Origin of the sequence: Tritonibacter aquimaris (assembly GCF_009617595.1) — a bacterium.
Lineage (GTDB): Bacteria > Pseudomonadota > Alphaproteobacteria > Rhodobacterales > Rhodobacteraceae > Epibacterium > Epibacterium aquimaris.
This window is the reverse complement of the sequence record NZ_WIXK01000007.1, coordinates 57,672-156,759: the sequence shown is the minus strand read 5'-3', so window position 1 is coordinate 156,759 and position 99,088 is coordinate 57,672. Positions and strand designations below refer to the sequence as shown.

Genomic DNA, 99,088 nt, shown 5'->3' with positions numbered 1-99,088 from the left:
ACTCAGCGTCGCCGCCGCACCGTCCGGTGTGTCTCAGTAGCGCCTCAGCGCCGCCGGTGAAGGGGGTTCTAGTGCTAACAACAAACACCCGCAACCCAAAAATTCACAAAAAGTCACCAAAAACACCAAAAACTACAAAAATCGCACAATATCAAAGTGTTAACTTAAATCTTTTCTGCAAACACAGCCTCAATTCATCCAAATCCCAAAACCAAAAACCAAACGCAAATCCCCAAAACATCCCAAAAACAACATAACCCAAAACAACCAACATACTTATCCACAGAAACACGGCAAATCACATGAATCGGAACTTTGATCAGGAAAGGACGAGTCGCAAAAAGGGCGCCGATTCACAGAACCAGCGCCCAGATATGTAAAGAGTTTCAGGCAGGTGTGGATCAGGCGCGCACGCAGGGAGCGGGGCTCATGATGTCCATCAGCTCATTACCGTCACTGACAAGGGCATCCAGCGTGACTTCGTCCAGGGCCTGAAAGAACGCCTGGGTTGCATCTGACAGCGCCGTGCGCAGGCGACAGATTTTCAACTGAGGGCAAGTGTCCTGATCATCACCAAAACATTCCACAATCGGCACAGCCCCTTCGACCTGACGGAACACATCCCCAACCCGAATGTCAGCAGCCTTGCGCGCCAGAGCAATACCACCTCGGCGGCCGCGGTGGGTATTGAGGAAGCCACGCTGGCTCAGCTGGTTGATCACCTGGGCCAGATGGTTTTCGGAGATGTTGCAGCGCTCAGCGATTTCCGCCTTGGTGACCAGACGATCATCATTGGCGGCACAATACATCAACAGACGTACTGCGATATTGGTCCGTTTGGTAATACGCATGATCATCTCCGTCTTTAGCAATCTGTACACAACCCTTGCACAGCGGCCCAAAGACCGGTTTGACATACATCAATAGGAAACGGAGAAACCCATATGAGCAGCCCCTACTTCTTTGGCTATGGCAGTCTCGTGAATGTCGCGACCCATAGCTATCGCGACACACAGCCTGCGCGTCTCACAGGGTGGCAACGATCATGGGTGCAGACCGAAGTGCGAGACATGGCGTTTCTATCGGTTATTGCAAATCCCAACACGGCGATTGATGGTTTGATCGCGGCGGTGCCGGGCGCGGATTGGGACGCCCTGGACGATCGCGAATTTGCCTATGAACGCCTACAGGCCAGCAGCAACGTGCACCATAAGCACCCGCGCGCCCGTGACATACAGGTCTATGCGGTGCCCGAAAGCCCATATAATCAGATCCAGCCCGCCTACCCTGTCTGGCTCAGCTATCTTGATGTTGTGGTGCAAGGGTACTTACAGGTCTTTGGGGAAGCAGGTGTGGCCGCGTTTTTCCAAAGCACCTCTGGCTGGGATCGCCCCTTCATAGATGATCGCGCAGCGCCGCTGTATCCGCGCGCGCAGGTTCTTAGCCCACAAGAGCAGGCCTTGGTGGATCATTACCTCAACCAGACCACTGCAATTCGCACCCCTTTGGAATAGCATCACCCACGGAACATCACCCAAACCGGGCAACAAAAAAGGCGCACCACCCGGGCGCGCCTTTTTCGCAACTCGTTTTGCGCAGCTTAACCGCGGGCGCGCACCACTTTCATCAGCGGCAGCAATGCCCCCATATCGGGGCCACGCTCCATGCCGGTCACAGCTTTGCGCAGTGGCATGAACAGACCCTTGCCCTTGCGTCCGGTGGCGTCCTTTACAGCAGTGGTCCAGCTTTTCCAGCTATCCGCATCGTAAGGACCTTCGGGCAGAAGCGTCATCGCCTCAGAAATGAAGTCTTTGTCCTCATCTGCAATCAGCGGCTCGGCCCCTTCTTGGCAAAGGGCCCACCATTGCTGCAGATCCGCAAGCGTGGTGATGTTTTCGCGTGCAACGTCCCAGAATGCGGCCTGTTGATCTGCGGGAACACCAAGCGCATCAAGTTCGGATTTCACATCCTCAGCTGATTGCGCCTGCAGATGGCGCGCAGTCAGCGGAAAGAGATCCTGCACATCAAATTTGGTCGGCGCGGTGCCAAAACGCGCAACATCAAAGCCATCAACCAGCTCAGCCATATCGCCGCGCAGCTCAACCGGATCAGAAGAACCCAGACGCGCCATCAGCGACAGCAGCGCCATTGGCTGCACGCCCTGCTCGCGCAGATCGCGCAGGGCCAATGTGCCAAGACGCTTGGACAGCGCTTCGCCTTGCGGGCCGGTCAGCAGCGAGTGGTGGGCAAATTCGGGGTGATCAAAGCCCAGAGCTTCCATGATCTGGATCTGGGTTGCGGTGTTGGTTACGTGATCAGAGCCACGCACCACATGGGTCACACCCATATCGGTATCATCAACAACGGAAGCCAGCGTATAAAGGAACTGGCCATCGCCGCGGATCAGCACCGGATCAGAAACCGAGGCCGCATCAATCGATGTATCGCCTACGATGCCATCTTTCCATTCAATCCGCGCTTGGTTCAGCTTAAAGCGCCAGACACCATCACCACGTTCTGCACGCAGCGCCGCTTTTTCGTCATCTGAAAGGTTCAGCGCAGCACGGTCATAGACCGGCGGCTTGCCCATATTGAGTTGCTTTTTGCGCTTCAGGTCCAGCTCGGTTGGGGTTTCAAACGCTTCATAGAAACGACCAGCGTCACGCAGTTTATTGGCTGCGTCCACATACATGTCGATCCGCTCAGATTGGCGTTCGACCCGATCCCAGGTCAGGCCAAGCCATTCCAGATCCTGTTTGATCGCATCTACGTATTCTTCTTTGGAGCGTTCCGGATCAGTGTCATCAATACGCAGAATAAATGTACCGCCCGCCTTGCGAGCAATCAGGTAATTCATCAGCGCGGTGCGCAGGTTGCCCACGTGAATGTAGCCGGTGGGCGAAGGCGCAAATCGGGTGGTGGTCATCAAGCATCTCCTGTTGCGCTTTGATCTGTCATATGCGCGCAGCTTTGTCCAGTTGGGCACCCTTGCGGGCGCTGCCTCCGGCGGGAGTATTTGTAAAAAGGTGAAAGCAGCGCGTTGAGCTTTAACCGCTTGAAGGTAAATCCCGCGTTAGCCAGGTGCTAGGCGGGATGAACCGGCCAGATTTTATTGAGATCCTGCAGCCCGCGCTGGATCAGCTCGGACAATACGGCCAGATCAATATCCGCAAGCTTGTTTACATAAAGGCAGGATTTGCCAAGCTTGTGTTTACCGAGCCGCGCGAGCAGTGCGCCATAGTCTTGATAGCCGGGCATAATATAGATCGACAGCCGCGCTTTGCGTGGGGCAAACCCAGTGGCAAGAAATGCTCCCTCGCGCCCTGAGGCATAGGTATAATGATAGCGGCCAAAACCAATGATCGAACTGCCCCAGATCTTTGGCTCAAATCCTGTGGCTTGCGAAAACAGATGCAGCAGCTGAGCCGCTTCGTCGGAGCGGCGCGCCGGTTCGACTTGTGCAAGAAACGCTTGCACATCGAGATCCGTTGGCTGGGTTTTATTTTGCGATGATTTTCGCGCCATCCCCACTCCTCTCGGCTGGATAGAGTGTAGCAAAGCTCACGCGGGTGTCATCAGCCTTTAATCGCCTCCTCGCCAAAATGACCTAGGTTACAGGTGTTAAAACGCCCCATTGGAGTGAGGTCTTTCCCCATGTCTATTAAACTCTCCCGTCGCGCTGCACTGGGTGCGGCTGCTGCCCTGCCCCTGACACTAACTGCGCGCCCCTTGCTGGCCAAAGGCGCGGTCACCCCGGCACACAGCACCATCGCCCGCAGCTTTGCCATCGGCAAATTTGTTGTCACCACAATTTTGGATGGCTCCTCCGTGCGAGAAGGCGCCATGGACATCTTTGGCACCAGCACCACCGAAGACGAATTCAAAGCCGTGTCTGCAGCGAACTTTATCTCGGCCGATGACGCGCAGTTCTACTTTACGCCAACGCTGGTTGATACCGGATCTGAACTGGTGCTGTTTGACACAGGCCTGGGCAATGGCGGCATTCAGGCCGGATTGGCCGAAGTTGGCGTCACGCCTGAGCAGATTGATGTGGTGGTGATCACCCATATGCATCCCGACCACATTGGCGGGTTGATGAGCAATGGCACAGCGACCTTCCCCAATGCACGCTATGTCACGGCTGCGGCCGAGTATAACTTCTGGTCAGGATTTGACGAAAGCCACCGCGTCGGTGGGCTGGTGAAGAAAAACGTGACGCCGCTGGCCGAAAAAACCTCGTTCATCAAAGATGGTGAAAGTGTTGTTTCGGGCATCACCGCCATTTCTGCTGCGGGCCACACCCCTGGTCACACGATCTATATGCTGGAAAGTGAAGGCCAGCAGCTGCTGCTGACTGCGGATATGGCCAATCACTATGTCTGGGCGTTCCAAAACCCTGATTGGGCAATCGTATTTGATGGTGACAAAGAACAAGCGGCCAAAACCCGCCGCAAGAACCTCGATATGCTTGCAACCGATAAGATCCCAATGATCGGCTACCACATGCCATTTCCCGGCATGGGTTTTGTGGAAACCCGCGGGTCAGGCTTTCGCTTTGTCCCTGTGAGCTATCAGTTCAAAATCTGATCCCGCTCAGGGTGCTCCCGCGCTTTCGGGGGCTGTTACCCCCTCAACCTTGGGCGTAGCGCCGCGCAAAGCGCGGCGCTACGCCCAACTGGCACAGGTTTGTTTACAAACCGAAGCCGGGCGGGAGCGCTTGCTCTTGAACCCTATCTTCCCAATGAAGGTGATGATTATCCCTGGTCGCGCCAACGATTCACAATTGGGTAGCGCCGATCCAGCCAGAACGCGCGCGGGGTAAGGCGCGCGCCGGGCGCAGACTGAAAACGTTTGTATTCGCTGATGTAAATCAGATGCTCCACCCGTTTGGCCACGTCACGGTCAAAACCAGCGGCAACACAGTCCGCAATCGAGCCATCCTGATCCACCAAAATATCAAGGATCGCATCCAGCTCCGGGTAGTCCGGCAGGCTGTCGCTGTCTTTTTGATCTTCACGCAGCTCTGCTGAGGGGGGCTTGTCGATCACATTGGGGCGGATCACCTCACCCTCAGGTCCCTTCATCCAGCCCCGGTGATTGGCATTGCGCCAGCGGCAGGTCTCAAACACACGCGTTTTGTAAAGATCCTTGATCGGATTGTAGCCCCCGTTCATATCGCCATAAATCGTGGCATAGCCCACCGCGACCTCGGATTTATTCCCGGTGGTGAGCAGCATTTCGCCGAATTTATTGCTCATCGCCATCAACAGGAGACCGCGCAAACGCGACTGTATGTTTTCTTCTGTCAGGTCTGCATCACGCCCGGTAAACAGTGGCGCCAACGTATTGGTGATCGCATCGCGACCCTCGGAAATTGGCACATAGTCATAATGCACGCCCAGCGCCTTGGCGACGGCTTCCGCATCCGCGAGCGATTCAGCCGAAGTGTACTCAGATGGCAGCATCACACAGCGCACATTCTCAGGCCCGATCGCATCCACCGCGATTGCTGCAACCAATGCAGAATCCACACCGCCCGAAAGCCCGAGCAGCACTTTGCCAAAGCCGCTTTTACGCAGATAATCGCGTAGCGCTTCAACCATCACGCGGTAGTCCTGCTCCCAGGCGTCCGGCAGATGTGCCTTTTCGCCGGACATGATACGCCAACCATCGGCGGTGCGCTCAAGATCGAGCTGCGCAATCGCCTCGTCAAATACAGGCATCTGCAGTGCAAGCTCTCCACCTGGGTTCAGCGCGAAGGTGCCGCCATCAAATACCTGATCATCCTGCCCCCCCACCATATTGAGGTAAATCACCGGCAAACCAGTCTCAATGCAGCGCGCAACCATATGATTTTGGCGCACTTCCATCTTGTTGCGATAATAAGGAGAGCCATTGGGAATCAGCAAAAACTCAGCGCCGGTTTCCTCTAGCGTTTCCGCCACATCCATGTGCCAGCCATCTTCGCACACCGGTGAGCCGATGCGGATATCTCCAATCGCATAGGGACCACCAAGAGGCCCGGCATCAAAGATACGCACCTCGTCAAAGACGGTTTCATTGGGCAAATGGTGCTTCAAACAGCGGCTGGCGATTTTGCCATCGCGCAGCACCAGATACGCATTGTACAGCTTACCCCCATCGTACCACGGGCAGCCAATCGCAAGCGCAGGCCCATCAGCACAGGCTTTCGCCAGGGCTTCGGCTTCTGCCATAGCGGCGTTATAAAACGCAGGCTTTTGCACCAGGTCCTGGGTGTTGTAGCCCGTTAGAAACATCTCTGGTAATGCCACCAGATCTGCCTGTGCTGCACGCCCCTCTTCCCAGGCGGCTTTGGCCTTGGCTGCATTGCCAGCCAGATCCCCAACGGTTGGGTTCAGCTGCGCCAGAGTGATGCGAAAACGATCTGCCATCTTGATACTCACCTTTTCGGGATGGTTCCCCTGCCATTTACCAGATCATACGCCAAGGGGAAGGGTTGGGTGCAAAAGACATTGCGACAATCGCAGCGCTAGCATAGTTTTTGCCCAAGCAATTATGTCGGCTATTGCCGTATCCCAGGCACACAGAGGTTTTCATGTTCCGCGTTGGCACTCTTACCGCAATTTCGACCGTGCTGGTCTTGAGCACCGCCAGCTGGGCGCAGGAAACACAGGTTGTTTCAATCCAGGATGAAATCGGCGGCCTTTATGAGGGCACCTTCAAAGACGGGCTGCAACATGGCACCGGCACCTATACGTTGCCCAATGGCTATGAATACAGCGGTGAATGGGCCGCGGGTGAAATTCAGGGCAAAGGCACGGCGCGCTACCCCAATGGGTCAATCTATGAAGGCCAGTTTGTCAAAGGCCAGCCCGAAGGGATCGGCAAAATCACCTTTGCGGATGGCGGCACCTATGAGGGCGAATGGGCCGCGGGTGCCATCACCGGGCAAGGTGTGGTGCGCTATAACAACGGCGTGAGCTATGAGGGCGATTTCGTCAATGGCCAGCACCACGGCCAAGGCACGCTGACCGATCCCAATGGCTATCAGTATTCCGGCAACTGGATTGACGGGCGCAAAGAAGGCAAGGGCAAGATCACCCAACCCAATGGCGCTGTTTACGAAGGTAATGTGCGCGATGGCAAGCTGGATGGGTTTGGCAAGCTGACGCTTGCAGATGGTCTGATCTATGAGGGCGAATGGCTCAACGATCAGATGCATGGTCAGGGCAAGCTAACACTGCCCAATGGTGATATCTACGAAGGGCCGCTGGTGGCTGGTCGCCGTCAAGGGCGCGGCAAGCTGACCTATGCCAATGGCGCAACTTACGACGGTATGTTCGAAGATGATCTGCGTCAGGGTCAGGGCACATTTTCCGGCACCGATGGCTATACCTACTCTGGTGACTGGCAAGGCGGTCAGATCGAAGGCCAGGGCAAGGTGAACTATCCCGATGGCTCAATCTATGAAGGCGAATTCCGTGCTGATCTGCCCGAAGGCAAGGGCAAGGTCACCTACCCTGATGGATCGACCTATGAGGGGGATTGGAAAGCCGGCATCATCGAAGGCGAAGGCACCTCTGTCTATCCCAACGGCGTCACCTATATTGGCGCATTCCAGAACGCCAAACACCATGGGCGTGGTGTAATGACCTATGCGGATGGCTACCGTTATGAAGGGGACTGGAACAACAACCTGCGTCAGGGGTCTGCGGTGGTAACCTATGCGGATGGCTCAGTGTACACTGGTGGCTTCGACAAGGGGCAGCGTCACGGCCAAGGCAAGATCGTGATGGTGGACGGTTTCACCTATGAGGGTGATTGGCTTGAGGGTAAGATCACCGGCAAAGGTGTGGCCACCTACGCAAAGGGCGACATCTATGAAGGCGAATTCCTGAACGGCAAACGCCAGGGCACCGGGGTGATCCGCTATGCCAGTGGCAAAGAAGCGGCTGGGCAATGGGACAATGGGGCGCTTGTCACCAAAGAGGGCGTCACCTCAGAGTAGCCAGCAACTTTTCCTTTGCTGAAACGATGTCTTACGTGAATCAATAGCCCGCACCTTTTGGATGCGGGCTTTTTTCTAGCCAAGTTCAATACGCGACAGATGTTCTGGCTGCGGCAAAGGTTTAGGCGCTTTTTCATCATCCAACGCCGGGTGAAGCACCATTGAGATCGGCACCACCCCCGCCCAGATCGGCAGATCATAATCTTCCAGATCATCCTTTGGCCCACCGGTGCGGACCTTTGCCGCGCCTTCAGTGATGGGCATGCGCATCACTGCGGTGGCTTTGACCTCTTTCGCCGTCATCGGGCGCAGGGTCTGCCAACGGCCAGGAAACCAGGCATCAAACATACGCTCATAGCTTTGCTCTGCATGTGCACCGTGTACCCGCTCTGCTTCGCCAAACAACACAACCGAGCGATAGTTGACCGAATGGTGAAAGGCCGAACGCGCCAAGACATAACCGTCCAGGCAGGATACGCTCAGACAGACCTGCGAACCCTCCATTGCCCGCAAAGCCCGGCTCGCGGCAGAACCATGCCAATAGACATAGTCCCCCTCACGCCATTGCAAAGTGGGCAACAGCGACGGCGCACCATCCAGAACATAGGCGATCTGGGCCAACGGCATCGCCGCAAGCACCGCGTCAATTGTTGCGCGATCATAAAGCCCCCGTTCATGCGCGCGCCGCAATCGGCTGCGCTCTGTTTTGAGATCGTTCTGCGCTGGGGGTAGACTGGCCTGGGACATTGTAGCTTTCGAATTCCATTGCTTTTCTGGATAGCTACTTTCAGATTGGATCTTTCAGTAGATCCAGTTTTTGACTATTTTCACCTACCAATATGATTGATCTTTCGACGATACTCACTGCCGATGCACGCCAGCCCATTTATATGCAGCTGGTACATGGGCTGCGCGATGCCATCGCCAAAGGAGATATCGCGCAAGGAAGCCGCCTGCCCTCACAACGCGCACTGGCACAGGATCTGGGCATTTCGCGCAGCACCGTCATACAATCCTATGAGCAACTTCAGGCAGAGGGTTACCTGCTCGCCCGTCCAGGCGCCGGATATTTTGTTGCTGATGTTGCCACCATAGCTGAACTGTCGTCCCCTGTTCCGGCAAAGCCCACACACATGCCGCCACGTGCCGAAAGGTTGCAGCCGGGCGCACCAGACACTTCGCTTTTTCCGACCCGAAACTGGGCGCGAACCATTGCGCGGGTTGCACGCAACACGCCCGACGCATTGTGCAGATTGCACGATGCATTTGGTGATCTCAAACTGCGCGAAGAAATCGCCGCCTACCTTGGTCGCTGGCGAGGTATCAGCTGCAGCCCCGAGCAAATTCTGGTGACATCCGGCGCCCGCGAGGCGCTTGAGCTTGCGATCGAGCTGGTCATCGATGGGCAAGACATCGGCCTTGAAAGCCCGGGTTTTGTGCCCCTGCACCGCTTTGCGGCCCGCAGCGGCTGGCCGATTAAATGGCTTAACCCTGGCAAACAGGGCCCCAAGCTTCCGTCGCAGCTTGCAAAAGTGACGGTTCTAACCCCCTCTCATCAATTCCCGCTTGGTGGGACCCTGCCGGTTGCGACGCGGCAAGCGTTCTTGCAGGCGGCCCATGATCAGGACGCCTGGATCATCGAAGATGATTTTGACAGCGAATTTCGATATGCGGGGCAACCTGTTCCTGCAATGGCAGCCTTGGACCGGCTTGGACGCTGCCTTTATGTTGGGACGTTTTCAAAGACCTTTTCGCATGAAATCCGGCTTGGCTACCTTCTGCTGCCTGCTGCGCTCATCACACCGATGCGCAGCCGCTTCATTCACCCAAGCGCGGGCGCGGGTATCACTGCACAACGTCCCTTGGCTCATTTTATGCACGATGGGCAATATGATCGCCACATCCGCCGCACCCGCCGCCACTATGCAGAACGCTATGAAGCTGCAATTGCGGCCTTATCGGACTGGCCAACGCGCTGGGGAAAGTTTCAAACCCATCGCGCCGGCATGCAAATCGCCTATCACCTAAACACCACCACCAAAGAAACTGACATTCAGATCTGCGCCCGCGCCGCCGCGGCGGGTTTTGCAGTGGGGCCGCTTTCGCGCAATGATCCGGTGAGTGCGCGTCAGGGGATATTGATCGGCTTTTGCGGTGCCGATCACGATATCATTGGTACAGAAATTGCGGAACTTGGATCATATATTGAACACAGTTTCAAAACTGCGTTTTGACCCTTTTCATTTACCCATTCCGCTGTATAAATCAGCCTTATGATTATTCGCGCAGATATCTCTTATTCGCTTACCGCATCCAGCGGTGCGCTTCTGCGTGACCTACTGCTCCTAACCCGCCTCTGAGCGTGCCCTTTGGCGCGCCCGCTCAGAGGGTTTGGTTTGCGCGCCGAAAGTGGAGTTAGGACAGAAAAGAGAAAGCACCCAGCATGACACAGGTTTCCAACAACGATCGCGTTGTGATTTTTGACACCACCCTGCGCGATGGCGAACAAAGCCCAGGCGCAACCATGACCCATGACGAAAAGCTCGAGATTGCCGAGCTGCTTGATGATATGGGCGTTGATATTATCGAAGCGGGCTTCCCGATTGCATCCGAAGGCGATTTTCGCGCCGTATCAGAGATTGCAGAACGCTCGAAAAACTCGGTCATCTGTGGTCTGGCCCGTGCCAACCTGAAAGATATCGACCGCTGCGCCGAAGCCGTGCGCAATGCTGCCAAGCCGCGCATTCACACCTTTATCGGCACCTCCCCGCTGCACCGCGCCATCCCTAATCTGACCATGGATGAGATGGCGGACAAGATCCATGAAACCGTGACCCATGCGCGCAACCTCGTGGACAATGTGCAATGGTCGCCGATGGATGCAACCCGCACCGAGTGGGATTACCTGTGCCGGGTGATCGAGATTGCGATCAAGGCCGGTGCCACCACGATCAATATCCCCGACACCGTTGGCTATACTGCGCCCGTCGAAAGCGCGGATCTGATCAAGCGGCTGATCGAAACCGTACCAGGTGCGGATGAGGTTATCTTTGCCACCCATTGTCACAACGATCTTGGCATGGCGACGGCCAACGCACTGGCAGCGGTCGCTGGTGGCGCGCGCCAGATTGAATGCACCATCAACGGTCTTGGTGAACGTGCAGGCAACACGGCCCTCGAAGAGGTGGTGATGGCGCTGAAAGTGCGCAATGACATTATGCCCTGGCACACAGGGATCGACACCAAGAAGATCATGCATGTGTCGCGCCGCGTGGCGACAGTTTCGGGCTTCCCGGTACAGTTCAACAAGGCAATTGTTGGCAAAAACGCCTTTGCCCATGAAAGCGGCATCCACCAGGATGGCATGCTGAAGAACAAAGAAACCTTTGAAATCATGCGCCCCGAAGATGTGGGGCTTTCTGGCACGTCGCTGCCGCTGGGCAAACACTCAGGCCGCGCCGCGCTGCGCGAAAAGCTCTCGCAGCTTGGCTTTGAGGTGGGTGACAATCAGCTCAAAGATCTGTTTGTGCGCTTCAAAGAGCTCGCAGATCGCAAGAAAGAAGTGTTTGATGACGATATCGTTGCTCTGATGCGTCTGGGTGACAGCGCGGTAGAAGAGCATCTGAAGCTTGTTTCCATGAAAGTGACCTGCGGCACCGGTGGCCCGGCTGAAGCAACGGTTGAGATGGAAATCGACGACCAGGATGTGACCGGCACCTCAGAAGGCGATGGCCCAGTGGATGCAACCTTCAAAGCGATCCGCCAGATCCATCCGAATACTGCGCGCCTGCAGCTTTATCAGGTCAGCGCGGTGACCGCGGGAACCGATGCACAGGCCACCGTGACGGTACGGCTTGAAGAAGATGGCATCATTGCCACCGGTGAGAGCGCCAATACTGACACCGTTGTAGCCTCGGCTATGGCTTATATTCACGCACTGAACCGTCTGATCGTACGGCGCGGCAAAGTGGGTGAAGGCGCAGATGCCCGCGAAATTTCCTACAAAGATGTGACGTAAGCGGCCGCAGCGAAAAGACACACCGAAAACCGCCCATCTGGGCGGTTTTTTGTTAGCGAGCCCCTCCCGCCCACACAGCCAGCCCTGGCTACGCCAGACCTAGCTGCGTCGTTGGGCCCAGCGCTGCTTGCGCAGCGCAGGTGCGTTCCGGTGCAAGGTTGCGCTTCAGCGCGCGCAAGCGCGCTGCCGGGCCCAAGGCTTTGGAGAAAATCTGATCTTCTCACAAAGGCGCGGGAGCACTTGCTTTCGGGGACCTGCTTAGCCTTTCAGCCTGGCAAACGCCTGGTTGAGCCGCTCTGCTTCAGCCTCAACGCCGTAGGGCGCGTTGATTACAAACATGCCTGATCCAACCATACGATGCCCCTCACGCGCCGCAGCAAATGTGACCTCATGGCGAAACACCCCAGGCAGCCCCTGATGCTCCAGCGCTGAAATCATCTGCTTATGCACGCCATCGCGCAAAATCGGATACCAAAGGGCGATCACACCCACATTCCATTTACGATGAATATTGGCCACAACACCGGGAATTTTACCGTATTCGCTTTTGATCTCATAGCTCGGATCAATCAGCAGCAGTCCCCGGCGCGGTGTCGGAGGAGCCAGAGAGACCGCCAATTCATAACCATCCTGTTTGTGAATCTTGGCCCCTGCCCCCTTCAACGCCTGCCGCAGCGCAATGTTTTCCTGCGGATGCAACTCCGCAAAATGCAAACTGTCCTGCACCCGCAACAAAGTTGACGCAATGAGCGGTGATCCGGGATAGGCTGCCTCGCCAAAACGTCTCCGCAAATCCAGTACAGTTGTGATCAACGGATGATCGGCAGGCAGGATATCGTCTGCCAGAATGCGCTCGACCCCTGCTGCAGCCTCACCGGTTTTCAGCGCCTCGGCTGCATCCAGCTGATACAGACCACGCCCGGCATGAGTCTCCATATAGGTGAGCGGTTTTTCCTTTTGGGTCAGATAAGACAGCATCCAGGCCAAGAGAGCGTGCTTTTGCACATCCGCCAAATTGCCCGCGTGATAGATATGTTGATAGGAAAGCATCTTTTCCCTTTAGCCCGGCTGCCGCGCCCGCGAAATGGTAAACTGATGGAATTTTACGCAGATCGTCCGATTACAGCCCCATCAGCACAGATATCTTGGCGTGTTTCACCAAATCAATTGATCGTCGCAGGCGAAAAGGCGCTGCTGTCACCGATTCCAGTCTTTCGCGCGCAGGCTGCGCTGCTTATAAGATCGTAACACGTCTCTCCTATTCTCAGGAGTCGATGAAAACTGCAGCACTTACAGGATCCCGACTATATGGCGCTCTTCGGAAATCTAGGCGGTCTGTTCACTTCGGACATGGCCATCGACCTTGGCACCGCAAACACCCTTGTTTATGTCAAAGGGCGCGGCGTGATCCTGTCTGAACCCTCTGTTGTGGCCTATCACGTCAAAGATGGGGTGAAAAAAGTTCTGGCAGTTGGTGAAGACGCCAAGCTGATGCTGGGCCGGACACCTGGCTCCATTGAGGCGATCCGCCCGATGCGCGAAGGGGTAATTGCGGATTTTGACACCGCCGAAGAGATGATCAAACATTTCATTCGCAAGGTGCATAAACGCTCCACTTTTTCCAAGCCCAAGATCATCGTCTGTGTGCCCCATGGCGCCACGCCCGTGGAAAAACGCGCTATTCGCCAGTCGGTGCTTTCGGCTGGCGCGCGGCGCGCTGGTCTGATTGCAGAACCAATTGCCGCGGCGATTGGTGCGGGCATGCCGATCACCGATCCAACCGGTAATATGGTTGTCGACATTGGTGGTGGCACCACCGAAGTTGCGGTTCTGTCGCTGGGTGACATTGTTTATGCGCGTTCCGTGCGTGTCGGTGGTGACCGCATGGATGAGGCGATCATTTCCTACCTGCGCCGTCAGCAAAACCTGCTGGTCGGCGAAGCAACCGCCGAGCGGATCAAAACCTCGATCGGCACTGCACGTATGCCTGATGATGGCCGTGGCCAATCCATGCAAATCCGCGGCCGCGATCTGTTGAACGGCGTGCCAAAAGAGATCGAGATCAGCCAGGCACAGGTGGCCGAAGCATTGGCAGAACCGGTGCAGCAAATCTGCGAAGCGGTGATGACCGCACTGGAAACCACCCCACCGGATCTGGCGGCTGATATTGTTGACCGGGGCGTTATGCTGACAGGTGGTGGCGCATTGCTGGGCGATCTGGATCTTGCTCTGCGCGAACAGACCGGGCTTGCGGTCTCTATCGCCGATGAAAGCCTGAACTGTGTGGCACTTGGCACCGGTAAGGCGCTGGAGTTTGAAAAACAACTGGCCCACGCCATCGACTATGACAGCTGATGTGACGGCCTGATCAGGCCCTCATGCCGAAAGGAACACGGTGTCCAAAGACCGGTCTCAGCGTGAAGATTATGCAACCCCGCTGCGCCGTCTGCTGATCGGGATATTGTGTTTGTGCCTTGCAGCGACCTTTTTGATCTGGCGCATTGATAACCCACGGGTCGAACGCTTTCGCGCGCAGGTGGTGGACCGTTTTGTCCCCAATATGAGCTGGGCAATGGCGCCCGTCACCGGTGCGATCAATCTGCTGCGCGACTTTCAAAGCTACCAGCGTCTGTCGGAACAAAACCGCGAGTTGCGCTCTGAGCTGCGTCAGATGCGCGCCTGGAAAGAGGCCGCATTGCAGCTTGAACAGGAAAATGCGCGGCTGCTCGATCTTAATAATGTCCGCCTTGATCCGCGCCTGACCTATATCACCGGCGTTGTTATGGCCGACAGCGGCTCTCCGTTTCGTCAATCCGTGCTGCTGAATGTGGGTGCGCGCGATGGCATCCAAGACGGCTGGGCCACTATGGATGGGATTGGCCTGGTTGGCCGTATTTCCGGCACCGGGCGCAATACTGCGCGGGTCATTCTGCTCACCGATACTGCGATGGCCGTGCCCGCAACCATTCAACCTTCGGGCCAGACCACATTGGTAACAGGTGACAACAGCGCAGCCCCCATATTGAAGTTTCTGGAAAATCCCGACCTTGTGCGCCCCGGTGACCGTGTCACCACATCGGGCGACGGCAGCGTCTTTCCGGCGGGGCTTTTGATCGGGCAAGTGGTGGAAGATCCGTCTGGGCGGCTGCGGGTGCGCCTGTCAGCAGATTATGAACGGCTCGAATTTTTGCGGGTATTGCGTCATCACGGAACTGAGGTGATCCGCGACCCCGGCGCGCTTGTAGTGCCGGATCCTGATGCCACCATACCGCGCGCGCGCCCCGAAAGCTTTGAACACCTGTCCGAGAGCAGCGATGATCAGTGAATATCGCGCCAAAATCTGGATCATGCGAGCTGCATTTGCGGCGATTGCTCTGATCGTGTTGTTCTTCCAGCTTTTACCGCTGGAAACCACCACACGCAAATGGGCACCGCCTGATGTTATCATGGTCTTGGCGGTGGTCTGGTCGCTGCGTCGCCCTGATTATGTACCTGCGCCGCTGCTCGCTGCGGTGCTTTTGCTCAGCGATCTGCTCCTGCAAAGACCGCCAGGCCTGCAGGCGCTTTTGGTGATCATCGCCTGTGAATTCCTAAAAGCCCGGGTCGCGTCCCACCGGGATATGGCCTTTGCTGCCGAATGGCTTGAAGCGGCGCTGATCTTTGCCGCCACAACCGCGCTCTATCGCAGTATTTTGAGCATGACCGGGGTTGCACAGCCGTCGCTGACACTGTCCCTTATACAGATGGTCATGAATATCATCGCCTATCCGCTCCTCGTTGGCCTGAGCCAGAGCGTGCTGGGCGTGCGAAAACTGACACCCGTCGAAGCAGATGCACTGGGGGCGCGCTGATGAAACGCAACCCAAAAGAAGATGAAGACGTACACCGCAAGTTCTCCCGCCGCGCGTTGTTGCTTGGCGGTACCCAGCTGGCGTTTGCCGGCGGGCTGGCCATGCGCATGCGCTATCTTCAGGTAGACGAAGCCGATCAGTTCCGCCTGCTGGCTGAGGAAAACAGGATCAAATTCCAGCTGATCCCACCCTCGCGGGGGCAGATCTATGATCGCAACGGTCTGGCCCTTGCCCGCAACACCCCGTCCTACCGGATCAATATCGTGCCCGAGGACGCAGGGGAAGTTGAAAAGGTCATTGCCGACCTTGGCAAGGTGATCGAGCTGGATCCAGATGACCTGGAGCGCGCCCGCACGGAAATGCGGCGCAACCGCAATGCTCCGTTTCGCCCAATCACCTTGGCTGATCAGATCAGCTGGGAAGACATATCCAAAGTCGCCGTCAACGCGCCCGCCCTGCCCGGCATTTCCACTGAAATCGGCCTGTTGCGCAGCTACCCGTTGAATTCAAGCTTTGCCCATGTGGTCGGCTATGTTGGCCCCGTCTCTGATTACGATCTGAGCCAAATCGAAGACCCGGAACCCATCCTGAAAGAACCACGGTTTCAGATCGGCAAAGTTGGCTTTGAAGCCAAGCTTGAGCGCGAGCTGCGCGGCTCAGCGGGGACCAAACAGGTTGAGGTAAACGCCGCAGGTCGGATCATGCGCGAGCTTGAACGTCGCGAAGGTGAAGCGGGCGGTGATATGCAGCTCACGGTCGATGGAGAGCTGCAAAGCTACGTGCAGGCGCGTCTCGGCCGCGAAAGCGCATCCGCCGTAGTCATCGACTGTGAAAACGGTGATCTGCGCGCGATCAGCTCATCGCCTAGTTTCGATCCCAACCTGTTTGTGCGGGGAATTTCCGTTGGCGACTATCGTGCGTTGACAGAAGACAACTTCCGTCCGCTTGCAAATAAATCCGTGCAGGGTGTCTACCCACCTGGCTCTACCTTCAAGATGGTGGTGGCGATGGCCGCCCTTGAAGCGGGGCTGACCGGGACCGAAGACACGGTCTGGTGCCCCGGCCACCTGCAAGTCGCCGGGCGCAGGTTCCACTGCTGGAAGCGCGCAGGCCACGGGCATGTGAACCTCAATGATTCGCTCAAGGGCTCCTGTGATATCTACTATTACGATCTGGCGCTGAAGGTCGGGATCGACAAGATTTCCGACATGGCACGGCGGTTTGGAATTGGGGTTCGCCATGATCTTCCGATGTCTGCCGTTGCAACCGGGCTTGCCCCCAACAAGGCCTGGAAAGAACGCGTACATCAAAAAGACTGGCTCATCGGTGACACAGTGAACGCGTCGATCGGTCAGGGCTATATGCTGGCCTCGCCCTTGCAGCTTGCGGTGATGTCCGCCAGACTCGCCACCGGGCGCGCGGTCACACCTCGGCTGCTGAAATCTATTGATGGGGTCGAAATGCCCTCCGGCGCCGGTGAATCGCTTGGGTTCAACGAAAACAACCTGCGCGTTGTGCGCAAAGGCATGTATTCCGTCTGCAATGAACGCCGTGGCACCGCTTATCGCAGCCGCATCATTGCCGATGGCATGCGCATGGCTGGAAAAACCGGTACCAGTCAGGTGCGTAACATCACCGCCGCGGAACGCGCGGCCGGGGTTATCCGCAACGAAGACCTGCCCTGGGAGCGACGCGACCATGCGCTCTTTGTCTGTTTTGCCCCCTATGACAAACCCAAATATGCGGTGTCTGTCATTGTGGAACATGGCGGCGGCGGCTCTAAAGCCGCAGCTCCAATTGCCCGAGATGTTATGCTGCAGGCCCTTTATGGCGGCATGCCCCCGCTAGATGCATACCCCAAAGGAGACCGGTCCCGCATTCAGGCACAACAGGAGCGGCTTGAACGCGAAATCCTGCAAGCACGACAATCAGGGAACGACCGCGCATGAGCTATCTTGCCTATCATGCCAAAAGCACCCCCACCGGACTGCACAAGCTGCTGTATTTCAACTGGCCCCTAATCCTGTTGATGGCAACGGTCGCCAGTGTTGGTTTTCTGATGCTTTATTCCGTGGCGGGCGGCAGTTTTTCCCCCTGGGTCGAGCCTCAGTTCAAACGATTTCTGCTGGGCATGGGGGTAATGCTCTTTGTGGCGCTCATTCCGATCTGGTTCTGGCGCAATGTGTCGGTCCTGGCCTACCTCGGAGCCTTTGCACTGCTGCTGGCGGTTGAATTTTTTGGCACCGTGGGCATGGGCGCGCAGCGCTGGATCGACATCGGTTTCATGCGCTTACAGCCGTCTGAGCTGATGAAAATCACGCTGGTGATGCTTTTGGCAGCTTATTACGACTGGCTGCCACCAGAGCGCACATCACGCCCGTTTTGGGTCTTGATGCCTGTTTTCATTATCCTGGCGCCGACCGCGCTGGTGCTCAAACAACCTGATCTTGGGACATCGATCCTGCTTATGGCCTCGGGCGGAGGCGTGATGTTTTTGGCTGGCGTCCACTGGGCGTATTTTGCCGCGGTGTTTTCCGCAGCAATCGGGCTTGTAACTGCAGTCTTCCAAAGCCGCGGCACTGAATGGCAGCTGATCAAAGACTATCAGTTCCGCCGCATCGACACATTCCTTGATCCGTCACAGGATCCGCTGGGCGCGGGCTATCACATCACCCAGTCCAAAATTGCACTGGGCTCGGGCGGCTGGTCCGGGCGTGGGTTCATGCAAGGCACCCAGTCCCGCCTAAACTTCCTGCCGGAAAAACACACTGACTTCATTTTCACCACTTTGGCCGAGGAATTCGGCTTTATCGGCGGCCTGACCCTGCTGGTGATTTATATGCTGATCATCGTGTTCTCAATCTCAGCTGCAATCGCCACCAAAGATCGGTTCTCCTCCCTTGTCACCATGGGGGTGGCGCTGACGTTTTTCCTGTTTTTTGCAGTGAACATGTCGATGGTGATGGGGCTAGCGCCCGTGGTTGGGGTGCCGCTGCCGATGGTCTCCTATGGGGGGTCTGCCATGCTGGTACTGCTTGCTGCCTTTGGCCTTGTGCAAAGCGCCAACATCCACCGTCCGCGCTAAACACCGCGCAGACCGTTCATCACGATTTTTGTCAGCGCGCTCTCACGGTCGCGCTGATGCAGCAAAACCCCAAGACTGCGAAACGCGCCGGGAAACGGCGTGAACTGTGTGGCCTTAAATCGCGCAAGCCCATTCCAACGGGGCAAAACCGCCTGACCGCTGCCCTCTTCCACCATCTGCGCGGTCAATTCCAACGCGTCCATCTCTGCCAGAACAACTGGGGTCTCGACCTCGTGCTGCAGCACATCCCAGCAGCGCGCCCCACCCCATGATGTGCGGCTATAGACCAGAAAGGGCAATGCGCGCGCCAGCTGACGTTGTCGCGCGTCCGGCTGAAGCAAGCCGATTTCCTGCTGGGCCAGTTGATAAAAGACAAAGGATTTCGGCAGATCAAACGGCGGTTCAACCAATAGGGCGGCATCCAGGCGGTTCTGCTCCATCGCATCATAAAGCCCCTCTGATGTCCCCGGAACCAGCTCTACTGCCACATCAGCTGCAACGCTGCGCATATACCGCAGCAGATGTCCGGCATAATCTCCCATCGCAGTTGAGACCGCTCCAAGACGGAATCGCCCGGTCAAAGCTGCCCCTCGCAGCGCCCGGCGCAAATCGGTCTCGCTGCGCACTATATCATGCAGGCGCGGCAATAGGGCTCGGCATTCGGCCGTTGGCTGCATTGCCCGCCCCGCGCGGCACAACAACGCAATACCCACATCCTGCTCCAACGCCGAAATCCGTTGCGCAACAGCTGAGGCGGTAATGCCCTCCCGCCGCGCGGCCGCTGCGAGAGACCCCTCTTCAATCACCGCAAGCAGACTAGAGACAAAGCGCGTATCCACAGTTTTCCTTCGGTTTAAACGAATAAAAACAAGCTATCCTTTTCTTTGAACGTAATCTAGCCTCAAGCCACACCCGAGATCGGAGCCCATCATGACTATCTTTCACCTCGCCTATCATGTGGACAATCTTGAAAAAGCGCGCGCGTTTTACCGCGACGTGCTGAAGTGCAAAGAAGGCCGCAGCACGGATACATGGGTGGATTTCAACTTCTTTGGCCATCAGATCTCGCTGCATCTGGGGCCGGTTTTTCAAACTGCCGACACCGGCAAAGTTGGCGAACATATGGTCCCAATGCCCCATCTTGGTGTAATCCTGCCGCAAGAAGACTGGCAAAAACTCGCAACCCGTTTGACAGAACTTAAGGTGGATTTCACAATCAAACCAACCACACGGTTTGCAGGCGAGCCGGGAGAGCAAAGCACGATGTTTTTCCATGATCCCGCAGGCAACCCAATTGAAATCAAAGGCTTTCGCGATATGGGTGGAGTATTTGCCACATGATCAAAGTTGAATTCGCAGCCGGAGACAACCGCTGGGGCCAATATGAAACCCCGCTCAAACAGGCCTTTGCCGCACGCGGACTAGAGGTGGATCTGCGCCAAGGCCACAGCCCTGCTGAGGTTGACTATATCATCTATGCACCGGGCTCCGATCTTCAAGATTTTGCGCCCTATAGCGCCACAAAAGCGGTGCTGAACCTCTGGGCCGGGGTTGAACGGATCATTGGTAACGACACGCTGACAATGCCGCTGTGTCGAATGGTCGATCCCGGTTTGACCACGGCTATGGTGGAATGGGTTTGCGGCCACAGCCTGCGGTATCATCTGGATATTGACCGTTGCCTTGGCGCTCAAAACCGATGGGATCCCCATGTGCCGCCACTGGCGTCACAGCGCCCTGTCACGGTCCTGGGCCTGGGTGAGCTTGGGCGCGCCTGTGCCCAAGCGCTGTCTCATCTGGGCTTCCCTGTCAGCGGCTGGTCACGCACCAAGCGCAGCGTCGAAAACGTTACCTGTTACCACGGCACAGAAGGGCTGAAATCCGCGCTGGAAAACGCTGAGATTGTTGTACTGCTCCTGCCCGACACTAAAGCAACCGAAAACATTCTCAACGCGCAAACGCTTGCTTATTTGCCCAAAGGCGCACGGGTTCTTAATCCGGGACGCGGCCCTTTGATCGACGATCAGGCGCTGCTTGATGCACTCGACAGTGGCCAGGTCGCGCATGCCACGCTTGATGTGTTTCGGGTTGAACCCCTGCCACTGGGCCATCCTTATTGGACCCATCCCCATGTGACTGTGACCCCTCACATCGCGGCGGAAACCCGACCGTTCACCGCCTCTGATGTGATTGCTGAAAACATCCAACGCGGCGAAGCAGGTGAAGATTTCCTACATCTTGTTGATCGGCAGACCGGATATTGAAAGGGGGCTTACGCCCCCACTTCATCTTTTCAAAAATACTCCCGCCGGAGGCTGCGTATTTACCGCAGGTAAATGCGCTCACCCGGCTAGGCCGCGCCCTTTCAGCAGCGCTTCAACCCCCGGAAGGCGACCGCGGAACTTGGTATAAAGCGCCTTTGGATCAACCGAGCCACCTGTGGAAAGAATATACGTTTCCAACGCTTTGGCGCGGTCCGGATCAAATGCGCTGCCTGCCTCTTCGAAGGCCGCAAAAGCATCAGCATCCATCACTTCTGACCACATGTAGCTGTAATAGCCCGAGCTATAGCCATCACCTGCAAACACATGGGCAAAATGGGGCGTCGCGTGGCGCATAATGATCGCGGAAGGCATGCCAATTTCTGCAAGGACTTCACCCTGTTTCGCCATTGGATCACTTGGCGCATCACCATCATGGAAAGCAAGATCCACCAGCGCAGAGGCCACATATTCAACCGTCTGGAACCCCATATCATAGGTCGCAGCCCCCAAAACCCGCTGTAGCAGGTCTTCGGGCATGGCCGCGCCAGTCTCTGCGTGGGTCGCAAATTGCTGCAACACTTCCGGCACTTCGAGCCAATGTTCATAAAGCTGGCTTGGCAGCTCTACAAAGTCACGCGCAACCGAGGTGCCTGAAATGCTTTCGTAGGTCACATCCGACAGCATCTGATGCAACGCATGGCCAAATTCATGGAACAAGGTGCGCGCATCATCCCAGCTCAGCAGTGCGGGATCCCCTTTGGCAAAGTTACAGACATTGATCACAATCGGGCTTTGCACCTCAGGGAATTTTGCCTGGCTGCGCATCGCAGAACACCAGGCCCCTGACCGTTTGGAGCCACGGGCAAAATAGTCGCCAATGAACACCGCCACATGCGCGCCATCACGGGTTACTTCCCAAGCGCGGCAGTCTGGGTGATACAGCGGCACATCAAGCGGTGCAAATTCAAGACCAAACAGGCGATTGGCACAATCAAACGACGCCTCAATCATGCGATCAAGCTGCAGGTAGGGCTTCAGTTCTGCCTCATCGAGATCATGTTCAACCGCGCGGCGTTTTTCCGAATAATAGCGCCAGTCCCAGGCCTCAAGCGCGCCGTTGATGCCGTCTTTGTTCAGCATCTCTGTCAATATAGCTGCATCCGCATCCGCCTGCGCCTTGGCCGGTGCCCAGACATCCATCAGCAAACCGCGCACCGCTTCGGGGGTCTCAGCCATCTCAGTTTCAAGCTTATAGGCCGCAAAGTTTTCATAGCCCAAAAGCTTGGCGCGTTCTTCGCGTAGGGCCAGAACCTCAGCCGCAATCGCACGGTTATCCGTGTCACCGCCATTTGCACCCCGCGCAGCCCAGGCCGCAAAGGCCGTCTGGCGCAGATCCCGGCGTGGGGAGAATTGCAAAAACGGCGTGATGATAGAACGCGCAAGCGTCACAACCGGCCCATCTGCACCTTTTTCTTCACCCGCTGCGCGCGCGGCTGCGATCGCAAATTCCGGCAAGCCTTTGAGATCATCCTCAGAAAGCTCCATGAACCAGTCACGTTCATCCGCCAGAAGGTTCTGGGTGAACTGAGTGCCAAGGGTCGCGAGCCGGGATTTGATCTCCTGCATGCGAATATCCTCAGCACCTTCAAGCGCTGCACCGCCACGTACAAACCCACGATACGTGAGCATCAAGACCCGCGCCTGCTCATCGTTCAGGCCCAAGCTGTCACGCTGATCCCAAAGCGTTTTCAGTCGTGCATAGAGCGCCTTATTGGCTGTGATCGCGGAAAAATGTGCCGCAAGTTTTGGTGAAAACTCCCGCTGCAAAGCTTCGCGCGCAGGATTGCTGTCCGCGCCCGCCACCGAGAAAAACACCGAAAGCACCTGTTCCAGCGGTGTACAGGGTGTTTCCAGCGCCTCAATCACATTGGCAAATGTGGGGGCGTCAGACGTGCTGGCAATGGCCTCGATTTGGGCCGTATGCGCGGCAAGCGCCTGCTCCAGAGCGGGGGCAAAATCATCGTCTGAAATATCTGCAAAAGGCGCAATGCCAAAGGGCGTGGACCAATTGGCCAAAAGCGGGTTTGTCATGGATGGATCTCCTTTGGTGCAAGGCTATCCGCATGGTTTTTCAGGTGCAATGGATTAGCAAGAATACAAAAGAAACAAGCGCTCCCGCCCGTGTCAGATGCGCCAAATGGCGCATCCTCCCCCGTTGGGCCGGGCCGTGCTATCGCGCGGCGTCACCCGCCGCGACCTGCGCAGATGGGACAATCCGCACGCGCTTTCAGCGTGATGCGGCGGGTCTCTGCATAAAGCGCATCATAAATCAGCATCGCACCACGCAGGGTTTCACCTGCACCGGTAATGTGTTTCAGCGCTTCCACCGCCATCATCGCGCCGACCACTCCTGGAAGCGGTCCGATAACCCCGGCCTCAGCACAAGCGGGTGCTAGCCCTGCGGCAGGTGCTTGTGGGAAAACACATTGATAGCAAGGGCCGCCATTTGCGGGATCAAACAACGCAATCTGCCCTTCCCATTGGGTAAGCGCGCCAGAGATCAGCGGTTTTTTTAAATCAACCGCCACGCGATTGACCAGATAGCGGGTATCAAAATTGTCAGTGCCATCAAGGATCAGATCGTATTCGGCAAAAAGCTCGGTTGCGATGTCTTGGTCGAGGCGGCGGTGATAAGGCTTAACGGTGATAAAAGGATTTTGCGCCTCCATCGCGGCCTGAGCCGAGAACACCTTGGGCGTGCCGATACCCGCGTCTGTGTGGATCACCTGACGCTGGAGGTTTGCGTTCTCCACGTCGTCATCATCAATCACCCCAATGGTGCCCACACCTGCAGCCGCCAGATATTGCAGCGCTGGCGCCCCTAACCCGCCGGCACCAATGACCAGTACTTTGGCCGCTTTGATCTTTTTCTGTCCGGCACCACCAATTTCACGCAGCACGATATGGCGCGCGTATCGGTTCAGCTCAGTTGCGGAGAAGGCGCCTTTTTGTTCCGGCGTCTGGCTCATGGTTTTGCCCTTTGCTTGTTCCTTGAGCCTGCGCACCCCATAGGCGTAGAGATAAATCAAAACAGCCGCACCACCCAAAAGCAGCCAGGGCACAATCGAGCCACCAAGATTTGCACGCAGTGGCACCTCAGGCGGAAGGGTCAGCAGGATTGTCAAAACCGCGCCATAGAGGATCAGCAGCAGGACCCGGCGCAGATTTGCGCCAAAGCCCATAAAACCACCACCCCACCAGATCAGCGCGGCCAGAACAAATATCGACAGCATCAGCCGCGCCCGGTGGAGCCAAAGCCCCCCGCACCACGTTCTGTATCACTTAGCGTCTCTGCCAGTTCAAACTGTGCCTGCACCACCGGGGCCAGAACCATCTGTGCGATCCGATCCCCATGATTCACGGTGAACATTTCCTGTCCTGCATTCATCAAGATCACGCCAAGTGGCCCGCGGTAATCGCTATCAATTGTACCCGGCGTATTGGGCAGGGTGATCCCATGTTTCAGCGCAAGGCCCGAACGGGGCCGGATCTGAATTTCATACCCTGCGGGAATTTCAAGACGCAGGCCGGTTGCCACCAATTTACGCTCCCCCGGCTCAAGCGTCAGCACACCGCGATCCGGTAGATTTGCGCGCAGGTCCGCACCGGCAGCACCCTGGGTTTCATATGCGGGCAGCGGAACTGAGCGATCAGCCCCTTCATCATAGATCACAGAGACTGGGACGGGCGTTGCAAGTGTCATGGTTATCTTTCAGCTGTTCGAATTTACTGTCTCAGCAATGCGGGTGGCGAGACGTTCAGCCACCTCATCTTTTGCCAGACGTGGCCAGGGCTCAGCCCCGTGTTCGGAAATCAAAACGATTGCGTTTTCTTGGCCGCCCATAATGCCAGTTTCAGGCGACACATCATTGGCCACAATCCAATCGCAGCCCTTGCGCAGACGTTTCGCGGTAGCATTGTCCACCACATCATTGGTTTCAGCGGCAAAGCCAACTACAAGCGGAGGCCGCCCCGTCTTCATCTGCGCAACAGAGCGTAAAATATCGGGGTTTTCGGCAAATGTCAGGCTCGGCAGCCCATCTTTGGACTTTTTCAATTTGCGATCAGATGCGCTGGAAACACGCCAATCAGCAACGGCAGCAGCAAAAATAGCAACATCTGCGGGCAAAGCTGCCTGAACTGCAGACTCCATTTCAAGCGCGCTTTCAACTGGCACCACCTCCACGCCCTCAGGCGGGCGCACCGTCGCCGGGCCCGTGATAAACACCACATCCGCCCCCAAATCGCGCAGAGCACGGGCCATCGCTGTACCCTGCGCCCCAGACGAGCGGTTGGCAATATAGCGCACCGGATCAATAGGTTCGTGGGTCGGACCAGAGGTGATCACCACACGTTTCCCCCGCAGCGGGCCATCGCTCAGCTTGGATTGGATTGCCGCCAGAATTGCCTCTGGCTCAGTCAATCGCCCGGGGCCAAATTCACCACAGGCCATATTTCCTTCGTCCGGGCCGACAACCTGAACGCCATCGTCGCGCAATGTCTTTAGATTTCGCTGGGTGGCCGGGTGCTCCCACATGCGCACATTCATCGCAGGCGCGATCAGAACCGGCGTATCCGTCGCCAAAAGCAGCGTCGAAGCCAGATCATTTGCAATCCCATTGGCCATTTTTGCCATGAGATCCGCAGTTGCGGGCGCAACAACCACCAAATCAGCGCTGCGCGACAGCTGGATGTGCCCCATCTCAGCCTCAGCGGTCAGGTCAAACAAATCGCGATGCACCGCCTGCCCTGCAAGCGCAGAAACAGACAGTGGTGTCACAAACTCTTCTCCCGCGCGGGTCAGAACCGGGGTTACCTTTGCACCCTGATCCTGCAGACGGCGGATCAGCTCCAGCGCTTTATAGGCCGCTATTCCGCCACCAATGATCAGAAGAATTGTCTTATCCGCCAGCATGCATCCTGCCCTTTGACTGCGCACCAGAGCTCAGTCTAGCGACCTGCGCAGGGGGACGAAACTGGTTTTAAGCCCTCCATGCCGCTTTTCCTGTGCGCGTATAGGGGGAGGCTCATGCCAAAAGCTTGACCACCTCGCGCGATTGCTTCTCCAAGTTCTTGCGCATTTTGACAAATGCGCCCGCTTCCAGCTGACGCACACGCTCCTTGGACAGTTTCAATTCACGGCCAAGGGATTCCAATGTACGTGGCGGCTCATTCAGTTTTCGCGCCCGGATGATCAGCTGTTCACGCTCATTCAAAGATGTCATCGCCTTGGCCAGCCATTTGCGCAATTGGCGCCGATCATGGCTTTCTTGCACAAGCTCTTCGGCCTGGGCGCTTTCATCTTCCAGCGCATCTATCCATTCGCGCCCATCTTCATCGGCCGACTGCACCGCATTGAGCGAAAAATCTGCACCTGACAGGCGGCCATCCATCATCTGAACATCGCGCAACGGCACACCAATTTCCGTTGCAATCCGCTGGTGGAGCTGGTGGCGATCCAGCTTGATCCCATCCGACATCGCTTCCCGTTCAATCTGTGCCTGAATACGGCGCAAATTGAAAAACAGTGATTTCTGCGACGAGGTAGACCCTGTGCGCACCATCGACCAGTTGCGCATCACATATTCCTGGATCGAGGCTTTAATCCACCAGACCGCATAGGTGGAAAACCGCACGCCGCGATCGGGATCAAACTTGTCAGCGGCTTTCATCAGGCCAAGACCCGCTTCTTGTACCAGGTCATTCATCGGTGCGCCGTAGCGTTTGAATTTTGCCGCCATAGAAATCGCGAGCCGCATATAAGCAGTGATCAAACGGTGCAGCGCAGCCTCATCGCGTTTGTCTCGCCAAGCATAGGCGAGTTGCAGTTCGGTTTCTGCGTCTAACAGTTCCGCACGCATTGCCTTTTTGGGCAACGGGTTGGAATGTGCATCATCAAGTGCCATGTCTTCCCCCCAAAATCCGTTTAAACGAATACGCCCTGTGGGGAGATCTGGATCAGTCTGGGCCCGGTACCTGGCTCACTATCTTTCGAGCCACCTATCGGCGAGGGTCTTGTGGCTGCCGATGAGGGACCCGCGCGATATTGCCAAAACGGCAGATGTTGAGCTGCGCGGGCGGGCTTGTCTTTGACGGGCCTAGCGGATACCCACAGGATCATCCTCATCATGATCAGGGTAATAAAATTGTCCGGTTCTGTCACACTCATTCTTGGCGGCGCAGCCTCTGGCAAATCTGCATATGCGGAAAAAATCTGCATAAACGCTGGAAAAGAAAGAGTTTACTGGGCGACTTCACAAATCTTCGATGAGGAGATGAGGAGTAAGGTAGATCGCCATATTGTCCAGCGCGGCCCCGGGTGGACAACCATCGAGGAAGCATGGACAGCTGAAAGCGCTCTGAACGCGCTGAGCGCCGATCATGTTTGCCTGATGGACTGCGCAACAATGTGGCTAACAAATCACCTGCTGGCCGAACATGATCTTGCAGAAAAACAGGCGGATCTGCTGAGACAGATTGCTGATTGCGCCGCAGACCTGGTGATTGTCAGCAATGAAACCGGCATGGGGATCGTGCCGGAAAACGCCCTGGCCCGACGATTTCGCGAAGCACAAGGGCGGCTTAATATTGCTCTTGCTGAAATCGCCGACCGCGTCACCCTGGTTAGCGCGGGCCTCCCGCTCACATTAAAAGAGGCCGATAGATGACCCGGTTTTTCCTGATGCGCCACGGGCCTACCCATGCAAAATCCATGGTGGGCTGGTCTGACCTGCCTGCAGATCTGAGCGACCGCGCGGCGCTTGCACGCATAGAGGCTTACCTCCCGAAGGACGCGATCGTGGTCAGTTCGGATCTTATCCGAGCTATAGAAACCGCATCGGCCATTCAGGGCACGCGCCAACGGGTTGAACACGACCTCCGCCTGCGCGAATTGCATTTTGGGGATTGGGAATTGCGCACCTGGGCGGAACTTGAGCAGGAATGCCCTGATCATTTGCGCGCGTTCTGGGAAACACCAGGCGATGTCAGCTCACCCAATGGCGAAAGCTGGAATACGCTGCGCGCACGTGTTGATCATGCCTTTGATGATCTGGCTCAGGCTTATGCTGGGCAGAATTTGGTGGTGGTTGGCCATTTTGGCCAAATCCTAACGCAGGTACAGCGCGCAGGTCGTTTTACTGCTGTAGAAACACTGTCGCATAAAATCGACAATCTCTCGATCACCGAGATCGCGCTCAAAAGCGGGCAGTGGCAGCTTGGCACAATCAATCAAATTTTGTGATCAATCAGCGCACTTATATTAATTTACTTGATATGAGAGAACCGTGCTAGCCTTCGCAAAATAGTGCGAGGAGCGTTTCATGTATGATCTTTATATTGGTGACCGTTTGTTTTCAAGCTGGTCCCTACGTGGCTGGCTGTTGCTGCAGAAATTTAACATTCCACACAAGGTTCATATGACCGGGTTGTATTCAGGCACGATGGCAGCAGATCTTGCGCCTTTGGCACCGGCGCGTTTTGTACCCACCCTGCGCACGTCTCATGGCACGGTGGTTGGTGAAACCCTCGCCATTGCGGAGACCCTGGCTGAAGAAAACCCGCAGGCAGGGATTTGGCCAGAAGATCTCGCGCAGCGTGCAACCGCCCGGTGGCTATGTTCTGAGATGGCCAGCGGCTTTGCAGCGCTGCGTGGCGAATGTTCTATGCAATTGCGCCATGTGTGGCAGGGATTTGAAGTCTCAGATGCGGTTCAAAAGGATCTTGACCGTTTGGCACAGCTCTGGGCCCACGCACGCAAGCTGAGCAAGACGCAAACTCCCTGGCTGTTTGGTGCATATTCTGCAGCGGATGTATTCTTTGCACCTGTCGCCGCGCGTATCATCGGCTACGGGCTGCCGGTATCAGATGAAGATCGCGCCTATTGCGAAGCGCTGATAGCCGAGCCTGAAATGCTGGCGTGGCGTGAAGAGGCGCTGAAAATCAGCTATGATCCAATGCCCTATGATCTGGATCTGCCACACTCAGACTGGCCCGTTTGACTGCACGATGCTGTGATTTAACGCACCGCTGACGACACGTTAAGACTTCGGTAACCATGAATGCCAAGCTTGTCTCCCACCAAGGGAGGCAGGAAATGATTGCACGCAACTATACCGTCGCCTTTCAGGGGGTTGATGCCAAGCTGGTAGAAGTCCAATGCGCCGTGGCCCCCGGCCTGCCGGCATTTCAGCTGGTAGGCTTACCGGACAAAGCCGTAAGCGAAGCACGCGAACGAGTGCGCGCAGCTTTTGCCAATATGTCGATCGCACTGCCGCCCCGCCGTATCACCATCAACCTGTCGCCTGCAGACCTACCCAAAGAAGGCAGCCATTTTGACCTGCCGATTGCGATGGCCTTGCTTGCGGCGATAGAGATCATCCCACCAGAAGCCGCATCAGAGGTTATTTCTCTGGGCGAGCTCTCCCTCGATGGTCAGTTGATGCCTGTCGTCGGCGCGTTGCCTGCGGCCATAACATCGGTCACGGAAAACAAAATGCTTCTGTGCCCCAAAGCCTCCAGCGCAGAAGCCGCCTGGGTGGAGGCAGCACATGTCATTGGTGCAAATTCCCTGCTGGATGTGGTGCGCCACTTTACCGGCCAGATGCCATTGGCCGCCGCCGAAGCGGGCGAGGTCAAAAAAGAGCAGAACCTGAAAAATCTGCGCGACGTAAAAGGGCAGGAACGCGCAAAACGCGCGCTCGAAATCGCCGCCGCAGGACGCCACCATATGTTGATGATTGGACCACCCGGTTCAGGAAAATCCATGCTTGCGGCGCGGATGCCCTCGTTGCTGCCCTCGCTTACCCCGGCCGAAGCATTGGAAACATCAATGATCCAGTCGCTGTGCGGGCTGCTCGATGAGGGTGGCATTAACCGAAGCCGCCCCTTTCGTGAACCACATCATACGGCATCGATGCCCGCAATTGTGGGCGGTGGTCGACGGGCACAGCCGGGCGAAATCAGCATCGCCCACAATGGCGTGTTGTTTCTGGATGAGCTGCCGGAGTTTAACCGCTCGGTTCTTGAAACCTTGCGTCAGCCGCTAGAAACCGGCGAAGTCATGGTGGCCCGGGCCAATGCCCACGTGAAATACCCGTGTAAATTCATGTTGCTGGCCGCGGCAAACCCGTGCAATTGTGGCGATCTCACCCAGACAGGGGGCGTTTGCAGCAAAGCGCCCAAATGCACTGAGGCCTATCTGGGCCGCATCTCGGCGCCCTTGATGGATCGATTTGACCTTCGCATTGATGTGCCCCCGGTGGCGTTTAGCGATCTGGATCTGCCACCAACGCAAGAAGGCTCAGAAGACGTGGCCATCCGCGTCGCTTCCGCCCGCGAAATTCAAGCCGCGCGATACAAAGGCATCAAAGGTGTGATGCTTAACGCTGATGCCGAAGGGGGAGTGCTGGAAGAGGTAGCACGCCCCTGCGATGCGGGGCGTGATCTGTTGCGGCGCGCGGCAGAACGGTTTGGACTGTCTGCGCGCGGCTATCATCGGGTGTTGCGCGTGGCGCGTACCATAGCTGACCTTGAAAGCGTGCCAGATGTCAGCGCAAAACATGTAGCTGAGGCGATAAGTTATCGCCTCAACCCAAGTTCTTAATCAAAGCTTAGCCTCAATCGCCTGCCAGACTTTTTCAGCGATATTCACCCCGTCAAAGCGCTCAAGCTCTTGAATACCGGTTGGGGAGGTCACGTTGATCTCAGTGAGGTAGTCACCAATCACATCGATCCCCACAAAGACCTGGCCTTTTTCACGCAACAAAGGCCCAATCGCGGCACAGATCTCGCGGTCACGTTCGGTGAGGCCGATTTTCTCGGGCCGTCCGCCAACATGCATGTTGGAGCGGGTTTCCCCCGCTGCGGGCACACGATTGATCGCGCCAACCGGTTCACCATCCACAAGGATCACGCGCTTGTCGCCGTTTGAAACATCCGGCAGGAATTTCTGTACGATCAGCGGTTCACGGCTAAAGCCTGTGAACAACTCGTGCAGCGAAGTCAGGTTGCGATCATTGGCATCAAGACGGAACACACCCGCGCCACCATTGCCATAAAGCGGCTTCAAAATGATGTCGCCATGCTTCTCTTTGAAAGCTTTAATCGTTTCCAGATCACGCGCGATGGTCGTCGGCGGTGTCAGTTCTGGGAAATCCAGCACCAGCAGTTTTTCCGGGTAGTTGCGCACCCAGAACGGGTCATTCACCACCAGCGCCTTGCCTTTGAGGCGATCCAGCAGATGGGTCGATGTGATATAATGCATATCAAACGGCGGGTCCTGGCGCAGCCAGACCACGTCAAAATCAGCAAGATCGACCTCAACCTCTTCGCCCAGGACCGCAGGGGCCTCAGCCACGCGCTGAACGGTCATAAAATGGCCGCGTGCAGTAATGCGCCCTTCCTGAAACGCCAGATGATCGGGCGTATAATAAAACAGCTCATGGCCGCGGTTTTGTGCTTCTTCCGCCAGGCGGAAGCTGCTGTCGGCGTTGATATCGACCCCAAGGATAGGATCCATCTGAAAGGCGATTTTCATGGCATTGGCCCTCTGTCGTGTTGCAAACCTAAATGGCGCAGGCTTGGGCGTTGTTCAATGGGGTCACCCCATTCCAAAGGCATTTTCCAGAACGTCGATCACACCAAATTGATCCACCAGGGCCACATCAAAGCGCATCAGCACCTCTTTGTTCCCATCATACCTGGCTAGAAATGCCTCGGCTGCGCGGTAAATCCGCCCCTGTTGCGCGCCATTCAGATGTTGTGCAGCCTCGGCATGGGTGCGGCTTTGTTTGACTTCGACAAACACGATTTGATCATCGCGGCAAACAATCAAATCAATCTCGCCCCCGGCTCCGCGCCAACGCTGAGCAATGATTTCAAATCCTTGATCGCGGTAGCGCTGCGCAACAGCTTCCTCGGCCGCGCGCCCCGCCCGATAGGCACGCGCCCCTTTATCTGAAGCGCGTTTGGCCATTTACCCGTCTTCCTTGGCCAGTTGCAGCGCCAGTTGATAGACCTTGCGACGCGGCAGATCATGGGTTTTCGACACCAGATCCGCCGCATCCTTTACTGAATTGTCCCGAAGGGCTGCACGCAGATCGCTTTCCAGATCGGCCGCGCTCACCTCAACTTCCTGTTGGCGATCCACCAGCAGCACAATCTCACCTTTTACCGGTTTTTCAGCCAAAGAGGCTGCAAGGTCCGAGAGCGGCAACCTGCGCACTTCTTCGAATTTCTTGGTGAGTTCACGGCACATGGCCGCAGGACGATTGCCCAAGACATCCGCCATATCCCGCAGGCTCGCCTCGACCCGTTTGGGGGATTCGTAAAACACCAGGGTACCGGGCACGGATTTCAGCGCCTCCAGACGCTTGCGCCTTGCACCCGTTGCATTTGGCAAAAACCCTGCAAAAAAGAACGCATCCGTCGGCAAACCCGCCAGCGTAAGCGCAGTGACCGCCGCAGATGCCCCCGGCGCGCAGGTCACCAGATGACCAGCCTCAGCCGCCGCGCGGCTTAGATCATAACCCGGATCGGCAATAAGCGGCATACCCGCCTCGGACGCATAGGCCACCGTCTGACCCTGTGAAATGGCCTCCATCAAACGGTTGCGCGTGCCCGCGCCGCTGTGGTCGTGATAGGCAACAACCGATCTATCGCCCAGTGGAACACCGTGTATTTCCAATAGCTTGCGAAGGCTGCGGGTATCTTCAGCCGCAATCACATCGGCCGAAGCCAGGATATCGAGCGCGCGCAATGTGATGTCACGCGCGGTGCCAATAGGTGTTGCAACAAAATACAGCCCGGGCTGCAATCGGATGTTCTGGTGATTCAACGCTGGACCCGCCTTGATGGTCGTTTATTATTCGCCCCTGAAACCCACACGGCGGTGAGCGCCGTAGGAATGGAGCATCAATTCATTATGTTTGCTGTTTTGAAGAGCGCCCGCAAGGTGGCATATGGCACCGCATTTGCACTTTCGGCTCTGGCCCTCACCGCCTGTGAGCCCGTTGCCATTGGTTCCGGCCCGATCATTAACACGTCCAAGCCCGTAAAAGTAGCACTTTTGGTGCCACGCGGTTCAGCCCAGAGCGGCGATGCGGTTCTGGCACAAAGCCTTGAAAACGCTGCGCGCATGGCAATCGCGGATCTGGAAGGCGTGACCATTGATCTGCGCGTCTATGATAGCGCAGGCAATCCTGAGGTCGCAGCAGCTGCGGCAGAACAAGCGATCAACGATGGGGCTGGCATTATTTTGGGCCCGCTTTATGCCGAAGCAGCCAACGCAGCCGGTGTTGCAGCCGCAAAGCGTGGCGTAAATGTTTTGGCATTTTCCAACAACACAGCGATCGCAGGCGGCAACGTATTTACGCTCGGCTCGACCTTTGAAAACACGGCCCGTCGCCTGACGCGCTATGCGGCGAAACAGGGCAAACCTGATATTCTTGTTGTCAGCGGCGACAACCCCGCAGGCGCAGCCGGACGTGAAGCGATCACCCGCGGCGCGGCGTCTTCCAGTGCGCGTGTAGCGGGCTCGATCAGCTATGAGCTGTCACAGCAAGGCGTGATCAACGCGATCCCCACAATCCGCAATTCAGCGGCCTCTAACGGTGCAGACGCGGTCTTTTTCACCGCAACCACCGCAGGCGCACTGCCGCTGCTGACACAGCTGCTTCCAGAAGCCGGGCTTGGCACTGACACCTATCAATACATCGGCCTGACCCGCTGGGATATTCCGCCGCAAACCCTGTCACTGCCTGGAGTACAAGGCGCTTGGTTTGCACTGCCGGATCCAACACAATCTGCGAAATTCAAACAACGCTACTCCGCGACCTATGGCGCAGCACCGCACCCGATCGGGGGCCTCGCCTATGACGGTGTCGCAGCAATTGGCGCATTGGTCCAGGCTGGCAAAGGCAACGCACTGACTGCTGCGGCCCTGACCCAGGGTGCGGGCTTCCAGGGAACCGGTGGTATTTTCCGCCTGCGCCCAGATGGAACCAGCGAACGCGGCCTTGCGGTTGCGACCATTAAAGACCAGCAAGTTGTGGTCATTGATCAAGCTCCCAAAAGCTTTGCTGGCGCAGGTTTCTAAGGTGAATCAACCGTCACCGATGAACACGACAGCCTCTCAGGTGCCGCTGATACTGGCACCTGAGGAAATCTTTGATCGAGACGCAGTAACAGCGCGCATCACCGAACACGCCCAAACAGCGGATGGCGCAGATCTTCGCGCCTTTGTGGTGGATATTTTACGCGACGCCAACAAGACTGCCCGCGCTGCGCTGGCTGAGGCCTTTGCAGCCAAGCCATTTGAGGCGGCCGCGCTCACCCGGTCTTATTGCTATCTGACCGATTGCATCGTGCGTACCGCGCTATACGCGGCAACCGAGCTTTTCCACCCCAATGCCACCCCCACCCAAGGGGAGCGGATTGCCGTTATTGCGGTAGGTGGCTATGGGCGCGGTGAAATGGCACCCTTTTCAGATGTCGACCTGCTGTTTCTGACGCCTTACAAAATCACCGCCTGGGCCGAGAGCGTCATTGAAACCTCGCTTTATATCCTGTGGGATCTGCGGCTAAAGGTTGGTCACTCCAGCCGAACGATACGTGATTGCATCCGCCTCGGCAAAGAAGACTACACAATTCACACCGCCCTGTTGGAGCATCGTTTCCTGACCGGAGATGAGGCGCTTGCAGCTGATCTGGAACAACAGCTGGAGCGGGATCTTTTTTCCAACAGCCCCAATGAGTTCGTTGCCGCCAAACTGTCCGAACGTGAGACGCGCCACCTGAAACAGGGTGAACGCTATATGGTGGAACCCAACGTCAAGGAGGGCAAAGGCGGGCTGCGGGATCTGCAATCGCTGTTCTGGATTGCAAAGTATATCTATCGCGTACAATCAACATGTGAATTGGTCTCTTTGGGCCTGTTTTTGCCCGAAGAATTTGATGCCTTTGAAAAGGCGGAAAACTTCCTCTGGGCGGTGCGGTCGCATCTGCATCTGTCCGCTGGGCGCGCAACCGAGCAGCTGAGCTTTGACCAACAGGTCGAAGTTGCCGACCGCATGGGATTTAAAGACACTGCCGCGCGGCGCGGGGTCGAAGTTTTCATGCAGGAATATTTCCGCCATGCCACGCGCGTTGGCGATGTCACACGCATCTTCCTGACCAAGCTGGAAGCGAGCCAGCAAAAAGATGAACCGCTGCTGGAACGGATCTTCCGCCGTCGTCCACGCGTGAAATCTGGCTATACAGTCGTGCATAACCGACTGCAGGTCGAAGATCCTGATGCGTTCTTGCAAGACCCGCTGAACCTGCTGCGCCTGTTTGAAGAAGGGCTGCGCACCGGCATGTTGTTGCATCCGGATGCGATGCGCCTGGTTTCTGCCAATCTGCATATGATCGATGACGACATGCGTCGAAACAAGGAAGCTGTGCGCATCTTCCTCGATCTACTTTTGAAACACGGCAACCCGGAACGCGCGCTGCGCCGCATGAATGAGCTCGACGTGCTCGCAGCCTTTATCCCGGAGTTTGAACCGATTGTGGCGATGATGCAGTTCAATATGTATCATTCCTACACCGTCGATGAGCACACTATTCAGGTCATCGCCAATTTTGCCGCAATTGAACGCGGCGAACTGGAAGAAGAGCTGCCGCTGTCGTCAGAAGTGCTGCGCAAAGGTTTGAGCCGCAAGGTGCTTGTCATCGCGATGCTGCTTCATGATATCGGCAAAGGGCGTGCCGAAGATCATTCAATCCTTGGGGCAAAAATTGCCCGCAAAGTGGCGCCGCGCCTAGGTCTGAACAAAGCCGACAGTGAAACCGTGGAATGGCTGGTCCGCTACCATCTGTTGATGTCGGATATGGCGCAAAAACGCGACATTGCCGACCCGCGCACCGTGCGTGATTTTGCCAAAGCGGTCAAATCAGTCAAACGGCTTGATTTGCTTTTGCTGCTGACCGTGTGTGACATTCGCGGTGTCGGACCTGACACGTGGAACAACTGGAAGGCTGCCCTTTTGCGGGCGCTATACGGCCAAACCCGCGAGATGCTGGAAAACGGCATGGAAGCCTTAAGCCGCGAACAGCGCGGTCATGAGGCTAAGAAAAAGCTGCGGGAAACCCTTCCGGATTGGCCAAAAGCTGATCTGAAACGCGAGACCGGTCGTCACTACCCCCCCTACTGGCAGGGTCTGCATGTAACAGCACATGTGGAATTTGCGCAGATGTTGCGGGACTTGCATAAAAGCGATGATCAAAGTCAGGTCATCATTCGATTGCACCCAGATGATGATCGTGACGCGACCCGTGCCTGTTTTGCCATGGCCGACCACCCCGGTATCTTCTCCCGCGTGGCCGGGGCGCTGGCGCTTGTTGGTGCCAATGTGGTGGATGCACGTTCATACACCACCAAAGACGGCTATGTGACCGATGCTTTCTGGATCCAGGATGCAGATGGCCACCCGTTTGAAGCATCACGCCTGCCCCGATTGGAGCAGATGATCCATAAAACCCTGCGTGGTGAGGTGATCGCGGGCGAAGCATTGAAATCGCGCGACAAAATCAAAAAACGCGAACGTGCCTTTAATGTGCCGACCCATATCACCTTCGACAATGAAGGCTCAGAGATCTATACGATCATTGAGGTCGATACCCGCGATCGACCCGGCCTGCTGTATGATCTGGCGCGCACCATGGCGCATATGAATGTTTATGTGGCCAATGCGGTGATTGCGACCTATGGCGAACAGGTGGTCGACACGTTTTATGTGAAGGACATGTTTGGGCTGAAATATCATTCCGTGTCCAAACAAAACAGCCTCAAGACCAAGCTGCAAGAAGCCATAAAAGAAGGCGTGAAGCGGGCCGAATCATGAAACCAATCAAGTTGTTGTCCGGCTTCATGACCGTAGGTTTCTGGACCTTGGTCAGCCGGATCCTTGGCTTTATGCGTGAAATTCTGATCGCGGCTTATATCGGCCCCGGCCCTATGTTTGATGCATTTGTCGCAGCGTTCCGCCTGCCCAATATGTTTCGCCGTTTTTTTGCCGAAGGCGCGTTTAACGCAGCCTTTGTGCCAATGCTGTCGAAAAAAGTCGAAGACGGCAGCGACGCGCAGAGGTTTTCGCAAGATGCGTTCAACCTGCTTGGGACTGCGGTGATAGCGCTTGTGGCTGTCTCGATGATCTTCATGCCTGCGATGGTCTGGTTCACATCAGACATCGGTGCTGGTGACGGCCGTTTTGACACCACTATTGGCTTTGGCAGGATTGTCTTTCCTTATATTCTGTTCATGTCACTGGCCGCGCTGTTTTCTGGTATTTTGAATGCCACCGGCCATTTCGCGGCGGCAGCCGCGGCTTCGGCGCTTTTGAATGTGGTGGCCATTCCGGCGATGATTGCAGGCGCCGTTATGGGCGCGGATGTCATTCAATGGCTGGTTTGGGCCATTCCGGTTTCTGGGGTTGCGCAGCTTGTACTGGTCTGGGTCGCGGCAGAGCGCGCGGGCTTCAAACTTCGTCCGGGGCTGCCTCGGATCACAGATGACATGCGCCACATGATCCGCGTCGCCGTGCCTGCAGGGCTTGCGATGGGGGTTACGCAGGTCAATCTGGTTGTTGGGCAACGGGTGGCCTCAGATATTGAAAACGCGCTGAGCTGGCTGTTCATTGCAGACCGTCTGTATCAGCTGCCTTTGGGTGTGGTTGGCATCGCAATTGGCATCGTCCTGCTGCCGGATCTGTCGCGCAGATTGCGGGCCAATGATCATCTGGGCGCACGCAACGCGCTGTCGCGCGCCGGAGAGTTTTCGCTGCTGCTGACCCTGCCCTGTACGTTTGCGTTTATCGCCATACCGCTGCCGTTGATCTCGGTGCTGTATGAGCGCGGTCAAACGGATGCCGCTGATGTGCAAGCCATTGCTTTGGCGGTGGCGATCTATGGTGTAGGGCTTCCGGCCTTTGTGCTGCAAAAAGTGCTACAGCCGCTGTTTTTCGCACGTGAAGACACCAAAACACCGTTTCGCATCGCGATTGTTGGCATGATTGTGAACGCAGCGCTTGCTTATGGGCTAAAACCCTATGTGGGCTGGGTTGCACCTGCGATCTCAGCCAGTGCGGCGGGTTGGGCGATTGTTCTCCTGCTCTGGTGGCGTGCCCGCCGCCTTGGAGAGGTAGCGCAATTTGACAAGCGGTTCTTTGACCGCTGCTGGCGCATTCTGGTTGCGTCCCTGGTGATGGGTGCGGCTGTATTTGCCGCTTATACGCATTTCAACAGCCTGTTTTTCCTGCCCAGTTGGCGTTACCTCGCCTTGCTTGTGCTGATCTTGCTCGGTGGCGCGGTTTATTTCGCGGCAGCGCAGCTCATCGGGGCGATGCGCCTGAGCGAAATGAAATCAGCCACGCAACGTAGACGCGGCTGATCGCTGATCACATATGTCACTGGCGGCGGATTTTTTCCAAGATGCGCCGCCAGCCGCCGGGCACCAGAAAAAACGACACCCCAAAGCCCACGGCAAATCCCGCCAGATCTGCAATCCAATCCGGGCGGCTGCCAAACAGTAGCCCAAACACCAGTTGCACACCCATAAGCATGCCAATCAGGCTAAAGGCACGGGCTTGCTGCGCGCCAACCGCCCCAAGCGCGATCCAGCGCACAAAGGTGAACGCGCCAATCAAACCATAGACCGCAGGAAAACCACCGATCAGCGGCATCTGCCCCGGTGCCACAAAAGCGTAGATAGACGCACCTGCAATGCCAGAGATCAGAAACACCAACAGCATCGCCAGCTCACCAAAGACTTCAGCCACCATCTTCCCCAGCGCCAGCAAAAACACGCAAACAAAAAGCGCATGGGTAAATGACAAATGCACAAAGAGATAAGACACAAAGCGCATCATATGCTCAAATGGCCAGCGCCCGGTGTCAGCCATCCACCACAGAATATCCGGCGAGAACGCATAGGACTGTAACGCATCCAGCCGCCAGCCGATCGCGGTTGGGCCGCCCACGATGCCCCGCGCGCCCAGCGAAAACGCGGCTTCAATCCCGATAATGATCACCGTCAGCGCCACAACCACTGCTGGAACGGTGTTGAAAGGGGACTGTATGTCAGGGTTACTCATCCGCTGTGCTCCTCTGCCGCTTGGCTCGGCTGTTGACGATAGGGTGCGCCATGGGTAAGCGACTGGGGTGCAATTATCCAGACGGGAGTTTCCTGACATGAGCGAAACCAGCTTCACCCCGCGCGTCTTTTCGGGCATCCAGCCTTCGGGCAACCTGCACCTGGGCAACTACTTGGGCGCATTGAAGCGGTTTGTGGATTGGCAGGACCGCGATGTGGAATCTATTTTCTGCATGGTGGACCTGCATGCGATCACAGTTTGGCAGGATCCGACGGATCTGAAAAAATCCACCCGTGAACTGTGCGCGGGTTTTATTGCCTCCGGTCTTGATCCTGAGAAATCAATCCTGATCAACCAAAGCCAGGTTCCAGAGCACGCGCAGCTTGCCTGGGTGTTCAACTGCATTGCCCGTATGGGCTGGATGCAGCGCATGACCCAGTTCAAAGATAAGGCAGGCAAGAACGCCCAAAACGCGTCACTTGGCCTGTTTGCCTATCCTGCGCTGATGGCGGCGGATATTCTGACCTATCACGCGACACATGTTCCCGTGGGCGAAGATCAGAAACAACACCTTGAACTGACACGCGATATCGCAACCAAGTTCAACCATGACTATGGTGTCGATTTCTTCCCAATCACTGAGCCGGTGATTGAAGGCGCTGCCACCCGCGTAATGTCACTGCGCGATGGATCCAAAAAGATGTCAAAATCTGATCCCTCTGACGCGAGCCGCATCAACTTGACCGATGACGCTGACACCATCGCCAAAAAGATCCGCAAGGCCAAAACCGACCCGGAGGCGTTGCCGTCCGAGGCAGCAGGCTTGGAAGAGCGCCCAGAGGCACGCAACCTCATCAATATCTATGCGGCGATGAACAATCAAAGCGTTGAGGACGTGCTGGCAGATGTGGGCGGCAGACAGTTCTCAGAGTTCAAACCAATGCTGGCAGAGCTTGCGGTCGCAAAGATGTCACCGATCACAACCGAGATGGCCCGCCTGATGGAAAACCAGGATGAAATCGACAAGATCCTGACCCGCGGCTCAGAGCGCGCCCGGACAATCACCGCGCCGATCCTGCGTAAAACCTATGAAATCATGGGTATGGTTCCACCAGTCGAAGTTTAAATGAACAACCCAAATGCCGCCCCAACCGGGCGGCATTTTTTTAGAGCCGAACCTTGAGGTAAAACCCTCAGAAATAAGAGCTTTTCCTAGGCGCATTGGATTTAGCAAAAGAAAATTTGTTTTTCTTTCATTTCTCGCTTGACCGTTCTCGCCCCAACCCTTAAATCGCCTCCACACAGTCATTAAGACACAGAGTGTTGCAGTGATTGCCAATGTGGCGGAGTAGCTCAGCTGGTTAGAGCAGCGGAATCATAATCCGCGTGTCGGGGGTTCAAGTCCCTCCTCCGCTACCACCAAACCCCAAGATTTTGGAACAGTTAGAGATCAGATCGCTAACGCGCTCTCTGACTTCTATGGGCATACCGCCTTCTTCTGTGGGGGGTACAACGATTTCCGCAATCATATCACGCATAGCATCGCGTGGTTTAGGATAGGGTTGGCCATCCGCCTGCCAGAAGCGTTGCGCACACTTATTCCAACGCTGAAGCAGAGGTTGCAGACGACGCAGGATCGTATTGCAACTGGCATTCCAACTTTTTTCGGTCAGGCTGCCCTCTTGCACTCACCCTGCGACGTTCCTCATCGTCGGCCGCAACAAAGACCCCCAGATTGCATGGATCGGCACGCACTCCACAGAGCTGGGCAAACAGCTCTGGCTGATATGACGCGTTCTCAAAACTGCGTCCCCCGGTGATTTCTACCCGGGGCAATAGACGGCCAACAGCACAGCTCTCAGGGCATGACGTTGTGGTCGCGTAGCCTAAAAACTATTCAAATGCTGACAGCTTTTTCAAAGTAGCCTGGGATATGGCGATGTCCTGCGCAGCAAGCCCCGTGAGATCCGCGATTGTGATCTGAGAGCTGTTTAGACGCCCCTGATGATCCCGGGACAGGATATCTCCAAGTGTCACGACATCTGCTTCGGTCAAACGGCCGCTTTTGTGCAGTGTCTGGAACTCCCCGTGATCAAGCGCCTGTTCCGGTGAGTCACAGACCAGAAGATCCGCATGGGCCGTCAGCTCGGCCTCCAATTCCTGCTTATCCGGGCAATCGGCGCCGATAGCCGTGATGTGGGTACCGGGCCCGATCCAATCCCTGGCGATCAAATGGCGTTGCGCGGGTGTCGTGGCAACTATCGCCTGCGCAGCCTTGCAAGCGGTGGGCAGATCCTCGGTGTTTTGCGCCAGCAGCCCGGCGGCTGTAAGATCCTGTGCAACCGCTTTGGCTTTTTGTGCATCCCGTCCCCAAATGGAGAACGCCAGCCGCCGGTCCGGGACCAGTTGCTGCAGGCACTGTGCCTGATGGCGGGCCTGCAAGCCGGTTCCGACGATCAGAAACCGTTCAAATCCTGCAACAGCAAGCGCGTGGGTCGCCAGCGCACCGCCGATCCCCGTGCGGATATCGGTCAGCCAGCCCTCGTCCTGCAAAAGCGCCAGCGGCGCGCCGGTTTCGGCAGAGAGCACCAGGTTCATCCCATTGGAGCTGGGCAGCCCCTGGGCAGGATTGTTGTAAAACCCGGTCGCAATCTTGATGACAAAGGCACCGTCGCCAGCGATATGGCCGGATTTCACATGGCAATCCCCGGCCACCTCCGGAAAGCCCAGATAGGTGACCGGGGGCGTTTGCACGCGCCCTTGCGCAAAAGCAACATAGGCCGCCCGCACCGCATCAACAGCGGTTTCAAAGTCGAACAGGTCCTGGATCTGCGCTTTATCAAGCTGGATCATAGCCGCGGCTCAACCGTTGCCGTGACGTGCCAGGAAGCCCGAGAATTTGGCCAGACCAGCTGTCAGATCTGCCGTTGGGTTGGTGTAGCCAAGCCGCAGCCAGCCTTCCATATCCAACGCGCTGCCGGGGGTCAGCATCACCCCATCCTCCTGAAGCAACGCCACACAAAGATCGCGCGAGGACATCGCCAGATCATATTTCAGCAGCGCCGTGGTGCCGGAGTTCGGCTCGACCCAGCTGATCAGCGGCTCATCCGCAATCCAGTCTTTGACGATCTGCAGGTTCTCGCGGGTAATCCGGCGCGAGCGTTTCAGGATCTTGTCCCGGTTCTCCAGTGCCATGGCGGCCAGCAGCTCATCCAGATCCGGGAGAAAACCGTTCTCAGGCTTCAGATGCAGCAATTCGATGTCTGCACCGATGCTTTCAGGAATGGAGTAATGCTGCTGGTAGGTCGTGCTGCCCCGACCTCTCGAACAATTCGCCCAGCGAGATCGACTGTACGCAGGTTTCCGCAAGATTGAGTTCGCATTTGGTCTCGAACTCATTCATCCACATTTCAACGCCAAAAGGTCTGATTTCCATGAGGTTCTCCTAAATTCGCAGTTCAGGCCGCAGCCGCGTTATAGACCGCGCGCGCCATGCCAGGTTCGACCTCCATCGATGCGCCGACCACTGAGATCGCAGGCGAAACCGATTTGGCCGCCAGCGCAATGCCCGAGAGCAGCCCGCCGCCCGATAAAGGCGCGACAATCATGTCCGTATCCGGTCGCTTGCTCAGAGTTTCCAGCGCAATTGTGCCCTGCCCGGCAATCACATGCAGGTCATCATACGGATCAGCCCAGGTATAGCCGCGGGTTTCGATCAGCTGGTCCGCATGGGCCTGAGCTTCGTCCTGGGTATCGCCAAGCACGATCACCTCGGCACCAAGATCACGCATCGCCTGACGTTTGTTCTCAGGGCACAGCGAACACACAACCACCCGCGCCTTCTCCTCACTGCTGAGCTGAAGGATGCGGTTCGACGCCCCCCGCAGCTTAAAGCTGCCGGTGGTTTGCAGGTTCTCAAGCTTTAGCCAGATCTCAAACCCGGCCCGTTCTGACAGCGCCTCTGAGAAGACCAGCGGTGTCTTGCGCACAACCGGTGCAATCCGCTGCGCAGATTGCATGATGTCCTGAAGCGAGACGTAGCTGCTGGGCAAAGTCATACCAGCGCCCCCGCATCCAAACCCCTGCGCAGCACAGCCACCAAGAAGGGTCGTTCAGGGCAATTCAAGCTCAGAGCTTTCTTTTCAGTGCCGCCGGAAAATTCTTTCCGACAGCATGGCAGGCGTAAAACCTACAAAAAATCAGTTTTTTGAGAAGTAAACTTCGGCAGCGCAAAAGTATGCAGGCCAGGTTTGGAAAGCCGCCAGTGTCTGCAGAAAAAGATCCACCCGCTTGTCGTCGGCCCTTTTGCAGCTGACCATCTTGATGTCCGTGTCATAAGCGTAAACTTCCGGCAATAAAGACTTTAGCTCGCCGCGTTCAATCCATGGCTAGCAAGCTTGCCGCCTTCCGTCAGCTGGAACCCGCCGCGGCCGCGTTCACACAGCCGAAATCCCATCCGGGTTTCCAGGTTCGAAATCGCCGCGCTGATCGCCGAAAGGCTCATGTTCAGCCCGTATTGCGCCGGGGAAAGCCCGCCTGCGTCAGCGACATGGGCAAAGACTTGCAACAGTTTCAGGTCGGCATCGTGGAGGCGCAATTGAACCGGTATCTGCCTGTCCGAGTCATTCGTTTGCGAAGTTGGCGTATTTTTCTGCAACAGACATGTCCTTCGAATTGACCATGCACAAACTATACCGCCATGCGCCATCTGATGAAACAAAACATGGAGAACTACAAATCAGATCAAATGGATAGCGACTGCTGGACACTCTTCATGCCTGAAATTTCGCCAGCGGGCCAAAATTCTATGCCTGGCGCGCTCCGCTGGATGCCGAGGTGAAACTCACAGCGTAAAGCCTCAAATTCGTTCCGACATCATTCAAAACGTTCGCCCGGCAACACAAAACCGGAGCTCGCCTTGCGTTAAGCTTTGCACAAAAGCGGGTTCCGGTACCGGCTGCATCCCTAGCAATTGCCCGGCTCGCCGGACAATTGCGGTGCTTTAGATGAGCGCAGTCTCAAGTGCGCATTGCAGCGTTCCCACGATCAAATCGATATGCGCGTCCTCCATAATGAAGGGAGGGGCCAACAAGATATGCGCGCCTGTTCTTCCATCAATGGTTCCTCCCATTGGATAACAGATCAGCCCCGCCTCAAAGGCCGCCGCCTTGATCTTTGCGGCCAGCTGTCGCTCTGGCGCAAAGGGTTGCTTGCTGTCGCGATCCTCGACCAGCTCCAACCCCAGAAACAGGCCACGCCCACGAATGTCACCAACATGGGGATGATTGCCAAATGTATCCTCCAGGGCCGCATGTAGCTTTTGCCCCATCGGAACGACCCGCTCTGCTACGCGATCATCAATCAGCCGCTCTAAGACCGCAAGCGAGGCAGCCGCGGCAACCGGATGCCCGATATAAGTATGGCCATGCTGGAAAAAACCACTGCCATCTGCCACCGCATCATAGATTTCTGCGGAACACAGCATCGCACCAATCGGCTGATACCCCGCGCCAAGTCCCTTGGCTACGGCGCAGATATCAGGTGCAATCTCGTCTTGCTCACAAGCGAACAAAGTTCCAGTGCGCCCCATGCCGCACATGACCTCATCCAGGATAAGGAGCACGCCGTTTTGATCGCAAATTTCACGCACCCGTTTGAAATAGCCCTCAACCGGCGGCACCGCACCTGCGGTGGCCCCCACAACCGGCTCTGCAACAAAGGCCATGACGTTTTCAGCGCCAAGTTCTTCGATCTTATCAGCAAGCTCATTTGCAACACGCTGACCATATTCAAATTCACTCTCGCCCGGCTTTTGACCACGATAGGCATAGCAGGGAGAGATGTGGTGGGTTTCAATAAGAAGTGGGCTAAATTGCTCCCGGCGCCACTGATTGCCGCCCGTTGCGAGCACCCCCAGCGTATTGCCGTGATAGCTCTGCTGCCGTGCAATCACATGACGACGCTGCGGTTGGCTGCGTTCAACAAAATACTGACGCGCGAGTTTGAGCGCGCTTTCCATTGCTTCCGATCCGCCAGAGACCAGATACACCCGATCGAGCCTCTTTGGCGCATGCGCAATCAGCTTATCTGCAAGCGCTTCGGCGGGCTGGGATGTCATAAAACCCGTGTGGGCAAATGCAACCTGATCAAGCTGCGCCTTAATCGCGGCTGTGACCTTGGCATCGGAATGCCCCAGACAGGACACCGCCGCACCGCCGGATCCATCAAAGTAGCGTTTGCCGTTCTGGTCCACCAGAAACACCCCATCCCCATAAGACACGGTTGGAAGCTTCTTGTGACAATGGCGTGGAAAAATATGGCTCATGACTGCTGGTCTTTCAGAAGGGAGCGGCCCATCGCACGCGCCGCTTGGACAATTCGGCTGATGTTTTGCGCATTGTCGCGCGCAAGCTCTCCATCCGCGCCATGGATGTTGTTTTCAAAGCCAATGCGCACATGCCCGCCCAATCTCAGCGCCTCTGCGGCCACATCGTGTTCATGCGGGCCAAAAGCACAGACGGTCCAATTGGGGAAATCATCCCCCAATGCCTGTACAAAGGGGGCAACTTCCGCACTCTGCGCGTCGCGTGCAGGATTGTATTTGCCAAACACCAGCAGGATGTCACGCATATCATCCGGCACATCACCGCATTCAAGCAGTTGGCGCAGCAGCTCAAGATCCTCGAGACTATAGAGAATATGTTGCACCTTGATCCGTGCGTCGTTGCAAAATCCATATAGATCCTGGGTGATCTCAGGCGTTCTGCATATCTCTCGCACCGAGATGCTCGCCGAAGAGGGCCGCAGCTCCTGCAGCAGGGCAAATTGCTCTGCTGGGGCATAGCGGCCAGCAGCCTCGGTCGTTACCTGCACCGCAAGCCCGGGGGCCAGATGGCGAACCGCAGCTATTGCCTGTTGATACAAATCAACCGACAGCGAATGCGCACCATCTGCTTCACGCACATGCAAATGGATTTCATCCGCGCCCGCATCCCAACAGCTTTTGGCCGTCTGCGCGATCTCCACCACCGACAGCGGCAGGTCTGGGTGATCAGCTTTCTGCCGCCGCGCTCCGTTTGGGGCAACGGTCACTTTTGCGGGTGCCATTTGGGAAAGCCCCCCCATGCGCCCCCCCTCGTGTTGGGGCTTGTGCTGGTCCTGATCAGTCACTTTGTGCTCATTCCTCTTGTGCATTTGCGTCGCCAATGTCAGCGCCACCGCAAGTTTGGCTCAGTCAGGAATCACTGAAACATATGTTTCATGATTTGACTTTGATTAAAACGTTTGGAAAAATGCCGTCAAGGGAGGGTTTCGTGAATTCCGAGATAAGAATTGAAGAGCGCGTGTCGCAGAAGTATTCAGACCTCAGCGCCAAGCTTCGGGTTGCCGCTGATTTTGTTGTGGCCAATCAAATGGAAGTGGCCACCAGATCCCTGCGCGCGGTCTCCAGCGGCAGCGCTGTCTCGCCCACTGCTTTTTCACGCCTCGCACGTGCCCTTGGATTTGAAAGCTACGAGGCGCTGCGCGAATCCTGTCGAAATGGGCTTTGGGATCGTGGGGCGTCCTTTGCAGAGCGCGCTGAGCGGTTGCGCAGCACTGAAACCGAAACCTCATCCATTCTGGAACAGCACGCCTCTGCCTGCATGAGCAATATTTCGGAAATGGCAGGCGCAATAGCCACGGACAAACTGAAGTATTCCGTTGACGTTATATGTAAAGCGGATAGTGTTGTTTTGTTCGGGGCGTTTAGCTCAACTGGCATTGTCGAATATATGGCATATCTTGCGCAGTATTTTTCTTCAAACTGGACCTTGGCGGGGCGCATGGGGGCTTCGCTTGGTAGCGCTATGGCTGGCCTGTCCGAAAAAGACGTACTGCTTATTGTCACCAAGACCCCCTATGCCCGCCGTGCGGTGCTTGCGGCTGAGATGGCCAAGCAAAGCGGAGCACATGTGATCTTGATCACCGACAGCCATGCCTGCCCGGCCATTCGCCACGCCGACAGTGCCTTTATTGTGCCCTCCAACAGCCCGCAGTTTTTCTCATCCTACGCGGCCACGATCGCATTGATGGAAACACTGGTAGCAATGGTGGTGGCACAAAGCGGCACCGAGGCAACCAGACGCATCGGCAAGGTTGAAGAGACAAACCGTAAACTCAGCGAATTTTGGACCGAATAACAAACACATAAATTCATAAATAAACACACAAAGGGAGAAGACGATGATTGAGAAACTGAAACTAGCAGGTGCCGCCGCTGTTGCATCACTGGCTTTCACGGCCACCGCAAGCGCGGCTGAGTTCATTTCCATCGGCACCGGCGGTGTCACGGGTGTTTATTACCCAACCGGCGGCGCCATCTGCCGCCTGGTCAACAAAGGCCGCAAGGAACACGGCATTCGCTGCGCTGTGGAATCCACCGGCGGCTCGGTATACAATATCAACACCATCAAAGGTGGCGAGCTAGAGTTTGGTGTGGCGCAGTCCGACTGGCAGTATCACGCATATAACGGCACCTCAAAGTTTGCTGACAACCCCTTTCCGGGCATCCGCGCCGTCTTCTCGGTACACCCTGAGCCGTTCACACTAATTGTACGCGGTGACAGCGGTATCGAAGACTTCGCCGGTCTCAATGGCAAACGCGTCAATGTGGGCAACCCCGGCTCTGGTCAGCGCGCCACGATGGAAGTTGTCATGGGGGCCTTTGGTCTGGGCATGGATGATTTCGCCCTAGCAACCGAATACAAAGGCTCGGAAATGGCCAAGCAGCTGTGCGACGGCAATATCGATGCGATGATCTACACCATCGGTCACCCGGCAGCGGCCATCAAAGAAGCCACCACCACCTGTGATGCGCGCCTTGTGTCGGTTACTGGCCCGGAAATCGAGAAACTGGTTGCTGACAACCCGTTCTACCGCACCGCCACAATCCCCGGCGGCACCTATCAGGGCACTGATGGCGACACCCTGACCTTTGGCGTTGGTGCAACCTTTGTCACCTCTGACAAAGTCTCCGATGAGGTGGTTTACGTTGTGGCAAAATCCGTGATGGAAAACATCGAAGATTTCCGCAAGCTGCACCCTGCTTTTGCCAATCTTGATGCAAAAGAAATGGTCAACGACGGTCTCAGCGCGCCACTGCACCCCGGTGCGGCCAAAGCCTATGAAGAACTGGGCCTGAAGTAAGAGGCACTGCCTGAACCAGAAAAAATCAGGCGTGTCCGATCCTTGGATGGGGCACGCCGTCTTATTTTAGGGGATAGCATGTCACAGCAGGATCACACGCAGGGCAGCTCCGCTGCCGACGCCATGGTTGCCGAAGCCGATACCGGCGCGCGCAGCGCCACAGGCTTTCAAGGACGTATCATCATCTCGCTTTGTATCATCTGGTCAGTGTTTCAGCTGTACATCGCGTCAAAACTGCCGGGCATTCTGGCGCAGATGACTGGGTTTTCCGATTTTGCCAATATTGTTGCGCAGGCGCGCTACGTGCATTTGGCCTTTGCGATTGCACTGGCGACATTGGCCTTCCCGCTGCTGAAATCCTCTCCACGCAACCGCATCCCGCTCTATGACTGGATTTTACTGATCCTTGGCGTGGGGGCCTGCCTCTATCTGATCTTCTTCAGATATCAAATCGCGGATCGTCCCGGCCTTTGGACCACCACTGACATTGCCGTCTCTGCCACCGGCATGGTGGTTTTGATGATCTGCGTCTATCGCGCCCTGGGGCTGCCGCTGGTTGTGATTGCCACGGCCTTTGTGATGTTTGCCTTCTTTGGTGGCTATTCTGAATGGGTACGCGAGATCACCAATTATGGCGGCGCATCCCTCAGCAAAGCGCTTGGCCACTACTGGATGCAGACCGAAGGTGTCTTTGGTGTGGCCCTTGGGGTCTCCACCACGATGATCTTCCTGTTTGTGCTGTTTGGCGCATTGCTGGATCGCGCCGGTGGCGGCAACTGGTTCATCAAGGTGGCAATTGCCCTTCTTGGTGCCCTGCGCGGCGGGCCTGCCAAAGCTTCGGTGTTGTCGTCCATGCTGACCGGTATGATTTCCGGCTCATCGATTGCCAACACGGTCGCCACCGGTACTTTCACCATTCCACTGATGAAACGCATCGGCTTCCCGGCTGAAAAGGCCGGCGCGGTTGAAGTTGCCTCATCTACCAACGGCCAGCTGACACCACCGGTGATGGGGGCCGCGGCCTTCCTCATGGTGGAATATGTCAACATTCCCTATATCGACGTCGTCAAACACGCCTTTTTGCCTGCGGTGATATCCTACATTGCGCTGCTGTATATTGTGCACCTTGAAAGCCTGAAAATGGGCCTTGAAGGATTGAAAAAGAGCGGTCGGCGCATTGGCGTTATGATGATCATGATCCTGTTTTTGTCGGGTTTCATCTTCCTCGGCGTGGCAGCTTTCCTGATGATCGGTGTACGGGCGCTGCTTGATCCTTTTATGGGAGATACGATCTATGCAGCACTGGCGATTGTTGCGGTGCTCTATGTGGTGCTGGTGGCGATTGCGGCACGTTACCCAGATGTCGAAGTTGACGATCCAAACGCAAGCGCCCCAACCGCGCCGCGGCTGACGCCCACATTGCTGGGCGGTGCATACTTTGCGCTACCGATCTTTGTGCTGGTGTGGAACCTGATGGTGCGCACCGAAGATCTCGATCGCCTGTCCCCTGCGCTTTCGGCGTTTTGGGCGACGATATTCATGGTAATTGTTGCGCTCACCCATCGCCCGCTCAAAGCCTTTTTCCGCAATAGGGATTTTTCCGGCGAGTTGACCGCTGGCTGGCGCGACTTTGTACAAGGTCTGATTATGGGCGCCAAGAACATGATCGGCATCGGCGTTGCAACTGGCGCTGCGGGTATCATTGTTGGCACTATCTCTCTGACGGGCGCACATCAGGTGATTGGTCAGGTGATTGAAGTTGTCTCCGGCGGCAATCTCATGGTGCTGCTGTTCCTCGTGGCGGTTTTGTCACTGATCCTTGGAATGGGTTTGCCCACAACTGCAAATTACATCGTTGTCTCAAGCCTGATGGCACCGGTGATCATCACCGTGGGCGCACAGGCAGGTCTGACAGTGCCGCTGATCGCGGTCCACATGTTTGTGTTCTACTTTGGCATTCTGGCGGATGACACGCCGCCTGTTGGGCTTGCGGCCTATGCTGCGGCCGCGATTTCACGAGGTGATCCAATCAAGACCGGCATCCAGGGCTTTGGCTATGATATCCGCACTGCGCTTTTGCCGTTCCTGTTCATCTTCAACACGGATCTTTTGCTGATTGATGTGGGGCCCACCAAAGCCGTGTTTGTCTTTGCCATCGCCCTGATTGCGATGCTTCTTTTTGCGGCTGCAACCCAGGGCTATTTCATCGCAAAATCCCGCATGTGGGAAAGCGTTCTGTTGCTGGTTATTGCCTTTACCCTGTTCCGTCCCGGCTATTTCCTGGATCAAGTGTCTGAGAAATACGCAGAGGCAAGCGGCGAAGCAGCAATTGCCCTGATGTCAGAACAGGAGACGCAGAGCACCATCCGATTGATTGTTGCAGGACCGGATTTCGACAATCCCGATGACATTCGCCGCACCACCATCGAGATTCCTGCACTCGCTGGAGATGGCACCGCAGCCTTAGACGCGCAGGGCCTAACCGCAATGATTGATGGCGAGGTTCTAGCGCTAGAAGAACCATTCCCTGGCACCCCACATTTTGACAGCCTTGGAACGGAGTATGATTTCTACGGCGACACACCGGTGCAGATCGAAAAGATCCAAGTCGAAAATGATCGGATGCCCAAGGAAATCTTCTTTATCCCAGCCTTCCTACTGCTTGCAGGGCTGGTCATGATCCAGCGCCGACGCGCCACCCAACCGGCGTTTTAACGGAGGTACTAACGATGTTTGATACCATTCTCCTTGCCGTGGACATCAACGATCTCAAAGGTGCTGAACGCCCGGCAGAAACCGCGGTTCTGTTGGCAAAATCACATGGGGCAAAGCTCCATGTGATGAATGTGGTGCCCGATTTTGGCATGGCAATCGTCAGTTCATTTTTCACCAGCGATCACAACAGCCAAATTGTTTCCGATGCCAAAACCGCATTGGAATCCTGGGCAACAACGCTTGTAGATGCGCCTAAGGATATGGTGCTGCACGTGGATCAGGGCTCGGTCTATGAACAGGTTCTGGCAGAAGCAAAGAAGATCAGGGCCGATGTGATTGTTGTTGGGGCCCATAAATCACAACTGAAAGACTATCTTATTGGCCCCAATGCCGCACGGATTTCGCGCCAGGCGCAGCAATCGGTGTTTGTTGTGCGTTAACCTGCAAGTGGCCCATCTTTAGGTGACCTGTCTTTGGCAAGGCTCTTCTGGGGCCGCGCTCTGGCCGAAGCGGCAACTCCCGAGACCACGAAAATGCCCGCAAATCCTTTGTGGATTGCGGGCACATTTCAGTTTTTAGCGCAATCCACCAACTGCCGAGGGGATCGTCGCTCCCTCGCCAAACCCACGGCGCGGGCTGCGCAAGGCAAATTCCGGCAATTTCGACAGCAGCAGGCGCACTGCATCTTGCCCGGTCCCTTCTGAACGCAACACCTGATTGATCACGCTCAACACCCTGATCGCAGGCGGGAAACCCGGATTTTCTGCCAGGGCACGTTCTGCGCGATCAGAGGCTTCTTCGAAACGTCCCGCCGAAATATGCGCCACCGCAGACATGGTCTCATAGTAGAATTTCTGCGGCCCGATTGGCATGATCGCCCGCGCGGCCTCAGTAAACTCAACCGCGCGGTCTGGCATATCCAAATAGGCGCAGGTCAGTCCCTTCAACCCCAGCGCCAGCGCTTCATTGGGATTGTCTTCCAACGCCAGCTCAAACGACGCATACGCCGCGTCGAAATTGTAAGACAGCTGACAGTCAATCATCCCATTCAACGTATGCGCCAGAGAATAAAGCGGATCCTCGGCAAGCGCGGCCTCAGCATAGCGACGTGCAGCGGCCAGATCGGTGGCGCGGCTGTCAGAAAGCCCATGCTCAAACCGCAACACGTGCCAGATACCCTGCCAGCATTGCACCGTTGGGTGGCCATTTTCACGCTCATTCAATGATTGCAAAATATCTCGGGCCTGATCGAACATGGCCCGCTGCCCCATCTGCATCATCGCGATCGCAGACATGAGCAACGTGTGGTTCTCCAGGTCGCTAAGCGGTGTAAAAGAGACCATATCCATTGCATCGCCCCAAATGGTGCGAGAAATATCGCGCACCATCTTAAGAGCAATCGCAGTATTGCCGCTTTGCCCCTCAGAGACGTCACATTCATAGCGGCGCGACCAGATCAATTTTTGGCGACGCGTGTCATGCAAATCCAGATCAATAACCACCTGATCCTGAGACGGAGCCACAAAGCCGCCAACCATAAATGCGGCACGCGTTGCCTCCCCCACTTCGGCGGGGGTTGTGACGCGTGGATCAAATTGCTTTGCAGCCATATAAGATGTCACGCTGAAAGCCTGCGAACGCGCTAGGCTGCGGGTGAGATCCTCAGTCAACTGCGACATGCCGGCCCGTTCAACGTCAACAAAATTGCTCATTTGAAACGGCAATACGGTCACCGCGGGCAACACGCTGTCTTTGACCCGGCGCAGACGGCCTGTTGAGCCTGAGGAGACGGGTTTTGCGATTGCACCCGGCACTTTGGTCTGGACGCGCATCTTTTCCAACCATTGGGAGAATTTCTCTTCATGTGAGAGCTCAAACCCCTCCATGAACTCTCCCTTTGCTGGATCCTGATCGACCTCGACTTGATCCATACGTAGGGTAACGCGTTCCCGATTGGCGATCAAAAGGCGCGATATTTCAGGGCCAAGATGCCGTTTGAGCGTGGAAAGCGCGGTTCGGAGACTGGCTTTTGCCTGCTCCGGCTGAGACAGACACCATAGTGTATTTTCTAGAAAAGAACGGGTACGAACACCGCCCTCGCCCGAGGTCAAAAGCGCCAGAAGTGCCTGATGCTTTGCCCCTAGGGGAATGTTGCGCCCATCAGCGTGGAATACGCCAAAGGCCCCAAAGTGCCGAATTTTCAATAATACAACCATTTTGACCACCAAATGCGATAGACACCTAAAAATAATATTATCCGATAATAAATCTATGGCAAGCATTACAACCAAAAATTGCATAAAACAATATCGGAGTGTTAAAGTCAGGCGGTGAGTTCGGGATTTGTGCGGATAAATGCCCAAATCAACCTTAACGATTACGTGAAAAACATACATCGCAAAGGCTGATATAAAGCCAGCGCGAAACCACACAACTCGCGACATAGCGCCATGTGGTGCATCAGCATGTGGTAGAATCGCTGCAGAGTGGATCTTAGCTGCGCCAGACCTCAGCGCATAGGTTCAGACCGACTGATCTCCCGCCAGATCCCGCAATATCGGGCAATCCGGACGGCTGTCGCCAGCACAACAATTGACCAGCTCCAACAAAGTGTCCCGCATCGCTTGCAGGTCCGTGATTTTAGCTTCGATCTTGGAGAGGTGCTCCTGCGCGAGGCTTTTCACATCCGCGCTCGCACGTGTGTCGTCTTCATAAAGGCCCAAGAGCGTGCGGCAATCTTCAATGGTAAATCCCAAAGCCCGCGCGCGCGCCAGAAAGGCGAGCTTGTGCAGATCACTTTCCACAAAACATCGGTAGCCATTGGCGCTGCGGTGCGGTTCGATCAGGCCAATGTCTTCATAGTAACGTATGGTCTTTGCGGGCAAACCCGACCGTTCCGCCACATCTCCGATATTCATGTCACGCCGTCCTCTTGATCAACCGCAGCTCAGGGTTATCCACCCTCCACATGTAGGGATGGTTTGAGACGACGCAAGCGCAAGGCGTTGGATAGAACCAGAACAGATGAGGCAGCCATCGCTCCGGCTGCCAATGCCGGTGAAAGCTGTGGCCCGCCAAATGGCACCAATAGACCAGCAGCCACTGGCACCAACAACACATTGTAGCCAAAAGCCCAACCAAGGTTTTGACGGATATTGCGCAATGTCGCCCGACTGATCTTGAGCGCATTGACCACCCCCATTGGATTGCCCGATGAAAGCACCACCTCTGCCGCTTCAATCGCCACATCAGTGCCTGTGCCCAGCGCGATCCCACAATCAGACGCTGCCAAAGCAGGCGCATCATTGATGCCATCCCCAACAAAGGCCACCGCACCAAATGTGGTCTGCAACTCTTGTAACGCCGCAAGTTTTTCCTCCGGCAGGCATTCCCCGTGCACAATATCAATGCCAAGCGCGTGCGCCACATAGGTCGCAGTGCCAATTGCATCACCAGAGATCATCGCGACCGCAAGCCCGCTGTGTTTCAAAGCCGCCACGGTCTGTGCAGCCTCTGCCCGTATCGGATCGCTCACCGACATTAGCGCGGCCGCTGCGCCATCTACGGCCAGCACAATTGGTGTAGCGCCCTGTTTCGCCAGTTCATCCGCCTTTGCAGACCAGCTTGCGGGCAGAACTGCGCCATCCGCAACAAACGACAGCCGACCAAGCACAACAGCCTGATCCGCGACTTGAGCAGTGATCCCTTTTCCTGGAACCGCAACCAAATTCGTCGCGTCCTGCAATTCCCCCTCATGCGCAGATACAATCGCATGGGCGATCGGATGTTCCGATTGGGCTTCAACCGCGGCCGCAACAGCAAGCGCGCGCTCCCGGCTCCACCCCTCTGCGCAAAATACATCCTGCAACACTGGATGGCCTTCTGTCAGGGTTCCGGTCTTGTCGAACACCACCAGATCAATGTTGCTGAGCTCCTGCAAAGCAGTGCCTTTGCGAAACAACACCCCCATCTGCGCAGCGCGCCCCAGCCCCACCATGATCGAGGTTGGCGTTGCAAGCCCCATAGCGCAGGGGCAGGCAATGATCAGCACAGCCACGCCTGCGACCAGGGCAAAGCTGCCGCCCTGCCCCACCGCAAGCCAAATCACTACGGTCAGAAACGCAACCAGCAAAACAGCGGGCACAAACCACAGGGTGATCCGATCCACCAACGCCTGCACCGGAAGTTTGGTGCCCTGCGCCTGCTCGACCAGAGAGATGATCCGCGCCAGACGCGTTTCTGCGCCCACACCGCGCACCTCAATGTCAAGAACAGCAGTACCATTGACGGTCCCCGCACTGACCTCATCGCCAATGGTTTTGACATTGGGCACTGGCTCCCCGCTGAGCATGCTTTCATCCACCGCTCCGCTGCCCGAAATCACCAGGCCATCAACCGCAACCCGTTCACCCGGACGCAGGCGGATGCGATCTCCGGGCACAATCTCGGCAATGGGCGTTTCAATCGTTTGCCCATCTTTGATCACCAGCGCGGCGTCAGGCTGCAACCCTGCAAGCGCGCGAATAGCTTCACCGGTTCGCCCTTTTGCCCGCGCTTCAAGCCAACGACCCAAAAGGATCAAGGTCACAATAGTTGCCGCAGATTCATAATACACGTGCACAGCGCCCGCCGGGAACAACCCCGGCGCAAAGGTCGACACCAGTGAAAACCCAAAAGCAGCGGACGTGCCCAGCGCAACCAGCGCATTCATATCAGGCGCACCGCGCATCAGGGCGGGAAGACCTCGGGCAAAAAAACGACGCCCCGGCCCCAGCAAAACAATTGCTGTCAGCACAGCCTGCAGCGGCCAAAGCACGGCCTGGCCAATGTTTGCCATCAACCAATGGTGCAAGGCCGGGATTGCATGCCCCCCCATTTCAAGCACGAAAACCGGCAAGGTAAAGGCAAGCGCCCAGAAAAAATCACGACGCAAAATCTGTATTTCAGCATCCGGTGACTGCGCTTCTGCTGCGTCTAGCAACTGCGCGCCAAACCCGACCTGTTTCAACGCGACCTGCAACTGCCCCACATCCGCAGCGCCATCGATATACCGTACGCGCGCTTTGGCGTCGGTCAGGGTCACTGTAACAGCTTGCACCCCATCCAGAGCTGCAAGCGCAGCCTCTGCCCGCGCCACACAGGAACCGCAGTGCATCCCCTCCAATTGCAGGGTGATATCGCGCTCTGCCAGCGGGTAACCCGCCTTTGCGGCAGCGGCGACCATATCGCTGAGGATAGACGCCCGCTCAACCTCAACGCTGGCTGTGGCCGTGGCCAGATTGACGGAAGCATGTTCAACACCTGCCACCGCCTGCAACGCGCGTTCCGCACGCCCGGCGCACCCCGCGCAATTCAATCCGGTCACCGGTAAGGCATATTCGATATGGGCCACAGCTTCGCTCCCCAGTCCATCTGGAATAGAATTCTGATGACGCATATGAGGCTTCCAGTGAGTGGAAGGTCAAGCCCGCGCAGCCATCAAAAACATGCCATGGGTGATTTGGTCGCATTTTCAAATTTGATACAGTCGCAATCTCAAAGCCAAACGTCGCTCAACTGGTTGAGAACGTTGTGATGCTATGATTTAGTGGTACCGTTTCTTCCTACACACCGGAAGAAGTCGGCCTATCTTAACAGCGGCGGTACGACCGCTGTTCGCCTTGGCACGTTACCGAACCCAAAGGAAACCCAACGATGATCCGCACCCGCGCCGCAGTTGCCCTTGAAGCAGGCAAGCCTCTGGAAATTATGGAAGTGAACCTTGAAGGCCCAAAGAAAGGTGAGGTTTTGGTTGAAATCAAAGCCACCGGCCTGTGCCACACGGATGAGTTCACCCGATCGGGTGCAGATCCTGAAGGTTTGTTTCCATCTATCTTAGGGCACGAAGGCGCAGGTATTGTGGTTGAGGTTGGCGAAGGCGTGACCACGCTGGAACCGGGCGATCACGTCATCCCGCTTTATACGCCAGAATGCCGTGAGTGCCATGCCTGCCTGTCGGGCAAGACCAACCTTTGCACAGCTATTCGCGGCACCCAGGGCCAAGGCCTGATGCCAGACGGCACAACGCGGTTTTCCATGCTCGATGGCACGCCGATCTATCACTACATGGGCTGCTCGACATTTGCCAACCATACGGTACTGCCAGAAATCGCGCTGGCCAAAGTCCGCAAGGACGCGCCGTTTGACAAGATCTGCTATATCGGTTGCGGCGTAACCACTGGCATTGGCGCAGTGATCAATACAGCCGGCGTAGAAATCGGCTCTTCTGCGGCTGTGTTTGGCCTGGGCGGGATCGGCCTGAATGTGATTCAGGGTCTGCGCATGGCCGGAGCCGATAAAATCATCGGCGTCGATCTCAATGACGACAAAGCTGTGATGGCGCGCAAATTTGGCATGACCGATTTTGTGAACCCTTCCAAACTGAACGGCCAAAGCGTTACAGAAGCGATCATTGAACTGACCAAGACAGAAAAAGACAGTTTTGGCGGCGTGGATTATTCATTTGACGCAACCGGAAATGTGCAGGTGATGCGCGATGCGCTGGAATGTTCGCACCGGGGTTGGGGCGTATCTGTGATCATTGGTGTGGCCCCTGCAGGTGCCGAAATCTCTACCCGCCCGTTCCAGCTTGTGACCGGTCGCGTATGGAAAGGCACCGCATTTGGCGGCGCAAAAGGCCGGACAGATGTGCCAGAGTTTGTTGACTGGTACATGAACGGCAAGATCGAGATCGATCCGATGATCACCCACAAACTGACATTGGATGAAATCAATCACGGTTTTGACCTGATGCACAAAGGGGAATCCATCCGTGCTGTGGTCGAATTCTGAACCTCACATTCGATAGAAACACGCACAGCCGCGGGACAAACCCCGCGGCTGCCGCACTTGAGCATCCCCACGACCCGGATGCTCAGGAGGAGACTTGCAATTCCACCGCATCAAGGCTGACCTCATAGCCCCAAAGACGACGCAGATGCAGCAGCACCTCTTCGCGATTTTCATCCTGCAGATGAATACCATCCCGCACCGTATGGGTGAGCTTCAGTTCACGGTCGCCTTTTAGATCCGCATCCGTCACCTGAATGTCAGGCTCGAGATAGGCCAGATCATATTGCTTGGCCAAAGCGCGGCGGATCGCCTTGTAACCCGCACGATTGTGGATCTGACTAACCACCAGATTGGGTTGCGTCTCATCATCAGCGAGCGCAAACAGCTTGAACTGACGGATAAGATGCGGTGACAGGAACTGTTGGATGAAACTCTCGTCGCGATAGTTCTCCCAGGCATCTCGCATGACTTTGCGCCAATCCGGATCACCGGCAAACTCTGGGAACCACTCCCGATCCTCATCGGTCGGGTTCTGACAGATGCGGCGAATGTCCTGCATCATCGCAAAACCCAGCGCATAAGGATTGAGGCCGGAAAACCGCGGATCGTCGAATTCTGGCTGCAGCACCACATTGGTGTGGCTGTGCATCATCTCCATCAGCGCACCTTGGGTGATACGGCCCTGATCATAAAGTTTGTTGATGATGTAGTAATGCACAAAGGTGGCGCAGCCTTCATTCATCACTTTGGTTTGCTTTTGCGGATAGAAATACTGCGCCAGCATCCGCACGATGCGCAGGATCTCTCGTTGCCAGCCTTCCAATACCGGGCTGTGTTTTTCCAAGAAATAGAGGACATTTTCCTGTGGCAGGTTCATCGCCTTGCGACGGCTGCTGTAGGGCTCATCGCGAAAGGCTTCGCTCTTGTCTTTGCCCAGCGTGTTATCAGTCCAGATTTCCAACAGGGTCTGCGCGCTTTCATAGCCATCGCGTACCCGCTGCATCGCTTCCTGCTCTGCCGCCGTGGGTTTGGGCGGCCTGCCATAGCGAAACACGCCCTGGCTTTGCAATGCATGCGCTGCGTCCAAGATTTCCTCTACTGCATCAAGGCCATACCGCTCCTCGCAGGCCGCGATGTAGTTTTTGGCAAACGCGAGATAATCCTGAATACCATCCGCATCAGTCCATTGCCGGAACAGATAATTGTTTTTGAAAAAATGGTTATGACCAAAGGCCGCATGCGCCATCACCAGGGTCTGCATCGCCATGGTGTTTTCTTCCATATTGTAGCTGATGCAGGGGTTTGAGTTGATCACGATCTCATAGGCCAGCCCCTGACGCCCGGTGCGATAGAGCGCCTCATCACGGGCGAAGTGTTTCCCAAAAGACCAGTGATGATACATCAACGGCAAGCCAACGCAGGAATAAGCATCCAACATCTGTTCGGCTGAGATGATCTCAATCTGGTTGGGATAGACGTCGAGCCCCAGATCTTCGAGGGCGATCTGCTCAATCGCATCGCGCGCGTCTTCCAAAAGCTCAAAAGTCCATTCCGGTCCGTTGAACAGCAGGTTTGGCGCGTGGTCTTTATCCAGCATTCGTCACCCCTTTCCCTTTAGGCAGGAAAAACTCGCGGAAAATCGGATAGATATGGGATGGGAAGGCCACCCGTTGCATTTCAAAATGCGCCATCTCCGATTGCACATCACGATAGTTCTGCCATAGATCTTCCCCCGCTTCCGGGTTCAGCAACAGATGATCAGCATTTTCCTCAACGATCTCAACATAGGCGTAAAACTGGCAGATCGGCATGATGTGCTCCATCAAGAGCGCCTTGCAGCGCGCCGAGTCATTGCCAAAGTTCTCCCCATCAGAAGCCTGCGCCCCGTAAATGTTCCACTCATCTGGCGGGTAACGTTCTTCGATGATTTCTTTCATTTTTTCCAACGCGGTTGAGACAATGGTGCCACCGGTTTCGCGCGCGTAGAAAAATGTCTCTTCATCCACCTCCTGCGCATGATGGGTGTGACGCACGAACACGATTTCCGTGTGCTCATAGGCCCGCGTGAGGAAGAGGTGCAGCAGCAAGAAAAACCGCTTTGCCAGGTCTTTTTCCCGCTCCTGCATCGAGCCAGAAACATCCATCAGGCAAAATACAACAGCGCGGGAATTGCGAATTTTTTCCGGCACATAAGTGTCGTAGCGCAGATCCAGCGGATCAATATAGCCCACAACCCGACGTTTACGCCGGATGGTCTCAAGCTTCTGGTGCAGCTCGTCCAGCGTTGCTTGCTGGCTTGGGGAACGGGCCTCAATCTCCTCCAGTTCAGCAATCTGTTGCTCAAGTTCCGTCTCTGACGCGCGCGACGGGCGCTGCAGTGCAATACGTCGCCCCAGCGAATTGCGCATGGTCCGCACAAGATTGAGATTATTGGGCGTGCCAGCGGTGGTCAGCCCCGCGCGGCGGGTGCCGATCGTCTCGGTCTCTACCGTCTGTTTTTCGACAAGATCCGGGAGTTCCAGCCCATCAAACAGGATCTCCAGATATTCATCGCGGGTCAGTGTGAAAGAAAATTCATCCGAGCCGTCCCCATCTTCCGAGCCTTGCTTGCCACTTTCGCCGCCACCAGACGGTGGCCGCTTGATCTGGTCGCCAACAACAAAGTCTTTATTGCCCGGCAGCACATGCCGCCGGTGTCCCCCTTTGCCATCGTGGAAGAAGCGCGGCTCTTTCAACCCCTTGGAGGGAATGGTGATTTTCTCACCCGATCCGGCTTCTGCCGCGCCATCCTGGATTGATTTATCCCGGACGGAGCGGTCAACCCGCTCCTTTATGTTTTCGCGCGCCCGGCGCAAGAACCTTTGGCGATTGCCGAGGCTCTTGCCCTTGGGATTTGCACGCCTATCAATGAAATGGTGCATATATTACCCCGCCTTATTGACGCGCATGTACCATTCCACCAGACGCCGCACTTGCCGATCGGTGTAGCCATGACCCCGCATCCGTTCGACAAACTCCTGGTGTTTACCCTCGGTTTTGCTGTCTTTTTTGCTTCCAAAGGAGATCACCGGCAGCAGTTCTTCCACTTGGCTGAACATATGCTTTTCGATCACATCGCGCAGTTTCTCGTAAGAGTTCCATGCAGGATTTGATCCCGTATTCGCACGATGACGGAGGGAGAACTTGACCACCTCATTGCGGAAATCTTTGGGATTGGCGATACCACAGGGCTTTTCGATCTTGGAAAGCTCCGCATCCAGGATCTCACGATCATAGAGCTGGCCCGTATCAGGGTCTTTGTAATCCTGCTCTTCGATCCAGGCATCTGCATATGAGATATAGCGATCAAAGACATTCTGGCCATATTCAGAATAGCTTTCCAGATAGGCTTTCTGGATCTCATTGCCGATGAATTCCTCATACCGTGCGGCGAGCTCAGTCTTGATGAACTCAAGATATTTTGCCTCGGTTTCGGTTGGGAATTGCTCGCGTTTGATCATCTGTTCCAGCACATACATAAGATGCACTGGATCGGCGGCAACTTCTTCGGTGTCGAAGTTGAAGACAGACGACAGCACCTTAAAGGCAAATCGGGTTGATACCCCATCCATCCCCTCATCCACGCCGGCGCGATCCTGATACTCCTGAACCGTTTTGGCCTTAGGATCGGTATCTTTCAGGCTTTCGCCGTCGTAGACACGCATTTTGGAATATAGGTTCGAGTTTTCATGCGGCTTCAGGCGCGTCAGCACCGAGAAGCGGCTGAGGATCTTCAACGTCTCCGGCGCGCAGGGCGCATTGCGCAGCTCACTGTTTTCAATGAGTTTATCGTAGATCTGCGTTTCATCAGAAACCCGCAGGCAATAAGGCACTTTTACAATCGACACCCGGTCGATGAATGCCTCATTGTTTTTGTTGTTTTTGAACGACTGCCATTCGCTTTCATTGGAGTGCGCCAGGATCAACCCGTTGAACGGAATCGCACCAAAGCTTTCCGTCCCCATATAGTTGCCTTCCTGGGTCGCGGTGAGCAACGGATGCAGCATCTTGATCGGCGCTTTGAACATCTCAACAAATTCAAGCACACCTTGGGTGGCCCGATTCAACCCGCCTGAGAAGGAATAAGCGTCCGGGTTATCCTGGCTGAAATGCTCCAGCTGGCGGATATCCACTTTGCCAACAAGGGTTGAAATGTCCTGATTGTTCTCATCGCCAGGCTCCACTTTGGCAACGCAGATGCGGCGCAGGCGGGAGGGGTGCACGCGAACCACGGTGAATTTGTTGATATCACCTTCAAATTCATCAAGCCGCTGCACGGCCCATGGTGACATCAGCCCCGGCAACCTATGCTGGACAATGCCAAATTCCTTTTCCAGCACCTTGCCCATTTTGATCGGGTCAAACAGGCCAAGTGGGCTTTCAAAGATCGGGGAAATCTGGTCGCCTGCTTTCAGCACGTAAATAGGCTGGTCTTCAACGAGGCGTTTGAGCCGCTCTGCAAGCGAGGACTTGCCTCCGCCGACCGGACCCAGAAGGTACAGAATTTGCTTGCGCTCTTCGAGGCCTTGCGCTGCATGACGAAAATATCCCACGATCCGCTCGATCGTGTCTTCCATGCCGTAAAAGTCTGCAAAGGCTTTATATCGTTTGATCGTTCGGTTCTGGAATATTGGTCCCAGTCGCGCATCCTTGGATGTATCAACTAGTTCTTCGTCACCAATCGCCTTGAGCATGCGTTCCGCCACATTGGCATACATGCTTGGGTCATCGCGACAGCCGAGAAGATAATCCTGCAAGGACATCTCCTGCTCTTTCGTTTGCCCATACTGTTCGGCAAAGATTTCGGCGATATTCGTCATATGATCGAGCCTCCTGATCTATTTTTGCGCCCGTTCCTCCTGGGGTATTTCAGTGCACAGACAGACCGCCCCCATACGTGGGCCATGATGCTGTCCGCGTCGTTCTTGAGTTCTGAATTCTGCTCGGCGCCGCGACCAGTTGCGCGCGTCCCGCCTCTCGCCTCTCAGGGGCGATGAATGGCCGGGAACCTGTCGTCGCGGCGTCGTCTGTTTGTCTACCAGAGTACTATATTTGCGTGTTTCACGCTATCAGTAACTGGTGTATTTTCGCTTAATTGCCACAAACTTTTATCAAACTTTAGTTCACAAGCCGGAGATTTAAGCAAAAACTCACCCGCTAAAGTTGTGACGCTACCAGCGATTTCAGCACAAAAACCCACCAAAAGTATGACGACCCGGGGTTTATGCCATCCTTACTGGTATGCTGGCACGAAATAGACGAGGGGCGCATAACTTTCTTTATAAAAGGTTAACAGAAAGCAGGACCGCCGTGTTTTCCTCGCCTCAGACAGCCAAATCAACGCCAGATTGCGGCACAGATGTCACGCTTTGTATATATTAATACCCGCACGCGTGCGGGACGGGCTGGACAAGACTGACTTCTCCGACACATTATGGACCCAAATTGGCCGCAAATAAGGCCAGCAGGCAGATAGGCAGAAACAGGCGTCCCCGTTTTTCAACGGAATTTGTTCCTATGTGGCGATGCCTCACAAAACATGAGCGGTAAAGCATGAGCACTATTGCATTTATTACCAGAGATCAGGCTGGCATCAAACAGCATGGCGAATTTTTAGATGGCGGGTCTGTACTCGACGCATCCTCCATAAAAGATGTTTCTCTCAACTTGCGTCCAGCGGATGTCCAAAGCTACCAGCGCATTGGCAATGACCTGCAGCTGGTGACGTTTGACGGCCAAACTCTGGTGCTTGACAATTTCTTTGCCGAAGCGATCACCGGCGAGAAAAACCTCTTCCTGAGCGATGACGGCGCATTCACCGAAGTTGTACTGGAAAGTCGCAGCGAAGGTGTATTGTTCCCCACCTATGAGCCTCTGGACGTTTCCGGCAAGTGGAGCGCTTATGACGATCTGGTATTTCTGGATCTAGACCGGGTTGAGCCCGTTATTGCTCCCCTGGTCGCGGCCCCCGCGTTTGGTGGGCTCGGCGCGGCTGCGGCTGCTACGGCAGGGGTTGTAGGCGCTGGCGCACTTGTTGGCGGCGGAAGCGGCGATGATGGTGACAACGGTGACAATTCACCGGAACCAACCATACCAACGGTGGATGATCCGGATGCATCTTTCCAGGTGTCTGGTCAAACAACTGACCCTGTTGTTATCACCGGTACCGGCGTTCCCGGATCAACGGTTGATGTTACCCTTACAGACTCAACGCAAGGCAATAGCGTAACACAAAGTACAACCGTAAATGACGACGGCACATGGAGCACGTCTTTCGACCCCGATGCCCTGCCCGCTGACCCCGATGCCCTGCCCGCGGATGGCGACTACAGCTCGACCGTGCAGGTGGTAGACCCTGACGGCACAGTTTATGATCTTGATGGCCCGTCGGTGGCGATCGACACCACACCTCCACCCGTTGCGGTCACCGAAGGCACCCAATCTGTTGGTGAAGTGATCAACGCTGAGGAACATAGCAACGGCACCGTCATCGCCGGAACCGGCGAAGCAAACGCGCAGGTTGCCGTCACCATCAACGGCACCACACACACCACAACCGTCACCGAAGACGGCAGCTGGTCGGTGACATTTGCCGCAACTGAAATCGAAACCGGTGAATATGAAACCGCGGTCACTGTCACCAGTACCGATGCGTTTGGCAATTCGACCACTCTGAATGAAACGCTCGAAGTGGATACGATTGCGCCTGTTGTGGACACTCAGACGGTCGAAGGTGACGATCAGATCAATGCCGCCGAAGCCAGCGATGGGGTAACCCTGTCCGGGACCGGCGAAGCGGGCGCTGCCATTTCGGTAGAATTCATGGGCGAGGTCGCCACAACAACCGTTGGCGCCGATGGCACCTGGTCTGTGGCTTACGCTGCCAGCGTTATCACCGCGGGTGAATATGACAGCAGCTTTAGCGTCACCAGCACCGATGCAGCGGGCAACTCCACCACCACCACCCATGCGGTGGCGATTGATACCATTGCCCCCAATGCAACCGTGAACACCGTTGAAGGTGACGATGTGGTCAACGCGGCCGAAGCCTCTGATGGGGTTAGCCTCAGTGGCACCGGCGAAGCAGGCGCATCGGTTGAGGTGACGTTCCTTGGCACCACCCGCTCCACAACTGTGGCAGCAGATGGTTCATGGTCGCTGGATTACGCAGCAAGCGAAATTCCAAGCGGCGAAAGCAGCCAGACCGCAACCGTTGTCATGACCGATGCAGCGGGCAACACTGGCGCCACGGTTACCCATACCGTGGAAATCGACACCGTTGTGGACCCCCTGACAGTTGAAGCAAACCAGACAGCCGATGATGTTGTCAGCCGTCTTGAGCGCGCAGGTGGTGTGACCCTTTCGGGCACCGTTGAACCCGGCTCCACGGTTGTTGTTGAAATCAATTCGGTTCAGCGCGCTGCGGTTGTCGATGCCAACGGCAATTGGACCGTGGATTTCACCGACGCCGACCTGCCCGAAGGTGCCTACACCACCACCGCGTCAATCACCGCAACCGATGCAGCAGGCAACAGCCGCACCATCGACGAGAGCTTCTCGGTCGACACTTTTGGCGCGCCAGAGTATCACGGCCTGTCTACAGAATCCGGCTCGATCGACAGCCTGACTTTCGAAGACGACGTTTCCGACATGTCCGTTTTCTCTGTGGATGACAGTGGCAATGTCGCCAATGTTGTTGGTGTTGCGCAGACTGATGAAGACCGTGACCCCTTCAGCCAAACATTTGGCGAACCGCAGACAACTTTCTTCATCGACCCTTCGGCCAACGTACCAGATGGCACCACCCTGGTGGTTTCTGGCACAGATACGGCTGGCAACATGGCAGATACGCTTTTGATCACCGAAGATGGCGTAACCGGCAACGTGCTTGAAAACAGCGGTTTCAGCGGCTTTGACATCGAAATTCTCGACCTCGATGAAAGCGCAGATGCAAATATCGTCATCACCGAAGACAATATCAAAGCACTGTCGCAAAACTCCGACACGCTGGTTGTACATGGCGGCACCGATGACACAATCACCGTAACAGGTGCTACCGCATCCGGGACCCGCACCATCGAAGGTGAGACCTTTAATGTCTACACCGTCGGCAATGACGGCGCGACGCTTTACGTCGAGGAAGACGTCAACGTGGTCATCTAATTCTTTGAGCCGACAGCAACACATGTTGTCGGCTCAATACAGGCACTTTTGACGGCGGGGACAGAATGCGGCTGGCGCGTTCCTTTATTAGTATTCTTGCACTCAGCACAGTTCTGGGCTGCACAGACAGTTCTTCGATCCTTGGACCGAAGGCTGATTTTTCCGATGCCAACGGGCCTTCCGGTGGCAACTTTGATCAATCACAATCCGAACAACCCTCAGAAGTCATTCAGGACCTTCTGGTGCGCCGATCGCTTCTCGAAGAAGGTAGTATCTACAAGACTGTCGCGGATTCCGCATTGAGCGCATCCGCACGAGCGTCAGAGGCAGAGCTGATCAGCGCCAAACTGCGCGCCGAGGCACGTTCCAAGAACTGGTTGCCTACGCTTGGACCAACCGTCAGCCTGACGGATCTTGGCGATATGGTGGCTGGGCTGTTGATCGAGCAGGTGCTCTTTGACAATGGGCGCCGCAAGGCAGAGCGCGAATTTGCAGCAGCAGATGTTGAAGTTGCCGCTGTGAACCTCTCTGTTGATCAAAACAGCCGGGTGGAGACCGCAGTTGGTCTTTATATCGCTGGACAGCGCGATGATGAAAAAGCGCGCTTTGGTCATAAGGCTGTACGCCAGATGCACGAATTCGAACGCGTGGTCATTGGCCGCGTCGAAGGTGGCGTTTCTGACCGTTCTGATCTGCAGGTGGTGCAAAGCAAGATCGGTGGTCTGCGCTCGGGCGCAGCCACTGCGCAAGAGGGTGCATCCACGGCCCGCGCCGAGCTTTATGCGCTGACAGGGCAAGATTTCGACGCGCGTCCACAGCATCTGTCTATTGGCACACCGCCCGAAGCGGCAGGTTATCTGAATGTGTTGCTGTCACAATCCGAGGCCAACCGCGCCGTTGCGCAGGCCAAGATGGAGCGGGCAGGACTGCTGCCGCAGGTCTCTGCGGCGGGCAATATCACCAGTGACGGATCCGGTATTGGCGTAACGGCCGGTGTTGGCCAGCCCCTGGGGCTTGGCACGCCCGCAGCTATTCAGGCAATCGAGGCCTCCAAGGAAGTTGCGCGCCGCCAGATTGGTGAAGCCGAGGAAGATGCACGCCGCTCCTATGCGCGCCAACTGCAAAGGTTGTCGTCTTTCCGTCGCCAGGAAGAAGAAACCGCACGCCTGGCCCGCACCAGCCACGAGACATACAAACTGTTCAAAGCGCAGTTTGAAGCTGGTCAAAGATCGGTTATGGACGTGATTAACATTTACGAAGAATACGTGCGCCGAGAATTGAGCCGCATCGATGCAAAGTATGAAGTCATTCAGATCCAGCTAGAAATGGCGCGCGATCAAGGACTTCTGGCAGATGGGGACAAGATTTGACCGAGCCCACCCCGAAGACAGGCGATATGGAACAAGATCAATCAGACCGCCCGATTTTGCGTGCCGTGACCAGCAGTACAGCTGACGATGTAGATCAGCCCTCGTCTGAGCCGGAAATCCTGGCTGCAGAAGTACAGCTTGATGATATCAAGCTCGAAAGCGGCGATGAACGGTCCGAAGTGCACTCGCTGATCGAGGGCACGTCCTCGCGCATTCAGCATCGCGCAACATTGGTATCGACACTGGCGGCTATTAACGGCGTTGAAGCCCCAACAAGCGATCTGGCCGATTTCCTCTGGAGCAACAATCCCGGCGATCAGACCTTCGAAACAATGGCGCGCGCGCTGGATTCCACCGGGTTGAACCCAGTGGTTTCAACCAATGTGCGTATGCAACCCGACGCCTGGCCCGCAGTTGCCATGATGAACAATGGCCAATGTGTTCTGGTCCTTGCTCAGGATGGCGACACGCTCAATATCTTTGATCTCACCTGCGCAGAGCATCGCGCCGATGTGCCAGTGTCCGACTTTCAGCCTTATTTCACTGGGGCAACGCTGGCGGCGCAGCCTTCGTTCGACCAAATAGCTGAGCGTCACACCCCCAATCTACGCGCCAATCACTGGTTCTGGGGAGAGTTCCAGAAATATCGCCGTCAGGTGATTGAGATCATGCTGGGCTCGCTTGTGGCCAATATCCTGGCCGTCTCAGTCGCGCTATTTTCGCTACAGGTCTATGATCGCGTTGTACCGCATCAATCGCAAGCCACGCTTTGGGTGCTGGCTGTGGGCGCTATGCTTGCAATTGGCCTCGAAGGGCTGTTGAAAGTTGCCCGCGCCCGTCTGACCGATGCAGCCGGGCGTCAGATTGAACTCTCGGTTCAGCGCAACCTGATGCGCCGCCTGATTGGCATGCGATCTGACAAGAAACCTCTGCCGCCCTCGGGCCTATTTGCAGCGATGCGCGATTTTGGCGCGGTGCGGGAGTTTTTCACCTCTTCGACCATTTCCACGCTTGCCGATATTCCTTTTATCGCGATCTTCCTACTGCTGGTGGCCTCTATTGCGGGTTCGATTGTATGGGTGCTTGTGCTTGGTGCAGTGCTGATGCTGGCGCCGGCCTATTTCATGCAGCGCCGCATGATCACCCTGACACGTCAAACTCAAGGGGCAAACGCCAAGGCGGGACGTCTACTGCATGAGGTGATCACCGAGCTCGACACGCTCAAAACCCAGCGCGGCGAAGACCGTGTCATGCGGCTTTGGGATGAGCTAACCGCGCTGTCATCGCATTCCGCAACAGAACAACGTCGCCTTTCAAGCGCACTGACCTATTGGTCGCAAGGTATTCAGCAGTTCACTTATATCGCTGCGGTGGTGTTTGGCACGTTCATGGTGTTCAAAGGTGAATTCACCGTGGGCACCATTATCGCCACCGGCATCCTGACCAGCCGCACGCTTGCCCCGTTGACCCAGTTCGCCGGCGCAATGGCGCGCTGGAGCAACGTCAAAGCAGCCCTCGAGGGTCTGGATGCCATCGCGGATGCGGCGCAGGAGAAATCCGATGACCGCACTTATCTGCGCCGTGAAAGCCTGCAGGGTAAATTTGAACTGCGCGAAGTGGTCTTTCGCTACGATGAAGATGGCTCCCCCACCGTTGATGTACCGGCTGTGGCAATCAAACCGGGACAACGCGTGGCCATTCTGGGCGTAAACGGCTCTGGTAAATCCACATTGCTGAAATTGCTGACGGGCCTTTATGCACCAGATCAGGGTCGGGTGATCATTGACGGCACCGACATGAACCAGATCGACCCGCGCGATCTGCGCCGCCATATCGGCTATCTCAGCCAGGACATTCGCCTGTTTGCGGGCACCCTGCGTGAAAACCTCAATATGAACTTGCTCGAACGCAATGATGATCGCCTGATGGCTGCGCTCGAATTTTCTGGTCTTGGGGCCTATGTGCGCAACCACCACAAAGGGCTCGATCTGGAAATCAGCGATGGCGGCGGTGGTCTTTCGATCGGTCAACGCCAGTCGATTGGCTGGGCGCGGCTATGGCTGCAAAACCCATCAATCGTGCTTTTGGATGAACCCACTGCCTCGCTTGATCAGACCCTGGAGCGCACTCTGGTCAGCCGTCTGGACACTTGGCTACAGGGCCGAACGGCGGTGATCGCCACCCACCGGATGCCAATCCTGCAGCTCACAAACCGTACCTTGATCCTGCAGGCAGGTCGCATGGTTGTGGACGGTCCACGCGATCAGGTTCTGGCGCATCTGGCCGCAGGGGACAAAAAATGACGCCGATGCAACAAGAGCTTGCGCGCAATTCACTGGGCGCAAGCCGTATCATCTATATTGCTGCTGGCGCCGTCCTGATCTTTCTGATCTGGGCGGCTTTTGCCTGGATCGATGAGATTGTGCGCGCGGATGGCGAGGTTGTGTCCTCTTCACGCTCCCAGATCATTCAAAACCTTGAGGGCGGCATTCTGGCTGAACTTTATGTGCGCCAGGGCGATGAAGTCGAGGCCGGGCAGGTACTGGCCCGATTGCAAGCCACACGGTTCCAAACCACAGCTGATGACCTGCAAGACCAGATCGACGCCTTGGAAATCAAACAATACCGGCTTGAGGCAGAAGCTTCAGGTGCGTTTGAATTTGAAGTGTCGCCAGAGCTGCAACAACGCTCCCCAAATATCCTAGCATCTGAACGCGCCCTGCTGCGCGCCCGTCAGGCCGACTTTAACAGTCGGCGATCAAGTGCAAAACAGATCCGCGACCAGCTGCAAGAAGAGCTCGCCAATATGGAGCGGCTGCATAAACAGCGTATCGTGGCCCTGATCGAAGTAAACCGCGCCAAAAAAGCCGCCACCGACGCCAAAGCCAAATTCAATGAAATTGGCACACAGTCGGAACTACAGCTCGCCGAAGAATATTCTGAAACGCTGCAGATGCTGACGTCGCACCGCCAAGAGCTGCGCATTGCCTCAGACCAGCTGTCGCGTACGATTATCACGTCGCCCATGCAGGGTGTGGTCAACAATATGGCGGTTACCACGATCGGTGGGGTGATCCGCCCGGGTGATGAAATTTTTGAAATCATCCCGCTTGGCGAAGAGCTGTTTGTCGAAGCGCGGGTAAAGCCTGAAAACATCGCCAGTGTGCAGCCCGGCCAGGACGCCACCATCAAGCTGTCCGCCTATGATTACACCATCTATGGCGCGCTCAAAGGCAAGGTGGATTTTGTCTCGGCAGATACGTTTGAAGATGATCGCAATCCCCGCGCCGAACCATATTACCGGGTGACGCTCAAGGTGGACCGCGCAAGCTTTACCGAGCGTCAGCGCGACATTCAGATCCGGCCTGGGATGCGCGCAATCGCTGAATTGCAAACCGGGTCGAAAACCGTGCTGCAGTATCTGTTAAAGCCACTCTACAAATCCAAGGACGCATTGCGCGAGCCCTAAGCGGCAAAACCAAAAACCCGCGTCGTTCTGACAGCGGGTCACACAAGAACTGTAAAATACTTTTGGTTGCCTGATCTTTGATCGGGCGATCTAACCTGCGCGTTGCACCAAATCCCACAGGCTGTTGTCGATTGCGGTGCCGATGGACACACGCTGGTTCCCCATCGCGGCCTTTGCCGAGATGACAGAGACGAGGCGCGGCGGATGTCCCGGCGAGACCTCAAATACCGGTGAGCCCGAGGCGCCGTATTCCACCCGGCACGTCATCACCATGGTTTTGCCCTTGCGCGCCAGAACATGGCAGGGCTGCTGCCAGTTTGGCCGATCCCGGTGTTCATAGCTGTATGACATCACCCCAACCGCATCACCACGCGCAGCCTGCGACGAGGTCGCAAACGGTTGAATATGTTCTGTGCTGATCGGTCGATCCAATCGCAACACTGCAAGATCATGACCCACCTGTGCATCCCCGACTGGCCGGAACACATATTGTGGATGTACCACTGCCTTGACCACCTGACGCGCTGCTTTTGCGTAGCGCCCGTTCAAACCAGCCTCAAACCGGATCGAATTTGGATTTACTGCACGGCCTGATCTTGGATCATAAAGGCAATGCGCCGCTGTCAGCACCAAGTTGGGCGCAATCAGCGCCCCGGTGCACATGTTGCGCCCGGAAATATTCAGCCGTCCAACGGCTTCCCAGCCGGTGGCAGCCCGGCTACCAGAGGCATCTTGTGCAGATACACCCCCGGACATGCCCAGCGTCAGGCATGCTGCAACAACTGCTAATAGTTGTCTCATCTTCCACTCCAACTTCCCACGTCAACAATTTCATTCAGTGGTGCGGCTGGAATGTGGCCCAAAACTGCCACCCCAAGACAGTTTTGTGGATAGATTGCGGCAGACTTAACAAAACACTAACCCCCAGTGTTAAAACGCTTCCATCATCGCAACAATCGGCCATTTGGCACGTAAAATTAACATTTTTGCAGACAATTTAAATTAAACCCCTGTAATCAAATATGCTTTTTGGAAAGAATTCTTAAGCTGCCGTGGTCTTCAAACAGGCTATAGAGCCGCTGGATCGTGTATTTCCTACCCGAATCCCCTGGGAATGCGGCGGGACTGTGGCAATAAATCTAACAGGCGAACCCTTTGGTTACCGCTCGCGCGTTAACTCTTAGCCTCCACAACCAAGTATTGGCTGGTTTTGCAGGCCAGATACCTTGTCCAGGAGCGCCGTTTTTTGATTTTCCGAATCTATTGCGCTTAGATTCTATTTGATACCTGCGCGCATGAAGCTTTGTACGAACTGGCGCTGAAACAGCAGGAACGCCAAAAGCAGCGGAGCTGAGGTCATCAGGGTCGCAGCATTGATCACGCTCCACTCCACCCCAGAGTCGATCGACGCAAAGATCGAAAGCCCCACCGTCACCGGCCGGGTGTCAACCGAGTTGGTGATAATCAGAGGCCACAGGAAATTGTTCCAATGGTGACTGACAGATACCAGACCAAAGGCAAGGTAGGTCGGGACCGCAAGTGGCACATATACCTTTAGCAAAACGCCAAGCGACGACATGCCTTCGATCTGCGCTGCTTCTTCCAGCTCCTTTGGCACCGACAAAAAGGTTTGCCGCAGCAAGAAGATGCCAAACCCTGACGCGATATAGGGCAAAGCGATCGCTGGGATTGTGTCTATCAGGTCCAGCGTCCGGATCAGCTTGTAGTTTTCGACAATCAAGATGTCAGGCATCACCATAAGCTGCACCAGCACCAGTGCAAACAACACCCCGCGTCCTGGAAACTGGTAGCGCGCAAAGGCGTAAGCCGCGAGCGTACACAGGATGAATTGCCCCAAGAGGATCGAGGTGACCAAAACGAATGTATTAAAGAAGTATCGCCCAAATGGGGCCGCTTCCCAGGCCTTGGAAAAATTCTCAAGCGTCAGCGGCGCAAAGAGATCAAACCGCGCTTCATAGGCGGCCGGGTGAAACGCCGTCCAGACCGCATAGGCCAATGGCAGCACCCAAATCAGCGCCAGCGCCCATGCGCCCACAATGTTCAACACGCGGTCCAGGCTCATTTGTAGTGCACCTTGCGATCAAAAAAGAAGAACTGCCCGATCGCCAACGCCGCCAAGAGCGCCAGCAAAATCACCGTCAATGTTGCCGCATAGGCCGTGTCCCAAAATCGGAACGCGCTCTCGTATATATAAAAGAGCAGCAGCGACGACGCATTGTCCGGCCCGCCCCCGGTGAGGATAAAGATGTGGTCGACCATGCGGAAAGAATTCACCACAGCATTTACCGACACAAACAAGGTGGTCGGCATCAAAAGCGGGAAGGTCACGCGGCGAAAGATGGTCCAGCCCCCTGCCCCTTCAATACGGGCAGCTTCAATCAGACTGGGTGGGATGGTTTGCAGCGCGGCGAGGTAGAAGATCATAAAAAAACCCGCCTCCTTCCAGATGGTCACAACCATCACCCCAATCAGCGCCGTGTCGCCTTGGCCCAGAATATTGGATTGGGCGGCCCCGAAAAAACCGGTTACCTGATCAAACAGACCAAATCCGGGTGTGTAGAAAAACAGCCAGATATTGGCGACCGCGATCATCGGCAGCACCGTTGGGGTGAAATACGCCATCCGCACGAAACTGCGCCCCATGAGTTTCTGATTGACCCAAAGCGCCATCATCAAAGCAATCGCAATAGAGGTTGGGATAGTGCCCAGCGCAAACCACAGATTATTGGTGAGCACTTTCCAGAACACCGGATCTGCCAACATGGTTTCATAGTTATCAATCCCGGCCCAACGGCTGGGTCTACGTCCACGTGCGGTGGTCCAGAAACTGTTCCAAAGCGTGGTGATCGCGGGCAGATGGGTAAAGGCCAGAAGAAATACAAAGGCTGGCAGCAAGAGCAGCCAGGCGTGGATCCACTGTCTTGTCCTTTGCATATCACGTGTCCTTTGGTGGAAGGTGGCCCGCGCACTGCCAAATCTGACTGATGCGCGAGCCGTGGGGGGTAAGGTTTAGCGGTAAGGCTTCAGAATAGCTTCGGCCTGTGCCTGTGCTTCTTTCAGCGCGTCTGCGGCGGTTTTTTCACCGGTGATTGCAGCGGCGAGCGCGTCGTTGAACACGCGGGTCACACGCTGGTTTTCATAGGTCGACAGTTCTGCAACCGCATGTTCCAGCTGATCACGTGCAACAAGTGCAGGTGGGAAATCAGCGGTGTAGGCTTTCATCACATCGGTTTCCCAGGTCGCTGGGCTTGGTGCCACATAACCGGTCGCGATTGACCATTTGGCGGCCTGCTCTGGCTGGGTGATCCATTTGATGAATTCAAACGCTTCTTTGGTTTGTGCCTCATCAGAGCCTTTGAACAGGTAGAAGTTACCACCACCCGTTGGCGCACCGCGGCGTTTGTTGGCAGGCAGCATTGCAACACCAAAGTCAAACGGAGCGTTTTTGCGCACATTGGTCAGGTTGCCGGTGGAGGTCCACATCATCGCGGTCTGACCTTCAAAGAAAGCCTTGGGCGTTGCGCCCCATTCAATGATGCCTGGCGCCATAACCTCGTGGGTTTTCGACAGATCCACCAGATACTCCAGCGCCTCTACCACTTTGGGGTCGTCAAAGTTGGTCTTGGTGCCGCCATCAGTTGCGAGGATCACGTCGTTTTCCGTGGTAAGGCCCTGAAACAGCCAATAAGGAAAACCAGACGATGGGATACGCACGCCCCACTGGTCGACATTGCCGGACGCATCCTTGACCGTCAGCGCCTTGCCCATCTCAACCATTTCGGCCCAGGTTTCAGGTGCGTGCTCGGGGTCAAGGCCAGCCGCCTTGAACGCTTCTTTGTTCCAATAGAGCACCGGTGTAGAGCGCTGGAACGGGATGCCATAGGTTTTACCGTCGATCTGACTGTTTTCCATAAACGCCGGATAGAAAGATTTGAGCCAGGCTTTGTCTTCGTCAGTGGTGGCAAATTCATCAAACGCGTGGATCAGGTCTTCATCATACATTGTATACATGTCGACCGAGAGGATCACGCTCAGCTGGGGGGCATTGCCGCCGCGGGCAGCTGTCAGCGCTTTGGCCACGGTATCCTGGTAGGAACCGGCATAGATTGCCTCGATGTTCACGCCATCATTGGCCGCCACATATTCCTGGGTCAGCTCCTCGATGGTGTTGGCCGCCGCGCCGCCAACAGCAACCGGGAAGTAGAACTGCAGATCGACATCAGCCGCTGCAGGCGCAGCCGCAAATGCCAGAGCGGCGCTGGCCGCTTTGAGTTTGGTCATCAGCATGGGTTTTCTCCGCAGAAAAAGAAGCCGGTTTTTGCCCGGCAGGAACAACCCGAGGGATTTCGGGTGTATGAAAATGAACAGGTCATGCGGTCACCCCCGCGATACGCGCAACAAGTGCGCGATCTTCAACGCGGGCGTTTGTCTGAGTATCAAAGAGGTGCACGGCATCTGGTGCCAGACCAAAACGCAGCTGCTGGCCCGGCTCTACCGCGTGGTTTCCTGGCAGTTTTACAAGCAGGCGTTGCCCCGCTACCTCAAGCTCAAGCAGCGTATTTGATCCCAAGAATTCCGCCCCACGCACATCTGCCTGCAGAGGGCCGTTTGGATCGAGAAACAGGGTCTCCGGGCGCACACCAATTACAAATTCGCCTGGTGCGCCCGAAAGATCGGAAAAAGCCGCAGGTGAAATCAAGTTCATCGGAGGCGTGCCAATGAAACGCGCGGCAAAAGGTGTGGCCGGGTAGGTATAGATATCCTGCGGGCTTGCGACCTGTTCAACCCGACCCTGGTTCATCAGCACCACCTGATCCGCCATGGTAATGGCCTCGGTCTGATCGTGGGTCACATAAACCATGGTAAAACCAAGCGCGCGCTGCAGACGGCGGATTTCACGGCGCATTTCATCACGCAGCCGCGCATCCAGATTGGAAAGCGGCTCATCCATCAAACACACAGGACGACGCGACACCACTGCACGCCCCAGCGCCACACGTTGCTGTTGCCCACCAGACAAGGCACCGGGCTTGCGATCAAGATAGGGCGACAGCTCCAAAAGTTCCGCCACCTCGTGCAAACGCTCTTGTCGCGCACGCCGCGGCATACGGGCCACTTTCAGGCCAAAGGTGATGTTTTCAGCCACGCTCAGGTGCGGAAACAGCGCATAAGACTGAAACACCATCGACAAATCGCGCCGTGACGGCGCCAAGGTGGTGATGTCACGGCCGCCAATTTCAACACTGCCGCTGCTGACATCCTCAAGCCCGGCGATCACGCGCAACGTGGTAGATTTCCCGCACCCGGATGGGCCAAGGATAGCGGTGAACTTACCCGCAGGGATCTCAAGGTCCACATCCTGTAATGAACGCACGTCGCCCCAGAATTTATTGACTTTCTTCAGGGTGATAGCCCGACCTGACATTTGGCTCATACCGGTGCCTCCTCACAGATTGTCAGCGCGACATTCGCCTCGGCCAGCATCTGACACATGGGCTCAGGAGGGCGCTGATCACAGACCACATGATCCACATCACAGATATGGCCGCCACGCGCATGGGCGCGGCGTTGAAACTTTGAAACGTCCAGGACCAAAATGCGCAGATCCGCATTGCGAGAGATCGCATCGCGCGAGCGTACATCCTCTTCACATAGGTCCAGCAGCCCACCGTCATCATCCACAGCCGCGACGCCAAACACCCCGATGTCGAAACGGTATGCATCAAAGAAATTCACCGCAGAGGGCCCCACGATATCCGCCTCTGAGGGCCGCAGGGTTCCGCCCGGAATTGTCACCGATGCGGTTGCAAACCCATGCGCAGTCATCGCCACGTGCATATTGTTGGAAAAGATGCGCAACCCCGCGTGCTGCCCCAGCTGCGCCACCACCATTTCCGGTGTGGTCCCAATTGAAACCGCCAATGCGGATTCATCAGGAATCAGCTGTGCCGCGGCCTGTCCAATCGCGCGCTTTGGGGTGATATTAAGGATCCGGCGCAACGCATAATGATCTGCACTGGTTGGAGACAGCTCAACCCCACCGTGAACCCGGCGCAACAGCCCCCGCTCACACATTGCGTTCACGTCTTTACGAATGGTCTGTGCGCTGACGCCAAACAAGCGCGCCAGCTCTTCTACCTTCGCATGACCTTTGGCACGCACGATCTCAGCCACCTGAGCTTGACGTTCGGTGCCCCAGTCCTCGGGAGTGTTTTTTGCTGCGCTCACTTTCATATGAGCTCGATAGGCATTTCAGATGAAACTGCGGTGACAGCTTTGTTGCAATATGACGACGATGCACGGCGCTACCCTAAGGTCAGCCGAACCAAGCCCGGCTATGCCGCGAATTTCGCCCCACACTGATATAGCACTGCGCGCAGCGGGTTCGCGCAACGCGCCCCCTCTCGGATTAACCCAATGACAATATTTAGCTTTTTCCTCAAAAATACCGGTATCTTCGGTTTTCTCTTAGGTTCTTTTGCCATTCATTGCCCCCTCAGAAGAAAAATTCACAAAAGCTTTGTTTTGGCCTTGTTTCCCAGAGTTCTGCCCAATATACGGGTCAGCGGAGACGTGGCCGAGTGGTCGAAGGCGCTCCCCTGCTAAGGGAGTATACCGGAAACGGTATCGAGGGTTCGAATCCCTTCGTCTCCGCCATCATCACGCTGTGATGCGACCATTTTCAAGAGATTGAAACAAAGCGTGGAAATAGGTGCGAAACTCTGCACTCGAACGACCGCTCCCGGTAGCTGTCTCGCTTGCCCCTCTTCAGCTTCAACTTGCGATCAGAGCCCAATCAGACAACCCTAAGAACCGTTCCTCCATCTTTCGCGTCAGTAGAACATTTGTTCCTGTCGCCGACTATTTTTAGACCAACCTACCCTGAATAATTTCACGGGCTTGTGAATCACGAAATAGTGTTCAATTTGCGATCGAAAAATCAGACAAGGGATAGAACTGATGCTGAAAACTTCCATGCTCTGGTCTTCGAAAATTGTTAAACGCAGCCTCAGCGCCGCCGCCTTCGTCGCGGCAACGCTATCTAGCCCCGTAAATGCAGAAGACCGCGAAATCCTGAACGTGTCATACGACATCGCCCGCGAGCTTTATGCCGCACTGAACCCTGTCTTTGTTGAGCAGTGGAACAGCACAAACGGCGAAGCTTTGACAATCAAGCAAAGCCACGCAGGTTCCTCCAAACAAGCCCGCGCAATTTTGCAGGGTCTGAAAGCCGACCTGGTGACCTTCAACCAGGTTCTTGATGTGCAGATCCTTTCGGACAAAGGGTTTGTCTCGCAAGAATGGCAAAAAGACCTCGGCAATAACGCGTCACCTTACTATTCCTTGCCCGCGTTTCTGGTGCGTGGCGACAACCCGAAAAACATCGCCGACTGGGATGATCTGGTGCGCGAAGATGTTTCCATCGTCTTCCCCAACCCCAAAACCAGCGGCAATGCGCGCTACACCTATCTGGCGGCCTATGCCTATGCGCTGGATAAATTCGGCGGCGATGACGCGGCAGCACAGGAATTTGTCGGCAAAATCCTGAAAAACGTTGTGGTCTTTGACACCGGCGGCCGTGGTGCCACCACCAGCTTTGTTGAGCGTGGTCTGGGTGATGTTTTGATCACCTTTGAGGCCGAAGTGGAAAACATCCGCGCAGCCGAAGAAGAAGGCGCCTATGAACGTGTGGTTCCGGCCGTATCGCTGCTGGCTGAATTCCCGGTCGCGCTGGTTGAAAAGGTCGCGCAGAAAAAAGGCACGGTAGAGGTCGGCAACGCCTATCTCGATTTCCTCTACAGCAAGAAAGCACAGGAAATCATCGCGTCGTTTAACAACCGCGTGCATCATCCTGAGGTGATCGAAGCCACAGCTGACCAATTCCCAGAGGTCCGTTTGATCACTGTGGAAGAAGTGTTTGGCAGCTGGGCCGAGGCGCAAAAAGCACACTTCGGTGATGGTGGCACTTTGGAAAAAGTCTTCCGCAACTGATCTAAATTCAGATCCACGGCTGGTGCGTATCAGCCGTGGATCTCTGTTTTTAAAGGAAAATTACGGTGGCCGTGTTTTTTCGAAACAGCCCGCGGGTTCTGCCCGGGCTGTCCCTGTCTTTGGGGATCTCAGTTTTATTTGTAACGCTGATCGTGCTGTTGCCGATTTCCGGGCTGCTGTGGCAGCTCATGCAGCTTTCTTTTGGTGACTATCTGCGCATCATGAGTTCCGACCGGGTGCTTGCTGCTTTGCGGGTGACCTTTTCGGCAGCTGCCCTTGCGACCTGCATCAATGGCGTTTTCGGGCTGATACTCGCCTGGGTGCTGACGCGCTATGAATTCAGAGGGCGCGGCCTTATTGACGCGCTGGTGGATTTGCCCTTTGCCCTACCCACCGCCGTCGCGGGCATTGCACTGGTTGCGCTTTATGATCGCTCGGGCTGGATCGGTGGTATCCTTGACGATCTGGGCCTACAGGTCGCCTACACGTGGTGGGGCATCATGATTGCGATGATTTTCACCTCGATCCCCTTTGCAGTGCGCGCCATTCAACCCGCGATCGAAGAACTGGACCCAGATGAAGAAGCTGCCGCCCTGACCCTTGGTGCAAGCGGGTTTCAGCAGTTTACGAGGGTGATCCTGCGCCCTTTGATGCCCTCCATTCTGACCGGGGTCGGGCTGTCATTTGTGCGCTCACTTGGTGAGTTTGGCGCGGTGATTTTTATTGCGGGCAACCTTCCTTACAAAACCGAGATCGCCTCGCTGCTGATCCTGATCCGCTTGGATGAATTCGACTACCCGGCGGCTGCCGCTGTCGCAGGCACCTTGTTGCTGGTTTCAATCGTGTTGCTGGTGGTGATCAATGTCGCGCAGACCCGCATGCAGCGATACCTGCGGACAGGAGCATAGATCATGGCACGTATCGTTTTGATTTTGCTCTCACTGGCCTTTTTGGGGCTGATGGTCATCCTGCCGGTCGCTGCGATTTTTCATCGTGCGTTTGCTGAAGGGTTTGATGTCTACAAGACTGCTATTCTGGATCCTGAGACCCTTGCCGCCATCCGCCTGACGGTGATTGCGACACTGTTGGTTTTGCCGGTGAACGTTGTGTTTGGGGTGGCCGCAGCCTGGGCAATTGCCCGCTTCCGCTTCCCGGGACGCCGCGTTTTGCTGATCCTGATCGAGGTTCCTTTTGCGGTGTCCCCAATCGTCGCAGGTCTCTGCTTCTTGATGGTCTATGGCGCATATGGGCCGGTGGGCGCGGTGCTTGAACCGTTTGGTATTCAGCTGATGTTCAACCTTGTGGGCATCGTACTTGTTTCCGCCTTTGTCACCTGCCCCTTTGTCATGCGCGAAGTGCTGCCCGTGCTGATGGTCACCGGCGAAGACGAAGAACGCGCCGCGATCACGCTGGGCGCAAATGGCTGGCAGATGTTTCGCCATATTGTACTGCCCAATATTTCATGGGGCCTGGCCTATGGCGTGGTCCTGACCATGGCGCGCGCCATGGGGGAGTTTGGCGCCGTGAGCGTTGTCGCCGGTGCCATCCGTGGCGAAACCATGACGCTGCCGCTGCAGATCGAACTCATGTATAATGACTACAATGCCACCGGCGCTTTTGCCGCCGCCACTGTCCTGACCGCGCTTGCGCTGGTCACTTTGGTGTTGCGCAGCATTCTCACCCGGTTTGGCCCGCAAAAGGAAGCGCACTGATGACGTTTCAAGCACTTGATATCCACAAATCCTTTGACGACACCAAGGTGCTCAAAGGGGTTTCGCTTTCGATGGAAGAAGGCGAATTCATTGCGCTGCTTGGCCCGTCTGGTTCAGGAAAAACAACCCTTCTGAATATTATCGCAGGGCTTGCCCATGCGGATCAGGGGCGGCTCGACTTTGACGGCGAAGACATCACCCATCGCCCGGCAAAAGAGCGCCATTTTGGTTTTGTATTTCAAAACTACGCGCTGTTTCGCCATATGACAGTTGCGGACAATGTGGCCTTTGGCCTGCGGGTTATGCCTCGCAAGTCGCGCCCGTCGAAATCAGAGATCCTCCGTCGCACGCATGAGCTTTTGGAAATGATCGAGCTGCCACACCTGGCTCAACGGTTTCCGGCCCAACTGTCTGGTGGTCAGCGCCAGCGGGTGGCGATGGCGCGTGCTTTGGCGATTGAGCCGCGGCTGTTGTTGATGGATGAACCCTTCAGCGCGCTGGATGCACAGGTGCGCCAATCTTTGCGTGGATCCGTGCGTGAACTTCAACGCAAGGCGGGTGTTGGTGCCATTATGGTCACCCATGATCGGTCTGAGGCCTGGGCGCTTGCAGATCGTGTTGCAGTAATGAACGAGGGCCGTATTGAACAATTCGACCGCCCAGAAGTGATTGATGCCGAACCGAAATCCGATTTCGTACGCTCTATCACTGGCCGCATGGAACAATAATAGCGACCCGGCGATACAGCGACGCAAAACACTATCAACTGGGCGGCAGATCTGTGGCCCAGGCCCGCCCAAGGGGCTGCGCGTATCCACATGTCGCCACCCTTGTGGCCCGCTTCTGCCGCTCAGGCGCGCTCTTCCATTGCCCCCCGCCGCCCCATCCGCTATCACACCTGCCAAACTCATTCCCCTCTTTGACGGAGCTTTGCCATGGCGGCCTATCAATATGTCTACCACATGCAGGGGGTCTCCAAGACCTACCCCGGTGGCAAGAAATGCTTTGAAAACATCCACCTGTCCTTCCTGCCCGGTGTGAAAATCGGTGTGGTCGGCGTCAACGGCGCTGGTAAATCGACACTGATGAAGATCATGGCCGGTATGGACAAAGACTTCACCGGTGAAGCCTGGGCCGCAGAAGGTGCCAAAGTGGGCTACCTGCCGCAGGAACCGAAGCTGGATGAAAGCCTGTCGGTGCGCGAAAACGTCATGCTGGGCGTGGCTGAGAAGAAAGCCAAGGTCGACCGCTTCAACCAGATCGCGGTTGAGATGGCTGAAAACTACACCGACGAGCTGATGGAAGAGATGACCGCGTTGCAAGATGCAATTGACGCGGACAATCTTTGGGATCTCGACAGCCAGGTTGACGTTTCCATGGAAGCGCTGCGCTGCCCCCCGGATGACGCCAAAATCGAAGACCTTTCCGGTGGTGAGCTTCGCCGCGTCGCGCTGTGCAAACTGCTGCTCGAAGCGCCTGACATGCTGCTGCTTGACGAACCGACCAACCACCTGGATGCGGAAACCATCGCCTGGCTGCAACAGCACCTGATCGATTACAAGGGCACCATCCTTTGTGTGACTCACGACCGTTATTTCCTGGACGATATCACCAGCTGGATCCTGGAGTTGGACCGCGGCAGCGGCATCCCCTATGAGGGCAACTATTCCAGCTGGCTGGAACAGAAATCCAAACGTTTGGCGCAGGAAGCACGCGAAGACAAATCCAAGCAGAAAACGCTGGAACGCGAATTGGAATGGATGCGCCAGGGTCAAAAAGCCCGCCAGGCAAAATCCAAAGCCCGTATCGCGGCCTATAACGATCTGGCCAACCAGTCCGAGCGCGAAAAAATCGGTCGCGCTCAGATTGTCATCCCCAATGGTCCACGCCTGGGCTCCAAGGTGATCGAAGTTTCTGGCCTGGGCAAACATTTCGGCGACAAACAGCTGGTGGAAGGTCTGGATTTCTCGTTGCCGCCCGGTGGTATTGTCGGCGTGATCGGCCCCAACGGCGCTGGTAAATCGACCCTGTTCAAAATGCTGACCGGCCAAGAACAACCTGACGAGGGCAGCGTTGAATTTGGCGACACAGTCAAGCTGTCCTACGTGGATCAGTCGCGCGACGATTTGAAGGACAATGAAACCGTATGGGAAGCGATCTCTGGCGGTGCCGAGATCATTCAGCTGGGCGATGCGCAGATGAACTCCCGCGCTTATTGCTCCTCGTTCAACTTCAAAGGCGGCGACCAGCAAAAGCCGCTGAGCCTTCTTTCCGGTGGTGAACGCAACCGTGTCCACATGGCACGCCTGCTGAAAGAGGGCGGCAACGTGCTGCTCCTCGACGAACCGACCAACGACCTTGATGTTGAAACCCTGCGTGCGCTTGAAGATGCGCTGGTTGATTTCGCAGGCTGCGCCGTGGTGATTTCACACGACCGTTTCTTCCTCGACCGGATCTGTACCCACATCCTCGCCTTTGAAGGCGACGCCCATGTGGAATGGTTCGAAGGCAACTTTGAAGACTATGAGGAAGACAAGAAACGCCGCCTTGGCCCAGATGCGCTTGAACCCAAGCGCCTGAAGCACAAGAAGTTTGTGCGTTAAACCAAACCTTTGGTCACTATCAAAAAGCCCCTGACGGGGCTTTTTCCTTTTCAGCAGGAAGACTGCGTAGCCTATGGCAACATGGCTGAAGACATTGCCCTTTTGCAGACGATTATTGAGTTAATATATCAATATAGCACCGGGTATTGGGGGAATGCATAAGCCTTCACAACCTCATGGATTTACGGCCCCACGGAACCCTAAAATCCTTACGAGAAAACACCTAAAGGGCCCAAAATCCCTGCTTCTCCCCGCCAGAATCTCTTGCCGCATGGGATTTCGGCTGCCATACCTATAGGCGCTACTGCTTCTTTATCGACCTGCTGTTGTCCCCACTGGGCGGCGTTCAGTCTTTCGATCAAGACTTGAATGCCGGGCTGCCGCACCAACGCGGGCAGCAACAACTTGGAGTAAACCGATGCCCTCAGGCACCGTAAAATGGTTCAACACCACCAAAGGCTACGGCTTTATTGCACCTGACGATGGCGGCAAAGACATCTTTGTCCACATTTCTGCTGTAGAACGCGCAGGCCTCACCGGTCTGGCCGACAACCAGAAAGTAAACTTTGAACTGCGCGCAGGCCGTGACGGTCGCGAAAGCGCGGATCAGATCGAACTGGCCTAAGCCAACCCCGATCTATACTGATTGCAGCCCGCCCTTTGGTGGGCTGTTTTTGTTTTAGGCTCTTATTGCATGCGCGGATCCAGATTGGTACGAATTTCTTACCAATACAATTGAAAGACCCTATTATGCCCGTAATCACCAATATCGACGACCTCAAACGCATTTATGAACGTCGGGTGCCGCGGATGTTTTTTGACTACGCTGAAAGCGGCAGTTGGAGCGAGCAGACCTTTCGCGAAAACAGCTCCGATTTTGATCTGATCCGCCTGCGCCAGCGGGTTGCGGTGGATATGGCCGGGCGCTCAACCGCAAGCCAGATGATTGGCCAGGATGTGGCGATGCCGGTGGCGTTGGCGCCCGTTGGCCTGACCGGCATGCAACACGCCGATGGTGAGATCAAAGCCGCGCGTGCTGCCGAAGAATTTGGTGTACCATTTACGCTCTCGACCATGTCGATCAACTCGATCGAGGATGTGGCAGAGGCAACCCAGAAGCCCTTCTGGTTTCAGCTCTACACCATGAAAGACATGGACTATACCGCGCGCCTCATTCAGCGGGCCAAAGACGCGGGCTGCTCAGCATTGGTGATCACGCTGGATCTTCAGATCCTTGGACAGCGGCATAAGGATCTGAAAAACGGCCTCTCTGCCCCACCAAAACTCACGCCAAAAACCGTCGCCAATCTGATGACAAAATGGCGTTGGGGCATCGAAATGCTTGGCGCAAAACGGCGCGAGTTCGGCAATATCGTGGGCCATGTTGAGGGGATCTCGGATGCATCCTCCCTCGGTGCGTGGACCGCGGAACAATTTGACCCCTCGCTTGATTGGGGCAAGGTTGCGCGACTGATGGAAATGTGGGGCGGCAAGGTGATCCTGAAGGGTATTCTTGACGCCGAAGATGCCAAAATGGCCGCCAAACTGGGGGCAGATGCCATTGTGGTATCCAATCACGGTGGACGCCAGCTGGATGGGGCGCTGTCTTCGATCCGGATGTTACCTGCGATTATGGATGCGGTTGGCAATGATATTGAAGTGCATCTGGATAGCGGCATTCGATCCGGCCAGGATATTTTGAAATCACTCGCCCTTAGTGCCAGTGGTGTGATGATTGGACGGGCCTTTGTTTATGGGCTTGGCGCTATGGGGCAAGCAGGCGTAACCCGCGCGCTGGAGGTGCTTCACAAGGAGCTCGACACCACGATGGCGCTTTGTGGTGAAAAAGGTGTGGCCGATCTGGGCCGCCACAACCTACTGATCCCCGAAGACTTCGGCGGCCGCTGGCAAGAGCATTAAACCCAGATCTGATCAGGAAGCTTCAAACTGTTGCGGCTTCCTGATCGCCCTGCGCCAGACGACGCAACATAGGCACCAAGATCAGCGGGATTGACAACAAGGCCAGCGCCACCAGCGTAAAGGCAACCGCAAGGCCAAAGACTTCGGATAACATGCCCAGAACCGGCGGCCCCAAAAAGAAGCCCGCATAGGCAATCATCACCACACGTGAAATCGCAATGGCGCGTTGATGCCCGGGCACTGTTTTCCCAACCCATGCCAGCGCCATTGGCCCAACCACGGATACCCCCAGCCCAAAGAGCGCAAATCCAAGGTAAGACATCCACAACAGTTGCGCCCAGACGCCCAGCACCAACCCAAAGGCCGACAGGGCACCGGCAAGGCGCAGCACACGCCCTTCTGACCAGCCCTGCAGCACAATCTGGCCAGACAATCGGCCAATCCCCATAGTCAGCCCCAAAATGGCAGGCCCAAGCGCGCTTTCATGGGCCCGCACGTCAAACATACGTTCCAGATGCAGTGCGGACCAATTGTCGACGGCCTGTTCCGACATAAAGGCAAAGAGCGTAATCATCCCCGCCAGGATCAACAGGACATGCGGCAGTGGGCTGTCGCCGCTGTCTTGACCAGTGGACGAGCTGTTTTCAGGTTGGTGACGCATTCCAGCACAGAGCGCCAACACCAAGACTGACGCGGCAAAAAAACACTGAAACGCGGCCACGCCTTGTCCGCGCGCGAGGCCCGCAGAGATCGCGCCAGCCGCATAAGCAAACGAAAAAACCGCATGATTGAGGTTCATCAGGGATCGGCCTGTTGCAGCCTCAATCTGACTGACGCGCGCATTCATGATCACATCCAAAACACCGGTCGCGCCCATGCAAAGCACCATCGCAAGCGCAAAGGGCCACCAGCCAGTGACCTGCCCGGGCAAGGTAAATGCAAGCGCCATCAAGGCGGCGCCAACGGTCATGGCCCACTGCCCCAATGCGCGGTCCACACGCGGCCCCAGCCACATGGACACCACACCACCAAACGCGCCCAGAAACAGGGCCGTGCCAAAAGACGCATCCCCAAGCCCCACCTGGGCCTTGATCGCAGGAACATAGGCACCAAAGATGCCCCACAGCATGCCCATCGCCAGAAACGCGCGGGCCGGTGCAGCACTGGCACGAATATCGGTCAAAAGTCTCATATGCGAGCGGTAACAGGAGTAACCCCGGTGGGGCTAGCGAAATGCGGTATGAACCGGCAAAAAATTCAAAATCCCGTAACCACCCGCCCCTGAAACCAGATCAATGCGGGATAGGCGCAAATCCAGATCCAGAAAAATCGGTTGAGGCCAAAGAAACATGCGTTGGAGAAATGGAACGCTGCGGTGCAAAACAGCGCAAGCTTCAAAAGCAAGGGATCCAAAAGCGCCAGTGGAAAGATCAGCTCTAGAATGATCACAGCCCATCCGAGCGCCCACAACACGCATGGCCGATCCGCCCAAGCCCGCAGACCTTCGCTGACCGGATAAGCCGAATACCGAAAGACATCGTTGAGCGCAGACCCCGAGCGCCAGATCGGGTTACACACTTTGACCCAGCCTGACACGAAATAAGACAGCACCAGCTGCACAGCGAGATAGGAGAGCGCCATTTCCTGCCAGAATCGATCAGGGGCCAGTTCCACCAGACACAGGCAGCTCAGGATCAGCAGGGTCATCTTATCGCTGCCACCATTATAAGGGCCCTGAAACCTATGCAACATCCACAAGGCCACGACCCATAACCCATAAATAGCCCACGGCGCGCCAAAGCCTGCCGTCAAAGCAAGAGCAAGCGCCAAGCGCAGGACAAAGATCATCCGATGCCGCACATTCAAATGATCGGGGATGATGTGTTCCAGGCTCTGCTGCGCAATCGCAAGCCCCAGCATCACTTCCATCAGGCGGAGGGTAAATTCAAAACTCATGCGCCACCTTTGAGCGTTGAGAGCGGCACTGTTTCGCTTTCGTATTCGACCGTTTTAACCAGCGCATCACCTTCGCGCGCAATGAACACCAGCCGGATCTGCAATAACCCTTCACGCGCATCAAGAACGCGGGCAACACGGGTCAAAAGCTCATCCAGGCTGTGCTGGCTCGGCTCTTCAATCATCCGTTCAGCGCAAGACACCAGAAACAGCTGCTCATTCCACTGGGGGTTCCACACCATCCGCCGCAGCACCGTGCTGGCTGGAATGCTGGCAGGTCTTGGGCGATCTTCTTGCCAATCCCGCGCATCAGGTCCACCAATCACCCGATATTCTACCCGGGGCGAGGGCGCGACGGATTTGAAAAACCGCCATGAGGGAATCAGCGCAGGCAGCAGAAGCGATATCACGCGCAACAAAGATGTCAGCACAGGGAAATCCTTTTGGGAAATGCTCACAAGACACGCCAATCACAGCGTATGGGCCAATTTAAACCAGTCCATTTAACAGAGTGTTCCCCAAGCGCACGCTGATGCAGGGTGTTTTGCAACGGGGCCTTTCCAAAACGTAGAATCTGGTGTATGCGGCGAGCTTCACGCGGGGTGACAGCCTTGGAGGCACCCTGCCCTTATGTATGGAGAATTAAGATGGCAAATGAGATTCCAGATCTCGTCGCCCAGGCACGTGCGGGGACAGGCAAGGGCGCCGCTCGCGCAGCACGTCGTGCTGGCATGGTTCCGGGTGTGGTTTACGGTGGTGATGTTGATCCGCTGGCAGTCCAGATCCCGTTCAACGAACTGCTGAAAAAGCTGAAAGCTGGCAAGTTCAAATCCACTCTGTGGAACCTGAAAGTTGAAGGCCAAGACGACGTTCGCGTTATCTGCCGCGACGTTCAGCGTGACGTTGTCAAAGACCTGCCAACCCACTTTGACCTGATGCGCCTGCGCCGCAACTCGAAAATCAACCTGTTCATCCCGGTTGAATTCGTGAACGAAGAAGCAGCACCTGGCATCAAAAAAGGTGGCGTTCTGACTGTTGTACGTTCCGAAGTGGAACTGGTTGTGACAGCTGGCGAAATCCCTGAGAAACTGGTTGTAGACCTGACCGGCAAAAACATCGGTGATGTGATCCACATCTCTGAAGTTGATCTGCCTGCTGGCGCAAAACCAACCATCGACCGTGACTTTGTTGTTGCGAACCTGGCTGCACCTTCTGGTCTGGCTGCAGGTGGCGACGACGAAGCAGAAGGCGAAGAAGCCGCTGCAGAAGAATAAAACCTCGCCAAGCGTGGTTTATTGGAAAGGGCTCCTTTTGGGGCCCTTTTTTTCGTCTTATGCTATGACTGCCCTATGCGTTTTCCAGCCCCTCATACGATTTCCCATGGCACCACCCCCGCGCGGATCGCTGTTTTGCACGGTGGTCCCGGCGGTGCAGGAGAGGTCGCGCCCTTGGCGAAGGCACTCGCTGCGCGCGGTTATGGCGTTCTGGAGCCTTATCAGCAGCAATCAAGCATCACGGGCCAAATTGGCGAACTTCACAGCCTGATCATCCAGAACGGTGGTGCTCCACTTTGTTTGGTTGGATGGTCCTGGGGCGCGTGGCTTGCCATGTTATGTGCTGCAACACATCCTGACGCCGTTTCAAATCTGGTACTGGTTGGCGCTGGCCCTTTGGATGCCAAAGCTGCCAAAACCATTGCCCCAACCCGCAGAGCACGCTTATCGGCGGACCTGCAGCGCGAGCTGGATGAGGTGCAGTCACAGCTTCACCAGCCTGCCGCGCTGGCGCGGTTTCTGGACATATACGATATCGCAGATAGCTACGCACGCGACGAGAGCCCCAGCGCAGTTGTTCACTATGATAATGAGATCCACCAAAAAGTTTGGACTGAAGCGCGCGCATTGCGTGAAAGCGGGGCATTGCTGGAGTGCACCGCAAGAATTACCTGCCCGGTTCTTGCCCTGCACGGTGCAGACGACCCCCACCCCGCGCAGGCTTTAAAACGCGACCTATGCAATGCGATTTCGCAGGTCGATTTCCGGCTGCTGCCGCGCTGTGGCCACAAGCCTTGGCAGGAACGCCATGCAAAGGATGCGTTTTTTGCAGCATTGGAACAGGTTTTGCCCAAGGTCACTGCACTATAGGAGCGACATCTCGATCCGCTGGCTCTCTGAAAGCCCCTGTATACGCACGGCCAGACGCGCGATCATATCTGCGGCAACGGATTTACGTTCATCCCGGACCGAAAACACAGCAATTCCCGCCAAAGCCGCCTGCACATCACGTGCAAGCGAAATGCAATCCGCCTGCTGCGAGAGATGGCCTTGCCGCTGCGCAAGCTCAAACACCCCGGCAAAACGCTGCTCTGCCTGCTCCATCAACGCTTGCTGGGTTGCTTTGATGTCTGGGCTTTCGATCCCGGATTCCATTATCGATTTATTGAGAAAACACCCAGCCAGCGCGCCTGAATTTACCGCAACCGGATGATGGTTTTCCACAAGTGACGCCAAAACCACGAGTGCATTTTCACACTCGTCCAGTTGGTGTTGGAGTTCCGTTGAAAATTGATCCGCGTAATGGGTCAAAGCGGCACAATAAAGCCCGGATTTGGAGCCAAAGGCGGCATAGATCGAGCCCGGATGCATGCCGAGGCCCTGTTCAAGATCTTTGAGCGAGGTTCCATGAAACCCCTTTTCCCAAAAGATACGCAATGCGCTCTCTAGCGCTTTTTGACGGTCGTGTCGTTGTGCCATGGCCCAGTATAATCCGCCCTTTTCTATTTCGCCAAGCCGCGCAGCTGCTCACAGTTGAGTGATCACTCAACAATGATATTGAGCAATCGCTCAACAATCGTAGTCTCTGCTCAAATAAATTTCCCAGCCTTCGATGGAAAAGGACAAACCCATGACCGAATTCACCACATACACTGCTGAAACCGCGCCTGAAGGATCCAAAGAGATCCTGAAAGCAGTTGAAGCGGAATATGGTTTTCTTCCCGAGCTGATGAAAGTTCTGGCAGGCTCACCAGAGTTGCTTAGCACATACATTCAGGCGCATACGTCCTTTGTTGCCACCAGCTTTACCGCCGAAGAGAAAACCGTGGTTTGGCAAACCATCAACGTGATGCACGAGTGCACCTATTGTGTGCCTGCACATACTGCGATTGCCAAATCGATGAACGTGGATGATGCAATCACCGATGCGCTGCGCAATGAAACTGCACTTGGCGATGATAAGCTGGAAAGCCTGCGTCGCTTTGTGATGGCAATGGTTGAAAAGCGCGGCAATGTCGCCAAAGAAGACACCGATGCGTTCTATGCGGCAGGCTACAGCGAAAAGCATGCGCTGGAAGTGATCAATGGCCTCGCCCAGAAAGTCATCACCAACTACACAAACCACATCGCCAAGACGACGTCTGATGCGCAGTTTGCCCCATTTGCCTGGAGCCGCGCTGAGAAAGTCGCGGCTGAATAAGACCCGCCTCTTTTGACCAATACCTGACGGGAGCCCGCGACTGGCTCCCGTTTCCTATGTGCAGGCACTGGATTTCCCGCAAAAATACAGGCATGAACCAGCAAGGCAAGCATGAGGTCTAGGCCATGAAACTCTTTGTTGGACTCGGAAACCCCGGTGGGAAATACGCCCGCAACCGCCACAATATCGGCTTTATGGCATTGGACCAGATTGCCAGCGATCACGGGTTCACCCCTTGGAAAGGCAAGTTTCAGGCGGAACTCAGCGAGGGCAATCTTGCGGGCACCAAAGTACTGATGCTGAAACCACAGACGTTCATGAACAACTCTGGGCAATCTGTTGGTGAGGCAATGCGGTTTTACAAACTCACGCCTGCTGATGTGGTGGTACTGCATGATGAGCTTGATCTTGCGCCGGGCAAATGCCGCATGAAACAGGGGGGCGGCCACGCCGGTCACAACGGGTTGCGTTCCATCCATGCACATATCGGCGCGGACTACGCGCGCGTACGTCTGGGCATTGGCCATCCGGGCCATAAAGATGCGGTCTCAGGCTATGTGCTGCGCGATTTCCCCAAAGCAGATGAAGACTGGCTTGATGATCTGATGCGCGGCATCTCAGACGGCGCCGCAGAGCTTGCCAAGGGAGACGGCGGCAAGTTCATGAATGCGGTTGCTTTGCGGGTCGCACCACCGCGCAGCTCAACGGGGACAAATGGCAAAAACGCAGCCAAGGCAAAGCCCGCAGATAAACCAACTGCTGGGGCATCACCCGCTGAAAAACCACAGGAAGACACCCGCTCGCCGATGGATAGGTTGCTCGACAAGTTTCGCTAAACCATAAAGAGTTTTGCCTTTGTGGCATGGCTCGCACTACACTGACCCTATGAAAATAGATCAAAGTCTCAACGTGCTTGGAGGCGCATTGTCTCCATGTTCAATGACACCCGTCACCGGGTTTTTTCGCGATGGCTACTGCAACACCTGTGATACCGACCACGGGAGCCACACTGTCTGTGCTGTAATGACGGAAGAATTCCTCGCCTATTCCAAATACGTAGGCAATGATCTGTCGACACCGCGCCCACAGTACCACTTTGCCGGGCTCAAACCCGGGGACCACTGGTGTCTGTGCGCGGCGCGGTTTTTACAGGCGGCGGATGAAGGCTGCGCACCCAAAGTAGACCTGACAGCCACGCATAAACGCGCGCTCGAGATCGTACCGCTTACGGTCCTTCAGGCCCACGCGGTGACGCAAAGCGACTGAACGGCGGCAAAAACGCCCAGTACCGATCTGAGACTTGACCCGCCTTGCACGGGTGAGAATATACCCCACAACCGCCCGCAGCCTCAGACGAGCAAGCCAGCCACAATTGCAACAGCCATAAAAGTGAGACCCGCCATGAGCTATATCGCAATGAACCGCTTCAAAATCCGCGACGGGCATGAAGAGGCCTTTGAAACCATGTGGAGAGAGCGTGAAAGCCGCCTGTCAGAGCTGCAAGGCTTTCAGGAATTCCGCCTGCTCAAAGGCCCCAAGGGCGAGGGTTTTCAGCTCTATTCGAGCCATGTGATCTGGGACAAAGAGGAAGATTTCAAAGCCTGGACCAAATCGGAGCAATTCCGTGCCGCGCACCGTAACGCAGGCAAGCGCGAAGGTGAAAGCCCGTTTATGGAGCCACCGCAGTTTGAAGGGTTTGAGACCATCCTGTTTGAGAGCCAGTCCTAACAGACGGATACCAAACATATCTGCAGTCCCAAAAACACAGAAAAGCGGCTCAATGAGCCGCTTTTCTTATTGTGCTAACGTAACGCTCACTTATTCGTCGAGGTCGCGGCCCTCGGTGTCAGACATGTCAAAGCCGAGGTGACGCGCCACGGTAAAGATGTCCTTGTCACCGCGACCGCACATATTCATCACAATGATATGCTCTTTGGGCAGGGTCGGTGCCAGTTTCAGCACATGCGCCAGCGCGTGGCTCGGCTCAAGCGCGGGAATGATACCTTCCGCCGCGCAGCAGACCTGGAAAGCCTCAAGCGCTTCTTTGTCGGTGACGGATACATAGTTTGCGCGGCCGGTTTCATGCAGCCAGGCATGCTCTGGGCCGATGCCAGGATAATCCAGACCCGCAGAGATGGAGAAACCCTCCATGATCTGGCCGTCGTCATCTTGCAAAAGATATGTCCGGTTGCCGTGCAACACGCCCGGACGCCCCCCGGTGAGCGACGCGCAATGCTGCATTTTTTCGTCGACGCCTTTGCCGCCAGCTTCAACCCCAATGATATTGACCGAAGGCTCATCCAGGAATGGATAGAACAGGCCCATCGCATTGGAGCCACCACCGATCGCTGCAATCACTGTATCAGGCAGGCGGCCTTCGCCTTCCTGTTCGGGCAGCTGCCAGCGCACTTCTTTGCCGATGATGGCCTGGAAATCACGTACCATCGCAGGATACGGATGCGGGCCTGCAACAGTGCCGATGCAATAGAATGTGTCATGAACGTTGGTGACCCAGTCGCGCAGCGCATCGTTCATCGCATCTTTCAGCGTGCCACGGCCAGAGGTCACCGGAATGACTTCGGCACCCAGCAGACGCATACGGAACACATTCGGTGCCTGACGCTGCACATCGTGCGCGCCCATATAGATCACACATTTCAGACCAAACTTGGCGCAAACCGTGGCTGTAGCAACCCCGTGCTGGCCCGCACCGGTTTCGGCAATAATGCGGGTTTTGCCCATGCGGCGCGCCAGCAGGATCTGGCCCAGCACATTGTTGACCTTATGTGCGCCAGTGTGGTTCAACTCGTCGCGCTTCATATAGACCTTGGCCCCACCAAGGTCTTCGGTCAGACGCTCCGCAAAATAAAGCGGGCTCGGACGGCCAACATAGTGTTTCCACAGATCATCCATCTGCGCCCAAAAGCTGGGATCATCCTTGGCCTTATTATATTCTTCTTCCAAGCTGAGGATCAGCGGCATCAGGGTCTCGCTCACGAAACGCCCGCCAAAGATCCCAAAACGGCCCTTTTCATCGGGCCCGTTCATGAAGCTGTTGACTAGATCGTCGGCCATAGGTCTCTCCATCGTCGTACCTCAGTGGTTCTAGTGTGCATCACCAAAGGGGGAAACCTGTTTTCGCAAATTTTTGTGCTTTGAAGCGCCAGTCAGGACCTTCATTGGGTGCATGATCCGCAAGTTTAAGGCATATGAGCATCAAACCCTGCGCTCAGCAGCACCTCAAACGCGTCTTGCACAGCTTTTGGAACGCAGACCGGGGCTTGATACCCGAGCTTCTCGTACAAATGCATGCGCGCTAGATCTCCAACCATCTCGCTCAGCACTGCTGAGAAATCATGGTGCTCAAGCGGCTGTTCTGACAGTCCAACAAGAGGGGCAGTCACAGCGACCTCAATATCCGGCCATTGCTTTAACACGGTGGCCTGGCACCGCCTTTGGGTTTGTGGCTTGGTAACAAAAACAACCCGTTTTGCGTCTGTGAGCAACTGAGCCGCAAAGCGTATGTTTTCGCCGATATTACGCGCGTCTTCCTCCAATAAAATTGCGGAGGCCGGAACGCCCAATGCCCGCGCACGTTCAGCAAAGGCTTGTGCTTCTGATCCAGGATAAAGCTGATGCGTCCAATTCCCCGCAGCGCCAGTGCATAAAAACTGCGCAGCGACCCCACCTGCAAAAAGCGCTGCACCACGATCAGCGACCCTAAGATCATAAGAGCCCAAGCAGACAATCGCATCCGCAGGCGCGAGATCATCATAAACACAATGAAAATCCCAAAGCTCTCGCGCCGCCTCTCTTAGATCTGGTGATAGATCAGAGATCGCAGTTGGCTGACGTGGCAAACTCATAGCTTTGATTGCTCCACCATGTCATAGGCCCAACAATCGCACGGAATCAGGCGCGTTGTGCAGATCTTATAAATGACGCAATAAGTTCGGGATCTTTCACCCCAGCGGCGCTTTCGACACCTGAGGCCACATCAACCTGACGCGCCCCGGTTCTGCGAATGGCCTCAGCCACGTTTTCAGGGTTGAGACCGCCCGCCAGCATCCAAGGGCACTGCCAATATTTCTTCTGCGCCAGAATGCGCCAATCAAAGGCGATACCGTTTCCGCCCGGCAGCACCGCATCTTTTGGGGCTTTGGCGTCTACTAGGAGCTGGTCCGCAACCTGCTCATAAGCTTCGATACGTGCAATGTCGGCAGGCTCTGAAATCCCAATGACCTTCATCACCGGCAGACCGTGCCGCGCTTTTAGTTCCAAAACACGTTCGGGGCTTTCGCTGCCATGAAGTTGCAGCATATCTAGCGGGACGCCTGCAACAATCGCATCCAGCTCATCGTCCGGCATATCCACCACCAGCGCAACTTTACACAGACCAACCGGTGTATCGCCTGCAAGCTTGGACGCTTCAGCAATCGTCACTGAACGCGGTGATTTGGGAAAGAAGTTAAAGCCAATGTAGGCTGCCCCCGCGTCGGCGCAGGCCGCGATATCCTGCGGCGTTTTCAAGCCGCAGATTTTGGTTCTGATCTCAGTCATGACGTGTCAGTTTCTGGCCTCAGCTAGCGTCTTCCAGCAGGGCAAGCACTTCGTCTTTGCCTTCGTTTTTCTGACGCTTCAGCTTGTTGACCTCACGCGAGAGCTTGCGCACTTCGCGATTTTTCTGACCAACTTCGCGGCGGTGTTTGCCCTCACGCAGGTATTCCGCAAAGAAGCCAACCAGCAAACCAGCACCAACGCCGCCCAGCACCACAACAAACAATGGCAGGGAGATCCCAAGGTTAAAGCCCGCCAGCTCAGCAAAAGCATCCGGCATCAGCTTCAGTTCTACGCTGCTGCGGTTGGCAACGGCGATTGACGCCAGCACAATAGCAAGGCTGGCGAGAACTGCATAACGTATATAGCGCATCTATTCTTTTCCGTTTAAACGATCCCGCAAGAGCTTACCGGTCTTGAAAAAGGGAACGTGTTTTTCTTCCACTTCAACCGTCTCTCCGGTGCGTGGGTTACGTCCTACCCGTGCGTCACGCTTTTTCACCGAAAAAGCGCCAAAGCCGCGCAGTTCAACCCGGTCACCGCGTGCCATAGCCTCGGTAACTTCGTCAAACACCGTATTAACGATCCGCTCTACATCTCGCTGATACAGATGTGGGTTCTCGTCTGCAATCTTCTGGATAAGCTCTGAACGAATCATTGGCGCCCCTGTTCCTCCCAAACCAGTTACTTGGTTCGTTACCTTTTGTTCGACTATAAGAAAAAAACCTTTATCCGGGAATAGTTAGGCTTGGCTCTCGGCAGAAAATCCCTGTGAATATAGCCAAATGCACTATCTGGAGCACTCAATCACCGGTTAGAATCGCCTAAAAATTAGGCACATCGGCAAAATGCGCGTTTTCAGCCGGTTTGATTCGGAAAGGTTAAGACCTTCATTCGCGCTCTAATCGTGCGTTTTTATTGCCCATGCCCCATGGGTTTGCTTGGGAAATCAGGAATTGGCGGGTCGCATCTTCGTACTGGCTCCGTACGCGAGTGGATCAACACGTTTGGGCTCAGAAGAGATTTCCAAACACTTTGGTACAGTCTCCCAGGCGATCATCCACTCTTTGGTGAAATTTGGAGGCGCGAGCTTCATCTTCTATCACGAATGAGAAGAGGCTTGTCTCATTTCATCCACTGGGGATGGTATTGAGCTACTCGAAAAACTCTGCCCCTAAGATAGGGACAACACAAAAAAGCCCCGCAAGTTTGCACTTGCGGGGCTTCTTATTGGTCCAAAGACGGGCTGAACTTAGTCGTTGTTCAGAGCCGCGCCCAGGATGTCGCCGAGCGACGCGCCAGAATCGGAGGAGCCATACTGTTCGACAGCTTCTTTTTCTTCTGCGATTTCGCGTGCTTTGATCGACAGGCCCAGACGACGGGTTTTTGCGTCGATGTTGGTGATGCGTACGTCGACTTTGTCGCCCACGTTGAAACGCTCAGGACGCTGGTCTGCACGGTCACGGGACAGGTCAGAGCGGCGGATGAAGGATTTCATGCCTTCATATTCCACTTCAACACCGCCGTCTTCGATCGCGGTCACTTCAACAGTTACGATAGAGCCGCGCTTCACGCCGCCAACCGCATCTGCGAATTTGTCGCCACCCAGTGCTTTGATCGAGAGCGAGATACGCTCTTTTTCAACGTCCACTTCGGAAACAACGGCCGAAACCATGTCGCCTTTGCGGTAGTTCTGGATCGCGTCTTCGCCACGCTCGTCCCAAGACAGGTCGGAGAGGTGAACCATGCCGTCGATGTCGCCTTCGAGACCGATGAACAGACCGAATTCGGTGATGTTCTTGACTTCGCCTTCGACCGGGGTGCCCTCAGGGTGGGTCTCAGCAAAGACTTCCCATGGGTTGCGCTGGGTCTGCTTGAGGCCCAGGGAAACGCGGCGCTTGGCACCGTCGATTTCCAGAACCATAACGTCGACTTCTTGCGAAGTGGAGACGATTTTGCCCGGGTGTACGTTCTTCTTGGTCCAGGACATCTCGGAGACGTGGACCAGACCTTCAACACCAGCTTCCAGCTCAACAAATGCACCGTAATCGGTGATGTTGGTCACGCGGCCTTTGTGGACCGAGCTCAGCGGGTACTTAACCGCAACAACATCCCACGGATCGTCCTGCAGCTGCTTCATGCCGAGGGAGATACGGTGGGTTTCTTTGTTGATCTTGATCACTTGAACTTTGACGGTTTCGCCGATGTTCAGGATCTCGTTCGGGTGGTTCACACGACGCCATGCCATGTCGGTGACGTGCAGCAGGCCATCAACGCCGCCGAGGTCAACGAATGCACCGTATTCGGTGATGTTTTTAACAACACCTTCAACCGCATCGCCTTCAGCCAGCTTGCCGATAACTTCTGCACGCTGTTCGGCGCGGGACTCTTCGAGGATCGCACGGCGCGATACAACGATATTGCCACGACGACGGTCCATTTTCAGGATCTGGAACGGCTGCTTCAGACCCATCAGCGGGCCAGCGTCACGTACGGGGCGTACGTCAACTTGCGAGCCGGGCAGGAATGCAACTGCGCCGCCGAGGTCGACGGTAAAGCCACCTTTGACGCGGCCAAAGATCGCGCCTTCGACACGTGCGTCGTCTGCGTATGCTTTTTCCAGGCGATCCCATGCTTCTTCGCGGCGCGCCATCTCGCGGGAGATAACTGCTTCGCCACGGGCGTTTTCAGCCGCGCGCAGGTAGACTTCGACCTCATCGCCAACAGCGATTTCAGGTGCTTCGCCAGGATTTGCGAATTCTTTAAGATCGACGCGGCCTTCCATTTTGTAGCCTACATCGATGATGGCTTGGCCGGCCTCGATTGCCAGAACCTTACCTTTGACAACCGAACCCTCGTCCGGTGTGTCCATTTCGAAGCTTTCTTGCAGGAGGGCTTCGAATTCCTCCATGGTTGTATCAGCCATCTGGCGTTGTTTTCCTTTAAAATGTTTTCTGGCCGAGCGGTTGTCTCCGCCGGTCTTGGGGTTGGTCGTTTTCGTTGCAAGGCACCGATTGGCGCAACACAAACATGGCGACGAGCATGCCAAACACACATATGCACAAAGGGCCGGAGGTTGCCCCGACCCTGCTCAAACCAATGTCCATGCGTTTCCCGCATCTTTATAGACAGTGGCGTTATAGGGTTATTCCCCGCTTGGATCAAGTGCTGCTCAGGGTTCTGCGCCGTAAAACGCCTAAGAAAATAAGGGGAAAACGCGGCCATTGACCTCGTTGTGCGTATTTTTCATTGCCCCTCTGGCAACATGCGCCACGCTTGCTCACGGGGCGAGAATCGCTTGTGGATCTTAAGGTCCTGCTCTTTCATTCCCCCGTGCCGATAATTTTGGATAACGAGCTCATGCAGATCCGCGACATTGCTGCTACTGACACACTCTCCCTGCGCCAAATGGTGTTATGGCCAAAGCATCCGATATCTGCGAGCCAGGTGCCCGGCGATGCCGCGGCATTGCATTTTGGCGGTTTCAGATCGGAGCAACTGATCTGTGTTGCCTCGCTGTTTCCCGATGAGGCTGCAATACGGTTGCGCAAATTCGCCACCCACCCGGATCATCAAGGTCAAGGTCTTGGCAGCCAAATGCTGCGCCACCTTCTGGCAGAAGCCAAAGCGCGCAATCACACACGGTTTTGGTGTGACGCCCGCGAGACCGCTTTGCCATTT

At 55.8% G+C, this 99,088-nt stretch carries 88 protein-coding genes and 2 tRNA genes (1 of these 90 running past the window's edge); 46 read left to right on the top strand and 44 right to left on the bottom strand.

Features of this window, described 5'->3' with window-relative positions; genetic code table 11:
• A partial coding sequence (locus tag GG681_RS17775) for a hypothetical protein (protein ID WP_214645146.1) occupies positions 1 to 257 on the top strand: 257 nt, incomplete at its 5' end.
• A 144-nt stretch (positions 258 to 401) separates the two neighbouring features.
• Here GG681_RS17775 and GG681_RS14075 read toward each other — a convergent pair.
• Positions 402 to 851: an RrF2 family transcriptional regulator gene (locus tag GG681_RS14075; RefSeq protein WP_153548656.1), complete on the bottom strand. Its 450-nt coding sequence runs from the start codon at positions 849 to 851 to the stop codon at positions 402 to 404.
• 93 nt (positions 852 to 944) lie between these two features.
• On the opposite strand from GG681_RS14075, the gene GG681_RS14070 reads away from it, so the two are divergent.
• Positions 945 to 1,514, top strand: coding sequence for a gamma-glutamylcyclotransferase family protein (locus tag GG681_RS14070; protein ID WP_153548655.1), 570 nt, complete (start codon positions 945 to 947; stop codon positions 1,512 to 1,514).
• Positions 1,515 to 1,600: 86 nt separating this feature from the next.
• Here the strand turns inward: GG681_RS14070 and gltX are convergent, their stop codons facing one another.
• Positions 1,601 to 2,926: a glutamate--tRNA ligase gene (gene gltX, locus GG681_RS14065; RefSeq protein ID WP_153548654.1), complete on the bottom strand. Its 1,326-nt coding sequence runs from the start codon at positions 2,924 to 2,926 to the stop codon at positions 1,601 to 1,603.
• A 158-nt stretch (positions 2,927 to 3,084) separates the two neighbouring features.
• Complete coding sequence (locus GG681_RS14060) at positions 3,085 to 3,525, bottom strand: DUF1801 domain-containing protein (protein WP_153548653.1); 441 nt, start codon at positions 3,523 to 3,525, stop codon at positions 3,085 to 3,087.
• 129 nt (positions 3,526 to 3,654) lie between these two features.
• On the opposite strand from GG681_RS14060, the gene GG681_RS14055 reads away from it, so the two are divergent.
• On the top strand, positions 3,655 to 4,587 hold the full coding sequence (locus GG681_RS14055) for an MBL fold metallo-hydrolase (RefSeq protein ID WP_153548652.1): 933 nt from the start codon (positions 3,655 to 3,657) through the stop codon (positions 4,585 to 4,587).
• A gap of 167 nt (positions 4,588 to 4,754) precedes the next feature.
• Here GG681_RS14055 and GG681_RS14050 read toward each other — a convergent pair whose 3' ends face one another.
• Entirely contained in the window at positions 4,755 to 6,413 is a 1,659-nt protein-coding gene (locus GG681_RS14050) for an NAD+ synthase (RefSeq protein WP_153548651.1), read from the bottom strand.
• 164 nt (positions 6,414 to 6,577) lie between these two features.
• On the opposite strand from GG681_RS14050, the gene GG681_RS14045 reads away from it, so the two are divergent.
• Entirely contained in the window at positions 6,578 to 7,990 is a 1,413-nt protein-coding gene (locus GG681_RS14045) for a 2-isopropylmalate synthase (RefSeq protein WP_153548650.1), read from the top strand.
• Positions 7,991 to 8,065: 75 nt separating this feature from the next.
• Here GG681_RS14045 and GG681_RS14040 read toward each other — a convergent pair whose 3' ends face one another.
• Complete coding sequence (locus GG681_RS14040) at positions 8,066 to 8,737, bottom strand: pyridoxamine 5'-phosphate oxidase family protein (protein WP_153548649.1); 672 nt, start codon at positions 8,735 to 8,737, stop codon at positions 8,066 to 8,068.
• 92 nt (positions 8,738 to 8,829) lie between these two features.
• Between GG681_RS14040 and pdxR the strand changes: the two genes are divergently transcribed.
• Both pdxR and GG681_RS14030 read left to right on the top strand, forming a co-directional pair.
• Positions 8,830 to 10,224: a MocR-like pyridoxine biosynthesis transcription factor PdxR gene (gene pdxR / locus GG681_RS14035; protein ID WP_153548648.1), complete on the top strand. Its 1,395-nt coding sequence runs from the start codon at positions 8,830 to 8,832 to the stop codon at positions 10,222 to 10,224.
• A gap of 209 nt (positions 10,225 to 10,433) precedes the next feature.
• Positions 10,434 to 12,008 (top strand): 2-isopropylmalate synthase, encoded by a 1,575-nt coding sequence (locus GG681_RS14030; RefSeq protein ID WP_153548647.1) that lies wholly within the window; start codon positions 10,434 to 10,436, stop codon positions 12,006 to 12,008.
• 258 nt (positions 12,009 to 12,266) lie between these two features.
• On the opposite strand, the gene GG681_RS14025 is transcribed toward GG681_RS14030, so the two are convergent.
• Positions 12,267 to 13,058 (bottom strand): 23S rRNA (adenine(2030)-N(6))-methyltransferase RlmJ, encoded by a 792-nt coding sequence (locus GG681_RS14025; RefSeq protein ID WP_153548646.1) that lies wholly within the window; start codon positions 13,056 to 13,058, stop codon positions 12,267 to 12,269.
• 258 nt (positions 13,059 to 13,316) lie between these two features.
• Between GG681_RS14025 and GG681_RS14020 the strand changes: the two genes are divergently transcribed.
• From GG681_RS14020 to rodA, 5 genes are read left to right on the top strand one after another with little or no spacing between them, the layout of a single operon-like run.
• Positions 13,317 to 14,363: a rod shape-determining protein gene (locus tag GG681_RS14020; protein WP_153548645.1), complete on the top strand. Its 1,047-nt coding sequence runs from the start codon at positions 13,317 to 13,319 to the stop codon at positions 14,361 to 14,363.
• A gap of 40 nt (positions 14,364 to 14,403) precedes the next feature.
• Complete coding sequence (mreC, locus tag GG681_RS14015; RefSeq protein WP_328593393.1) at positions 14,404 to 15,333, top strand: rod shape-determining protein MreC; 930 nt, start codon at positions 14,404 to 14,406, stop codon at positions 15,331 to 15,333.
• Positions 15,323 to 15,859, top strand: a complete 537-nt coding sequence (locus tag GG681_RS14010; RefSeq protein WP_153548644.1) for a rod shape-determining protein MreD — start codon at positions 15,323 to 15,325, stop codon at positions 15,857 to 15,859. The genes mreC and GG681_RS14010 overlap by 11 nt, the downstream gene beginning before the upstream one ends.
• Positions 15,859 to 17,808, top strand: a complete 1,950-nt coding sequence (gene mrdA / locus GG681_RS14005) for a penicillin-binding protein 2 (protein WP_153548643.1) — start codon at positions 15,859 to 15,861, stop codon at positions 17,806 to 17,808. The genes GG681_RS14010 and mrdA overlap by 1 nt, the downstream gene beginning before the upstream one ends.
• A complete protein-coding gene (rodA, locus tag GG681_RS14000) occupies positions 17,805 to 18,944 on the top strand; it encodes a rod shape-determining protein RodA (protein ID WP_153548642.1) in 1,140 nt (379 codons plus the stop codon). Before mrdA ends, rodA begins: the two co-directional genes overlap by 4 nt.
• Here the strand turns inward: rodA and GG681_RS13995 are convergent.
• A complete protein-coding gene (locus GG681_RS13995) occupies positions 18,941 to 19,783 on the bottom strand; it encodes a LysR family transcriptional regulator (RefSeq protein ID WP_328593392.1) in 843 nt (280 codons plus the stop codon). The genes rodA and GG681_RS13995 overlap by 4 nt on opposite strands.
• 91 nt (positions 19,784 to 19,874) lie before the next feature.
• On the opposite strand from GG681_RS13995, the gene GG681_RS13990 reads away from it, so the two are divergent.
• Together GG681_RS13990 and GG681_RS13985 are read left to right on the top strand one after the other, a co-directional pair.
• Complete coding sequence (locus tag GG681_RS13990; protein ID WP_153548641.1) at positions 19,875 to 20,285, top strand: VOC family protein; 411 nt, start codon at positions 19,875 to 19,877, stop codon at positions 20,283 to 20,285.
• The gene (locus tag GG681_RS13985) at positions 20,282 to 21,208 is read left to right on the top strand and encodes a 2-hydroxyacid dehydrogenase (protein ID WP_153548640.1); all 927 of its coding nucleotides are present in this window, start codon (positions 20,282 to 20,284) and stop codon (positions 21,206 to 21,208) included. The genes GG681_RS13990 and GG681_RS13985 overlap by 4 nt, the downstream gene beginning before the upstream one ends.
• Before the next feature lie 78 nt (positions 21,209 to 21,286).
• On the opposite strand, the gene GG681_RS13980 is transcribed toward GG681_RS13985, so the two are convergent.
• The 5 genes from GG681_RS13980 to GG681_RS13960 form a co-directional block, all read right to left on the bottom strand.
• The gene (locus GG681_RS13980) at positions 21,287 to 23,299 is read right to left on the bottom strand and encodes a M3 family metallopeptidase (protein WP_153548639.1); all 2,013 of its coding nucleotides are present in this window, start codon (positions 23,297 to 23,299) and stop codon (positions 21,287 to 21,289) included.
• A 152-nt stretch (positions 23,300 to 23,451) separates the two neighbouring features.
• The gene (locus GG681_RS13975) at positions 23,452 to 24,501 is read right to left on the bottom strand and encodes a HesA/MoeB/ThiF family protein (RefSeq protein ID WP_153548638.1); all 1,050 of its coding nucleotides are present in this window, start codon (positions 24,499 to 24,501) and stop codon (positions 23,452 to 23,454) included.
• Entirely contained in the window at positions 24,501 to 24,971 is a 471-nt protein-coding gene (dut, locus tag GG681_RS13970; protein ID WP_153548637.1) for a dUTP diphosphatase, read from the bottom strand. The genes GG681_RS13975 and dut overlap by 1 nt, the downstream gene beginning before the upstream one ends.
• A gap of 9 nt (positions 24,972 to 24,980) precedes the next feature.
• Positions 24,981 to 26,183, bottom strand: a complete 1,203-nt coding sequence (gene coaBC, locus GG681_RS13965; RefSeq protein WP_153548636.1) for a bifunctional phosphopantothenoylcysteine decarboxylase/phosphopantothenate--cysteine ligase CoaBC — start codon at positions 26,181 to 26,183, stop codon at positions 24,981 to 24,983.
• 112 nt (positions 26,184 to 26,295) lie between these two features.
• A complete protein-coding gene (locus GG681_RS13960; RefSeq protein WP_153548635.1) occupies positions 26,296 to 27,174 on the bottom strand; it encodes an RNA polymerase factor sigma-32 in 879 nt (292 codons plus the stop codon).
• Between the two features lie 240 nt (positions 27,175 to 27,414).
• Between GG681_RS13960 and cobU the strand changes: the two genes are divergently transcribed.
• From cobU to GG681_RS13940, 4 genes are all read left to right on the top strand, one after another.
• Positions 27,415 to 27,936, top strand: a complete 522-nt coding sequence (gene cobU, locus GG681_RS13955; RefSeq protein ID WP_153548634.1) for a bifunctional adenosylcobinamide kinase/adenosylcobinamide-phosphate guanylyltransferase — start codon at positions 27,415 to 27,417, stop codon at positions 27,934 to 27,936.
• Complete coding sequence (locus GG681_RS13950; RefSeq protein ID WP_153548633.1) at positions 27,933 to 28,511, top strand: histidine phosphatase family protein; 579 nt, start codon at positions 27,933 to 27,935, stop codon at positions 28,509 to 28,511. Before cobU ends, GG681_RS13950 begins: the two co-directional genes overlap by 4 nt.
• Positions 28,512 to 28,590: 79 nt before the next feature.
• Positions 28,591 to 29,268 carry a glutathione S-transferase gene (locus GG681_RS13945; RefSeq protein ID WP_153548632.1) on the top strand — a complete coding sequence of 226 codons (678 nt, stop codon included), beginning with the start codon at positions 28,591 to 28,593 and terminating at the stop codon, positions 29,266 to 29,268.
• A gap of 95 nt (positions 29,269 to 29,363) precedes the next feature.
• Positions 29,364 to 30,872 carry a YifB family Mg chelatase-like AAA ATPase gene (locus tag GG681_RS13940; protein WP_153548631.1) on the top strand — a complete coding sequence of 503 codons (1,509 nt, stop codon included), beginning with the start codon at positions 29,364 to 29,366 and terminating at the stop codon, positions 30,870 to 30,872.
• On the opposite strand, the gene gshB is transcribed toward GG681_RS13940, so the two are convergent.
• From gshB to rsmI, 3 genes are all read right to left on the bottom strand, one after another.
• Positions 30,873 to 31,805, bottom strand: a complete 933-nt coding sequence (gshB, locus tag GG681_RS13935) for a glutathione synthase (RefSeq protein WP_153548630.1) — start codon at positions 31,803 to 31,805, stop codon at positions 30,873 to 30,875.
• 63 nt (positions 31,806 to 31,868) lie between these two features.
• Complete coding sequence (locus GG681_RS13930) at positions 31,869 to 32,243, bottom strand: YraN family protein (protein WP_153548629.1); 375 nt, start codon at positions 32,241 to 32,243, stop codon at positions 31,869 to 31,871.
• On the bottom strand, positions 32,244 to 33,104 hold the full coding sequence (gene rsmI / locus GG681_RS13925; protein WP_153548628.1) for a 16S rRNA (cytidine(1402)-2'-O)-methyltransferase: 861 nt from the start codon (positions 33,102 to 33,104) through the stop codon (positions 32,244 to 32,246).
• Positions 33,105 to 33,191: 87 nt separating this feature from the next.
• On the opposite strand from rsmI, the gene GG681_RS13920 reads away from it, so the two are divergent.
• Genes GG681_RS13920 through murJ form a run of 3 tightly spaced genes read left to right on the top strand, consistent with a single transcriptional unit; the run spans position 33,192 to position 38,696 of the window.
• Positions 33,192 to 34,364: a penicillin-binding protein activator gene (locus GG681_RS13920; protein ID WP_153548627.1), complete on the top strand. Its 1,173-nt coding sequence runs from the start codon at positions 33,192 to 33,194 to the stop codon at positions 34,362 to 34,364.
• Between the two features lie 19 nt (positions 34,365 to 34,383).
• Entirely contained in the window at positions 34,384 to 37,152 is a 2,769-nt protein-coding gene (locus GG681_RS13915) for a [protein-PII] uridylyltransferase (protein ID WP_153548626.1), read from the top strand.
• Entirely contained in the window at positions 37,149 to 38,696 is a 1,548-nt protein-coding gene (murJ, locus tag GG681_RS13910) for a murein biosynthesis integral membrane protein MurJ (protein ID WP_153548625.1), read from the top strand. Before GG681_RS13915 ends, murJ begins: the two co-directional genes overlap by 4 nt.
• Positions 38,697 to 38,712: 16 nt before the next feature.
• Here the strand turns inward: murJ and GG681_RS13905 are convergent, their stop codons facing one another.
• Complete coding sequence (locus GG681_RS13905) at positions 38,713 to 39,399, bottom strand: rhomboid family intramembrane serine protease (protein ID WP_235899967.1); 687 nt, start codon at positions 39,397 to 39,399, stop codon at positions 38,713 to 38,715.
• Positions 39,400 to 39,496: 97 nt separating this feature from the next.
• On the opposite strand from GG681_RS13905, the gene trpS reads away from it, so the two are divergent.
• Positions 39,497 to 40,525 carry a tryptophan--tRNA ligase gene (trpS, locus tag GG681_RS13900; protein WP_153548623.1) on the top strand — a complete coding sequence of 343 codons (1,029 nt, stop codon included), beginning with the start codon at positions 39,497 to 39,499 and terminating at the stop codon, positions 40,523 to 40,525.
• Positions 40,526 to 40,741: 216 nt separating this feature from the next.
• Positions 40,742 to 40,818 (top strand) — tRNA-Met (locus tag GG681_RS13895).
• A 474-nt stretch (positions 40,819 to 41,292) separates the two neighbouring features.
• Here the strand turns inward: GG681_RS13895 and GG681_RS13890 are convergent.
• The 6 genes from GG681_RS13890 to GG681_RS13865 all read right to left on the bottom strand — a co-directional run bounded on the left by GG681_RS13890 (position 41,293) and on the right by GG681_RS13865 (position 46,569).
• Positions 41,293 to 42,252, bottom strand: a complete 960-nt coding sequence (locus GG681_RS13890) for an ornithine cyclodeaminase family protein (RefSeq protein ID WP_153548622.1) — start codon at positions 42,250 to 42,252, stop codon at positions 41,293 to 41,295.
• 9 nt (positions 42,253 to 42,261) lie between these two features.
• On the bottom strand, positions 42,262 to 42,654 hold the full coding sequence (locus tag GG681_RS13885) for an aminotransferase class I/II-fold pyridoxal phosphate-dependent enzyme (RefSeq protein ID WP_328593390.1): 393 nt from the start codon (positions 42,652 to 42,654) through the stop codon (positions 42,262 to 42,264).
• A gap of 203 nt (positions 42,655 to 42,857) precedes the next feature.
• Complete coding sequence (locus GG681_RS13880; protein ID WP_153548621.1) at positions 42,858 to 43,457, bottom strand: threonine ammonia-lyase; 600 nt, start codon at positions 43,455 to 43,457, stop codon at positions 42,858 to 42,860.
• Between the two features lie 305 nt (positions 43,458 to 43,762).
• On the bottom strand, positions 43,763 to 44,056 hold the full coding sequence (locus tag GG681_RS13875; protein ID WP_194287186.1) for a helix-turn-helix domain-containing protein: 294 nt from the start codon (positions 44,054 to 44,056) through the stop codon (positions 43,763 to 43,765).
• A gap of 345 nt (positions 44,057 to 44,401) precedes the next feature.
• Positions 44,402 to 45,724 carry an aspartate aminotransferase family protein gene (locus tag GG681_RS13870; RefSeq protein WP_153548619.1) on the bottom strand — a complete coding sequence of 441 codons (1,323 nt, stop codon included), beginning with the start codon at positions 45,722 to 45,724 and terminating at the stop codon, positions 44,402 to 44,404.
• Complete coding sequence (locus GG681_RS13865) at positions 45,721 to 46,569, bottom strand: BKACE family enzyme (RefSeq protein ID WP_194287185.1); 849 nt, start codon at positions 46,567 to 46,569, stop codon at positions 45,721 to 45,723. Before GG681_RS13865 ends, GG681_RS13870 begins: the two co-directional genes overlap by 4 nt.
• 143 nt (positions 46,570 to 46,712) lie before the next feature.
• On the opposite strand from GG681_RS13865, the gene GG681_RS18070 reads away from it, so the two are divergent.
• From GG681_RS18070 to GG681_RS13845, 4 genes are all read left to right on the top strand, one after another.
• Complete coding sequence (locus GG681_RS18070) at positions 46,713 to 47,579, top strand: MurR/RpiR family transcriptional regulator (protein WP_194287184.1); 867 nt, start codon at positions 46,713 to 46,715, stop codon at positions 47,577 to 47,579.
• A gap of 43 nt (positions 47,580 to 47,622) precedes the next feature.
• A complete protein-coding gene (locus tag GG681_RS13855; RefSeq protein ID WP_153548616.1) occupies positions 47,623 to 48,585 on the top strand; it encodes a TAXI family TRAP transporter solute-binding subunit in 963 nt (320 codons plus the stop codon).
• A gap of 78 nt (positions 48,586 to 48,663) precedes the next feature.
• Positions 48,664 to 51,300, top strand: coding sequence for a TRAP transporter permease (locus GG681_RS13850; protein ID WP_153548615.1), 2,637 nt, complete (start codon positions 48,664 to 48,666; stop codon positions 51,298 to 51,300).
• Positions 51,301 to 51,314: 14 nt separating this feature from the next.
• The gene (locus tag GG681_RS13845) at positions 51,315 to 51,740 is read left to right on the top strand and encodes a universal stress protein (RefSeq protein WP_153548614.1); all 426 of its coding nucleotides are present in this window, start codon (positions 51,315 to 51,317) and stop codon (positions 51,738 to 51,740) included.
• A gap of 135 nt (positions 51,741 to 51,875) precedes the next feature.
• On the opposite strand, the gene GG681_RS13840 is transcribed toward GG681_RS13845, so the two are convergent.
• From GG681_RS13840 to GG681_RS13830, 3 genes are all read right to left on the bottom strand, one after another.
• On the bottom strand, positions 51,876 to 53,516 hold the full coding sequence (locus tag GG681_RS13840) for a transcriptional regulator (protein WP_153548613.1): 1,641 nt from the start codon (positions 53,514 to 53,516) through the stop codon (positions 51,876 to 51,878).
• A gap of 306 nt (positions 53,517 to 53,822) precedes the next feature.
• Positions 53,823 to 54,218 (bottom strand): Cu(I)-responsive transcriptional regulator, encoded by a 396-nt coding sequence (cueR, locus tag GG681_RS13835; protein WP_153548612.1) that lies wholly within the window; start codon positions 54,216 to 54,218, stop codon positions 53,823 to 53,825.
• Positions 54,219 to 54,253: 35 nt separating this feature from the next.
• Complete coding sequence (locus tag GG681_RS13830) at positions 54,254 to 56,737, bottom strand: heavy metal translocating P-type ATPase (protein WP_153548611.1); 2,484 nt, start codon at positions 56,735 to 56,737, stop codon at positions 54,254 to 54,256.
• Positions 56,738 to 56,997: 260 nt separating this feature from the next.
• On the opposite strand from GG681_RS13830, the gene GG681_RS13825 reads away from it, so the two are divergent.
• Positions 56,998 to 58,131, top strand: a complete 1,134-nt coding sequence (locus GG681_RS13825; RefSeq protein ID WP_328593396.1) for an S-(hydroxymethyl)glutathione dehydrogenase/class III alcohol dehydrogenase — start codon at positions 56,998 to 57,000, stop codon at positions 58,129 to 58,131.
• 82 nt (positions 58,132 to 58,213) lie between these two features.
• Here GG681_RS13825 and GG681_RS13820 read toward each other — a convergent pair whose 3' ends face one another.
• The 3 genes from GG681_RS13820 to GG681_RS13810 are packed head-to-tail and all read right to left on the bottom strand — an operon-like array spanning position 58,214 to position 62,990.
• Positions 58,214 to 59,728: a SpoVR family protein gene (locus GG681_RS13820; RefSeq protein ID WP_153548609.1), complete on the bottom strand. Its 1,515-nt coding sequence runs from the start codon at positions 59,726 to 59,728 to the stop codon at positions 58,214 to 58,216.
• Positions 59,718 to 61,052 (bottom strand): YeaH/YhbH family protein, encoded by a 1,335-nt coding sequence (locus tag GG681_RS13815; RefSeq protein WP_153548608.1) that lies wholly within the window; start codon positions 61,050 to 61,052, stop codon positions 59,718 to 59,720. Before GG681_RS13815 ends, GG681_RS13820 begins: the two co-directional genes overlap by 11 nt.
• 3 nt (positions 61,053 to 61,055) lie before the next feature.
• Complete coding sequence (locus tag GG681_RS13810) at positions 61,056 to 62,990, bottom strand: PrkA family serine protein kinase (RefSeq protein WP_153548607.1); 1,935 nt, start codon at positions 62,988 to 62,990, stop codon at positions 61,056 to 61,058.
• Between the two features lie 733 nt (positions 62,991 to 63,723).
• Between GG681_RS13810 and GG681_RS13805 the strand changes: the two genes are divergently transcribed.
• The 4 genes from GG681_RS13805 to GG681_RS13790 all read left to right on the top strand — a co-directional run bounded on the left by GG681_RS13805 (position 63,724) and on the right by GG681_RS13790 (position 71,172).
• Entirely contained in the window at positions 63,724 to 66,333 is a 2,610-nt protein-coding gene (locus GG681_RS13805; protein ID WP_153548606.1) for an Ig-like domain-containing protein, read from the top strand.
• A gap of 65 nt (positions 66,334 to 66,398) precedes the next feature.
• Positions 66,399 to 67,703: a TolC family protein gene (locus GG681_RS13800; RefSeq protein ID WP_153548605.1), complete on the top strand. Its 1,305-nt coding sequence runs from the start codon at positions 66,399 to 66,401 to the stop codon at positions 67,701 to 67,703.
• 26 nt (positions 67,704 to 67,729) lie between these two features.
• Positions 67,730 to 70,006 carry an ATP-binding cassette domain-containing protein gene (locus GG681_RS13795; protein ID WP_153548604.1) on the top strand — a complete coding sequence of 759 codons (2,277 nt, stop codon included), beginning with the start codon at positions 67,730 to 67,732 and terminating at the stop codon, positions 70,004 to 70,006.
• Positions 70,003 to 71,172: an HlyD family efflux transporter periplasmic adaptor subunit gene (locus tag GG681_RS13790; protein ID WP_153548603.1), complete on the top strand. Its 1,170-nt coding sequence runs from the start codon at positions 70,003 to 70,005 to the stop codon at positions 71,170 to 71,172. Before GG681_RS13795 ends, GG681_RS13790 begins: the two co-directional genes overlap by 4 nt.
• Before the next feature lie 90 nt (positions 71,173 to 71,262).
• Here GG681_RS13790 and GG681_RS13785 read toward each other — a convergent pair whose 3' ends face one another.
• The 6 genes from GG681_RS13785 to GG681_RS13760 form a co-directional block, all read right to left on the bottom strand.
• Positions 71,263 to 71,973 (bottom strand): trypsin-like serine peptidase, encoded by a 711-nt coding sequence (locus GG681_RS13785; protein ID WP_153548602.1) that lies wholly within the window; start codon positions 71,971 to 71,973, stop codon positions 71,263 to 71,265.
• 475 nt (positions 71,974 to 72,448) lie between these two features.
• Positions 72,449 to 73,255 carry a carbohydrate ABC transporter permease gene (locus tag GG681_RS13780; RefSeq protein WP_153548601.1) on the bottom strand — a complete coding sequence of 269 codons (807 nt, stop codon included), beginning with the start codon at positions 73,253 to 73,255 and terminating at the stop codon, positions 72,449 to 72,451.
• Positions 73,252 to 74,127, bottom strand: coding sequence for a carbohydrate ABC transporter permease (locus tag GG681_RS13775; RefSeq protein ID WP_153548600.1), 876 nt, complete (start codon positions 74,125 to 74,127; stop codon positions 73,252 to 73,254). The genes GG681_RS13780 and GG681_RS13775 overlap by 4 nt, the downstream gene beginning before the upstream one ends.
• Positions 74,128 to 74,202: 75 nt before the next feature.
• Positions 74,203 to 75,480: an ABC transporter substrate-binding protein gene (locus GG681_RS13770; protein ID WP_153548599.1), complete on the bottom strand. Its 1,278-nt coding sequence runs from the start codon at positions 75,478 to 75,480 to the stop codon at positions 74,203 to 74,205.
• Positions 75,481 to 75,562: 82 nt separating this feature from the next.
• Positions 75,563 to 76,627: an ABC transporter ATP-binding protein gene (locus GG681_RS13765; protein WP_214645145.1), complete on the bottom strand. Its 1,065-nt coding sequence runs from the start codon at positions 76,625 to 76,627 to the stop codon at positions 75,563 to 75,565.
• Positions 76,624 to 77,427 carry a DeoR/GlpR family DNA-binding transcription regulator gene (locus GG681_RS13760; protein ID WP_153548598.1) on the bottom strand — a complete coding sequence of 268 codons (804 nt, stop codon included), beginning with the start codon at positions 77,425 to 77,427 and terminating at the stop codon, positions 76,624 to 76,626. Before GG681_RS13760 ends, GG681_RS13765 begins: the two co-directional genes overlap by 4 nt.
• A 333-nt stretch (positions 77,428 to 77,760) precedes the next feature.
• Here GG681_RS13760 and GG681_RS13755 point away from each other — a divergent pair.
• From GG681_RS13755 to GG681_RS13720, 8 genes are all read left to right on the top strand, one after another.
• Positions 77,761 to 77,850 (top strand) — tRNA-Ser (locus tag GG681_RS13755).
• Positions 77,851 to 78,153: 303 nt separating this feature from the next.
• Positions 78,154 to 79,185 (top strand): thiosulfate ABC transporter substrate-binding protein CysP, encoded by a 1,032-nt coding sequence (gene cysP / locus GG681_RS13750; protein ID WP_153548597.1) that lies wholly within the window; start codon positions 78,154 to 78,156, stop codon positions 79,183 to 79,185.
• A gap of 65 nt (positions 79,186 to 79,250) precedes the next feature.
• A complete protein-coding gene (cysT, locus tag GG681_RS13745; protein ID WP_328593389.1) occupies positions 79,251 to 80,093 on the top strand; it encodes a sulfate ABC transporter permease subunit CysT in 843 nt (280 codons plus the stop codon).
• 3 nt (positions 80,094 to 80,096) lie between these two features.
• Positions 80,097 to 80,897: a sulfate ABC transporter permease subunit CysW gene (cysW, locus tag GG681_RS13740; RefSeq protein WP_153548596.1), complete on the top strand. Its 801-nt coding sequence runs from the start codon at positions 80,097 to 80,099 to the stop codon at positions 80,895 to 80,897.
• Positions 80,897 to 81,625: a sulfate/molybdate ABC transporter ATP-binding protein gene (locus tag GG681_RS13735; protein ID WP_153548595.1), complete on the top strand. Its 729-nt coding sequence runs from the start codon at positions 80,897 to 80,899 to the stop codon at positions 81,623 to 81,625. Before cysW ends, GG681_RS13735 begins: the two co-directional genes overlap by 1 nt.
• Before the next feature lie 207 nt (positions 81,626 to 81,832).
• Entirely contained in the window at positions 81,833 to 83,500 is a 1,668-nt protein-coding gene (ettA, locus tag GG681_RS13730; protein ID WP_153548594.1) for an energy-dependent translational throttle protein EttA, read from the top strand.
• Between the two features lie 418 nt (positions 83,501 to 83,918).
• Entirely contained in the window at positions 83,919 to 84,125 is a 207-nt protein-coding gene (locus GG681_RS13725) for a cold-shock protein (RefSeq protein WP_153548593.1), read from the top strand.
• A gap of 125 nt (positions 84,126 to 84,250) precedes the next feature.
• On the top strand, positions 84,251 to 85,420 hold the full coding sequence (locus tag GG681_RS13720) for an alpha-hydroxy acid oxidase (protein WP_153548592.1): 1,170 nt from the start codon (positions 84,251 to 84,253) through the stop codon (positions 85,418 to 85,420).
• Between the two features lie 22 nt (positions 85,421 to 85,442).
• Here GG681_RS13720 and GG681_RS13715 read toward each other — a convergent pair whose 3' ends face one another.
• The 3 genes from GG681_RS13715 to GG681_RS13705 form a co-directional block, all read right to left on the bottom strand.
• Positions 85,443 to 86,612 (bottom strand): MFS transporter, encoded by a 1,170-nt coding sequence (locus GG681_RS13715; protein WP_235899965.1) that lies wholly within the window; start codon positions 86,610 to 86,612, stop codon positions 85,443 to 85,445.
• Between the two features lie 65 nt (positions 86,613 to 86,677).
• Positions 86,678 to 87,376 (bottom strand): HTTM domain-containing protein, encoded by a 699-nt coding sequence (locus tag GG681_RS13710; protein ID WP_153548591.1) that lies wholly within the window; start codon positions 87,374 to 87,376, stop codon positions 86,678 to 86,680.
• Entirely contained in the window at positions 87,373 to 87,807 is a 435-nt protein-coding gene (locus GG681_RS13705) for a hypothetical protein (RefSeq protein WP_214645144.1), read from the bottom strand. The genes GG681_RS13710 and GG681_RS13705 overlap by 4 nt, the downstream gene beginning before the upstream one ends.
• A gap of 216 nt (positions 87,808 to 88,023) precedes the next feature.
• On the opposite strand from GG681_RS13705, the gene GG681_RS13700 reads away from it, so the two are divergent.
• Positions 88,024 to 88,650, top strand: coding sequence for a 50S ribosomal protein L25/general stress protein Ctc (locus GG681_RS13700; RefSeq protein ID WP_153548590.1), 627 nt, complete (start codon positions 88,024 to 88,026; stop codon positions 88,648 to 88,650).
• Between the two features lie 75 nt (positions 88,651 to 88,725).
• Positions 88,726 to 89,520: an alpha/beta fold hydrolase gene (locus tag GG681_RS13695; protein WP_153548589.1), complete on the top strand. Its 795-nt coding sequence runs from the start codon at positions 88,726 to 88,728 to the stop codon at positions 89,518 to 89,520.
• On the opposite strand, the gene GG681_RS13690 is transcribed toward GG681_RS13695, so the two are convergent.
• A complete protein-coding gene (locus tag GG681_RS13690; protein WP_153548588.1) occupies positions 89,515 to 90,129 on the bottom strand; it encodes a TetR/AcrR family transcriptional regulator in 615 nt (204 codons plus the stop codon). The two genes, GG681_RS13695 and GG681_RS13690, sit on opposite strands and share 6 nt — an antisense overlap.
• A gap of 151 nt (positions 90,130 to 90,280) precedes the next feature.
• On the opposite strand from GG681_RS13690, the gene GG681_RS13685 reads away from it, so the two are divergent.
• The 4 genes from GG681_RS13685 to GG681_RS13670 all read left to right on the top strand — a co-directional run bounded on the left by GG681_RS13685 (position 90,281) and on the right by GG681_RS13670 (position 92,578).
• Positions 90,281 to 90,850 (top strand): carboxymuconolactone decarboxylase family protein, encoded by a 570-nt coding sequence (locus tag GG681_RS13685; protein WP_153548587.1) that lies wholly within the window; start codon positions 90,281 to 90,283, stop codon positions 90,848 to 90,850.
• Positions 90,851 to 90,975: 125 nt separating this feature from the next.
• On the top strand, positions 90,976 to 91,686 hold the full coding sequence (gene pth / locus GG681_RS13680) for an aminoacyl-tRNA hydrolase (protein WP_153548586.1): 711 nt from the start codon (positions 90,976 to 90,978) through the stop codon (positions 91,684 to 91,686).
• Positions 91,687 to 91,735: 49 nt separating this feature from the next.
• Positions 91,736 to 92,116, top strand: a complete 381-nt coding sequence (locus GG681_RS13675) for a DUF2237 family protein (protein WP_153548585.1) — start codon at positions 91,736 to 91,738, stop codon at positions 92,114 to 92,116.
• 135 nt (positions 92,117 to 92,251) lie between these two features.
• Positions 92,252 to 92,578, top strand: a complete 327-nt coding sequence (locus GG681_RS13670) for an antibiotic biosynthesis monooxygenase family protein (protein WP_153548584.1) — start codon at positions 92,252 to 92,254, stop codon at positions 92,576 to 92,578.
• 90 nt (positions 92,579 to 92,668) lie between these two features.
• Here the strand turns inward: GG681_RS13670 and trpB are convergent, their stop codons facing one another.
• The 6 genes from trpB to rpsA form a co-directional block, all read right to left on the bottom strand.
• Positions 92,669 to 93,925 (bottom strand): tryptophan synthase subunit beta, encoded by a 1,257-nt coding sequence (trpB, locus tag GG681_RS13665; protein ID WP_153548583.1) that lies wholly within the window; start codon positions 93,923 to 93,925, stop codon positions 92,669 to 92,671.
• A 125-nt stretch (positions 93,926 to 94,050) separates the two neighbouring features.
• Positions 94,051 to 94,716 (bottom strand): YdcF family protein, encoded by a 666-nt coding sequence (locus GG681_RS13660; protein ID WP_153548582.1) that lies wholly within the window; start codon positions 94,714 to 94,716, stop codon positions 94,051 to 94,053.
• A gap of 46 nt (positions 94,717 to 94,762) precedes the next feature.
• On the bottom strand, positions 94,763 to 95,410 hold the full coding sequence (locus tag GG681_RS13655) for a phosphoribosylanthranilate isomerase (RefSeq protein ID WP_153548581.1): 648 nt from the start codon (positions 95,408 to 95,410) through the stop codon (positions 94,763 to 94,765).
• 19 nt (positions 95,411 to 95,429) lie between these two features.
• Complete coding sequence (locus tag GG681_RS13650; protein ID WP_153548580.1) at positions 95,430 to 95,780, bottom strand: lipopolysaccharide assembly protein LapA domain-containing protein; 351 nt, start codon at positions 95,778 to 95,780, stop codon at positions 95,430 to 95,432.
• A complete protein-coding gene (gene ihfB, locus GG681_RS13645) occupies positions 95,781 to 96,065 on the bottom strand; it encodes an integration host factor subunit beta (protein ID WP_153548579.1) in 285 nt (94 codons plus the stop codon). It abuts the gene before it with no gap.
• A 594-nt stretch (positions 96,066 to 96,659) separates the two neighbouring features.
• Complete coding sequence (gene rpsA / locus GG681_RS13640; RefSeq protein ID WP_328593388.1) at positions 96,660 to 98,462, bottom strand: 30S ribosomal protein S1; 1,803 nt, start codon at positions 98,460 to 98,462, stop codon at positions 96,660 to 96,662.
• Between the two features lie 305 nt (positions 98,463 to 98,767).
• Between rpsA and GG681_RS13635 the strand changes: the two genes are divergently transcribed.
• Positions 98,768 to 99,088 carry the 5' portion of a GNAT family N-acetyltransferase gene (locus tag GG681_RS13635; RefSeq protein WP_153548577.1) on the top strand. Its footprint extends 84 nt past the window's final position, so the window shows 321 of its 405 coding nt (coding positions 1-321); it begins with the start codon at positions 98,768 to 98,770; the stop codon falls past the right edge of the window.

Bases quoted from the DNA above. Each gene is read 5' to 3' on its own strand.
- gshB (WP_153548630.1), bottom strand. From the start codon at position 31,805: ATGAAAATCGCCTTTCAGATGGATCCTATCCTTGGGGTCGATATCAAC.
- GG681_RS13715 (WP_235899965.1), bottom strand. From the start codon at position 86,612: ATGAGACTTTTGACCGATATTCGTGCCAGTGCTGCACCGGCCCGCGCG.
- GG681_RS13805 (WP_153548606.1), top strand. From the start codon at position 63,724: ATGAGCACTATTGCATTTATTACCAGAGATCAGGCTGGCATCAAACAG.
- GG681_RS13880 (WP_153548621.1), bottom strand. From the start codon at position 43,457: ATGACTTTGCCCAGCAGCTACGTCTCGCTTCAGGACATCATGCAATCT.
- GG681_RS14050 (WP_153548651.1), bottom strand. From the start codon at position 6,413: ATGGCAGATCGTTTTCGCATCACTCTGGCGCAGCTGAACCCAACCGTT.
- GG681_RS13780 (WP_153548601.1), bottom strand. From the start codon at position 73,255: ATGAGCCTGGACCGCGTGTTGAACATTGTGGGCGCATGGGCGCTGGCG.
- murJ (WP_153548625.1), top strand. From the start codon at position 37,149: ATGAAACCAATCAAGTTGTTGTCCGGCTTCATGACCGTAGGTTTCTGG.
- cysW (WP_153548596.1), top strand. From the start codon at position 80,097: ATGGCACGTATCGTTTTGATTTTGCTCTCACTGGCCTTTTTGGGGCTG.
- GG681_RS13670 (WP_153548584.1), top strand. From the start codon at position 92,252: ATGAGCTATATCGCAATGAACCGCTTCAAAATCCGCGACGGGCATGAA.
- GG681_RS13800 (WP_153548605.1), top strand. From the start codon at position 66,399: ATGCGGCTGGCGCGTTCCTTTATTAGTATTCTTGCACTCAGCACAGTT.
- GG681_RS13710 (WP_153548591.1), bottom strand. From the start codon at position 87,376: ATGAGTTTTGAATTTACCCTCCGCCTGATGGAAGTGATGCTGGGGCTT.
- GG681_RS13830 (WP_153548611.1), bottom strand. From the start codon at position 56,737: ATGCGTCATCAGAATTCTATTCCAGATGGACTGGGGAGCGAAGCTGTG.
- GG681_RS13775 (WP_153548600.1), bottom strand. From the start codon at position 74,127: ATGCAAAGGACAAGACAGTGGATCCACGCCTGGCTGCTCTTGCTGCCA.
- GG681_RS13655 (WP_153548581.1), bottom strand. From the start codon at position 95,410: ATGACTGAGATCAGAACCAAAATCTGCGGCTTGAAAACGCCGCAGGAT.
- GG681_RS13760 (WP_153548598.1), bottom strand. From the start codon at position 77,427: ATGAAAGTGAGCGCAGCAAAAAACACTCCCGAGGACTGGGGCACCGAA.
- GG681_RS13850 (WP_153548615.1), top strand. From the start codon at position 48,664: ATGTCACAGCAGGATCACACGCAGGGCAGCTCCGCTGCCGACGCCATG.
- GG681_RS13945 (WP_153548632.1), top strand. From the start codon at position 28,591: ATGTATGATCTTTATATTGGTGACCGTTTGTTTTCAAGCTGGTCCCTA.
- GG681_RS13950 (WP_153548633.1), top strand. From the start codon at position 27,933: ATGACCCGGTTTTTCCTGATGCGCCACGGGCCTACCCATGCAAAATCC.
- GG681_RS13985 (WP_153548640.1), top strand. From the start codon at position 20,282: ATGATCAAAGTTGAATTCGCAGCCGGAGACAACCGCTGGGGCCAATAT.
- GG681_RS13700 (WP_153548590.1), top strand. From the start codon at position 88,024: ATGGCAAATGAGATTCCAGATCTCGTCGCCCAGGCACGTGCGGGGACA.
- trpB (WP_153548583.1), bottom strand. From the start codon at position 93,925: ATGGCCGACGATCTAGTCAACAGCTTCATGAACGGGCCCGATGAAAAG.
- gltX (WP_153548654.1), bottom strand. From the start codon at position 2,926: ATGACCACCACCCGATTTGCGCCTTCGCCCACCGGCTACATTCACGTG.
- GG681_RS13940 (WP_153548631.1), top strand. From the start codon at position 29,364: ATGATTGCACGCAACTATACCGTCGCCTTTCAGGGGGTTGATGCCAAG.
- GG681_RS13690 (WP_153548588.1), bottom strand. From the start codon at position 90,129: ATGGCACAACGACACGACCGTCAAAAAGCGCTAGAGAGCGCATTGCGT.
- GG681_RS13815 (WP_153548608.1), bottom strand. From the start codon at position 61,052: ATGCACCATTTCATTGATAGGCGTGCAAATCCCAAGGGCAAGAGCCTC.
- mrdA (WP_153548643.1), top strand. From the start codon at position 15,859: ATGAAACGCAACCCAAAAGAAGATGAAGACGTACACCGCAAGTTCTCC.
- coaBC (WP_153548636.1), bottom strand. From the start codon at position 26,183: ATGCTGGCGGATAAGACAATTCTTCTGATCATTGGTGGCGGAATAGCG.
- cueR (WP_153548612.1), bottom strand. From the start codon at position 54,218: ATGAATATCGGAGATGTGGCGGAACGGTCGGGTTTGCCCGCAAAGACC.
- GG681_RS13735 (WP_153548595.1), top strand. From the start codon at position 80,897: ATGACGTTTCAAGCACTTGATATCCACAAATCCTTTGACGACACCAAG.
- GG681_RS13890 (WP_153548622.1), bottom strand. From the start codon at position 42,252: ATGATCCAGCTTGATAAAGCGCAGATCCAGGACCTGTTCGACTTTGAA.
- GG681_RS13960 (WP_153548635.1), bottom strand. From the start codon at position 27,174: ATGGCACTTGATGATGCACATTCCAACCCGTTGCCCAAAAAGGCAATG.
- GG681_RS13725 (WP_153548593.1), top strand. From the start codon at position 83,919: ATGCCCTCAGGCACCGTAAAATGGTTCAACACCACCAAAGGCTACGGC.
- GG681_RS13855 (WP_153548616.1), top strand. From the start codon at position 47,623: ATGATTGAGAAACTGAAACTAGCAGGTGCCGCCGCTGTTGCATCACTG.
- GG681_RS13720 (WP_153548592.1), top strand. From the start codon at position 84,251: ATGCCCGTAATCACCAATATCGACGACCTCAAACGCATTTATGAACGT.
- GG681_RS13930 (WP_153548629.1), bottom strand. From the start codon at position 32,243: ATGGCCAAACGCGCTTCAGATAAAGGGGCGCGTGCCTATCGGGCGGGG.
- GG681_RS13790 (WP_153548603.1), top strand. From the start codon at position 70,003: ATGACGCCGATGCAACAAGAGCTTGCGCGCAATTCACTGGGCGCAAGC.
- cysP (WP_153548597.1), top strand. From the start codon at position 78,154: ATGCTGAAAACTTCCATGCTCTGGTCTTCGAAAATTGTTAAACGCAGC.
- GG681_RS14020 (WP_153548645.1), top strand. From the start codon at position 13,317: ATGGCGCTCTTCGGAAATCTAGGCGGTCTGTTCACTTCGGACATGGCC.
- GG681_RS13840 (WP_153548613.1), bottom strand. From the start codon at position 53,516: ATGGTTGTATTATTGAAAATTCGGCACTTTGGGGCCTTTGGCGTATTC.
- GG681_RS13785 (WP_153548602.1), bottom strand. From the start codon at position 71,973: ATGAGACAACTATTAGCAGTTGTTGCAGCATGCCTGACGCTGGGCATG.
- GG681_RS13845 (WP_153548614.1), top strand. From the start codon at position 51,315: ATGTTTGATACCATTCTCCTTGCCGTGGACATCAACGATCTCAAAGGT.
- GG681_RS13685 (WP_153548587.1), top strand. From the start codon at position 90,281: ATGACCGAATTCACCACATACACTGCTGAAACCGCGCCTGAAGGATCC.
- ihfB (WP_153548579.1), bottom strand. From the start codon at position 96,065: ATGATTCGTTCAGAGCTTATCCAGAAGATTGCAGACGAGAACCCACAT.
- GG681_RS13820 (WP_153548609.1), bottom strand. From the start codon at position 59,728: ATGCTGGATAAAGACCACGCGCCAAACCTGCTGTTCAACGGACCGGAA.
- ettA (WP_153548594.1), top strand. From the start codon at position 81,833: ATGGCGGCCTATCAATATGTCTACCACATGCAGGGGGTCTCCAAGACC.
- GG681_RS13765 (WP_214645145.1), bottom strand. From the start codon at position 76,627: ATGAGCCAAATGTCAGGTCGGGCTATCACCCTGAAGAAAGTCAATAAA.
- GG681_RS14075 (WP_153548656.1), bottom strand. From the start codon at position 851: ATGCGTATTACCAAACGGACCAATATCGCAGTACGTCTGTTGATGTAT.
- GG681_RS13660 (WP_153548582.1), bottom strand. From the start codon at position 94,716: ATGAGTTTGCCACGTCAGCCAACTGCGATCTCTGATCTATCACCAGAT.
- dut (WP_153548637.1), bottom strand. From the start codon at position 24,971: ATGACACTTGCAACGCCCGTCCCAGTCTCTGTGATCTATGATGAAGGG.
- GG681_RS13795 (WP_153548604.1), top strand. From the start codon at position 67,730: ATGGAACAAGATCAATCAGACCGCCCGATTTTGCGTGCCGTGACCAGC.
- GG681_RS14045 (WP_153548650.1), top strand. From the start codon at position 6,578: ATGTTCCGCGTTGGCACTCTTACCGCAATTTCGACCGTGCTGGTCTTG.
- pdxR (WP_153548648.1), top strand. From the start codon at position 8,830: ATGATTGATCTTTCGACGATACTCACTGCCGATGCACGCCAGCCCATT.
- GG681_RS13990 (WP_153548641.1), top strand. From the start codon at position 19,875: ATGACTATCTTTCACCTCGCCTATCATGTGGACAATCTTGAAAAAGCG.
- GG681_RS14010 (WP_153548644.1), top strand. From the start codon at position 15,323: ATGATCAGTGAATATCGCGCCAAAATCTGGATCATGCGAGCTGCATTT.
- GG681_RS13695 (WP_153548589.1), top strand. From the start codon at position 88,726: ATGCGTTTTCCAGCCCCTCATACGATTTCCCATGGCACCACCCCCGCG.
- GG681_RS13770 (WP_153548599.1), bottom strand. From the start codon at position 75,480: ATGCTGATGACCAAACTCAAAGCGGCCAGCGCCGCTCTGGCATTTGCG.
- GG681_RS14055 (WP_153548652.1), top strand. From the start codon at position 3,655: ATGTCTATTAAACTCTCCCGTCGCGCTGCACTGGGTGCGGCTGCTGCC.
- GG681_RS13980 (WP_153548639.1), bottom strand. From the start codon at position 23,299: ATGACAAACCCGCTTTTGGCCAATTGGTCCACGCCCTTTGGCATTGCG.
- GG681_RS13915 (WP_153548626.1), top strand. From the start codon at position 34,384: ATGAACACGACAGCCTCTCAGGTGCCGCTGATACTGGCACCTGAGGAA.
- GG681_RS13975 (WP_153548638.1), bottom strand. From the start codon at position 24,501: ATGCTGTCGATATTTGTTCTGGCCGCGCTGATCTGGTGGGGTGGTGGT.
- GG681_RS13810 (WP_153548607.1), bottom strand. From the start codon at position 62,990: ATGACGAATATCGCCGAAATCTTTGCCGAACAGTATGGGCAAACGAAA.
- GG681_RS14060 (WP_153548653.1), bottom strand. From the start codon at position 3,525: ATGGCGCGAAAATCATCGCAAAATAAAACCCAGCCAACGGATCTCGAT.
- GG681_RS13675 (WP_153548585.1), top strand. From the start codon at position 91,736: ATGAAAATAGATCAAAGTCTCAACGTGCTTGGAGGCGCATTGTCTCCA.
- trpS (WP_153548623.1), top strand. From the start codon at position 39,497: ATGAGCGAAACCAGCTTCACCCCGCGCGTCTTTTCGGGCATCCAGCCT.
- GG681_RS13870 (WP_153548619.1), bottom strand. From the start codon at position 45,724: ATGAGCCATATTTTTCCACGCCATTGTCACAAGAAGCTTCCAACCGTG.
- GG681_RS14030 (WP_153548647.1), top strand. From the start codon at position 10,434: ATGACACAGGTTTCCAACAACGATCGCGTTGTGATTTTTGACACCACC.
- GG681_RS13905 (WP_235899967.1), bottom strand. From the start codon at position 39,399: ATGAGTAACCCTGACATACAGTCCCCTTTCAACACCGTTCCAGCAGTG.
- GG681_RS14040 (WP_153548649.1), bottom strand. From the start codon at position 8,737: ATGTCCCAGGCCAGTCTACCCCCAGCGCAGAACGATCTCAAAACAGAG.
- GG681_RS14070 (WP_153548655.1), top strand. From the start codon at position 945: ATGAGCAGCCCCTACTTCTTTGGCTATGGCAGTCTCGTGAATGTCGCG.
- GG681_RS13650 (WP_153548580.1), bottom strand. From the start codon at position 95,780: ATGCGCTATATACGTTATGCAGTTCTCGCCAGCCTTGCTATTGTGCTG.
- GG681_RS14025 (WP_153548646.1), bottom strand. From the start codon at position 13,058: ATGCTTTCCTATCAACATATCTATCACGCGGGCAATTTGGCGGATGTG.
- rodA (WP_153548642.1), top strand. From the start codon at position 17,805: ATGAGCTATCTTGCCTATCATGCCAAAAGCACCCCCACCGGACTGCAC.
- GG681_RS13920 (WP_153548627.1), top strand. From the start codon at position 33,192: ATGTTTGCTGTTTTGAAGAGCGCCCGCAAGGTGGCATATGGCACCGCA.
- pth (WP_153548586.1), top strand. From the start codon at position 90,976: ATGAAACTCTTTGTTGGACTCGGAAACCCCGGTGGGAAATACGCCCGC.